Genomic DNA, 103819 nt, shown 5'->3' with positions numbered 1-103819 from the left:
CCCGTTCGCCGCTCGAGTACCCCGAAGGGCCTTTCCGCTCGACTTGCATGTGTTAAGCACGCCGCCAGCGTTCGTCCTGAGCCAGGATCAAACTCTCCAACAAAAACCAAACGGAAAATCCAAACCCCGGCAACAAAAAACACTTGCTGCCAAACAAAACTTGGCACTGGCTTATCAAGCACCCTGTTGAGTTCTCAAAGAACAACCACACACCAAAACACGAACCCCAACTCGGGGAACGGCCTCGGGGCAACCACTCACACCCGCCGTTACCGCCGGGCACTCGCAGTACGTTAGCTGACCGTTTTCACGTCGTCAAACCGAGTGAAATTCGGTCCGACAACCGCTTCAGACGATCTCGCTATTCCTCGACCGGGGCACTGTCCACCAGACTGACGGTCCAGCAGACTGCACGTGATCAAGGATTCCGGCAGTCCGGCCGCTCGCGGAGTCACCCACGCGCTCGCCCGGCGCACTGCCGATCGTTCACTCTACCCGGTCGGGTCCGCAGCTCCAAATCGCCCCTCCGGGCCATCCGAACCGCCCCGCCCGACAGGCCGGCACGGTGGCCAGCCCACCCTCCGACCTGCTGATCTGCCCGCAGGTCCGGCCTCTCAGCGCGTTTCGCGCCGTTCGTCCGTTCCCCCGTGGGCAGGGAGAAAATTACGCGTCTGGAGGATGGAACGTCAAATCCGTGCGGTGCATTCCCGGTCACATCACCGGCCCGGCACCAGTTCCACCCCGGCGAAGGTCCGCTTCCCTCGGCGCAACACCAGGAACCGGCCGTGCAGCAGCGCCTCTGCCGGCACCGTCGCCTCCACGTCGGTCACCCGCTCGTTGTTGACGTACGCACCGCCCTCGCCGATCGCCCGGCGGGCCTCGTTGAGGCTGCCCACCAGACCCGTGTCGCGGAGCAACCCGGCCACCGACGGCAGGCTCCGCACCTGCACCAGGCCGGCCTCGGACAGCGCCGCCCGCAGGGTCTCGGCCGAGAGTTCGTCCAGCGCACCCCGACCGAACAGCGCCTGGCTGGCGGCAACCGCCTGCCGGGCCTCCTCGGGCCCGTGCACCAGCGCGGTCAGCTCCTCGGCCAGCGCCCGCTGGGCGACCCGGGCCGCCGGCCGCTCCGCCGTCATCTTCTCCAGTTCCTCGATCTCCGAGTGCGAACGGAAGCTGAAGTAGCGCAGGTACTGTGCCACGTCCCGGTCGTCGCTGTTCACCCAGAACTGGTAGAAGGCGTACGGGCTGGTCATGGTCGGGTCGAGCCAGATCGCGCCGCCCTCGGTCTTGCCGAACTTCGTACCGTCGGCCTTGGTGACCAGCGGGGTGACGAAGGCGTGCACCGGCCCGGCGCCGCGGCGCCGTACGTAGTCGACGCCGGCGGTGATGTTCCCCCACTGGTCCGAGCCGCCGAACTGGAGCGTGCAGCCGTACCGGCGGTGCAGCTCGAAGAAGTCGTTGGCCTGGAGGAGTTGGTAGCTGAACTCGGTGTAGCTGATCCCGCTCTCCAGCCGGGCCTTCACCACCTCACGGGCCAGCATCCGGTTGATCGGGAAGTGCTTGCCGACGTCCCGGAGGAACTCCGCGATCGACATCTCGCCGGTCCAGTCCAGGTTGTTGACCGGACGGGCCGCGTTGTCACCCTCGTACGACACGAAGGGCGCCAGCTGCTCGCGGATCCGCTCCACCCAGTTCGCCACCACCTCCGGGCTGTTCAGCGTCCGCTCGCCCCGCTCGTTGGGGTCGCCGATCAGACCGGTCGCCCCGCCGACCAGCAGCAGCGGGCGGTGCCCGGCGAGTTGCAGCCGGCGGGCGGTCAGCACCTGCAACAGGTTGCCGATGTGCAGGCTCGGCGCGGTGGGGTCGAACCCGACGTAGAACGTCACCGGACCCGAGCTGAGGCGCTGTTCCAGCTCGGCGGGGTCGGTGGAGTCGAAGAGGAGACCCCGCCACCGCAGGTCCTCGAGCGGAGACTCCCAGCCGGCGGACGCGGCGGAAGGAAGGCTGCTATCGGTCACGGTGCAGATTGTCCACCATGCCGGCGCCCCGCCCGTACCCGGTTTGGCCGACCTGGCCGACCTGTCCGACCGACGCCCCCCGGCCGGACCGACCCGACAGCCGGCCGTTGACGGGACAGGACGGCCGGGGCACGCTACCCGGGCCAGGGCGTGGCACATCCCCCCGACCCGTGGAGGCGTACCCGTGACCGTGTCGAGCCGGACCAGCCAACCGACCCCGGGCTCCGCCGACGACCCTGAGGACGACGTCAGCGGTGGCGGTGGCGGCGGTGGCCTGGTGCACCTGCGCCGGGCCGGAGTCAGCCTGCTGTTGGACGGTACCGATCCCGGGTTGCCGGCGGTACTGCACTGGGGCGCCGACCTCGGACCGCTCACCGGAGCGGAACTCGCCGACCTGGCGACCGCGCTCCGCCACCCCGCCCGGCCCGGGACTCCGGAGGGCCGGCCGGTCGGCGTCCTGCCCGAGCACGCGTACGCCTGGTTCGGCCCGCCCGGGCTGGCCGGACACCGCGCCGGCCGCGACTGGTCGCCGCGGTTCCACCGGACCGGCCTGCGGGTACGGGACGACGACCTCGACTCACCGGCGACGATCACGGTTACCGCCACCGACGAGGCCGCCCGGCTCGACCTGGTCATCGAGGTCGAACTGGACCAGGCCGGGCTGCTCCGGCTCCGCGCCGAGCTGGCCAATCCGCCGGACGCCGACCCCTACCAGTTGGAGGGATTGCTGCTCGGACTGCCGGTGCCACCGCAGGCGGGCGAGCTGCTCGACCTGACCGGTCGGTGGTGCCGGGAACGCGCACCGCAGCGGAGTCCGTTCACCGTCGGCAGCCGGTCCCGGGAGAGCCGTCGGGGCAAGCCCGGCCTGGACGCCTCGCTGCTGATGGTGGCCGGTACGGCCGGCTTCGGGTTCCGGTCCGGGGAGGTCTGGGCGGTGCACCTCGGCTGGAGCGGCAACCACCGGCTGCACGCCGAGCGGACCCCGGACGGCGAGGCGCTGCTCGCCGCCGGTGAGCTGCTGCTCCCCGGCGAGATCCGGCTGGCACCGGGCAAGCGCTACCGGTCGCCCTGGCTCTACGCGTCGTACGGACGGGGACTGGACGAGATGTCGGCCCGGTACCACGCCCACCTGCGCCGGTCGGCGCGGACCCGGCGGGCCCGCCCGGTCGTGGTGAACACCTGGGAGGCGGTCTACTTCGACCACGACCTCGACCGGCTCACCGCACTGGCCGACGCCGCCGCCGAGGTCGGCGCGGAGCGGTTCGTCCTGGACGACGGCTGGTTCAAGGGCCGCCGCGACGACCGGGCCGGACTCGGCGACTGGTACGTCGACCCGGCCGTCTGGCCCGACGGGCTGCATCCGCTGGTCGCGCACGTCCGCCGGCTGGGGCTGGAGTTCGGGCTCTGGGTCGAGCCGGAGATGGTCAACCCCGACTCGGACCTGGCCCGGGCGCATCCGGAGTGGATCCTCGCCACCGGGGGCCGAATGCCCCGGTCGGCCCGCTGGCAGCAGGTGCTCGACCTGACCCACCCGGAGGCGTACGGCTACGTGCTCGGACGGCTCGACGCACTGGTCCGGGAGTACCGGATCGGGTACCTGAAGTGGGACCACAACCGGGACCTGATCGACGCCGGCCACCAGCCGTCGGGGCGGCCCGGCGTGCACGGGCAGACCCTGGCGACCTACCGGCTCCTCGACGCGCTGCGGGAACGCCATCCGGAGCTGGAGATCGAATCCTGCTCCTCCGGCGGTGGCCGGGTCGACCTGGGCATCCTGGAACGGACCGACCGGGTCTGGGGCAGTGACTGCATCGACGCCCTGGAACGGCAGTCGATCCAGCGCTGGACCCAGCTCCTGCTGCCGCCCGAACTGATCGGCGCGCATGTCGGCTCGGCGCGGGCGCACACCACGGGTCGTACCCACGACCTCGACTTCCGGGCCGGCACGGCGTTCTTCGGCAGCTTCGGCATCGAGTGGGACCTGACCGCGGCCACCCCGGAGGAGCGCCGCGAACTGGCCTGGTGGGTGGCGCTGTACAAGCGGCACCGCGCGCTGGTGCAGGGCGGGACGGTGGTCCGGGCCGACCATCCGGATCCGGCGCTCTGGGTGCACGGAGTGGTCGCACCGGACCGGTCCGAGGCGATGATGGCGATCGTCGCGACCGCGACCGGGGCGACCACCAACCCCGGACCGGTACGCCTGCCCGGCCTCGACCCCGACCGCGCGTACCTGGTCCGGGTGGTGGCGCCACGCAACGCCGCACAGGACCTGCCGGCACCGCCGGCCTGGACCACCGGGTCCGGGGTACGCCTCTCCGGACGCGCCCTCGGGCAGGCCGGCCTACAGGCCCCGCCGCTACCCCCGGAGCAGCTCCTGCTGGTCCACCTGGCCGCCGGCTGATCCGACGCCGCGCAGGACCGGGTGCGGGGTACGCCAACGGTCAGCGCCCCGGCACCGTCACCAGCCCGGTCCGGTAGGCGACGATGACGAGCTGCGCGCGGTCCCGGGCGTGCAGCTTGGCGAGCAGCCGGCCGACGTGCGTCTTCACGGTGGCCGGGCTGAGCCGCAGGTGGCCGGCGATCTCGGGATTGGACAGGCCCCGACCGATCAGGGTCAGCACCTCCCGCTCCCGGTCGGTCACCCCGGTCAGCTCCCGGGCCACCGGGCGGTCGGGTTCGGGCAGCCGGGCGAACTCGGCGATCAGTCGCCGGGTCACGCTCGGCGCGAGCAGCCCCTCCCCGGCGGCGACCACCCGGATAGCCGCCAGCAGGTCCTCCGGTGGGGCGTCCTTGAGCAGGAAGCCGCTGGCGCCGGCCCGGATCGCGGCGTAGACGTACTCGTCGAGGTCGAAGGTGGTGAGGATGAGCACCCGGACCTGACCGGCGGCGGGTGACGCGGTGATCCGTCGGGTCGCCTCGATGCCGTCCAGCTCCGGCATCCGGACGTCCATCAGCACCACGTCCGGGCGCTCCCGTTCGGCAAGTTCGACGGCTGTCGCGCCGGTGCCGGCCTCGCCGACCACGGTCAGCCCCGGCGTCGTCTCGATCAGCACCCGGAAGCTGCCCCGGAGCAGCGCCTGGTCGTCGGCGATGAGCACCCGGACGGGCCCGTCCGTCACCGGTCCCCTCCGCCCCCCGGAACCGGGTCGACGGAGAGAACCGGGTCGACCGACGAAACCGGGTCAGCCGCTGGAACCGGGTCGACGGGCAGAGCCGGGTCGACCGGTGGGCGCCCGGCGGGCCGGTACGGCAGTCGGGCCGAGAGGCGGAACCCGCCGTCGGCGGCCGGACCGGCCTCGACGGTGCCGCCGTACAGGTGGGCCCGCTCGCGCATGCCGATCAGGCCCTGTCCCTTCGGGTCGACCGGCGGGACGGGTCGGCCGGGCTCGTTGGTCACCTCGACCCGCAGCTCACCATCGACACCGGTCACCGCGACCCGGCACCGGACCGGCCCGGCGTGCTTGACCACGTTGGTCAGCGCCTCCTGGACGATCCGGTACACCGAGCGGCCGACGTCCTCCGGCGGCTCCGCTCCGGCGGGCAGCTCCAGCGCCAGCTCCGCGACAGTCCCGGCCGCCGTGGCCCGCTTCAGCAGGTCCGGCAGTTCCGCCAGGCCCGGCGCGGGGCCGAACTCGACCGGGGTTCCCGGCGTGCCGGCCCGCAGCACGCCGAGGGTACGGCGCAGCTCCGCCAGCGCGCTGCGGCTGGTCGCCTCGATGTCCCGCAGCGCGTCCCGGACCTCCTGCGGCCGAGACTCCGCCACGTGGTTGGCGACCGCCGCCTTCACCGTGATCACGCTCATGCTGTGCGCCACGATGTCGTGCAGTTCGCGGCTGATCCGCAGCCGCTCGTCCACCGTCGCCTGCCGGGCCAGCTCGGCCGCGGAGCGGGACGCGTACGCGCGCCGCTCGCGTACCGCCCGGCCGAGTATCCAGGTCGCGGTCAGGAGCAGCAGCAGGAAGGCGACCCCGGTGACCGCCTCGTCCCAGTCCGAGGTCTTCGGGAACACCGCGACCACGGCACCGGCGAGCACCAGGAGCAGGGCCGGTACCGACCGGCGCAGCTCGGCGGTCAGCGCCACCTGGTAGAGCGCGAAGGCGACCGCGATGAACACGGACACCGAGGCGTAGACCGGTACCACCTCCACCAGTACGGCGCAGAACGCACCGACCGTGACCACCGCCAGCACCGGTAGGGGCCAGCGTCGGCGTACCGCGATCGGGGCGGAGACGACGGCCATGAAGAGCAGGGAGATCCAGATCGGTTCCCGGACCAGCGGATCGGGGTAGCCGGTCGCGGCGGGTGGATCGGCGGCGGCGTACCCGCAGATCACCGCCAGGCCGAGCGCCGCCAGCACGTCGAGGACGATCAGGTCGACGCGGCGCAACCGGCGGGTGAGCAGCGGACGCGGGTGCACGGCGGTCATCCGTCGACGGTAACCGGCGGCCCGCCCGGGCCGCGTCCACCCGGAGCGGGTCATCCCCCGGTCTGACCCACCGGGCGTCGGGACGGTCGGGGTAGCCCGCAGGGCCGGGCCGGAAGTGACGGCCCGGCTCCGATGTGCCCGGGCCGCCGATGCCGGATCTTCGACGGCATGACCCGACAGGACGGCATGACGCGACCAGAGAGAACAGCGGACCTCACCGGCGGAACGCCGGAGCTGACCACGGCCGTGCGGCTGCGCGACGTCGTCCGGGCGTACGGCACCGGGGTGCGCCGGGTGGCCGCGCTGGACGGGGTGACGGTCGACTTCGACCGGGGTACCTTCACCGCCGTGATGGGGCCGTCCGGCTCCGGCAAGTCGACCCTGCTGCACTGCGCCGCCGGGCTCGACCGGCCGACCGGCGGCACGGTCACCATCGACGGCACCGACCTCGGCACCCTCGGCGAGACGGCGCTGACCCTGCTGCGTCGGGCCCGGGTCGGGTTCGTCTTCCAGTCGTACAACCTGGTGCCGGCGCTGACCGCGGCGCAGAACGTGGCGCTGCCGTTGCGGCTGGGCGGCCGGCGGCCCGACCCGGCCGAACTGGACGCGGCGCTGGCCGAGGTGGGTCTGGCCGGGCGCGGCCGGCACCGCCCGGACGAACTCTCCGGCGGCGAGCAGCAGCGGGTGGCGATCGCCCGGGCCCTGATCAGCCGGCCGGCGGTGCTCTTCGCCGACGAGCCGACCGGCGCCCTGGACACCCGGACCTCCCGGGACGTCCTGCGGTTGCTGCGCGACCTGGTGGACCGGCACCGGCAGACGGTGGTGATGGTGACGCACGACCCGGTCGCCGCCGCCCACGCCGACCGGGTCGTGCTGCTGGCCGACGGCCGGGTGGTGGACGACCTCGGCGGCGACCTGACGGCGGCGACGATCGCGGCCCGGATGACCGGGTTGGAGCCGGCATGCTGAACCTCGCCGCGCTGCGCGCCCGGTGGACCGGCCTGTTCGGCCCGTTCGTCGCGCTCTGCCTCGGCGTGGCGCTGATGTCGGCGACCGCGCTGATCCTGGTCTCCGCGCAGCCCCGGGTGCCGGACCGGTACGCCGGGGCGGCGGTACTGGTCGCCGGGCGTCCGGTGGACGGGATACCGGGCACCTTCCCGGAGCGCCGGCCGTGGTCGCCGCAACGGACCGCCGAACTGGCCGGGCAACTCGCCGCGATCGACGGGGTGACGGCGGCGGTACCGGACCGCTCGTTCTACGCCCAGGCGATCGTCGACGGCCGACCGGTCGGCGAGCCCGCGCTCGGTGACCCGCAGGGCCACGGCTGGTCGAGCGCGGCACTGGCGCCGTACCGGCTGGTGACGGGGAAGCCGCCGAAGCGGCCGGACGAGGTGGTGCTGGACCGGGCGCTCGGGCTCGCCCCGGGCAGCCGGGTCACCCTGCTGACCGCGACCGGGCCGGCCGGGTACACCGTTGCCGGCACCGTGGACGGGCCCGGCTTCTACCTCGCCGATCCGGTCGCGGCGCCGCTGGCCCGGGGCGTCCGGCTGATCGGTCTGGTGGTGGCGGACGACGCCGACCCGGCGGCGGTCCGGGCGGCGGCCGAGGCGGTCGTCGGCCCGGACGGCACGGTGTTGACCGGCGCCGACCGGGCGGAGGTCGAGCCGCCCCGGGACGTACGGACCCGGTGGATCGGGATGCAGGTGTTGACCGCGACGACGGCGCTGGCCGGGTTCGTGTCGATCTTCGTCGTCGCCTCCACCTTCGCGTTCGGGGTCGCCCAGCGGCGCCGGGAGTTCGGGCTGCTGCGCACCGTAGGCGCCACCCCGGGTCAGCTGCGCCGGCTGCTGTACACCGAGGCGCTCGCGGTCGGTGCCGTCGGCGGGGCCGTGGGGGCGGTGGTGGGTACCGCCTGCGCGCCGGCCTTCGGGGCCCTGCTGGTCGACGCCGGTTTCCAGCCGGTCGGGTTCCGGGTCCGGATCGAGCCCTGGCCACCGGCCGCCGCGTACCTGGTGGGTCTGGTCGTCGCCCTGCTCGGCGTCTGGGCGGCGTCCCGCCGGGCGGGTCGGGTACGCCCGCTGGAGGCGCTGCGGGAGGCGGTGGCGGACCGGCGGCCGATGACCCGGTCCCGGTGGATCGGCGGGATCCTCAGCACCGCCGTCGGCGTGCTGTTGACCGTGCTGTTGGCCGGGGCGGGACCGGACGACATCGTGAACTACGCCCTGTACGCGTCGATGGCGCTGACCGGTGGGCTGACCCTGCTCGCCCCGGTGCTGGTGCCGCCGCTGACCTACGCGCTCACCTGGCCGCTGGAGCGGCTGCCGGGTGCGACCGGGATGCTGGTCCGGCGCAACGCGCTGACGGCGGTGCGACGTACCGCGTCGACGTCGGCGCCGATGCTGCTCACGGTCGGATTCGCGGTCCTGGTCGCCGGGTCGGTGGCGACCTCGACCGGCGCGTACGCGAGCCGGGACGCGGAAAGGATCCGGGCCGGTTCGGTGCTCGTCCCGGCCGGTACGCCGGGGCTGTCGGACGCGGCGGTGGCGACCGTTGCGGGCACCGCGCTGCTGCCCAGCACCGTGTACGTCGATCCGCCCGCCGGCACGGCGCCCGATGCCGACCAGACCGCGGAGGGAGCCGCCGCCCCCGGCACCGGCGGAGAACCGATCGCCGCCGCCGGGGTGGACCCGGTTGGATTCGCCCGGGTGAACGAGCGACTCCGCGTGCTCTCCGGGGACTTCTCGGCCTTGCGGGGGCCGGATACCGCGGTGGTGACCGCCGGGCTCGCCGAGCGGCTGGGCTGGTCGGTGGGGGGCGACGCGACGCTCGGCTATCCGGACGGCACCGACGGGCGGATCCGGGTGGTGGCGGTGGTCGCCGACGACTCCGTCCCGGCGCAGTTGCTGTTGACCCGGGAGGTGGTCCGGGCGCACGATCCGTCGGCGCTCACCGAGGCGGTGTTCAGCCCGGCGCCGACGACCGGGCAGGACGGCGGGGCCGACCGGCGGGCCGTACTCGGGGCTCGGCTGGTCGGTGTCGCGGAGTACGCGGCGGAGCGGGACGCGGCCGAGGACCGGCTGGTCTGGCTCGCCACGCTGATCCTGATCGGAGTCTCGGCCGGCTACACCTCGATCGCGCTGGCGAACACGCTCCTGATGGCGACCGCGCACCGGGCCGGGGAACTGCTGGTGCTGCTCCGCTCCGGCGCCACCCGCCGGCAGGTGCTGGGTACGGTCGCCGCCGAGACGGGGCTGGTGCTGACGATCGGTACCGCACTCGGTCTGCTGGTGCCGCTGGTCGCGCTGCTGGCGATCCGCTCGGCGCTGAGCGAACAGTTCGGGGTACCGGTCGAGCTGGTCATCCCCGGTTCGACCATCGGGCCGGTGCTGGCCGGCTGCGTGGTGCTGGCCCTGGCCGCCAGCGTGCTGCCGGCCCGGCTGCTTCTGCGGGCCGGTCCGGGCGGCGCCGGGCCGCGGGTGGAGTGACCTGGGCGAGGTGATCCAGGTGAAGTGATCCGAGGGGAGATCTGGGTGGAGAGATCTCGGTGAAGTGATCGGGGCGAATTGATCTGGTCGCGGGGTTGACTGCCCGGGGATCCAGGTCGACAATCCCTATTGGTTAGGTGGGAAATCGGCGCAGCGGCGCGCCATCCCCGATCACTTCCGGGAAGGAACGCCCGTGCGAAAACTCCTGCTCCTCGCCCTGGTCGGGCTCGGCGCGCAGCTCGTCGACGGCAGTCTCGGGATGGCTTACGGAGTGACCTCCACCACCCTGCTGCTGGCGATCGGCACGAACCCGGCGGCGGCCTCCGCCACCGTGCACCTGGCCGAGATCGGCACCACCCTCGCCTCCGGTGCCGCGCACTGGCGGTTCGGCAACGTCGACTGGAGGGTCGTCGCCAAGATCGGCATACCGGGTGCGATCGGTGCGTTCGCCGGCGCCACCTTCCTGTCCAGCCTCTCCACCGAGGTCGCCGCGCCGATCATGGCGCTCCTGCTGCTCACCCTGGGGGTCTACATCCTGGTCCGGTTCACCGTCGCCGGCATTCCCCGGGACCGCCTCGGCCAGCCACTGCGCAAGCGGTTCCTGGCCCCGCTCGGGCTGCTCGCCGGCTTCGTCGACTCGACCGGAGGCGGCGGCTGGGGGCCGGTCGGCACACCGGCGATCCTGGCCAGCGGCCGGATGGCCCCCCGCAAGGTGATCGGGTCGATCGACACCAGCGAGTTCCTGGTCGCGGTGGCCGCGAGCCTCGGTTTCCTGGTCGGGCTCGGCAGCGAGAACGTCGACTTCGGCTGGGTCCTCGCACTGCTGCTCGGCGGCGTGGTCGCCGCACCTATCGCCGCCTGGCTGGTCCGGCACATCCCGCCCCGGATCCTCGGCTCGGCGGTGGGCGGCATGATCATCGTGACCAACACCCGAACCCTGCTGCGCAGCGACTGGATCGACGCACCGGGCGGCGTGCGGTACTCCGTCTACGCGGTGCTCTACCTGGTCTGGGCGCTCGCGCTGGCGTACTCGATCCGGCAGTACCGGGCGCACCGGGACGAGGAGACCGTCGAGGCGATCGAGGCCGTGGCACCGACCGCCGAGGCCGAGCCCCGGGAGCAGAGCTCCGCGCCCACCTCGGTCTGAGAGCCGGATCGGGCGAGGCCGACCGGCGTACCCGACGGGCACACGGCGGCCGCGACCTTCCTGGTCGCGGCCGCCGTCGTTCCGACTCGTAGCCGACTCGGGCTACTGCGCCGACACGATGTCCACGACGAACCGGAGCGGGCCGGCCGGCTGGCCCCCGGTCGGGTTGTCGCCGTAGGCGAGATCCGCCGGGATGTCGAGCTGCACCCGGCTACCGACCTTGACGCCCACCAGACCCTGGTCCCAGCCGGGGATCACGGCACCGACGCCGATCTGGGTCTGGAACGGCTCACCCCGGTTCCACGAGGCGTCGAACTCCTCACCCGTGCGGTAGGAGGCACCGACGTAGTTGACCGTGATCGTCTGGCCGGCCCGCACCGCCGGCCCGGTGCCCTCGACCAGCGGCGCGACGGTGAGCTTGGTCAGCTCACCGTCACCGGCCCGCACGGCCGGCCGCTGGGCCAGCCGGGGATCCAGGTCGGCCGGCGGCCGGGACGGCGCAGCGGGACTCTCCGGGGCACCCGTCGGTGCCGGCGGGGCGGTCGGCTCGGCGGCCGGCGGTGTCGTCGCGCTCGCCGGCGGAGCGGCCGAGGAGGCCGACGTCTCCTCCATCACCCGCGGCAGCACGACGACGGCGGCGACGCCCAGCCCGGCCAGGACGATTCCGACCGTAGCGCCGGCCAACCGCTGCCCACGGGCCCGCTTCGCGGCGGCCCTGGCCGCGGCCGCTTCCGCGGCGGCCCGGCGCTCCTGCTTGGTCGGACGCCGCTGGCTCGTCGGCCCCGGCTGCTCGGGGCTCTGGACCGGATCACTCATCTGATCTTGCACTCCTCGGGGGAAAATGGAGTCGGGCGGGACGCCGTCGGCCCGTCGAACGGCTTCGCACACCGTACCCGCGTCGATGCTGCCGAGGTCGACTCGGTCGGCGGTCAGCGCACCGGGGAGGAGTTCTCTGCCACCTGCCGTCCACCGCGCCGCTGGTGGTCCCGGATGATCTCGGCGTAGCGCAGCCCGCTCGCCTTCACCGTCCGCCGCTGGGTGGCGTAGTCCACGTGCACCAGGCCGAACCGCTTGTCGTAGCCGTACGCCCACTCGAAGTTGTCCAGCAGTGACCAGTGGAAGTAGCCCTCGACCGGTACCCCACGGGCGGCGGCCGCCGCGCAGGCCAGCACGTGCTCCTCCAGGTACGCCGTCCGCTCCTTGTCCTCGATCCCCCCGTCGGCGGTGACCGCGTCCGGCCAGGCCGAACCGCTCTCGGTGACCAGGATCCGGGCCGGGGCGTACCGCTCGGTCACCGAGACCAGCAGCTCCTCCAGCCCGGCCGGGTACGCCTCCCAGCCCATCGCGGTCTGCACCGAGCCGGGCACCGGGATCTGCCGGGCGTGCGGCACCGGTCCGTCCGGGTCGTCCACCACGACCTGCCGGAAGTAGTAGTTCAGCCCGAGGAACTCGGTCGGGGTGGCGACGCACTCCAGATCGCCGGGGCGGACCGGCGGCTCGACGCCGTATACCTCGATCATGTCGGCCGGATAGCCCCGCCCGTACAGCGGGTCCAGCCACCACCGGTTGACGTGCCCGTCAACCCGGACCGCCGCCGCCACGTCCTCGGGCCGGTCGCTGCCCGGCTCGCAGGGGCTCGGGTTGAGCACGATGCCGACCGACGCCGGCCGGCTCGCCGCCGCCCGGACCGCCGCCGCGCCGAGGCCGTGCCCGAGCAGCGTGTGGTGGGCGGCGGCGACCGCCCGGGTCAGATCCCGCTCGCCGGGAGCCATCCGGCCCTCCAGGTGGCCGATCCAGGAGACGCAGAGCGGCTCGTTCACGGTCACCCACTCGGTGACCCGGTCGCCGAGCGCTCCGGCGACCACCGCGGCGTAGTCGGCGAACGCCTCGGCGGTGGCCCGCGCGGGCCAGCCGCCCCGGTCCTGCAGCGCCTGCGGCAGGTCCCAGTGGTAGAGCGTGACCAGCGGCCGGATCCCGGCCGCCAACAGCGCGTCGACCAGCCGGTCGTAGAAGGCCAGCCCGGCCGGGTTGACCCGGCCGGTGCCGTCCGGCACGATCCGGGGCCAGGCCACCGAGAAGCGGTACGCGTCGACGCCGAGCCGGCGCATCAGGGCCACGTCCTCCGGCCACCGGTGGTAGTGGTCGCACGCCTCGTCGCCGGTGTCGCCGTTGTCGACGTTGCCGGGCACCCGGCTCCAGGTGTCCCAGATGGACGGAGTGCGGCCGTCCACACCGGCAGCCCCCTCGATCTGGTACGCCGCCGTGGCGACGCCCCAGGTGAAGTTCGGTGGCAGCTTGGACAGATCCGTCATCGGTCGACTCCTGTTGGAAAAGGGTTCACTTGACCGCTCCGGCGGTCTCACTTGACCGCTCCGGCGGTCAGTCCGGCGACGAAGTAGCGCTGCAGGGCGAGGAAGCCGACCACCACCGGGACGCTCACCACCACCGAGGCGGCCATCGCCTGGTTCCAGTAGACGTTGTACTGGGTCGCGTACCCCTGGAGCCCGACGGCGAGGGTACGGCTGTGCTCGTCGGTCATCACCGAGGCGAAGAGCACCTCCCCCCAGGCGGTCATGAAGGCGTAGACGGTGACCGCGACGATGCCCGGCACCGCAGTCGGCAGGATCACCTGGAACAGGGTGCGCAGCGGCCCGGCGCCGTCGACCTGGGCCGCCTCGTCGAGCCCGCGCGGGATCGAGTCGAAGTAGCCGACCAGCATCCAGATGGAGAACGGCAGCGAGAAGGTGAGGTAGGTGATGGTCAGGCCGAGCCGGCTGGCGTACAGCTCGATCCCGGTGGCGTTGCCCAGGTTGACGTAGATGAGGAAGAGCGGCAGCAGGAAGAGGATGCCGGGGAACATCTGCGTCGAGAGCACGGTGACCGAGAAGAGCTGCCGGCCCCGGAACCGGTAGCGGCTGATCGCGAAGGCGGCGAAGATGGCGATCGCCACCGAGACCAGCGCGGCCGAGCTGGCCACCAGCAGGCTGTTCACCAGGTACCGGCCGAGCGGCACCGTCTGCCACATCTCCACGAACGGCTCGAACGTGACCCGGCTGGGCAGCCAGGTGAAGGCGCCCTGCACGTCCCGCAGCGGTTTGAGCCCGGAGCTGACCATCACGTACAGCGGGGCGAGGACGAAGAGGGTGAGCAGGCCGAGCACGACGCGGCGGGCCCAGCGTTCGCCGGTTGACTCACGCATGTTCTCTCCTGCGGTTGGTGACGAGCAGGTACCCGGCGGTGACCACGAGCAGGAAGAGCAGCAGCGCCACCGACATCGCCGAGCCGAGACCGAAGTTCCAGGTGACGAAGGAACTCTGGTAGATGTGGATCGAGATCAGGTCGGCCTGCCTCGGCGCCGATCCGCCGAAGAGCACGTACGGGGTGTTGAAGTCGTTGAAGGTCCAGAGGAAGAGGACCAGCAGCAGCACCTGGTTGACCGGCCGGAGCATCGGCAGGGTGACGTCGCGCAGCCGCCGCCAGAAGTTCGCTCCGTCGATCGCCGACGCCTCGTAGAGTTCCGCCGGTACGTTCTGCAGCCCGGCCATCAGGCAGAGGAAGGCGAAGGGCCAGGACCGCCAGACCGAGACGACCAGCAGGGCGACGAAGCTGTTCTCGCCGATCAGCCAGAACGGCGGGTTGGCCCCGTCGACCAGGCCGAGTTGGTCGAGGGCGTGGTTCACCAGGCCGGTGTCCCGCTGGAACATGAAGGTCCAGGTGATCACGGCGGTGTAGACCGGCAGCGCGTACGGGGTGAGGAAGAGGGTGCGCAGCAGGGCCCGCCCCTTGAACGGTCGTTGCAGGAAGACCGCGGCGGCCAGGCCGAGCATCCAGGAGAGCCCGACCGAGAGTGTCGTGTAGGCGGTGGTGACCCAGAACGAGTGCAGCAGGTCCCGGCCGGTGGCGGAGTCGAGGTCGAAGGTGACCCGGTAGTTGTCGAGGCCGGCGAAGGGCGCGGTGGACCAGTCCCGGATGTGGAACTGGGTGAGTTCGAGCAGGCTCATCCAGACCCCGACCAGCATCGGGACCACGTGGATGCCGAGTTCGAGCAGGGCGGCCGGGACGAGCAGCAGGTACGGCAGGTACGACCGCCGTACGCCGCGGCGCCTCCGCCGGCTCGGCGGGCCGTCCTCGGCTGGTCGCCCGGCGGGCCGTACCGGGCCGGGCGCGGTGGTGGTGGCCATCGGATCCTCTCAGGGTGGACCGTGGAGGGGGCGGCGGTCCCCCTCCACGGTCGACCGTCGGCGTGCCGGCTCAGCTGCCCATCTTCTGTTGCGCCACGCCGAGCTTCTCCTTGACCAGCGCCTCGGTGACGACCTTGCCGCTCGCCGCGTCGGCGAAGAGTTCCTTCATGGCGGTGCCGACCAGGGTCTCGAACTGGCTCTCCTCGGGCACCTGCGGCAGCGGGGCCGCCGTGGCGGCCAGCACCTCGCCCAGCACCTTCTGCTCCGGCGCCTGGAACGCCGGGTCGGCGCTGACCGTTTTGACCGACGGCAGCGAGCCGTAGGTCTTGTTGAGGATCACCTGTTCCGCATCGCTGGTCATAAACTTGACGAACTGGAGCGCACCGTCGCGGTTCTCGGTGTGCGCGAAGATGGCGATGTTGATCCCGGCGACCATGCTGTTGACCTTCTTGCCGCCGGGCGGCGGGGTGGCCGGGAAGGGCACCGGGGCGACCCCCCACTCCTCCGGGCTCATTCCCTGGGCCTTGAAGTTCGATCCGGCGGCCTGCCAGAGCAGCATCGCCGCCTTGCGGTTGGCGAAGTCGGCGACGGACTGGTTCTGGGCGTACTCGGCGTTGCTCGGGTTGACGATCTTGTCCACCGCCATCAGGTCGATGTAGCGCTTGACCGCGGCGACGTTCTGCGGGGTGTCGAAGGTCGGCTTGCCGGCGGAGTCGAACCACTCCCCGCCCCACTGCTGCCCGAAGGTGAAGGCGTGGTGGGAGTTCTCCGCCGGGTTCGCACCCTCCACCGCCAGGCCCCACTGGCCGGCCCTGGTCAGCTTCCTCCCGGTCTCGACCAGCTCCTCCCAGGTGGCGGGCGGGGCGGCGATGCCGGCGTCGGCGAACATCTTCTTGTTGTAGTAGAGCGCGTACGCCAGGCTGTACAGCGGCACCGCGGCCGGCGGCTTGCCGGGGGCGCCTGCGGCGGCCAGCGCGGCCGGCACGAACCGGTCCTTGCCGCCGATCCGGGCCAGGGTCGCGTCGTCGAACGGGATCAGCGCGTTGGTCGCCTGCAACGAGGCGGACCAGGTGTTGCCGATGTTCACCACGTCCGGGCCCTTGCCCGAGGTGGCCGCGGCGAGCAGCCGGTTGAGCAGGTCCGACCAGGGCACCACCTCGAGGTTGACCTTGATACCGGTCTGCTGCTCGAACTTGTCCAGCTCCGGCTGGAGGGTCTGCTTGTCGAACTCGATGCTGGCGCCCTGGTTGCTGGCCCAGTAGCTGAGCGTCTTCGCCGCGCCCTCCGAGGAGCTGCCGGAGTCGCCGCACGCGGCGAGGGAGGCGGTCGTCAACAGGGCCGCGACAGCCATAGCGAGGTGTCGTCTGGACACGACTTGCCCTTCTGCGTCGGTCGGCGGCCTCACCGGCCCGTCGGCGGTGGCGCCGGAGCGGGCCGCGGGCGGCCGGGTGGTGGGGCGGTACGGGGCACGATCACCGTCGGCGGGATGGATCGGGGGCCACCGAGGAGGGGGTTCCATCACGGCTTAATTTACGCCGTCATTAAAGTGTGTGGTGGCTGCTCCGTCAAGGACGAGCCGTACAGTGACTCCCGGCGAACCCGGGTTTATCGAGGTGGTGGGTGGACCTGGAACGGACGACGAACCGGATCGTGCGGCAGCGCAACCGGTCCGCCCTGCTGTCGAAGTTGTTTCTCGAGGGTCCGTTGACCCGGCAGGACCTGGCCCGCTCCACCGGGCTGAGCCAGCCCGCCGTCAGCAACGTGGTGGGTGACCTGATCGGGGCCGGGCTGGTGGTCGAGGCCGGCGCCGTGGAGTCCGACGGCGGGCGCCCCAGCATGATGCTCCGGGTCGCTCCCCGGTACGCCCTGGTCGCCGGGGTCGACGTCGGGGAGACCCGGATCCGGGTCGAGCTCTTCGACCTGGCGATGACGATGCTGGCCAGCGCGGAGTACCCGCTCGACGCGGCCGGCCCGGAGCCGGCCGCCGTGGTCCGGCACATCCTGGCCGGGCTGGACGCGGTCACCGCGCGGGCCGGGGCGGCCCGGTCGGAGATCCTCGGCGTCGGCATCGGGGTCTCCGGCGTGGTGGTGCAGGGCGGCGAGGCGATCGTGCACGCCCAGACCCTCGGCTGGCACGGGGTACCGCTGGAGCGGCTGATCCGGGCCGAGGTGGACCTGCCGGTGCACGTCGACAACGGCGCGAAGACGCTGGGCCAGGCCGAGATGTGGTTCGGGGCCGGCCGGGGTAGCCGGCACGCGGTCTTCGCGCTGGTCGGCTCCGGTGTCGGCGCGGCCGTGGTGACCAACGGGGTGATGTACCGGGGCAGCTCCAGCAGCGCCGGCGAGTGGGGGCACACCACCCTGGTCTACGACGGCCGCGCCTGCCGGTGCGGCGCCCGGGGCTGCCTGGAGGCGTACGTCGGCGCCGAGGGGATCATCGACCGTTACCGGGAGGCCCGGCGCGGGCACGCCGTGCCGGGTGTGGACGAGGAGTCGCAGCTGGGCGCGCTGATCGAGGCGGCGGAGCGCTCCGCGACCGCCCGCCGGGTGCTGGCCGAGACGGCCGGCTACCTCGGCGCCGGAGTGGCGAACCTGATCAACCTGTTCAACCCGGAGCGGGTGGTGCTGGGCGGCTGGGCGGGGGTGGCGCTCGGCGCCCACCTGCTGCCGGCGATCCGCGAGGCGGCGGCCGGGCAGGCGCTGCACCAGCCGTACCAGCAGGCCACGATCGAGCTGGGGCAACTCGGGATCGACGCGGTGGCGCTCGGCGCCGCCACCCTGCCGGTGGCCCGGCTACTCGCGGTCGGCGGCCTCGTCGGCTGATCCCGGGGTGACCGGCACCGTCGGCGCGACGAGTTAGCACCTTCTGACAATCAGGATAAATTACGTCGTAATAAATTGATGTCTTGACGGCGGTGGAACCCGGAAGCAACACTCGTGATCCTCCGAGAGCGCTCTCTACCGTCCGTCCGCTCCCGACCCCCGGGGAACAGTTGGCGCCGGTCACCTCCGCACGGAGAGGCACCGTCATGATTTTTCATGGTTTTCCATCCCGAAGGCATCCCGGCGACCCCCGACCCCGCCGGCTCGGCGGCGTACTCGCCGCGACACTCCTGCTCGCGCTGACCCCGTTCGCCGGGCCGGCACCCCCGGCGAGCGCCGCACCGGCGCTGATCTCGCAGGGCAGGCCGGCCACGGCCTCCTCCACCGAGGGCGCCGCCTTCGCCGCGTCCGCCGCGGTGGACGGGAACACCGGCACCCGCTGGTCCAGCGCGTTCAGCGATCCACAGTGGATCCAGGTCGACCTCGGCGCGACCGCCACGATCAGCCAGGTCGTGCTGCGCTGGGAAGCGGCCTACGGCCGGGCGTTCCAGATCCAGGTCTCCGACAACGGCAGCGGCTGGAGCGACGTCTACACCACCGGTACCGGCACCGGCGGCAGCCAGACGCTGAACGTCTCCGGCACCGGCCGGTACGTCCGGATGTACGGCACCGCCCGGGGCACCGGATACGGGTACTCGCTCTGGGAGTTCCAGGTCATCGGCGAGTTCGGCGGCGGTGACCCCGGCGAGCCCCCGGTCGAGCCCACCGACCCGCGCAACCCGAACCTCGGGCCGAACACCTTCGTCTTCGACCCGTCGACACCGACCTCCACCATCCAGAGCCGGCTGAACTCGCTCTTCACCGAGCAGGAGACCGCGCAGTTCGCGCCCCGGCGGTACGCGGTGCTCTTCAAGCCCGGCAGCTACACCGCCGACGTGAACCTCGGCTTCTTCACCCAGGTCGCCGGCCTCGGCATGTCCCCGGACGACGTCAACCTGAACGGGCACGTCCGGGTGGAGGCGTTCTGGATGGGCGGCAACGCCACCCAGAACTTCTGGCGGTCGGCGGAGAACCTCTCGGTCACCCTGCCGGCCGGCACCATCGTCGAGCGCTGGGCGGTCTCCCAGGCGGCGCCGTACCGGCGGATGCACCTGCGCGGCGCCGGCAACCAGATCCAGTTGTGGAACGGCGGCGACGGCTGGTCCAGCGGCGGCCTGATGGCCGACACCAGGATCGACGGCACGGTCGTCTCCGGCTCGCAGCAGCAGTGGTACTCCCGCAACAGCGAGTTCGGCAGCTGGAACGGCTCGGTCTGGAACATGGTCTTCACCGGGGTGGCCGGGGCGCCCGCACCGCACTTCCCGAACCCGTCGCACACGGTGGTCGCGCAGACCCCGGTGGTCCGGGAGAAGCCGTTCCTCTACGTCGACGGCACCGGCGAGTACCGGGTCTTCGTGCCGGCGCTGCGCAGCAACAGCCAGGGCACCAGCTGGTACAACAAGACCCCGGCCGGCTCGTCGATCTCGCTGAGCCAGTTCTTCGTGGTCCGGCCCGGCACCGGCGCGGCGACCATCAACGCGGCACTCGCCCAGGGCAGGAACCTGCTCTTCACCCCGGGCCTCTACCGGACCACCGAGACGATCCGGGTCACCCGGCCGGACACCGTGGTGCTGGGTCTCGGCCTGGCCACCATCGAGCCGCAGAACGGCGTCACCGCGATGACCGTGGCCGACGTGGACGGCGTCAAGGTCGCCGGCATCATGTTCGAGGCCGGCGCGACGAACTCGTCGGTACTGATGGAGGTCGGCCCGACCGGCTCCTCGGCCAGCCACGCCGGCAACCCGACCTCGCTGCACGACGTCTTCTTCCGGATCGGCGGGGCGGTACCCGGCAGGGCCACCACCAGCCTGCGGATCAACAGCCACCACGTGATCGGCGACCACATGTGGCTGTGGCGGGCCGACCACGGTGATCCCGGCACCTACGGCTGGAACGTCAACACCGCCGACACCGGGCTGGTGGTGAACGGCAACAACGTCACGATGTACGGCCTCTTCGTCGAGCACTACCAGAGGTACGAGGTGATCTGGAACGGCAACGGCGGACGGACGTACTTCTTCCAGAACGAGAAGCCGTACGACCCGCCGAACCAGGCGGCCTTCATGAACGGGTCGACCCGGGGCTACGCCGCGTACAAGGTGGCCGACTCGGTGACCAGTCACGAGGCGTGGGGTCTGGGCAGCTACTGCTACTTCAACGTGAACCCGTCGGTGGTCAACGAACGCTCCTTCGAGGTGCCGGTCACCTCGGGCGTCCGGTTCCACAACATGGTGACGGTCTCGCTCGGCGGGGTCGGCACGATCAACCGGATCATCAACAACTCCGGCGGCACCGCCAACACCGCCAACCAGGTGCAGTACCTGAACAACTTCCCGTAGGCCGGCACCGCCCGGCACGGCGGCTGGCTCCGGCGGACGACGCATCCGGCGGAGCCAGCCGCCGGCCGGTACCGCGGCGGCTCCGGGTGACCGGACGGCTAGGGTCGACGGCCGGCCGCGCGGTCCGGGCCAGGCCGGCGTGGCACGTGCCGGCGGTAGTCGCTGACCGTCGGGTCCCCGGCGATCCAGAACCGCCACGGGACGTCGTGCGCCCCGGTGACGCCGACCCGTGGACCGGTCGCGATCGCCTCCGGCGGGACCGGGGTGGCCGGCGGACGGAGGCGTACCGGGCCGTCGCCGAGCAGGTAGCGGCCGTAGACGGCCCGGTCCAGGCCGAGCGCCGCGCAGAGCCGGGCGGGCCCGCGGGCCAGGTCGACATCCCGGCGTACGGCGGTGCGCCGGCTCCGCGCGATCTCCAGCCCGTCGACCACCTCGCCGGCCCGGAGCAGTACCGCCGACGCCTCCCCGTCCGGCCCGGTGACCACGTTCACGCACCAGTGCATGCCGTAGGTGAAGTACGCGTAGGCGTGCCCGGCCGGCCCGAACATCACCGCGTTGCGCGGGGTGCGCCCCCGGTGCGCGTGCGACGCCGGGTCCCCGCCACTGCCGGCGTACGCCTCCACCTCGGTGAGCCGGACGGTGACGCCGCCCGCCGAGAGGGTGGCCCCGAGCAGCCCGCGCGCCGCCGGCACCACCGGACCGGCCAGCAGGGCGGCGAAGTCGTCGACAGGTGTCATACCGCAAGGACATCACGGCCGGAGCGCCGACACCGGGCGGGGCCGTCGGGTGCTCCGACAGGCCGGTGACCAGGTGCCGGCGGAAGCATCTGACGAGCCCTCCGCGGAGAGCGGGCGCCCGCACCAATGATTCATGGTGCTCAATTGCTCACTCGCTCGGGATCTCGGCCACCGGCCTTGCAGGTTGCGATAGGCGACGCAAAGGTAACTTTCAGTCGCCGAAATGGAGGACCCATCATGTATGTCACCGCGGCAGGGCTCGCCGGGATGGCGTTGGGTTTCATCGCCGGCTTTTGCACCTATCGCACCTCCCGCCGCTGGTGCGCGGCTTGCGGCGGCGGGCTGAGCTGCCCGGCCTGCGCCAGCCTGGGCGTACGCCGCAACACCCCCGCCCGGCGGTTCCGATGAGCGCCACCCCGGCCGGGCCACCGCAGGTGGCGCCCGGCACCGTGCTCGAACTGGCCAAGGAGGACTGGCGGTACGGCGGCCACCCGCTCCGCCTCATGGTCGAGTTCGTCCGCCTCGACCTGTCGACGTACTACGACAACCAGTGGGTCTGGATCAGCGGCCAACGGCTCGCCCGGGACGGCAGCCCGCTCGGCCACCTCGACGCCCTGGTCCGGGTCTCCGCCCTGCCCTGCCCCGAGCGTGACGGCGGCGATCCGACCGGGGCCGGACCGGCAGCGTCGGGGCCGAGCGGCCGGACCGCCAGCCGCAACGGTTCGGCTGCCCGGATCGCGCCCCGGCAACGGACCAGACAACACCGCGGCCGGCGACCGGACGGCGTCGAGCACGATCCGGGGAGTGGGTCAGCGCGGGACGACGTCGAGGGCAAGCGCCACCCCGACGGAGGCGGCCGGTGATCACGGCTCACCCCGGTGCGCCGGTCTACCCGCGCCGCCGCTGCCAGAAGTCGACCAGCTCCTGGACCTCCTCCAGGAATCTGCCCGTACCACCGGCGAAGGCCCGCTCGTCGAGGAAGAACAGCGTCCGGCGCCGCCGCTGGTGCTGGTGGTCGTAGACCGTCAGGACGTAGCGGGAGGTGACGTCGAAGGGGCCGACCCGGGTGACTCCCCGGTTGTCGTGCAGGTGGAAGTCGCGGATCTCCGACCAGGCGTACATCCGGTCGCCGAGGAAGCCGCGTCGGAGGATCCCGTCGACGCTGACCACCGTACCCATCCGGCACACCCGCAGGCTCACCCCGAGCAGCAGCCCGACGGTCCCCAGCAGGATCACCACCGACAGCCAGCCGGGCAGACCGGTGCCGAGCGCGACGTAGCCGACCGGCAGCAGGACGGCGATGGCCAGCACGACGAGGTAGCCGACCATGTCTCTCGGCATGCGGTAGGTCGCCGGCAGCGGCCTCAACGCAGCTCACCACCCATCCGTTGCCGTGCCCTCGGAAAGTGCCGAACGAAGATTATCGACGTCCCGCGTACTGCGCCATGGCCCGGAGGGACGGCGGCCCGGGACCGTGGTCCCGGGCCGGTCCGGACGCGGTGCGCGGCAGGCGACGGTCTTCGTCAGGTGCGCGGAAGCACCTGCTCGGTGGACCACTCCCGCCAGCCGTCGAGCTGGTCGGTGACGGCGGCGAGCTGGTCGGCGACCGGTACCGGACCGGTCGAGCCGGGAGTGGTCCGGGCCGCCAGCGCGGAGCGGACCGAGAGCACGTCCCGCACGCCCGGGTCGAGATGCTCGCTAACCAGCCCCAGGTCGGAGTCGGAGACCTCGTCCAGCTCGCACTCGCGGGCCACGCAGAGCGCCACCAGCCGCCCGGTCACCTCGTGCGCCTCCCGGAACGGCACGCCCTTACGGACCAGCCAGTCGGCGACCTCGGTGGCCAGCGAGAAACCGACCGGGGCGGCGGCGGCGAGCCGGTCCACCCGGACGGTCATCGTGGAGACCATGCCGGCCAGGGCCGGCAGCACCAGGTCGAGCGTGTCGATCGCGTCGAACGCCGGCTCCTTGTCCTCCTGCATGTCCCGGTCGTACGCCATCGGCAGGCCCTTGAGCATGGTCAGTACGGCGACCAGCCCGCCGATCAGCCGGCCGGACTTGCCCCGGGCCAGCTCGGCGACGTCGGCGTTCTTCTTCTGCGGCATGATCGACGAGCCGGTGGCGAACGAGTCGTCCAGCTCCACCCAGCCGAACTCCTGGGAGGTCCACATCACCACCTCCTCGCCGAGCCGGGACAGGTGCACCCCGATCAGCGCGGTGACGAAGAGGAACTCGGCCACGAAGTCCCGGTCGGCGACCGCGTCCATCGAGTTGGCGAACGAGGTCCGGAAGCCCAGCTCCTTGGAGACCGCCACCGGATCGAGCGGCAGCCCGGAGCCGGCCAGCGCGCCCGCGCCCAGCGGGCTGACCGCCGCCCGGTGGTCCCAGTCGCGCAGCCGCTCCAGGTCCCGAAGCAGCGGCTGGACGTGCGCCAGCAGCCAGTGCCCGAAGGTGACCGGCTGGGCGTGCTGCACATGGGTCATCCCCGGCGCCGGGGTCTCCAGGTTACGGGCGGCCTGTTCGACCAGCGCGTCGGCCAGCCCGACGACCCGGGCGGCCAGCCCGCGTGCGTGATCGCGCAGATAGAGCCGCAGGTCGGTGGCGACCTGGTCGTTGCGGGACCGGCCGGCCCGCAGCTTGCCGCCGAGCGTGCCGAGGCGTTCCAACAGGCCGCGTTCGAGGGCGGTGTGCACGTCCTCGTCCTCGACCGTGGGCCGGAAGGTGCCGGTGCGCACCGCCGCCTCCAGGTCGTCCAGCGCGGCCAGCATCCGGCCCAGCTCGTCCGGGTCGAGCAGCCCGGCGGCGGCCAGCACCCGGGCGTGTGCCCGGGAGCCGGCCAGGTCGTACGGGGCGAGCCGCCAGTCGAACTGGACGCTGACCGACAGCCGGGCCAACGCCTCGGCGGGACCACCGGCGAACCGGCCACCCCAGAGACTCGTACGGTTGGTTCCGGCGCTGTTCTCGGTCAGGCTCTTGTCGTCCACGCCGACCATTCTGACCGTCACCTCTCGACACCGCCCAGCCGGGCGTCCCGGGCCGACGCCCGTTTGCTCGGCAGGCCACAGAGCGGCACGAAACCCTTGGCCTCGTCGCCGGTCTGCTCGGCCAGGTACGGGATGGCGACCGAGGTGTCCAGGCCCCCGGAGTACGCCGGTACGACGCGCTCGCTCATGGCGTGGCGCTCCCTTCCGCATGCTCTTCCCGGCCGGCCCAGGCGGAGAGCTTCTCCCCCAGTGCCGCGCCGCCGGTGGCCTCGCGGGTCACCACGAGAATGGTGTCGTCGCCGGCGATGGTGCCGACGACCTCCGGCAGCCCCGCCCGGTCCAGCGCGCTGGCCAGGTACTGGGCGGCACCGGGTGGGGTGCGCAGCACGGCGATGTTGCCGCTCGAGTCGACCCCGTTGAGCAGTTCACGGAGCAGCCGGATCAGCCGGGCCGGCGCCTGCTCGGCGTCGCGCAGCGGCCGCTTGCCGTCCTCCGGGATGAGATAGACGGCCGGCCCGTCGCCGCCGCGCACCTTGACCGCGCCCAGCTCGTCCAGGTCGCGGGAGAGGGTGGCCTGGGTGACCTGCACACCGCTGGCGGCGAGCAGGTCGGCCAGCTCGGTCTGGGAACGGATCGCCCGCTCGCGGATCAGGTCGACGATCCGGGCGTGCCGGGCGGCCCGGGTCAGTGGTCCGGTCATGCCGACTCGCCGACCACCGAGGCGATGACCGAGGCGGCCGACGGCTCGCCGGCCGGCTGCGACGCGGCTTCCCCGGCCGGCACCCGCTCCTCGGCGTGCCGCTCCAGCAGCCAGGCCAGCAGTGCCTTCTGGGCGTGCAGCCGGTTCTCCGCCTGGTCGAAGACCGCGCTCCGGGGGCCGTCGAGCACCTCGTCGGTGATCTCCTCGCCCCGGTGCGCCGGCAGGCAGTGCAGCACCACGACGTCCGGGCCGGCACCGGCCAGCAGGGCCCGGTTGACCTGGTACGGCTGGAACGCGGTGAACCGGTCCCGGCCGTCGTCCTCCTGCCCCATCGAGGTCCAGGTGTCGGTGGCGACCACGTCGGCGCCGGCCACCGCCTCGACCGGGTCGCGCAGGACGCGTACCGAGCCGCCGGTGCCGGCGGCGATCCCGGCGGCCCGGTCCAGTACGGCCGGGTCGGGTTCGTGCCCGGCCGGGCCGGCGACCCGGACGTGCATCCCGGCGGTCGCCCCGCCGAGCAGGTACGAGTGCGCCATGTTGTTCGCCGCGTCGCCGAGGTACGCCAGGGTCCGCCCGGCGGTGCCGCCACAGCGCTCACGGACGGTGAGCAGGTCGGCCAGGAGCTGGCAGGGGTGGAAGCCGTCGGTCAGCCCGTTCACCACCGGCACCGTCGCACCATCCGCCAGCTCGGCGATCCGGTCGTCGCCGAAGGTACGCAGCACGATGGCGGCGACGTACCGGGACAGCACCCGGGCCGCGTCGGCCAGCGACTCTCCCCGGCCGAAGTGCGTGACCTGGGTGTCCACCACGATCGGGTGGCCGCCCAACTCGGCGACGCCGACGTCGAAGGAGAGCCGGGTGCGCAGACTCGGCTTGTCGAAGAGCACCGCCACCGCCCGAGGGCCGGCGAGCGGACGCAGGGCGTACCGGTCGGTCTTCATCCGGGCGGCGAGGTCCAGCACGGCCGCCTGCTCGGCCGGGCTGAGGTCGTCGTCGCGCAGCAGGTGCCGGGGCATCAGTGGCCACCCCCGGTCCCGTCGGCGAGGGTCCCGCCCGCCGTCTCCGCCGCAGCCGAGGCTGCCGTCTCCAGCGAAGCCGGAGCCGCCGCGTCCGCGCCCCGTGGAGCCGGAGCCGCCGCGTCCGCGTCCCGTGGAGCCGGAGCCGCCGCGTCCAGTGCCGCTGGCAGGGCGGCGAGGAAGGCGTCGGCCTGGTCCAGGCCGAGGATCAGCGGCGGGGCCAGCCGGAGCGTCGCCGGCTGCACCGGGTTGGTCAGGAAGCCGGCGTCCCGCAACACCCCGGCGGTCGCGGCGGCGGCCGGTGCGCGCAGCACGATGCCGAGCAGCAGCCCGGTGCCGCGCACCTGCGCCACCAGCGGGTGGTTCAGCGCCTCCACCCCGCGCCGGAGCCGCTCGCCGACCCGCTTCACGTGGTCGAGCAGTCCCTCGTTGGCGATGGTGGAGACGACGGCGAGGGCGGCGGCGCAGCTCACCGGGTTGCCGCCGAACGTGGTGCCGTGCAGTCCCGGCCGGAGCAGCGCGGCGGCGTCACCGAAGGCCAGGCAGGCGCCGATCGGCAGCCCGCCGCCGAGCCCCTTGGCCAGGGTGACCACGTCCGGCTCGATCCCGTCGGCCTGGTGCGCGAACCAGTGCCCGGTACGTCCGATCCCGGTCTGCACCTCGTCGAGCACCAGCAACGCGCCGCGCTCGGCGGTGATCCGCCGGGCCTGCACGAGATAGCCGGGCGGCGGTACGACGACGCCGTTCTCACCCTGCACGGGTTCCAGGATCACCATCGCGGTCTGCTCGGTGACCGCCTCGGCCAGCGCCGCGACATCGCCGTACGGGACGTGGGTCACCTCGCCGGGCAGCGGGCGGAACGGGTCGGCCTTGGCAGGCTGGCCGGTGAGCGCCAGCGCGCCCATCGTCCGGCCGTGGAAGCCACCCTCGGTGGCGACCACGTGGGTGCGCCCGGTCAGCCGGGACAGTTTGAATGCGGCCTCGTTCGCCTCCGCGCCCGAGTTGGCGAAGAAGACCCGGCCAGCCCGGCCGGCCAGCGCCAGCAGCAGTTCGGCCAGCGCCACCGGCGGCTCGGCGACGAAGAGGTTGGAGACGTGCCCGAGGGTGGCGACCTGCCGGGAAACCGCCTCGACCACCGCCGGGTGGGCGTGCCCGAGCGCGTTGACCGCGATGCCGCCGACCAGATCGACGTACTCCCGGCCGGCCTCGTCGACCACGACCGCGCCGCTGCCGCGGACCAGCGCGAGCTGCGGTGTTCCGTAGTTGTCCATCATGGACTGCGTCCAGCGGTCGACCAGGCTCGTCATGGCGAGACCGCCCCGGGCTCGGGAACCACCATCGTGCCGAATCCTTCCGATGTGAAAACTTCCAGCAGGGTCGAGTGCGCCACCCGGCCGTCCACCACGTGTGCCGCCGGCACCCCGCCGCTGACCGCCCGCAGGCAGGCCTCCATCTTGGGCACCATCCCCGACTCCAGTGTGGGCAGCAGGTCGGCGAGCTGACCGGTGGTGATCTCGGAGACCAGGCTGCCGGTGTCCGGCCAGTCGGCGTAGAGCCCGGGTACGTCGGTGAGCACCACCAGCTTTCGGGCTCGCAGCGCGACGGCCAACGCGGCGGCGGCGGTGTCGGCGTTGAGGTTGTGCAGCACGCCGTCGGCGTCCGGCGCGACGGTGGAGATCACCGGGATCCGGCCGGCCGCGATCAGGTCGGCGACCGCCGAGACGTTCACCTGGTCGACGTCACCGACCTGGCCGATGTCGACCGGTTCGCCGTCCACGTACGCCGGCTTGCGTACCGCCGTGAAGAGTCGGGCGTCCTCGCCGGAGAGGCCGACCGCGTACGGGCCGTACTCGTTGATCAGGCCGACGAGTTTCCGGCCGACCTGGCCGACCAGCACCATCCGGACCACGTCCATCGCCTCCGGCGTGGTCACCCGCAGCCCGCCCCTGAACTCGCTGTCGATGCCGAGCCGGCGCAGCATGGCGGAGATCTGCGGGCCGCCGCCGTGCACCACCACCGGCTTCAACCCGGCGTAGCGCAGGAATACCATGTCGGCGGCGAACGCCCGCTGCAACTCCGGGTCGATCATTGCGTTGCCGCCGTACTTCACCACCACGGTCGAGCCGGAGAAACGGGCCAGCCAGGGCAGCGCCTCGATGAGGGTGGCCGCCTTCCGCTGCGCCTCGGTCAGGTCGCGGGTCAGCATCACGGTTGTACCCGCCTCCCGCTCACGACTGCGGGACTCCGCTCCGCTGCGTTCCTCGCGCTCACCGGGCTCGCCTCCCGCTCACGACTGCGGGACTCCGCTCCGCTGCGTTCCTCGCGCTCACCGTGCCCACCTCCCGCTCACGACTGCGGGACTCCGCTCCGCTGCGTTCCTCGCGCTCACCGTGCCCACCTCCCGCTCACGACTGCGGGACTCCGCTCCGCTGCGTTCCTCGCGCTCACGTTGAGTACGCCGAGTTCTCGTGCACGTATGCGTGCGACAGGTCGTTGGTCCAGACGGTCGCCTCGGACGGGCCCGCGTGCAGGTCGATCCGGATGGTCACCTGCCGACCGGAGAGGTCGACCTTGGCCCGGTCCTCGGCGGCGGCCCCGGAGCGGCAGACCCAGATCCCGTTGACCGCCACGTCGATGGCGTCCGGTTCGAAGGCGGCGCCGGTGGTGCCGACGGCGGCGATGATCCGGCCCCAGTTCGGGTCGTTGCCGAAGAGTGCCGTCTTGACCAGGTTGTTCCGGGCCACCGCACGGCCGACCTCGACCGCGTCGTCCTCGTCGGCCGCCCCGACCACCTCGATCGCGACCTCCTTGCTGGCGCCCTCGGCATCGGCCACCAGTTGCCGGGCCAGGTCCCGGCAGGCCTCGGTGACCGCGGCGGTCAACTCGGCCTGGGTCGGTGCGATCCCGGAGGCGCCGCTGGCCAGCAGTAGCACCGTGTCGTTGGTGGAGAGGCAGCCGTCCGAGTCGACCCGCTCGAAGCTGACCCGGCAGGCTTCCCGGAGCGCCTCGTCCAGCACCGCCGGCCCGGCGATGGCGTCGGTGGTGACCACACAGAGCATGGTGGCCAGCGCGGGGGCGAGCATGCCGGCGCCCTTGGCCATCCCGCCGACGGTCCAGCCGCTGCCGGTGACCACGGTCGTCTTGGACCGGGTGTCGGTGGTCATGATCGCCTCGGCCGCCGCCGGTCCGCCGTCGGTGCTCAGTCCGGCCACCGCCGCGTCCACGCCCGGCAGCAGCCGCTGCATCGGCAGTCGCTCGCCGATCAGCCCGGTGGAGCAGATGGCCACCTCGCCGGCGCCGACCGCCGGTCCGCCGTCGCCGGCGCTGGAGAGCGCGGCGGCGGCGTGTTCGGCGGTGGCGTGGGTGTCCTGGAAGCCGGGCGCCCCGGTGCAGGCGTTGGCACCGCCGGAGTTGAGCACCACGGCCCGGAGCAGGCCGCCCCGGAGCACCTGCTGGCTCCAGAGCACCGGTGCCGCCTTGACCCGGTTGGCGGTGAAGACCCCGGCCGCCGCGGTATCCGGTCCGTCGTTGACCACCAGCGCGACGTCCGGGGCACCACCGGACTTGAGCCCGGCGGCGACGCCGGCCGCCCGGAACCCCCGGGGCGCGGTGACGCTCATATCAAACCTCCCTCGTCGCGTGCCGGCAGCCCGGTCGCCGCCGCTCCGGACGACTGCCAGGTCGATGCCTCCCAGGTGCCATCCGGGTCACGGTGCTACTCCGTGCGCGGTCAGTCCGATGGTCTCCGGCAGCCCGAGCATCAGGTTGGCGCACTGCACCGCCTGGCCGGCGGCGCCCTTGCCGAGGTTGTCGACGGCGCTGACCACGATCAGTCGACCGGAGTCGACGTCGACGGTCCCCTGCAGATGACAGGAGTTGCCGCCCAGTGTGGCGGCGGTGTGCGGCCACCGGCCCTCGGGCAGGAGGTGCACGAACGGCGCGTCCGCGTACGCCTGCGCCAGCACCGCGCGGGGGTCGGCCGGGGTCTCGCCCACGGGCAGCGCGGTCACGGTGGCCAGAATGCCGCGCGGCATCGGGGCCAGTACCGGGGTGAAGGAGAGTCCGCTCGCCCCAGTGGCCTGTTTGATCTCGGGAACGTGCTGGTGCGCGCCGACCTTGTAGGGCGAGAGGTCGCCCATCACCTCGCTGCCGAGCAGGTGCGGCTTGGCCGACCGGCCGGCTCCGGAGGTGCCGGAGGCGGCGACCACCACCACGTCGTGCGGGGCGGCCACCCCGGCGGCGAGCAGTGGAGCCAGCGCGAGAGTGGTTGCCACCGCGTAGCAGCCGGTGGCGGCGACCCGGGTCGCAGCGGCGATCGCCGCCCGCTGGCCGGGCAGCTCGGGCAGTCCGTAGGTCCAGGCACCGGCATGGGTGCCGCCGTAGTAGCGGGTCCAGGCCGCCGCGTCGGTGAGCCGGTGGTCCGCGCCCAGGTCCACCAGGCGCACCCCGTCCGGCAGGGCCGCGGCCAGCGCCGCCGACTCGCCGTGCGGCAGGGCCAGGAAGACCAGGTCCGCGTCGGCGAGCACCGCCGGATCGGTCCGGCCGAACACCAGGTCCAGGCCGGTGAGCTGCGGATGTACGGAGGCAACCGGCTGACCGGCCTGGCTGTGTGCGGTGGCGGCGACGAGGTCGAGTTCGGGGTGTCCGGAGATCAACCGGAGCAGTTCGCCGCCCGCGTAACCACTCGCGCCAGCGACCGCGACTCGAATTCCCATGCCCACCTCCGCATTTCTATGCAGTGAGCACGCTAGCAAACACCGCCGGCCACTGCAAGTCTATGCAGCGGACCGAATTATCTTTCGTTGCGAGGTCCCGCGACCACCGCGGGCCCGGCCCGCGCCCACAGCGGAGCGGGGCCGGGCCCGGCGGGGGTCGGCGGTGTTGTCGTCAGCTGAGCGTGCCGAGGTAGTCCGGGTTCGCCTTCAGCCACTCGTCGACGGCCTTCGCCTCGTCGTTCTTGTGGACGTTGAACATCAGGTCCTCCAGCGAGCCAAGCTGCTGGTTGTCCATCTTGAACTTCTGCAGCATCGCGGTGACCTCCGGGAAGTCCTCACCGAAGCCCGCCCGGGCCAGCGTGGTGACCTCCTCGGCCTGCCCCAGCGTGCCCTTCGGGTCCGCCAGGTCCTTCAGCTCGTACTTCGCGTACGCCCAGTGCGGGTGCCAGAGCGTCACCACGATCGGCTTCTTGCCGGCGATGGCACGGTCGAGGGCGGCCAGCATCGCCGGGGTGGACGAGGTCTTGAGCTTCATCACGTCGGTCAGCCCGTACCCGGGAATGACCTTGTCCTGGGTGGCGGCGGTCAATCCGGCGCCCGGCTCGATGCCGATCATCTCACCGCCGAAGGTGTCCGCCTTGGCCGCGAGGTCCTCCAGCGAGTCGACCCCGTCGACGTACTTCGGCACGGCGATGCTCAGGCTGGCGTTGTCGTACCAGACCCCGATCTTCTCCAGCTTGTCGCCGTACTGCTCCCAGTACGAGGCGTGGGTCTGCGGCAGCCAGCCGTCCAGGAAAAGGTCGATGTCGCCGGTGGCCAGGCCACCGTAGACGAGACCGGCCTCGAGATTCTTGAGCTCGACCTCGAACCCCTTGTCCTCCAGGACCTTCTGCCACAGGTACGAGGCGGCGATTGCCTCGTCCCAGGCCATGTAGCCGATGGTGATCTTCTTGGAGTCTCCGGTCGAGCCGGAGTCGTCGGCATCACTGCCACAGGCGGCGGCACCCAGCGCCAGGGCGGCGGTGGCCGCCAGCGCGATGCCGCGCCGCAAGGTCTTGCTCCACATGGTGTTTCCTTCCTTTGTTACCAAGACACCGACGAAGCTCGCGGTCAGCGAGGCAGGGCGCCGGCACCAGACCTCCCTGCGGGTCGGGATGGTGTTGGCCCGAGGTCTGCTCTGATCAGGCCCGTTGTGCGGCGCGTTGCGCCTTCGCGGTGGCGGTACGCGCGCCGATCGAGTCGGTGAGCCGGTCGAGCACCACGGCCAGGATCACGACGGCGATGCCCCCTTCGAATCCCTGGCCCACCTGCACCCTGGAGAGCGACAGCATGATCACGTCGCCCAGTCCCCCGGCACCGACCATGCCGGCGATGACCACCATCGACAGGGCCAGCATGATGACCTGGTTGACCCCGGTCATGATGGTCGGCAACGCCAGGGGCAGCTTGGTACGCAGCAGGACCATCCAGGGCGACGCCCCGAACGCCTCTCCGGCCTCGATCACTTCCCGGTCCACCTGGCGTAGGCCCAGCTCGGTGAGGCGGACCCCCGGCGGCATGCTGAACACCACGGTGGCCAGTACGCCGGGCACGGTGCCGATGCCGAAGAAGAAGATCGCCGGAATCAGGTAGACGAACGCCGGCATGGTCTGCATCAGGTCCAGCACCGGCCGGGCCACCGCCGATGCGCGCCGGTTCTCCGAGATGAAGATGCCGATCGGCACCGCGAACAGCAGCGCCAGGACACTGGACACCAGGACCTGGGCCAGGGTGTGCATGGTCTCGTCCCAGTACGGCATCCCGGCCACCAGACCGAGCCCGATCGCCGTACCGAGGCCGAACTTCCAGCCGCGCAGCCACCAGCCGAGGGCCGCGAAGAGCACCACCACGACGATCGCCGGCGGGGCGTTGAGCAGGTCGACCAGCGGGCTGACCAGCGAGTCGACGAAGGTGGCGATGCCCTCGAAGATCGTCCCCAAGTGCTCGGTGGCCCAGTCGACGCCGCGCTCGGTCCAGTCACCGATCGGGACGTACGGCACTACGTCGTTCAGGGGGTTGTCGGCGCTCGTCATACCGGTTCCCCCTTCGGCTGTGCCGGCTCGGCCAAGGTTGCGACCCGTGTCGCGTCGTCCCGGATGTCGCCGGCGTCCGGTCCGTCGACCACCGCGGCCGCGTCCGGGTTGCTCTCTGCGCTGGGCGCGGAGTCGTCGGGATCGGCGTCGGCGGGGTTGGCGCCGATGCTGCCCAGCGCGCTGAGCAGGGTGATCCGGGGGATCACACCGGCCAGCCGGCCGTCGGCGTCCACCACGGCCACCGGATGCGAGCTCTCCGCGCAGGTGGTGAAGAGATCCGCTATCGGGGTGTCGTCCGCCACGGACCGGACGTTCGCCGTCGAGACGATCCCGCCGAGGTCCTGCCGGTCCTCCCGGACCGCCCGGTCCACCTGGTCCTCGGTGACCGTGCCGAGGAACCGCCGGCCCCGTCCGGTGACGTAGACGACCGAGGTCTGGGTCTCCCGCAGCGTCCGCGCCGCCACCCGGGGGCCGGCGTGCACGTCCACCACGCTCAGCGGCTTCTCCATCACCGACGACGCGGTGAGGATGCGGGTCCGGTCCACGTCGGCTACGAACTGTGCGACGTAGTCGTTGGACGGATCGGTGAGGATCTGCTCGGCGGTACCGATCTGGACGATCCGGCCGTCACGCATGACGGCGATCCGGTCGCCGAGCCGCATCGCCTCGTTGAGGTCGTGGGTGATGAAGATGATGGTCTTGCCGAGCTCGGCCTGTAGTTCCAGGAGCTGGTCCTGGACCTCACGACGGATGAGCGGGTCGAGCGCGGAGAACGCCTCGTCCATCAGCATGACCTCGGTACCCGCGGCGAGAGCGCGAGCGAGGCCGACCCGCTGACGCATGCCACCGGACAGTTCCTGTGGGAGCTTGTCCTGCCAGCCCTCCAACCCGACCATCCGGAGCGCGTCGAGTGCGCGCTCATGACGCTCGGTACGCGACCGGCCGGCCGCCTCCAGCGCGTAACCGGCATTTTCCAGCACCGTTCGATGCGGAAGAAGCGCGAAGTGCTGGAATACCATGCTGATCTTTTCGCGGCGCAACTTGCGTAGTGCGGCGGGCTTCATGTTGGTCAGCTCGACGCCCTCGACCTGCACGCTGCCATGGGTCGGCTTCACCAGACCATTGAGCATTCGAATGAGGGTGGATTTCCCCGAACCGGAGAGGCCCATCACCACGAATATCTCGCCGCGTTGCACCTCGAAGGTCGCGTCGATCACCGCGGCGGTGACGGGTAGATCCGCCATTACCTGGTCGCGCTCAGCACCGTCAGCGAGGCGTCGTACCGCCGTTTCGGCCCCGCTACCGAAAATCTTGTACAGGGATTTCACTGCTAACGCGGACACGATCTCCATTCCGGCGAGTGCGAGTGTCGGCGGTCTCCCGTCGACGTACCCGCCTCGACTTGCGTCAGTGGCATCCGCCGGGAACTGCCGATGATCGGCGGCGCGCGGCCTGTATCGGGCTGTCGGCGACCATACCCGAGAGCCACTTTGCACGGCCAGTCCAAGATCACATCTGGATATCAACACGTGACCTTCACCGGCGAAGTCAGGTGATTTCGGGCGCGGAAGGTGACCAAACCGACCATGGCAGAGAGCCCGAAAGTTGTGACAGAGAGTTATCTCACGCTGGTGGCCGCCGCGCCACGCGCGGCGGCCACCAGCAGCGGCTCACGCACCCCGGAGCACCGCACCGAACCGCCGGGCCGCCTCGGCCACCGCCGCGTCCCGGGCGGCCACCGCCTCCTCGCCGGTCAACGTCCGGTCCGGCGCCCGGAACACCAGCTTGTACGCCAGCGACCGGCGCCCCGGCCCCAACTGCTCGGAGGCGTACACGTCGAAGAGCCGGATAGACTCCAGCAGCTCACCGGCGCCCTCGGCCAGCGCCCGGCCCACCTCCTCGGCCGGGACGGCGGCGTCCAGCACCAGCGCCACGTCGATCAGCGCGGGCGGATAGCCGGAGATCCGGGGTGCCGGCACCACCGGGGCGGACGGCAGGGCATCCAGGTCGATCTCCAGGGCACTGGTCCGGGGCGGCAGATCCAGCTCGGCCAGTACCGCCGGATGCAGTTCCCCGGCGTGCCCCACCGGCACGTCGTCGACCCGGAACTCGGCGCACCGCCCCGGGTGCCAGGGCGCGTACTCCGCCTGCCGGACCACCACCCGCTCGCCGGGAATCCCGGCGGCGGCCAGTACCGTCCGGCCCGCCTCCACGGCGTCGGCCCAGCCGGCCGGGCGTCCCGGACCCCACCAGCCGGCCGGCTCCACCTCGCCGGTCAGCACCGCGGCGACCCGCCACGGCTGGTCCGGCAGGGCGGCGTCGGCGGCCCGGAACTCCTCGTCGCCCGGCCGGTGGTCGACACCCATCGCGGGCGGCGTGCCGGCCCCGGGACGGGGCAGGAAGACCATGCCGATCTCGTAGAGCGCCACGTCGCGGTGGCCGCGGCCGAGGTTGCGGCGCACCGCGCCGAGCAGGGTGCCGAGCAGCATGGTCCGCATCAGCGGCTCGGTGTCCGCCAGCGGGTTGGCCAGCCGTGCGGCGGTGCGGCGCGGGTCGTCGGCGGGCAGGCCGAGCAGGTCGAACAGCTCCGCGGCGACGAACGGCGGGGTGAGCACCTCGACGAAGCCGCTCTCGGCGAGCGTACGGCTCACCGAGCGGCGGCGCCGCTGCTCCGGGGTCAACCCCCGGCCGGGCGGGGCGACCGGCAGTACCGACGGCACCTTGTCGAAGCCGTCCAGCCGGATCACCTCCTCGACCAGGTCCGCCGGGTCGGTGAGGTCCGGCCGCCAGGTCGGCGGGGTCACCACCAGGGTGTCCGGCCCGCTCGCGTGCCGGCCGCCGTGCCCGTTGCCGGCGACGGCGGCCCGCCCGTTGCCGGCCACGCTCCGCGCGTCGCCGACCGCCACCACGCAGCCGACCCGCTCCAGCAGCGCCACGGTCCGGGCCGCCCCGTACGGCACCCCGGCCCGCCGGGCCGGCAGGTCCGCGTCGATCACGATCCGGCGCGGCGGGCTGACGTGGTCGACGTCGAGCACCTCGGCGCCCGCGGTGCCGCCACCGTACGTGGTGAGCAGCTCCACCGCCCGCTCCAGCGCGACCAGCGGCAGCGCCGGGTCGACGCCGCGCTCCCAGCGCTTGGCGGCCTCGCTGAACAGCCGGTGCCGGCGGGCGGTCCGGCCGACCACCACCGGGTCCCAGTGCGCCGCCTCGAAGAGCACGTTGACGGTGCTGTCGGCGACCTCGCTGGTCTCGCCACCCATCACGGCGGCGAGCGAGATCGGCACCCCGCCGTCACCGGCCATCGATCCGGGCAGGCCGGCGTCGCAGATCACCAGGTCCTCCGGGTCGAGGGCCCGGTCGACCCCGTCCAGCGTGGTCAGCCGCTCCCCCGGCACCGCCCGGCGGATCACCAACTCGCCCCGGAGCGCGTCCAGGTCGAAGGCGTGCATCGGCTGGCCCAGCTCCAGCATGAGGTAGTTGGTGATGTCGACCGGCAGGGAGATGGTCCGGATGCCGGCGTGGGTGAGCCGCTGCCGCATCCACTTCGGTGACTCGGCGGCCGGGTCGATGCCCCGGACCACCCGCGCGGCGAACCGGTCGCAGCCGACGGTGTCGACCACCCGGACGGGGTACGCCGGTTCCGGTGTCGCACCGGGGGCGGGCGAGCGCCCCGGGTCCCGGAACGGCACCTCGAAGGCGTGCGACAGCTCCCGGGCCAGGCCGCGTACGGACATCGCGTACCCCCGGTCCGGGGTGATCTCGACCTCGACCACCACGTCGTCGAGCCCGACCACCGGCCGCGCGTCGTCGCCGGGCTTGGCCGGCACGTCCTCGGGCAGCACCAGGATGCCCGCGTGGTCGTCGCCGATCCCCAGTTCGCGAGCCGAGCAGATCATCCCGTTGGAGTTGCGCCCGTACGTCTTGCGGGCGCCGATCGCGAACCCGCCGGGCAGTACGCCGCCGGGGAGGATCACCACCACCCGGTCGCCGACGGCGAAGTTGGTCGCCCCGCAGACGATCTCCTGCGGCTCGCCGGTGCCGTTCGCGGCGCCGACGTCGACCCGGACGAACCGGATCGGCTTCTTGAACCCGGTCAGCTCCTCGATCTCCAGCACCTCGCCGACCACCAGCGATCCGGTGACGGTGCCTCGCAGGTCCACGATGGACTCGACCTCGATGCCGAGATTGACCAGCGCCTGGTCCAGTTCCTCGGCGCTCAGCTCGGCGGGCAGCTCGACATGCTCGCGCAGCCAGGAAACAGGAATTCGCATGACTCAGACCACCGCATCCGTTCCGACGTGCATCGCTTCCGTAGCCTCGTTCGTCATCCCGTTCACACCTCGACCCCGAACGCGCGGGTGAACCGCACGTCCCCCTCGGCCATGTCCCGCATGTCGCCGATGCCGTGCCGGAACATCAGGGTCCGCTCGATGCCCATCCCGAAGGCGAATCCGGAGTAGACGTCCGGGTCGATGCCGCAGGCCCGCAGCACCCGGGGGTTGACCATGCCGCAGCCGCCCCACTCCACCCAGCGCGGGCCGTCCCGGTGCTGAGCGAACCAGACGTCGAACTCGCCGCTCGGCTCGGTGAACGGGAAGTAGTGCGGGCGCCACCGGGTCCGCGCCTCGGCCCCGAACATCGCCCTGGCCAGGTGGTCCAGGGTGCCCCGCAGGTGCGCCATGGTGATCCCCTCGTCCACCACCAGCCCCTCGACCTGGTGGAAGACCGGACTGTGCGTGGCGTCCAGCTCGTCGGTCCGGTAGACCCGGCCGGGGCAGACCACGTAGATCGGCGGCTTGCGGGCCAACATCGTCCGAGCCTGCACCGGTGAGGTGTGCGTCCGGAGCACCAGACCCGGTACGTCCAGGTAGAAGGTGTCCATGGTGCCCCGGGCCGGGTGGTCCGGCGGGATGTTCAGGGCGTCGAAGTTGGTCCACTCCAACTCGACCTCGGGCCCCTCGGCGATCTCGTAGCCCATCCCGACGAAGAGGTCGCCGATCCGCTCCGCGAGGGTGCTTATCGGGTGCCGGGCGCCGCGCGGCCGCCGGTCGTAGCGGAGGGTGACGTCCACCCGCTCCTCGGCGAGGATCCGCTCGGCCCGCGCCGCCTGGACGACCGCCAGCCGCTGCGCGTACGCGGACTCGATCGACCGGCGGGCCTCGTTGACCCGCTTGCCTGCGTCGGACTTGGCGGCCGGCGGCAGCGCGCCGATCTCCCGGCGGGCCAGCGAGACCGGTGCCCGGTCGCCGAGGTGCACCCGGCGCAGTTCGGCCAGCCCGTCGGGGTCGGTGGCGGCCTCGAACGCCACCGCCGCGTCGGCCACCGCCGCCGCCAGCGCCTCCGGGTCGAGCAGGGCGACCTGTTTCGGGTCGTACGGGTCGTTGCGATACGTCATGGCGTGCGGCTACTCCCTCTGCGTCGCGGGCGGTGACCCCGCTGCCTCCGCGTCGAATGTCCCCGGCGCCGCGCGTGCTGCCGGCGGCACCTCGCCGGTGGCCCGGCCGGCCCGCTCCGCAGCGGTACGGGTACCGGGCGACCCGGTCGTGGTGCGCCGGAGCACCGGCGACGCCGTGGACAGGTCGGTGAACCTCGGTCGGCCTCCCCTCGCGCGCCGTTCGGGGCCCGAGCGAGTCGGGGCGACCGGCGCGCGCTGTTCAGGTGGGAAGGTTCGGTGGGCGCCCCTTGCGGGCGGCTCACAGAGTCTACGGACGGGCGGCTGGGCCGCAGCCCGCCGGTGGGAGGGGGACGCAGGGAGGAGAGGAGAGGTCAGCCCTGCCGCCCGCCGACACCGGCGGGCTGGCTAAACGAGCGGCGTCGCGCCTCGCGGACGCGCCCCTTCGCGGACTCGGTCATCAGGTCGACAACTCCCTGGTCAGTTCTGCTGGCCCGGCGCCCATCCTGCGCCCTCCGGCGCCCGACCATTATGCGCTCTCCGGCGGCGTGCGGGCGACACCGGACCGCAGGGCTCTGGCCGAAGCGTACAGGCAGACGGCGGCAGCGGCAGCCAGGTTGAGGCTCTCGGCGCGGCCGTGCAGCGGCACGCGTACCCGGGCGTCGGCGGTCCCGGCCAGCTCCGCCGGCAGGCCGTGCGCTTCGGAGCCGAAGAGCCAGGCGGTGGGCCGGGCCAAGCCACCGGAGTCGGCCAGCTCGTCCAGGTCGGTCTCGCCGTAGCCGGAGGCGGCCAGCACGGTGAGCCCGGCCGTCCGCAGCGCGACCACCACGTCGGCCGGGTCGGCGGCCCGGACCAGGTCGAGGTGGAAGAGGCTGCCGGCCGACGACCGCACGCACTTGCCGTTGTACGGGTCGACCGCGTCCCCGGCGAAGACCACCGCGCCGGCCCCGGCGGCGTCGGCGGTCCGCAGCACGGTGCCGGCGTTGCCCGGATCGCGGATCTCGGCCAGCACGGCGACCAGCCGGGGGCCCCGATCCAGCGCGGTGCCGATCGACACGTCGAGCCGGGAGCAGACCGCGACGATTCCCTGCGGGGCGACCGTCTCGGTCAGCGCCGCCAGCGCGTCGTCGGTCACCGCGGAGACCGGTACTCCGGCCCGGGCGGCGGTGTCGGCGAGGTCGGCGTACCGGTCGAGCCCGGCCGGGGTGCCGAAGAGCTCGACCGGCACACCGGGGACGGCCAGCGCCTCCCGGACCGCCTGCGGGCCCTCGGCCAGGAACCGGCCGGTGGTGTCGCGCTCCCGGCGCCGGTGCAGCCGCCGGGCCGCGACGATCCTCGGGGTACGCGAGGTGAAGAGTGGTCGATCCGAGTACCGGACATGGTCAAGGCGCCCCACGTGCGGATCTACCGACATGTGGGACGCCTCGATCGGGGTGTCGCGGTGGTCAGGCGGCCTGGGCCGACGCGCCGCCGGTGCCCTCGGCCGCCACGGCGGCGCGAGCGACCTCGACGATGGCCGCGAAGGCCGTCGGGTCGTTGACCGCGAGGTCGGCCAGGATCTTGCGGTCCACCTCGACGCCGGCCAGCTTCAGCCCCTGGATGAGCCGGTTGTAGGTCATCCCGTTGGCGCGGGCTGCCGCGTTGATCCGGGTGATCCAGAGCTGCCGGAAGTCGCCCTTGCGGTCCCGCCGGTCCCGGTAGGCGTACTGCATCGAGTGCAGCACCTGCTCCTTGGCCTTGCGGTAGAGCCGGGACCGCTGGCCGCGGTAGCCGCTGGCGCTCTCCAGCAGCGTACGGCGCTTCTTCTGGGCGTTCACTGACCGCTTGACGCGTGCCATCTCAACTACTCCTTCAGGTCAAGAGGCGCGCGTCAGCGGGCCAGCAACTTCTTGATTCGCTTGACGTCGGCCTTGGCCACCTCGACGGTGCCGGTGAGCCGGCGGGTCCGGGTGGAGGGCTTCTTCTCCAGGTTGTGCCGGAGGCCGGCCTGCTGGGCAACGATCTTGCCCCTGCCGGTCACCTTGACCCGCTTGCCCATCCCGGTGTGGCTCTTCATCTTCGGCATCTTGGTGCGTCTCTCCCCTGTTACTCGCCGGTGGTTCCGGCGGGTCCGGCCGGGCCGGGTGTGGCCCCGGCAGCCGGCGATGCCTCGGCGGCACCGGCCTCCCGCTCTCGCGGCGAGCCAGCCCGGGCAGCCGTGGCGGCCGCCTTGGTGGCCCGGTGCGGAGCCAGGACCATGATCATGTTACGGCCGTCCTGCTTCGGAGCGGCCTCGACGTACCCCAGTTCCGAGATCTCGGATTCGAGTCGGCGCAGGAGCCGGTAGCCCAGCTCCGGTCGACTCTGCTCGCGACCGCGGAACATGATCGTCACCTTGACCTTGTCGCCCGCCTTGAGGAACCGCACCACGTGACCCTTCTTGGTCTCGTAGTCGTGCGGATCGATCTTCGGCCGGAGCTTCATCTCCTTGATGACGGTCTGTTGCTGGTTACGCCTGGCTTCGCGCGCCTTGAGTGCGGACTCGTACTTGTACTTGCCGAAGTCCATGAGCTTGCACACCGGCGGGCGCGCCATGGGCGCAACCTCGACCAGGTCCAGGTCGACGTCCGCGGCCAGCTGCAGGGCGCGCTCCAGTGGGACGATGCCCACCTGCTCGCCCTCAGGGCCGACCAGTCGGACCTCACGTGCCCGGATCTGCTCGTTCACGCGTGGCTCGACGCTGATGGGGCCTCCTCGTGGTGATCCTCACCGGCCGCGCGTCAGCGGTGGCCGGTCCTGATGTCTTCGACCCAAAGCAGAAGGCCCCGGCACATGCCGGGGCCTGCTCGACCGGTCGATGGCGATCGACGATCGCACCCGGAGTCGGCGAGCCGATTCCGGTGACCGGACCCGGACACCAGGTGAGGCGACACGGGTGGGAGCAGGCGCTCCGCTTCTTGACTGCCTGTGGGTAAACCCAGACAGTGGTCGACTGGTAAAGACTAGCAGGTCAGCCCGCAGGATGCCAAAACGGGCACGCCGGAAACCGTGCGTCGCCGGCCGGCGATCAGTCCGCCGTCCGAGCGGCCTCGGTCCGCGGGGCCCCGGGTTCCGGCCGCGACTGCTGGTGTGCGGTGTGCAGGGCGCGCAGGGCGCGTACGCCGTCGACCGCCAGCTCCCGGTCCACCGCCTGGATGGCCAGCACCGGCATCCGCTCGTCGTCGTGCAGCTCCAGCGCCGCCCAGGCCGAGCCCCGGTCGAAGCGCACCGCCCGGATCACGTCCCAGGGCAGGGCGTAGCCGCCGAAGACGTTGCGCACCCGGACCCCGTCGGCGTCCGCCTCCACCCGGGGCCGGGTGAAGAGCAGCACCACGAACCCGCCCAGCACCCCCAGCCCGACCATGGCGAGTTGGTCGCCACGCTGGAAGGTGCCCGCCCCGGAACCGGTCGCACCGTGCAGCCCGACGCTCAGCAGGGCGAAGACCGCCACCAGCGCGGGAGCCAGGATCCAGCAGACCACCCGGATGCGTCGCGGGCGCACGCGCACGGTGCCGGGATCACGGGCGGCGGCGGACTCGGTCACGCCGTCCAGTCTGCCATCCCAGCCCAGGTCAGCCACCACCAGCCCGCCGACGCCGGCCGGCCGCCGCCACGTCGCCGGCCGCCGCCGGCGCGGGAGCGGGTCGAGGCACCGCCGGGGCACCCCGGGCCGCCCGGCCGGAGACGACCACCGCGAGCAGGACCAGCACGGCGCCGACCAGCACCGCCAGGCTCGCGCCGGGGCCGCCCGGCCGCAGGTCGAGCAGGAGCGCCCCGCCCAACTGCCCGGCGACCAGGGACAAACCGGTGCGGAGCAGTCCCACCGACCGGATGCCGACCAGCAGCGCGACGGTGATCGTCACGCCGAGCGGACCGCCGACGTACAGGTACCACTCGCGGGGCCAGCCGGTGGTGCCGAGCTGGGCCAGGGCGCCGGTCACCGCCGCCACCGGCAGCATCACCGTGCTGCTCAACGTGAAGTTGACCGCAGTGGCGGCGGCCGGGTTGGCGACCGTGGAGATCCGGCCGTTCAGCGCGCCCTGGACGGCCACCAGCACCCCGCAGACGACACCGAGCAGCACCAGGCCCACCGCCACGTCGCCGACCGGCCGGCCGACCTGGGCCAGCGCCACCGCCGCGATCCCGAGCAGCGCACCCGCCACCCGGGACCGGGTCAGTCCCATCGGGCCGGCCGGGGCCAGCCGGGTCCGGTCGACGACCAGCCCGCCGCCGCTGTTGCCGGCCACCTGGGCGATTGTGTAAACCGCCACCCCGAGCACCGGCACGATGTAGGTGGCCGCGACGATGAAGAACGTCCCGCACAGCCCGCCCAGGTACGTCCACCAGGGCAGCCTGGTCCGGCGCAGCACCCCGAGCCCGGACCGCATCGACGGCAGTGCGAGCAGACCGAGCAGGACCAGCGCCATTCCCCCGGTGTTGTTGACCAACGCACCGATGATCGGATGACCGGTCCGCTCGCCCATTTCGGCGTTGGCCAGGCTCTGCGCCGCCGCCCCCACCCCGGCGAGCACGGTCAGCCCGATCGCCGCCCAGCCCGGCAGTACCTTCAGCAACGAGACACCCCGTCCACCCGACCCCGCCCGGCGCGACCCTCGACGGCCGGACGGCCCTCGACCGGTCGGGCGGCACGGAACGGCCGGCCCACAGGGTCGCGGCCAAGCTTCACAGCGGAGGACCGCCGGTGTCTGTGACCGAGATCGCTCGACCGGCGTGACCTGGGCGGCAGCCCCCGCCACCGACCGGCCCGCCCGCCCGGCGGGTGCGCCGCCGAGGAGGTGCCGGGTCGGGTGGAGGTGCCGATGTCAGGTTGGTCTGGACCCCACGGTCGGGCCGACTAGACGCCGGGTAGCCCGCCGGGCCGAGCCGGGGACGGGAGTGGGCAGTGCGGGCTTCGCGTGCACTCGACCAGGTCGGCGCAGCCGGCGGCCAGCGCCTCGCGCAGGGTCTCGGCGACTGTCGTCAGGTCGGCGATCCGCTGCTCCACCTCGGCGAGCTTCGCCCGGGTCCGCTCCGGAAGCGTCGGGGCCGGCCGCCGGCCCACCGGCGGACGGCCGGCGCCGAGCAGGTCGCCGACCTCGGCCAGGCTGAACCCGAGCCGCTGCGCCGTCTTGATCGCCCGGAGCAGGGTCACCGTCTCCGCCGGATAGGTCCGGTGCCCGCCGACGGTACGCGCGGGCTCGGCGAGCAGGCCACGCCGCTCGTAGTACCGCAGGGTCTGCTGGTTGACCCCGGCCGCCGCGGCGAGCTGGCCGGGGCGGAGCCGGTCAGGCACCTCGACCACCGTCCGGCGGCACCCGGGCAGCCAGCGCGTCGAGCACCTCGACCTGCCCGGGCGGTACCCCGACGTCCCAGCTCAACCGGCCGCCGGTCAGACCGAGGCGGAAGGTGAAGAAGGAGCAGCAGTCGGATTCCCGCATCATCAGGTCGGCCACCCGGGCCGCCGTCCGCGGGGTCGGGGTCAACTCCAGCCGCAGCCGCGTCGGCTCGACCCGGCGCGCCGAGCGGACCGCCGTGCCGAGGATCCGGGCGAACTCGGCGAGTCGGACCGGCTGCTCCGCCGTCGGCAGCGTGCACGCCGAGGGCACCTCTCCGGGCGGGAAACCTCGCATCTCCGTAGTACCTCGCATGTCTGCCACACCTCAACGGTAAGCCGGTACCCCGGTACCGGATGCAACCCCTTACGCCGACAATTCGCTGGCCGGTCTCGAACCGCCGGCCTACGGTCAGCCGGATGTGGGGTCCGTTCGTGCCGGGGCTGCAACTGTGCCGGCTCTTCTACACCGACGCGGTGCGGCCGCTGCTCGCCGAGGCGTTCCCGGGGCTGCGGTACGCGGCGGCCCGGGTCGGCCCCGGGTCGGAGGTACTCGGCTTCGACACCGAGCGCTCGGTCGACCACGACTGGGGTCCCCGGCTCACCCTCTTCCTCTCCCCCTCCGACCTCGCCCGGTACGGCGAGCGGGTCACGGCGCTGCTGTCGGAGCGGCTGCCGAAGCAGATCCACGGCTGGCCGACGCATTTCCCCCCGGTGCCCGGCCGGGCCCGGGTACCGGCCGGGACCGACGGGCCGGTGGCGCACCTCGTGCAGGTCACCGAGGTGGGCGCCTGGTGTGAGACGCAGCTGGGCTTCGATCCCCGGCCCGGGGTGACGACCTTCGACTGGCTGGCCACTCCCACCCAACTGCTCGCCGAGGTGACCGGTGGGGCGGTCTTCTCCGACGTTCTCGGCGAGCTGACCGCAGTGCGGGACCGCCTGCACTGGTATCCGGACGACGTCTGGCGCTACCTGCTGGCCTGCCAGTGGGCCCGGATCGGCCAGGAGGAGCCCTTCGTCGGGCGGACGGTTGAGGTCGGCGCCGAGGCGGGCAGCCGGGTGCTGGCGGCCCGGCTGACCCGGGACGTGATGCGGCTCTGCCTGCTGATGGCCCGCCGGTACCCGCCGTACGGCAAGTGGCTGGGCAGCGCCTTCGCCGCCCTGCCCGAGGCGTCGGCGGTCGCCGCCGCGCTGGACGGGGCGCTGACCGGGGACGCCACGGCGCGGCAGGCGGCTCTCTGCACCGCCTACGAGGCGGCCGGGGCCTGGCAGAACCGGCTCGGCCTGGCGGGGACGGTGGACCCGACCCGGCGGTGGTTCCACGATCGGCCGTACCCGGTCATCGGGGCCGACCGGTTCGCGGCCGCCCTGCTCGGCCGGATCACCGACCCGGAGATCGCCGGGCTGCCACCGGTGGGCGGGATCGACCAGTACGTGGACAGCACGCCCGTGTTGTGCCAACCGAAGCTGACCAGGGCATTGACGGCCGCCGCGTGGCGGTTTCGGTAGCGGTGACGCGGCGACATCGGGCAACCAGGGCTCGGCGGTCCGTCCCGTCTGGACCGGTGGTCCCCACGCCTGGCGAACGGTTCGGTAGCGTGCCTTCGCATGAGTGCCGTCGTGATCCACGCACCGGGCAAGGCTTCCCGCCGTACCGTCGCCGCACGTCGCCGTCTCGGGCTCGCCGGCCTCCTCGGGCTGGTGGTGTCGGTCGCGGGTTGTGCCGGCGAGGAACCGGCCGGCACGGCGGGCGCGTCACCGGCCGGCACGGCGACGACCGCCGCGGCGACGCCGAGCCCGACCCCGGCCTCGACGGACGGCTGCCCGGTCGACGCGGCGACCCTGTTCGCCGCGCTCAAGGCCAACCGGGAGATCTACTCCGCCCTCGACCCGAAGATCAGCGGCCTCCGCGACCTGGCCTGCTACCGGGGGTACGCGACCGCGACGACGATCGTGCCGCCGGAGCTGGTCGATCCGGCCTTCGTCGCCTTCGAGTACGAGCGGGACAGTGCGACGTGGACGGCGCTCACCGCCGGCACCGATGCGATCTGTACCGATCTGGTCCCGACCAACGTCATTCCCCGGCTGCCGGGCTGCGTCAACTCCTGATCGTTCGGGGTTGCCCGGCCGGGCGAGGCAGTTCCGTGATCTCGGGACGATAAATTCGCGCGTATCGACGTGCCCGAACATGATCCGGTAGGCTCTCGACGGTTATCTGAAAAGTTCCGGAAGTCGACTCGAAACAACCACCGGAAAGCCACCTTTCCACCGGACTCGGCCCTGGCCATCGCGACCCGCGGCGACGGCTGGTGCAGGAGGTGATGGCCGTGGTCGATGGCCCCACCATCGGCGTACTCACCATGTCGGTCGGTTGCGACTATTTCGGCAGCATTCTCGGCGGAATTGCGCGTACGACCGCGGCCGCCGGCGGCCGGATGATCGCCATTCAGACGCTCGGTGCCGGCACGTTCGACTTCGACCCGCCCGAACCTCCGGACTTTCCGCACCCGGTGGCCTGGGACCACGTCTCCGCGTTCGTGGTGATCCTGAACTCGGCGTCGCGGGGATACCTGACCACGATCCAACGGACCGGCAAGCCGGTGATCATGATCAGCGACGAGATGGCCGGTTTCTCCTGCCCGGTGGTACTCCCGGACAACCGCGGCGGGGTACGCGAGGCGGTACTGCACCTGGTCGAGCACGGCCACCGGGAGATCGCCTTCGCCGGATACCTGGAGCTGCGGGATCTGCGCGAGCGTTACGAGGCGTACCGCGACGCGCTGCTGGAGTGCGGGCTGACACCCCGCGCCGAGCTGCATTTCGACACCGGTGACAACCGGGAGAGCGGCGGCGAGCGGGCCGGCCGGGCAATGCTGGCCGCCGGGCTGCCGTGCACGGCGGTGGTGGCCGGAAACGACCTCAACGCGATCGGACTGCTCCGCACGTTCCTGGCCGCCGGTGTGGATGTGCCGCGCCAGCAGGCGGTGGTCGGCTTCGACGACATGGAGGGGGTCGTCTACTTCACCCCGAGCCTCTCCACGGTCCGGCAGAGCTTCGAGGACCTGGGTCGGATCGCCGCCGAACTCGCGCTGAGCGCCGCGAACGGGGCGGAGATCGAGGCTCGCACCTACTCGGTGCCCACGTCGTTCCAGGCACGCGAGTCGTGCGGCTGCGCCGACCCGCTGGCACCCGGTGCGCTCACGGCCGGACCGGACGCCGACACGTCGACCGCCGACGACCTGGTCGCCCGGCTCGTCGCGGCGCTGCCCGGTCAGGTGGATCCGCGCCGCCGGGCCAGCATCGCCCGGGCCGGCGTCCTGGTCGCCGACGCCCTCGCCGCGGCCGCCGACGGTGCCCCGGGACCGGATCTCCTCGACCTGCGCCAGGCCCTGATCGGCCTGCACACGCTGAGCCAGCGGCATCCGGAGGGCATGGTCCGGATGTTGGACTGCGTCCGGGGGTACGGGCTGGGCCTGGCCCGGCGTACCGGGCAGCACGACCGGGCCGCCGCCGAACGGATCCGGACCGGCACCGAGGAGATCGTGGTCGCGCTGGCGCAGAGCCGGTCGCGGGCCCACAAGATCGAGGAGAACGAGTTCCAGACCACCCTCAAGATGCTCTACACGGTCAGCAAGAACCTGCTGCGCAGCCACGAGAAGGATCCCCGTGGACTCGCCTGGATCCAGGACACCAACGCCCGCGGCGGCTGCCTCGGCCTCTGGTCGTCCGGCGGCCCGACCGGCGCCGAACCGACGCTGGACCTGGTCACCATGTTCGAACGGGACCGCGGGCCGGTGCCGATGCCGGTCGGGCCGGTGTCGCCCCGGTCGTTCCCGCCGGCCGAACTCGTCGACCTCGCGGACCTGGACGCCGATCAGATGGTCTACGTGGCGCCGCTGTGCATCGGTGCCAGCGACTGGGGGATGCTCGCCGTCGTCGGTCCGATCGAGGCCGAGGTGGCCAGCGGCCGGGAGATGATGAACCAGTGGGCGGCCCTGCTCACCATCGCCCTCGACCACGACGCGGTGCTGAAGTCCCTGCGTGAGCAGGAGGACCTGTTACGGCACGCGGCACTCTACGATCCGCTCACCGGGCTGGCCAACCGGACCCTCTTCCTGGACCGGCTGGAGGCGGCCGTCACCGCCCAGGCGCGGCACCCGGAGCGGCACTACTCGGTGCTGCTGCTCGACCTCGACGGCTTCAAGCTGGTCAACGACAGCCTGGGGCACCTGGCCGGCGACCGGCTGCTGGTCCAGGTCGCCGAGCGGATCCGGGCCAGCGCCCGGGAGGCCGACGTGGCCGCCCGGTTCGGCGGGGACGAGTTCGCCGTACTGCTGGGGCACCGTTCCGGTGGCGAGGATCCGGTCGCGGTGGCGGAGCGGATCCGGGGCGCGCTGGGCGTGCCGTTCCGGCTCGGCGAAGAGGAGTTCGTCGTCTCGGCCAGCATCGGCATCTCCCGCAGCAGCACCGGTTACCAGCACGCCGAGGACGTGATCCGGGACGCCGACACCGCGATGTACTCGGCGAAGTGGCAACGCAAGGGCTCGCACGCGGTCTTCGACATCGCCATGCACGAGCGGGTCGTCGGGCGGCTGCGCACCGAGGCGGAGCTGCGCCGGGCGCTGGAGACCGGCGGTTTCGAACTCCGCTACCAGCCGATCGTGCGGCTGCACGACGGCCGTACCCGCGCCTTCGAGGCACTGGTGCGCTGGCGGCACCCGGTACGCGGGCTGGTGCTGCCGGGCGAGTTCCTGCCGATCGCCGAGGAGAGCGGGTTGATGCCGCCGATCGGTCGCTGGGCGCTGACCGAGGCGTGCCGGCAGCTCGCCACCTGGCGGGCGAGCGGGTCCGCCCCGGACGGCCTGCGGATGAGCGTCAACGTCTCCAACCGGCAGTTCTGGCACACCCGGCTGCTGGAGGACATCGAGGAGAGTCTGCGGGCGGCGGGGCTGGATCCGGCGGCCCTGATCATCGAGATCACCGAGGGCGTGATCGTGCACGACGTCCCGGCGGCGCGGACGAAGCTGGCGGCCCTGCACGAGCTGGGCGTTCAGCTGCACATCGACGACTTCGGCACCGGCTACTCGTCGTTGCAGGCGCTGCACCACCTGACGATCGACGCCTTCAAGATCGATCGGTCCTTCGTGGCACCACTGGCGACCGACGGCAAGAGTCGTGAGCTGGTCCGGTCGATCGTGTCGATGGGCCTCAACCTCGGTCTGGAACTGGTGGCGGAGGGGATCGAGACCACCGCACAGCGCGACCAGTTGCGCCGGTACGGCTGCCAGCACGGTCAGGGCTACCTCTTCGCCGGCCCGGTCACCGGGGTGGAGGCCGAGGCGATCCTCCGCGACGGCGCGCCGGTCGCGCTGCCCCGGCTGGCGGCCCGGGCCGTCCGCTGACCTGTCTTCCCGGCCGTCAGCCAGAGCCGTCCGCTGACCTGCCTTCCCAGCGGTAACCCCGGGACCATCCGCTGACGTGGCTTCGCGGCCGTCAGCCCGTGCCCGCGGTGCGATGCCGCTAGACATCGACCATTGACGTTGAATATATTTCAATCGACACACCGAAATGTTTCAACGTCCACCGTCATCGGCACCACCACCGGCAGGCACCGTCACTCACCGAGGAGCCCTCATGCCCCGTCCGCCCTCGCGGCGCAGCGGTCTGTTCGCCGCACTCGCCGCCACCGCCCTGGCCGTCACGGCCGGAGCCGTCGCCGTCACCGTCGCGGCCCCACCGGTCGCCGCCGCGGCCTGCAACGGTTACGTGGCCCTGACCTACGACGACGGCCCGAACACCGGCACCACCAACGCGCTGCTCAACGCGTTGCGGTCGGCCGGCGCGCGGGCCACCTTCTTCAACGTCGGCCAGCGGGTCCAGCAGAACCCGGCGCTGGTCCGCGCCCAGCAGCAGGCCGGGATGTGGATCGGCAACCACAGCTGGACCCACCCGCACATGACGCAGCTCAGCACCGCGCAGATGACCTCGGAGATCAGCCAGACCCAGCAGGCGATCCAGCAGGCCACCGGGACCGCGCCGAGGCTGTTCCGGCCGCCGTACGGCGAGACCAACTCCACGCTGCGTGCGGTGCAGGCCCAGTTCGGCCTGACCGAGGTGCTGTGGAGCGTGGACTCCCAGGACTGGAACGGCGCCAGCACGGCCCAGATCGTCCAGGCCGCCAACAACCTCACCGACGGTGGCGTCATCCTGATGCACGACGGCTACCAGACCACCATCAACGCAGTACCGCAGATCGTCGCGAACCTGGCCACCCGCAACCTCTGCCCCGGGATGATCTCTCCGGCCACCGGCCGGGCCGTCGCGCCCGACGGCACCAACCCGACCAACCCACCGACCACCCCGCCGACGAACCCGCCCACGAACCCCCCGACCACCCCGCCCACGAACCCGCCCACGCAGGGACCGGGCGGCTGCACCGCCACCGTGTCGCTGAACTCCTGGAACGGCGGCTTCGTGGCCACCGTACGGGTCACCGCCGGCTCGTCGGGCACCAACGGCTGGTCGGTAGGGGTGACCCTGCCGTCCGGCGCCACGGTCACGAACTCGTGGAACAGCCAGCGCAGCGGCAGCAGCGGGGCGATCACCTTCAGCAACGTGAGCTACAACGGCCGGATCGCCGCCGGCCAGTCGACCGAGTTCGGCTTCCAGGGCACCGGCAGCGGGACCGGCATGTCGCCGACCTGTAGCGCCAGCTGAGCCCGTACCCGACCTCCGTTGCGCGCACCCTACGCCGGATGCCGGCCCTAGCTAGGGCGCGGCCGGGATGGATCTGGCGTCGGGCTCACGGAGCCACCGCCCCCGGGCGGGTGGTCCCGCAGGTGCCGTCAGAACGGCGGGTGCCGGTGTAGGGACACCGCTCCCGCCTCCCCCCGTTGGACGACGACACCGCCCCGTGCCCGCGCGTGCCGGCATGGTCCTTCCGGCATGCGCCCCCGCACGTTCGCAGCGATGATACGCACACCACCGGCGACCCCGTCAACACGCGTGCACATCAGTATGGCATGCTGTAAACCAATGGAACCAGCCGCGGAGGAGGCCAGATGGTTGAGGAGGCGGGCGAGTTCCGCAGCCCGGGATCACTGGCCGACCGGCTGGATCGGCTCTTCGACCGGATCCGCAAGCCGGACGGCAGCGCGTACAGCCTGCGCGAGGTGGCGGAGGCGATCACCGCACAGGGCGAGTCGATCTCGCACGCCTACATCGGACAGCTGCGCACCGGGAAGAAGCGCGACCCCAATCTGAGCCACCTCCGGGCGCTGGCGAAGTTCTTCGGCGTACCGGTGGAGTACTTCACCAGCGACCGGCTGGCGGCCGACATCGACCGGGAGCTCGACCTCGCCGCCGCGTTGCAGCAGGTACGCGCCCGTACCGTCGCGCTGCGCAACTCCGTCATCCCGGAGGCGCAGTCCGCCATCGAGGCCCTCACCGAGTTGCTGGGAGTAATCCGAGTCCTTGAACAGGGCAAGCCGGACGCAAATGATGGCGCGTGAATGCGAGTCGCGGTCTGGCGACAGCACGCCGCGCAGAGGGACGGTTGGCCCATGACGCTACGGCAGGTACGTCTGCGCTGTGAGCAACTCGCGCGCGGCATCCGGGTACCGGACCCGTTCGACCTCGACACGTTCATCAGCGACTTCGGCGCCGACCGGGGGCGTCCGGTCCACCTGATCGCGTTCGACCTGCCCCCGGGGGCGCCGTGCGGGCTCTGCGTCTCGACCGACGTCGCCGACTACCTGGTGGTGACCTCCGCCGCGACCGGGGTGCAGCGGATCCACATCGCCCTGCACGAGCTGGCGCACCTACTGCTGGAGCACCGGCTGCACCTGGTCGACGAGGCACAGGGCAGCCGGCAACTGTTCCGGCACCTCGACCCGACGGTGGTCCGGGCGATGTTCGCCCGGACCAACTACAGCAGCCAGGAGGAGCAGGAGGCCGAGACCCTCGCCTCGCTGCTGGGACAGCGGGCCGGGCTGTGGCGGCCACCCGCGCCGCGTACTCCGAGGGACCCGGTGGTCGAGCGGCTCGGCCAGTCGCTGGAGCACTAGGCTGTCGCCGGATGGACGGTAAGAGCGGCATCTTCCTGTTCTGCGCGGGAGTCGCGTGGATCGCGGTGAGCTACAAGCTGGTGGCCCTCGCCCGCAACCCGCGCAACCTCAACCTCTGGGTACTCACCCTCTGCATCGCCCTGCCGGCGGCCGGTTTCACCATGGCCGTCCCGGCCGTCTACACGTCGGTGAACCGCCTCTTCGGGGTACCGAACCTCGCCTCGCTGCTGGTCTACGGCTGCATCGTCGGATACAGCATCACCGCCCTGGTCATGCTCATGCTCTGGCACATGCCGGCGGCCGAGGCGCTGCCCCGGGCCCGGGTGCTGGCGGTCTTCTACGGGCTGGTGCTGGTCACCATGGCAGTGCTCTTCGCGTTCAGCGGCGCCACCGTCGAGGCGCCGAGCGACTTCGACGACGTCTACGGCCCCCGCCCGGTCGGTGGCACCTTCCTGCTGGTCTACGTCTCGGCGTTCGCCTTCGGGCTCGGCGTCGCCGCGTGGCGCAGCCTCCAGTTCGCCAACCGGGTCGCCCGGACCGACGGCCGCCCATGGCTGCGCCGGGGCCTTCGGCTGGTCGCGGTCGGATCGATCATCGCGCTCGGCTACTGCCTGGGCAAGGGCGGGTACGTCGTCGCCGCCTGGCTCGGCACGACGCTGCCGACCCTGAGCGACCTCGGCACGCTCTGCGCCTGTCTCGGAGCGCTGGTGATCACGACCGGCTTCACCATCCCGTCCTGGGGACCGAGCCTCTCCGCCGCAGCGGAGAAGGTGCGCCGGGCCCGCACCTACCTCCGGCTCTATCCGCTGTGGCACGCCATGTACCAGGCGATGCCGGAGATCGCCCTCGACCCGCCGGCATCCCGCCGAGCCGACCTGCGGATGCTGCGCGACCTCGACTTCGCGCTCTACCGGCGGGTCATCGAGATCCGTGACGGCCGGCTGGCGCTCGCACCGTACCTGGCACCGGCCGACGAGCCGTCCGCACAGGCCGACGAGCCGTCCGCACAAACCGACTCCGGCGGCCGGGCCTCCGCCGCCGCCCGCGAGGCGTTCCGGATCCGCGACGCGCTCGCCCGGCTCCGCGCGGCACACCCGGACCGGCAGGCGGCCGGGCAAGCCTCGACGGCGTCCCGGACCATCCGCCCGGGAGCGCCGGCCGGACCGGACGAGGACGCCGATCTCGCCGGTGACCTCGAATTTCTCGGCCGGGTCTCGTCGGCGCTGCGCCGGCTGCCCCCGGCCGCGAGCGTCGGCAGCTCCCCCGATGCCCCGGTGCGGAACTGAGGCGCACCGATGCTGCACCGGCCCGGCCGGTTCGACCGGCTACGGAAGATCCGCGCACTCGACCCCGTCCGGGACTACCACCGGATCTACCGGACGACCGCGCTCTGGGAGTTTCCGTTCGACGTACGGATGGGGCTGCTGCTGGCGTTCTGGCGTACCTTCGCGGTGCCGTCGATCGCCGAACTGCTCGCCGCGACCGGGGAGACCACGCACCGGACCGAGCGGCGGGCCGACGACACCGGCATCCTCATGTACACGCTCATCGAGCACGGGCTCGACGACCCGCTGGGCCGGGCCGCCACCCGGCGGCTCAACCAACTGCACCGCCGGTACGCCATCGACAACGACGACTACCGCTATGTGCTCGGCACCTTCGTCTTCGTCGGCACCCGCTGGATCGACCGACACGGCTGGCGCCCGCTCTGCTGCCACGAGCGCACCGCGATCTACCACTTCTACGCCCAACTCGGCCGGCGGCTGCGCATCGCCGACATCCCGCCGGACCTGGCCAGTTTCGCCCGCTGGTACGACGCCTTCGAGGCGGAGCGGTTCGCCGCCACCCCGGCCGCCCGGCAATTGATCACCGCCACCAAAGAACTCCTCGCCGACCTGCCGAAGCCGCTGGTACCGGTCGGTGCGCGAATCGCCGACGCACTCCTCGACCCGCCGGTGCGCGAGGCGGTCGGCGTCCCCGCGCCCCCGTGGTGGGCCCGCGCCCTGCTGGCCGGCGCGCTCACCGGACGCGCCCGCTACCTGCGGCACGCGGCGGCACCGCGCCAGCGGCAGTACCTGGAGGGCGGGCTGCGGGCGAAGACGTACCCCGACGGTTACGACATCGGCACGGTCGGCCCGGCATAGCCACCCCAGGTCTGCGGGGGGCGGGCCACCGGTCGGCCCGGCGCCCGGCCCGACAGCCCGGAAACCGCTATCGGCGAAGCATCTCCCGTACCTCGGCGGCGGTCTCCGCCACGGCGGTGAACTGGCGGTCCTCGTCCGCACCCAGACCGTTCACCGCTGACCGGACGACCAGGAGAAGGTTGTCGTCGCGAACCGTGATCGTGACGTCCGTCCCGGCGGCGGAGCCCGTCAGGGCGCGGTGTGCCTGCGGCCACGCCGGGACGAGGTCGTCGGCGGGCACGCCCCGGGCCATGACGTCGTACAGCCGCCGCGCCTGGTCCGCGGTGCCGGCGACCGCGGCGTGGACGTGCAGCAGTGCGACGAAGGTGCCCGACTTCGCCTCGTACTTGCAGGTCTGCTGCCACAGGCCCGAGGCACCTGTCGTGCCCGCACCTCCCGGCGCCCGGTTGACCAGGGCCGAGGGGTGCGCGAAGAAGTCCACCGGGGACGGGGCGATCCGCCCGCACATCCCCGACACGGATCGGTAACCGGGCGCCGCCGTCGGGGCTCCGCCACCACCGCCACCCGGCCACCACGACACGGCCGCGACAGCACCGAGCAGCAGGACGACCGCGCCGGCAGCCCCGGCGACAAGTCGGCCGTTCCACCGCCGACCGCCTGGTTCCGGCGACCGCTGCGACGCCGGCGCCGGCCGGTACCGCCGGGCGAGCGCCGCCCGGAGGTCACGGCGGGCGGGCCGGGCGGCACCCTCCGCCGCACCTGCCGGGGACGCCACGCGGAGGCGGGCGGCCCGGCGCGCTGCCGGCAAGGCGAGCAGCAACGCCACGCCGGCCGTCAGGGCCAACGCCAGCCAACCGGCGGTGACGGCGAGCCGGCGGTACCACGGCACGGCGTGGTACCCGAAGACCGCGAGGAACGGGATGCCGGCCGCGCACACCAGCACGGTCGCGGCCCAGGTGAGTACTCGCGACGCGGCCGGTCGGAGGTGGTTCAGCACCGCCAGGCCGGCAAACAGCGCCGCGACGAGCAGCGAGCCGAGGCCGAGCAGCACCGCACCGGCGACCGGCAGCACCGCCGCGGTGTCATCGCCGGCACGCTCGGCATAGGCCCAACCGATCTCCGGAACGGCGAAGAACGTCCCGATCGCCGTGACCAGGTGGGCGGCGGCGGCACCGCCGAGCAGCCAGCAGACCAGAGCGGCGGTGCCGGGCCTCGGCGCGCTCACGGGCCGGCCTCGTGCCGGTGCGCCGCGGCGGCGCGACGCCGTACGTACCGGCCGAAGAGCCACACACCGCTGAACAGCCAGCCGGCGGCCACGGCGCCGGCGAGCGTCCAGAACACCGGGTTGGCCGACGCGGGCGCCGGTGCCACGGTACGGATCTCCGTCAGCGGTCTCGTGGTCGTCATGCCGCCCAGCCAGAACGCAGCACCGTCCCGCTCCCCGACGACATCGTGCCTCGACGCCTGGACGGACCGCGCGAGCGTCGGCCAGCCGCCGGCGAACACGGCACCGGCGACGGGCGCGTGCGCGGTCCGGGTGAAGTCCACCCCGCCCACCAGGTAGGTTGCCACGACGACGGTGTCACCCCGCATCGACCGGTGGGTGAAGGAGTACTCCCCCTCGGTGTAGGACTTCAGGAACCGGTCGTACACCTCGCGCGGGCTCCACGGCTCGGCGGAGAGCCAGCGGCCGACGTCCCCGGTGTCGACCAGCGCCGAGTACGCGGTGGGCTTGTGCGCGCTGCGGTCCCGGTACCACTGCGCCGCGACCCGGCTGTAGTAGACGCGCCGCAGGTCGGCGTACTCGGGCGAGGAGTTGATCGCCTCCTCGACCAGGGGCAGTACCCGCTCCCGGTAGAGCCGCTCGTTGTGCGTACCGGCCTCGGGGTCCTCCCGGCAGTTCGCCGCCGCCCCGTCGCCTGTCCGGTGGCGCTCGGTCTCCATTCTGACCTCCAGTGGGGCGTCCAGGATGAACAGCTCCCGATCGGTCTCGCGGACGGTCGCCGGTGCCGGGACGATCCACTGCCGCATGGACAGGCACTTGCCGTCACCGCGCAGCGAATCCCAGAAGACCCGGCCCAGCGGTGTCCTCGGGTTGATCAGGTTGACGGTCGTCCGCTTCATCCGCAGGTCCGCTTCGAGCAGGATGCGCCCGGCATCGGTCCGGCCGAACCGCTCGTCGATGATCCGGTCCGGCGCGTCGGGATCCAGGTTGACGGTGAAGGCGTCCACCGGAAGGGCGAGCCAGACGAAGAACGCGTCGGAGGCGATCCTCGCGGCGCGCTCCGCTCCGTACGACGGCTGGCCCTCCAGGGTGGCGTCGGCGCGGAACGCGAACTGCGCGCCCGCGCCCCGATAGACGTCGGAGACGTAGCGCAGTTCGAGCGTCGAGAAGTCGACTCCGCCGAGCTGCCCGGCGGCGACGTCGTCCTCGTCGCCGAACTCGGCGGCGAACTCCGCCGCGCCCTCCGCCGCCAGGGCCGCCTCGGCGGCGGTGGCCGGTGTCAGGGCGAGCGCCTGGCTCAACCCCCCGCCGGCCGGGTACTGGCCGCTGGCCATCATCCCGTCGACCGGAACGGCCGGCGGTGCGGCGGCGTTCCCACCGGCCGGCCCGCCGGGGCCCACCGGTGCCGTCGGGGCCGGCCGGGCGAGGGCAGGTGCCGGCGGGGCACGGGGATCGTCCGGCACCGGCTGCGGCGTCCCCGTCGCCCGGAACACCCGCGCCTGCACGATCGACCCACGTCGGCTCCTGGGCAACCCGAGCCTCGCCAGTTCGTCCTCGACCGTCTCGCGGATCTGCGTCAGCACCCGCTCGTGCGGTTGCTGGGCGAAGTAGTATCCGACGGCCTTCTGGTTCAGCACGGCGATGCGCACGTAGGCCCGGAGCTGGCGCAGTTCCTTGGCCCTCAGCCGATCCCGGTAGCCGAACTTGAACTCGTAGACGCAGGGCTCGTCGGGGTGGAACGCGTCCGGCCGCTGCCCCGGGTACGCGCCCGGGACGTCGTCCAGCCGCTCGTCGAGCCGCCAGCCCCGCGCGGGATCCAGCAGCAGCCGACCAGCCATGAACGACTCGAACGACTCGCCGCCGGACCACCGGGCGTGACCGCGTACGTACCTCGTCCGGTAATCCTGGAAGTCGAGCCGGGGGTTTCGTCGTACCCGGTCACGCCAGCGTGCCCAGAAGCGCGCCGTGCTGCCGACCGCGTACTGGTCCTCCGGCCCCAGTCGTGCCAGATAGTCGTCGAACTGGGATCGTTGAGGGCTGGATCGCGGTGGCGGTGCGGGCAGCAGGAGCACCCGCTGCGCCGTCGGATACGTGAACTCCATCGGCACGTGCAGGGCGACGCCCTGCTCCGGGTCGTACCCGACACTCCAGCAGTTCGGCCCGGTGGCCGGCTGGTAGGCGACCGCCGGCACGGCGGCGGGACCGAGCAGCGCGGCGACGGCCACCACGACAGCGGCGGCCGGTACGCCGAAAGCCCTACGAAGCCACCGGGTGGTTACCGGCATTTCCGACCTCCCGCGCCCGATCCCGACCCGGCGATGCACCTGAGATCCGCGAGATTATTGACGCGTCCGAATTGCCGTCAACGCATTCCCTGGGTGCGGCGGAACGTTGCGGAAAACAGACTGCGGATTTGCGCAGCCGCCATTCGGACCGCCGCGCCTCCGTTGCCGGTCGCCGGCTGTCTACAGCAGACTCGCGCCATATGAGCGCTGAGGAGAGGGCAATGGTCGATCCGCCCGCCGAGCAGGAAAGGGCACTGGCTGATCCGCCCGCCGAGCCGGCAGGTGGCGGTTCGCCGCGCGACGATCTGTGGTGGCCGGCGCTCGCGAGCGCCGCGCTACCCGGGCTCGGACACGCGTTACTGTCCCGCCGGTACGCGGCGCTCTGCGCGTCCACCGTGACCGCGACACTGATCCTGGTCATCGCCTCGGTGCCGCAGCCCGCCTGGGGGTGGCGCGTCGCCGGGGGCCTGTGGTGGGCCGCGACGGCGGCGCATGCCCACCTGCTCGCCCGCCGGGCCGGCGTACCCGTGCCGGCGACCGCCGGCCGCGTGCGGCGGATGCTCCGGCCGCGTACGGTAGCCCTCGCCGCGGCGTCCGGCATGCTCGTACTCGTCGGCGGGCTCGTGATCGACGCCCGTCGGGTGACCACGGTGGCTGCCGACGCGCACCGCTCCGGTGACTGCGACAGCGCGCTCTCCGCACTGGACGGTGTCGCCGCCCGGCACCGGCTGGTGGACCCGTTCGTCACCGCCCGAGCGGAACGGGAACGCGCCGCCTGCACCAGGCTGCTCGACGCCCTCGCCGCTGCCGACAGGTATCCGGACGCGGCAGCCGGCAAGCTGGCCGGGTACGCCGCCGGGGACCCGGCACGGTGGCCCGGCGCCGCAGAGCTGCGGTCCCGGCTGCTGCTGACAGCCGCCGGGGACGGCCTCGACCAACCGGCAGTGGGAAACCCCTCCGCTCTGGAGAGGGCTTTCGGGTCGCTGGCGGCGGTGCTGGCCGAGACCCCCGGGCAGGGTCCGCAGGTACGGCAGATCGCCGCCAAATACGCGACCGCCGTCTCGGAGGCGCCTCCGTGCGCCGCCCGCACTGCGCTGGACCGGCTGCACGACCGCCGGTTCGGGCGCCCGGAGCTGGACGAGCCACTGGCAACGCTCGACGCCAAGGCCCCGCCGATCCTGCTGGCCTGCGGGCGGCAGTTGGTCGGCCGCGAACCGGAGCGCGCCCGGGAGGTGTTCGAGGCGCTGCTCTACCGCTATCCGCATCACGAGCTGGCCGGCGCCGCCGCCCGAGGGGCCGAGGCTGCCGGGGTACGACTGCTGCTCGACGGCTGGCCCGAGCGGAAGGACCGGCGGAAGTCCGACCCGCCGGAATACTGCGCCAAGCCGGCCGCGTACCGCGGCGCCCCGTCGCACACCGGTCGCGGGCCGCGCCGGGTGGCGGTCTTCGGGGAGCCCGCCGTCCTGGACGCACTGCCGACGTCGTGGCGGGCCACCGGGCTGGACGACGCGGCGCTCGTGCTCTGCGTCGACGGTCCCGACCACGGCCGGCCGCTCGGCACGTGCCGCTACCCCGCCAGCCGGCAACTGCGGGCGTCCTGGGCCGGACCGGCGCCGGGCGAGGTCGCCGCCACCGTGCGACTGCACGCCGCGACGTACCGGATCCGCGCCTATGCCCTGCGCACCGGCCTGCTGACCCAGCAGGTCCGGTTGACGCTCACCGGAAGCTGCCCGCTCTACCTCGTCCACTACCTGTACGGGGCCGATCCGCTCAGCGGCCTGACCGACCGGGTCTGGGCCGAGGACCGCGACGCGCTGGCCCAGGCCGCCCGCCGGGTGGTGCGGCCACTCGCGGGCCGCTGACCGCCCACCGGAGCCGCATCGCCGCACGAGGGTGCCGGCCGCACCGCGCTGCCGACGAGCATCCGTGGTTGCCTGGCCGCTACTCAGTCGTCGCCGACATACCCCACGCAGTTCCCGCAATAGCCGCAGAGGCTCGGCGTGGCGACACGGACGTCGTGCACGGATATCGGATAGACCGTGGGGTTGCCGGTGCCCTCGACCGCGACGCAGGACAGCCGGCCATTGTAGTCGTCGTACGCGAGGCAGGCGGCGAGCGCCGGCCCCTGGTACTGCCGCATCGCGTGGTCGACGAATGCGGTGAACGGTGTCGACGTGGGTTCCGTCCCGGCCCCGACCGAGTACATCCGGGACATCCAGCCGCCCTGAGCGGTGAAGACGACCAGGTAGAACGCTGGTGACGGCGGCTCGCACGGTACGGTCCAGCCGGCGAGCCGGACATAGTCGCCGTCGACCCGGTGCTCGATGCCGTACTCGACGATTTCGCCCGTGCCGCACGCCGTGGCGGACCAGTCGCCGTCGCCGTGCCCGGCGCTGAGCGTGGTCGCCGCCAGGATGGCCGCCGCGACCGCCCGGCCGCAGCGGTACGCACGCCCGCGCAGGTACTCTCCGTTCATCACGTTCCCCCCGGGATGTCGTCCTTCTTCGACGGCCCCGGCAGCACGCGCAGAGCGCCCAGGGCGAGGCCGAGTTGGAACCGGTTGTCGACCTCGAGGCGGTCCATCAGGCGGCGGAGGACCGTCGACACCGATCGCGGGCTGAGGCCGAGTTCGACCGCCACGGTCGCGTCCGTGTGGCCCTGCGCCAACAACACGACCACTGCGCGTTCGCGCTGATCCAGGGTGATCTCCGGCATGGCGTCCCTCCGCACGTCCGTCGCGCTGGCCCATTGGCGTTCGAATGTCGCGGCCAGGGCGGAAACCACGGCCGGCTGCGTGATCTCGAGGTAGCCGCGTTCGAGATCTACCGGGTCGACGGGGAAGAGCGCGACCCTGCGGTCGACGACGATCAACTTCATCGGTACGGCCAGCGCGTGCCGGTACTCGGGACGGGCCTCGGTGGGCTCCCGCCCGTACGGCCGCAGCGAGTCGGATGCGGGCGACTGCACCCCGAGCACCCGCATCCGGACGCCCCGCTCGATAAGCATCCGGTCCATCGGCAGGGCCGCGCGGGCCGAGGCGGGATCGAACGACTCCTCGGGGTGCATCGACAGGTGTTCGGTCCGGGCCGCGGCGTTGAGTTCGGCCAGCCGTTCGCGGGTGAGTGCGCGGCTGGGCAGGTGCCGAACCCCGTCGCCCAGGGTGAGCGGGTCACACACCGCGCCGGCGGCGGAGATCGCGCCCCCGGCGCCCGCCCGGTCCGGCCGGCGGCGATGCCCCGCTCCCGAACGCACTCTCGAACTAAGCGCCGGCAGGACCTCGGCGGCAGGTCGCGCCCGCCACACCGGGGCGGACCTGCCGGCGACGCGCCCGGCCACGACAGCGTTGACCATGAGAAGCTCGGCGAGCACGTCGAGGATCCGGCCGGACGACATGCCCAGATCCCGGCTCAGTTCCCGACCGGTACGTGGGCCGCAGGTGAGCAGCGCGCGGTAGACCAGGTCCGCACCGGGCGACCGCCCCCAGCGCGCCAGCGAAGGCACTGCCGGTCCGATGGCCAGTGTGTCCGGGGCTCGACGCGTCGACACCACCACACACCTCCTAGGGTCGTGGTCCATCCAAGCACCCGGTTTTTCGCCGGCACCATCAGCGTTATCGATTCGTGTCGGCAGCCTGCGTGATTGCGCAACTCCTCGCCGGGTCCGGGCTCTCGATCGGGCCCGGCGGTCCGGGCGGCGCGGCACCCCTGGCCGCCGCCTTCGGAGCCGGCCCGGCTCGGATGGTGCGGACGGCACCGAGGAGCCGCGTCCCGACCGGCTGTCCGAGCAGGATGCCCAGGAACACCAGCACGAGGCCACCGATCTGGTGCGGGGCCAGCGTCTCACCGGCGACGACGGTGCCGAGCAGCAGACCGGTCACCGGGTTGAGCAGGCCGACCAGGCCGACGGTGCCGGCGCTCAGGTGGCGCAGCCCGGTGAACCAGGCTGCGAAGGCGAGCGCGGTCGCCACCACCGTGACGTACCCGAAGCCGAGCAGCGCCGGCCCGTCCAGCGCGGGCGGCCGCCCCTCCACCGCGACGGCGACCGGCAGCAGGACCGCACCGCCGGCGACGAGTTGCCAGGCGGTCAGCGAGAAGACGTCGACCTGCCGGTCGGTGGCCGGCCGCACCCGGACGCCCGCACTCCACTTCTTGGCGAGCACGTAGCCGAGCGAGGACATCACCATGGCGGCGGCGGAGGCGAGTACCCCGGAGAGGTCGACGGCGCCGGCGCCGTCGAGCAGGAGCAGGGAGACGCCGGCGATCCCGATGCCGGCGCCGGCCAGGTGCGCCACCCCGGGGCGTTCGGCGAGTGCGGCCCAGGCGATCAGCATCATCACCACCGGCGCGGTCGCCATGATCGTCGAGGCGACGCTCGTCGGCAGGACCTGCGCCGCCAGGTAGACCAGGGCGAAGAACGCGCCCATGTTGAGGGTGCCGAGCACCAGCGACCGCCACCACCACGATCCGCTGGGCAGCGTCCGGCGTACCAGCAGGAGGAGCAGGCCGGCCGGGAGTGCCCGGATGACCGCTCCGTAGAGCGGATGGTCGGCCGGCAGGAACCGGTGGGTGACGAAGTAGGTCGCGCCCCAGGCCACCGGGGCGATCGCCGTGACGGGTACCCACCGAAAACTAGCTTCCACGGAAGACACTATAGCTTCCGTGGAAGCTATAGTGTCGAGTGTGACGGAACACCTGGACCACGTGGCCCGGATCCAGCAGGCCTGGGCACGGGAGCGGCCCGACCTCGACGTACGCCCGCAGGGGGTGATCGGCCGGCTGCACCGGCTCGCCGGACACCTCGGCGAGCAGCTCCGGGTCGTCTACCGGCGGTACGGACTCGGCGAGGGCGAGTTCGACGTCCTCGCCACCCTGCGGCGCGCCGGCGAACCGTTCGAACGTGCCCCCGGCGAACTGGCGGCGTTCACCATGGTCACCACCGGGGCGATGACCAAGCGCATCGACCGGTTGGAGCGCGAGGGACTGGTCACCCGCCGGCCGAGCGCGACCGACGGGCGAGGCCGGGTGGTCGCGCTCACCCTGGCCGGCCGGGAGTTGATCGACCAGGCGTTCGCCGAGCACATGCGCAACGAACGCCGCCTGCTCGACCTGCTGCCGCCGGACGACGCCGACCAACTGGAACGGCTGCTCGCCACCTGGCTCGCGGCCTTCGAAACGCCACACCCGGCGGAGAACACCGGTTCGGAGACGTGACCCGGGGCGGCTCGGGCCGGGCCGGTGATGCGATTGATCGCGGCGCACCATTTCGTACACCATCGTCATCTGACAGATGTCTCGGAGCCTCCGCACCACCGACACTTCTGGCACGACCGCTCGGTACAACGCTGGGCGCGCTCGACCACGCCGGAGGCCCACCATGCAGACACCCTCCCGAGCCCGCCCGCCGCGGCGGGTCCGGCGGCGGAGACTGTCCGTCCCGTTCCTCGTCCTGACCCTCGTCGCGACCGCGGCGGTCGTGCTGACACCTGCCGCTCCGGCCCACGCCAGCGACTACTACAACGACATCGAGTCCGCCTCGGAGGCCAACCGGAACTGGATGTCCCGGGTACCCGACGATGCCACCCTGGCCGATCTGTCCGTCCCCGGCACCCACGACACCCTCGCCCTGTGCGGCCACTCGGCGAGTGGAAACGGCGACGACTGCGAGTTCATCTCGACCGAGATCACCCAGACGCAGGAGCGCCACGGGTACAGCGCGGAAACCCTGACCGTGCAACTGGAGGCCGGTATCCGGGCGATCGACATCCGGGTCCGGGTGGACAAGGGTGACGCCGGTCTGAGCTTCACCATCCATCACGGCGTCTACTACCAGCACGCCAACTTCGCGGACGTACTGACGAAGATAGAGGCATTTCTCGACGCGAACCCGGACGAGACCGTTCTGCTGAACCTTAAGGCGGAGTGCGAGGGTTCCGGTGCCGCCACCTGCTACGACGCGGACGGGTACGACAGCACCGAATGGCGGCGGAAGGTCTTCGACTCGTACCTCACCGGGCGCTACTACACCGGCGAAGGGGAGGAGACGAGCCAGGGCAGGGCCTGGGCGGACCTGTTCTGGGCGGACTCCGTCGACGGGATCACCCAGGCGACGACCCCGACCCTCGGCGCCGTACGCGGGAAGATCGTCCTGCTCGGCTTCGTCGGCCCGCGCGGCGGGATCTACAGCGGATACGGGATCGGCCAGCTCTACCCGGCGGGCGGGTCCCCGGACAACTACACCCAGAACGACTACGACGTGCCGGACATCAGCGCCATCAACGAGAAGTGGGAGAAGGTCCGGGCCCACCTGCGCAAGACCAACGGGGTGTGGGACGCCAACCGGGGCGAGCAGGCCCACCACGACCACGAGCCCGACTCCATCTACATGAACTTCACCAGCGGCACGGGCGGCGCGGCCCGGCCCTACACCGTGGCCGGCGGCACCCCGACGGCGACCGGGGTCAACGAGTTCCTCATCCAGTGCCTGCGCGACACCGACGACCGCTGCCCGGAGTTCTATCCCGACCGTGGCGACAACTTCGGCGGCCGGTCCAGCATGGACCGCACCGGGATCGTGATGATGGACTTCCCCGGCGGCGGCCTGATCGACGAGATCGTCGACAGGAACCCGGCCGGCCAGTCCATGTACGCCAACGGCGGTGCCGGCGATCCGATGGAGGTGCACCCGGGCGGGGATGACGGTGGCAACCGGCCGGCGGTCCCCGCCGACCACGCGCAGTGTCGCCCGGACGGACTGGTGCCGACCGCCGGCAGCAACACCCCGTACTGCGACGTGTATCAGGGTGACGGTCGGGAGTGGCTCGGCGCGGACCGGCACCGGCGGGTGATCGGCTACTTCAACGGAAGCCGTACCGGCGCCGACGGGAAGCCGTACTACCTGGTCAAGAACATCCCGTGGTCGAAGGTGACGCACCTCAACTACGCCTTCGCCTGGATCGAGGAGAACAGGATCACGGTCGGCCCGAACGGTCCGGACAACCCGGCCACCGGAATGACCTGGACCGGCCCTGGCACCGAGGTCGACGAGAGTGTGTCGTACCGGGGGCACTTCAACCTGTTGACCAAGTACAAGAAGCTGCATCCCCGGGTGAAGACGCTGATCTCGGTCGGCGGCTGGGCGGAGAGCCGCGGGTTCTACCCGATGACCACCAACGCCGACGGCAGCACCAACCAGGCCGGGATCGACACCTTCGCCGATTCGGTGGTCGAGTTCCTCCGCGACTACGACTTCGACGGCGTCGACATCGACTTCGAGTACCCGACCGTGCTGGACGACACCGGCAACCCCGACGACTGGGACACCGCCCGCCCCCGGCGCAAGGGACTCCCGACCGCGTACGCCGCGCTGATGAGGACGCTGCGGGAGAAGCTCGACCGGGCAGCGGTGGCCGACAACCACTACTACCTGCTCACCTCCGCCTCGTCGGCCTCCGGCTACCTGGTACGCGGGATGGAGAACCACAAGGCGCTGCGTTACCAGGACTACACCAATCTGATGGCGTACGACTACCACGGGTCCTGGAACGACGTGGTCGGCCCGAACGCCGCCCTCTACGACGACGGCCAGGACCCGGAACTGTCCGAGCTGTACGACACCCCGGAATACCAGGACATCGGCTACTTCAACACCGACTGGGCGTTCCACTACCTGCGCGGCGCGCTGCAGGCCGGACGGATCAACATCGGCATCCCGTACTACACCCGGGGCTGGCGCAACGTCACCGGCGGCGACAACGGCATGTGGGGGTCCGCCGAGGGCGAGGACTGCCAGCCGGGCACCGGCCTGGTCCGGCCCTGCGGCGACGGCGCGGTCGGCATCGACAACATCTGGCACGACCTCGACGCCGACGGGGACGAGGTCGGCGCCGGGGTGAACCCGATGTGGCACGCCAAGAACCTCGAACGCGACGTCACACCCCGCTACGCCAGGGCGGTCGGCCTGACCCCGGGCACCGACCCGACCGACGAGCGCACCGGCAGCTACGACCGGCACTGGGACGAGACCACCCGCACCGCCTGGCTGTGGAACGCCGAGAAGCAGACCTACCTGTCGATCCAGGACATGCAGAGCCTCGACCAGATCATCGACTACGTCGAGCGCAGCGGCGCCGGCGGGGTGATGATGTGGGAACTCTCCGGCGACTACGACTGCCCGGACGAAGCCGACACCAGCAGCAGGAACCCGTGCGTGATGGGCTACACCCTCACCCGCCGGCTGCACGAGCGGCTCCAGGGGCTCGACCCGTACGACAACGCCCGCAGCACCGGCAGCATCGCACAGCGGCCGGCGGCGTCGGTCGACGTCACCGTCGACCTCGTGCGGTATCCCACCGAGACAGCGAACCTCTGGCCGCTGACCCCTACCGTCCGGATCACCAACAACACCGGGGTCACGATCGGTGGCGGCGGTGACAACGTCATCTCGTTCGACCTGCCGACCTCCACCCCGGCCCTGATCAAGGACGGGAACTGGCAGACCGGCGAACAGGGCGGCCGGTGGCAGGTCCAGGCCGGCCACACCGGACCGAACGCCGGAACCGGCCTGTCCGGAACGTTCCACCGGGTCAGCCTGGCTCTCGACTACTGCCAGATCATCCCCGCCGGCGGCAGCCTCGACATACCGATCGTCTACTACATCCCGGCCACCGGGCCGGTGAACACGACGGTCAAACTCGGCGCCACGACGTACGCCTCGGTGCCGGAGCACAACCGAGGTGCCGCCAGGGTCAACCCACCGGCCGGCGGCTGCTCCGCACCGGACTGGGACGCCGGCACCGTCTACGACCCGTCGACGCAGTCGGTGGAGAACGTGACCGTCCGGTACGACGGCAAGATCTGGCAGGCCAAATGGTGGACCCAGGGCAACGTCCCCGGCACCGGAGCCGACCCCGACCACGAACCCTGGAAGCTCATCGGTCCCGCCAGCTAGACCAGCTTCGTTGACCGGATCGCCCGCCCAGGCCCGAGCCTGGGCGGGCGCTCCTGCCCGACGTTCCCGGTCGGCTGACGACGCGGGTCAGCGGTCGGCGGGGACGTTCTCCGGATCGCGGCTGAAGGCGGCGTGCGCGATCTCCACCCGGCTGCGCATGCCGAGCTTGGCCAGGATGCGCGAGATGTGCGTCTGAGTCGTCCGACGGGTCAGGAACATGCTCTGCGCGATGTCCGGCGTCGACCGGCCGGCCGCCACCAGCAGCGCGACCGTGCGTTCGGTCGGGGTCAGGGCGTCCCAGCCGTGCCCGACCCGCTTGCGCCGGGCACCCCGTACGCCGCGCCGGATCCCGTACCCACGCAACCGCGCCCCGGCCCGGCGGATGTCCCAGGCCGCACCGAAGCCGCCGTACAACTCGACCGCCTCGTCGAGGACGGCGCGTGCCCCGGCCGTCTCGCCGTGCTGGGCGAGGACGACCGCGAGATCCTCCAGCGCTCCGGCAAGGTCCACCGGTACCCCGGCGGTGCGGTAGTGGTCCACCGCCGACCGCAGCGGCGCCGGATCGCCGTCGTGCAGTCCCTGGCACCAGGCGGCCGCCGCGGCGGCTCGCGCCGGTACCTGCTCCGCCGCCGCCTCGGCCCGGCAGGCGCGCAGCGCGTCCCGTGCCGCGGACCGGTCGTCGACGGCCAGGGCGAGCCGGAGGAGCCCGGGCAACCACTGGTGGGTCAGGGTCATCTCGCCGGGCCGGCGTTCGAGGAAACCGCCGAGCAGGTCGAGCGCGAGCCTCGGGTCGCCGGCCTGCTCGGCGGCGAGCGACTGGGTCACCTGGAGGAAGTCGGTGTTCTCCCGGTCTGCGACGGTGACCACCGGGCGGTCGAGTCCCGACCGCAGGTGCGCGGTGGCCCGGGCACGCTCGTCCCGGCGCGCGGCGATGAGGGCGGCCACGCCGTGCCACAGCCAGCCGGGGCCGCCCTCCCGCAGGCCCCGGTACGTCGACGTGGGGGTGCTCTGCTCGACCGCGTTGAGTTCGGCCAGCGCGTCGTCCCAGCGGCCCAGCCAGAACATCAGCACCGCGGCGGTGACCCCGGAGGTGGTGTCGTCGGCCCGGCCGGCCCCGCGCAGGAACTCGCGTACCTCCCGCAGCGCCGTCTCGGCCTCCGACCACCGGCCCAGGTTCTGCAGCGAGAAGATCCGCCCGTGCAGCGCGTACGCCCGCAGGTCGACGTGCTCGGCGACGGTGCCGAGCGTCTCGACGGCGCGGTCGGCGCAGTCCAGGGCGCGCTGGTGCTGCCGCCGTACGGAGTGGTTGAGCCACAGGTCGGTGAGCGCGTACGCCCCGGCGAACGCGTCCCCGGCCGACTCGCTGATCTCCAGCGCACGCCGTGCGGTCGTGTCCGCCGTCGTCAGGTCGCCGGTGCCGGCCCGTTCGAACATCGCCAGCGAGGCGAGCAGCCGCGCCCGCCAGGTGTCGGGCAGGTCGGCCCCGCCGAGCGCCCGGCGCAGGGTGGTCACGGCCGCGTCGTTGTGGCCACCGCTGAACTGTGCCCGGGCCAGCACCCAGGACAGGTGCCCCCGGTCGGCCGGATCCACGCAGACCGCCAGCGCCTGCCGGGCCCGTACGGTGGCCTGCTCGTGGTCTCCGGTGGCGAGCAGGATCCGGGCGAGTGTCATGCCCAGCGCCGCGCGTTCCCGGTCGTCGGTCACGTCGTGATCCAGTTCCCGGCACAGCAGCTCCGCGGCAAGCTGCGGGGCCCGGACCATCAGCGCCGGGGCGCCGTCGAGGAGCCAGCGCCGCGCCCACCGGTCGCCGACGACGCCGGAGGCCAGCAGGTGCTGTGCGACCCGCTGCGGCTCGACGCTGACGGCCTCCATCGCTCGGGCGACGTCGAGGTGCAGGGCCGCCCGGAGCGCCGCCGGCATGTCGTCGTACAGGGCCTGCCGGATCAACGGGTGGCGGAACCTCATCCGCTGGCCGGCGTCGACGAGGATTCCGGCGGCCACCGCTTCCTGTAACTCAGCGGAGAAGTCGATCGCCGACCGGCCCAGCAGCACGGCGAGTTCGGTGACCGCGAACTCGCCGCCGAGCAGCGCCGCCGCGCGCAGGATGTCGACGGTGGCGGCCGGGACGAAACTCAGCCGGCTGTCCAGCGCCGCGGTCAACGACCGGGGTACGACGCCGCGCGCCGGGTCGCGTACCTCCGCCTCCGCGCCGATCTCCACCATCTCCTCGCGGATCAGGGACTCGACCAGTTCCCGCAGGTACAGCGGATTTCCCATCGCCTGTTCGGCCAGTTTGACCAGCCCGGGACCGGGCCGCGCGCCGACCAGGTCGGCCAGCAGTCCGAGTACCGCCTCCTGGTCGAGCGGACCGAGGGTGATCCGGGTCGCGCCCCGGCGGCCGGTGGCGGCGCGCAGCCGCCGCACCGCCGGCCGGCGGGAGCCCGGCCGGTACGAGATGACCAGCAGCAGCGGCAGGTGGACCGCGGCCGACGCCAGGCGCCAACACACGTCGAGACTCACGTCGTCGGCCCACTGGACGTCGTCGACGACCAGCATCAGGGGTGCCGCCGCGCACAGCTCGTCGACCAGGGAGATGACCATCTCGGCGGCGGCGGCGTAGGTGGCGTCGGTGAGGTCGAGGGCGGGACGCCGGGCGCCCAGACAGTTCGCGATCGCCGCGCGGCGGGCGTCGGCCGAGCCCGGCTGGATCTCCAGGCAGTCGCAGAGCACCCCCAGGGGCAGCGGATGGGCGAGCTGGTCGGCGGTGCCCCGGGCCACCTGGGCGCCGAGTTCCCGACCGACCCTGGCCCCGGCGGCCACCAGCGACGACTTGCCGATGCCCGGCTCGCCCTCGACCCAGACCACCGCGCCGGTGCCGGCGCGGAGGCTCGTGACAGCCGCCCGCAACGTCGCGATCTCGGCCTCGCGCCCAACCCAGAGCCCCGTAGGTTCAGCGGACATAGGCATGGTCCTTCAGGTATAGCAGTTGGATGTGTCGATGCCATCGTCGTGGGTCGACGGCTCCCGCCCGCCGGGAGCCGCCTCGGTGACCCGGCCGTCCGTCGACCCGACCGGCGGTCCAGGTCGCGCCCGACTACCCGACCGCGTCGGCATCCTCGCCCGCGCCGGGCGTGCCGGCGCCGTCCGCGAGTAGGGCCCGGACCTCGTCGGCGGCGTTGGCGCGCAGCGGCAGGGTCGGCCATGCCGCGAGGTCGCTGCGCAGTTGACGGTCATGGGTGGCGACGACGACGGCTACCGGGGTCTCCAGCAGGGCGGCGGTCAGTTCGTCGACCAGGGGCGCCGACAGGTGGTTGGTGGGTTCGTCGAGGATCAACAGGTCGGGTCGCCCGGCGAGCCGCAACGCGAGGTTGAGCCGGCGCTGCTGGCCCTGGGACATCCGGCCGACGGGAGTACGCAGAGCTGCCCTGTCGAGCAGGTTGGTCGCGGTAAGCGGCAGGTGATCCCTGTCGGGCAGGCGTCCCCGGGACTGGAGTTGGCCGACGTGCTGGTCGTACAACTCGTGGGCGAGCGCGCTCGGCGGCCAGGCCGGTACCTCCTGCCCCAGGTACGCCACCCGGGCCCGCCCGAGATGGCGTACCTCGCCGGTCGACGGTTCGAGAACGTTGGCCAGTACCGCGAGCAGTGTCGACTTGCCCGCCCCGTTCGGCCCGGTGACCAGCAGCCGGTCCCCACCGTCGAGGGTGAGCGTGACACTCTGGTGCAGGCGTCCTGCCACGGTCACGTCGTGGCAGCGCAGCACGGGTGAGCCGGGGCGGGTGGCGAGGTCGGGCCAACGCAGGCGCAGCGGCGGTTCGGGCACGGTGAGCTGGTGGGCGTCCAGGTCGTCCTGCCGGCGCCGGAGCGCCTGGACGACGCCCGGGGCGCGGGACTGGCGCTGATGTTTGCCGTGCCCCTTCTCCGGACGCCAGCCGGTGCTGAGTCGCTGCTGCGCCTCGCTCACCGCGTCGGCCAGTCGCTGGTGTTCGGCTTGTTGAGCCTCGTAGTCCCGCTCCCAACGCTCGCGCTCGCGTCTACGCCCCTCCTGCCAGCCGGAGTAGCCACCGGCGAACAGCCGCGGTCGGCCGTCGTGACTGGGGTCGAGGTCCAGGAACTCCACGGCCACGTCCTTGAGCAGGGCACGGTCGTGCGTCACCACCACCACTCCGCCCGGATGCTGGCGCAGCCGTGCGGTGAGAAACGCCAGGCTGTCGGCGTCGAGATGGTTGGTCGGCTCGTCCAGCAGCAGCAGGTCGTAGCGTGCCCCCAGCAGGCACGCCAGGCGTACCCGGTAGCGCTGCCCGACCGACAGCGTCGAGAGCGGGCGCTCCCGGTCGGTGCAGGCGTCGAGCCCGGCCAACGCCACGTCGACGCGGCGCTCCGCGTCCCAGGCGTCCAGCCGGGTGGCCGCGTCGAGTGCGGAGGCGTACGCCGAGTCGGCGCCTTCCCTCCCCTCGGCCAGCGCGGTCGCCGTCTCGTCGAGCGCCCGCAGGGCGCGGTGGGAGTCCCGCATCGCCCCCAGGACGAGGCTGCCGACCGTCTCGCCGCCGCGCGCCTCCAGCGACTGCCGGGCGACACCGATCGTGCCGATCCGTTCCACCGTGCCCTGGTCAGGCGAGATCATGCCGGTCAGGACGTGCAGCAGCGTCGTCTTGCCCCGACCGTTCTCGCCGACGATGGCGAGGCGGGAGCGGGCGGAGACGGTCACGCTCACGTCGGAGAGCACGACCCGCCCGCCCAGCACGACCCGTACGCCGTCAGCTCGGATGTGCGCCCGGTCACCGGCGGGCAGCCAACCACCCCAGGCGAAATCGGACAAGGTGGTGGAATCTGGTGATGAATTCAGGTCAAGGTTCCGCATTGTCTGCTCTTCGGCTCGTCGTGGAGCCGGGCAGCACGAAGACGCCGCCCGGCAGGAACGCCAGGACGGCGGACAGAGCTAGCTGAGGATCGTTCGCGTCAACCCTGCCGCCGTCAGCGGCGGAACCAGGGCCTCATCGCGGCGATGCCTGAATGCATGCCTGCAACTATAGCCGGCGTCCGTCGGCGTCAACGGGCGACGAGTCGGCTCACGGTGGCTGGGTTCGGCGGTTCAGCGAACGCAACGTCGACCACCGCCCGCTCGGCCGGTCGATGCAGGAACCGCTCTCGCACGAACGAGATCAGCGACTGCACCGCGAATCGGCTCCCCTCGGCGACTTCCGTCGTCGCCCGGGAGACCAGCGCCGCGACCGCAGTGGCCAGGACGGGATCCGTCATTCACGACACCTCCGAGAGGTTGCCTTCCTGAATTTCGCCGCGTGCAGACAAGAGGCAGTCCGACTCATCGATGTTACGCTAAGTAAGTTTTCAATGACACGCCTCGGAGGTCGTCATGGGCAGCAAGCGGTGGCAGGCGGACCCTTCAGCGGATCTGTCGCGGCGTTGGGGGAAGTCATCGCACGAACTGGGAAACACGTCCGGCGACGGTAGTTGCCCGGACATCTGGGAGCTGGCCAACGGTGACGTAGCGGTGATCGGCCAAGACCTGACCGAGGCGTATCGGACCAGGCTTCCTGCCGGGGTTTCGGTTGACCCGGGCGAGCGACTCGTTATCATCCCGCGATCGACAATCGTCGCGGCCAAGGTGGACATACCTGATGCATGACCTCTTCGCTGGCGATCCCGGGGAGGACTTGAGTCTCCGGAATTACTGGCCCGACTTCGAGCAACGGTTCTGGGCGACCACCGCGCCAGGTTTCTGGAAGCTGGAGCGGCAGCAGACGTTCAAGGAGCCGGACGATGCCTGCTGGCAGACATTCGCCGCCGGGCGGTGGGCGGATTCGCTCCGGATCCTCGATCAGCGACGCGGCGAGTTCGCGGACTACTACCGCAGGATCGCCGAGCGCGGCTTCCACACCCGTCGGGTTCGGGTGGTCGAGAAGCCGATCACGCCCTACCTACAGTGGGAACTACACGTCCTCCGGCTGCGCCACGAGTACGGCGGCCTGACCAGGGTGATCGGGTCTGACCGAGTTCAGCGGTACGAGGCGAGTGCGCCGTTGCCGGAGATCTACACCCTCGGCACCGACGTGATGTATGAGGCGGTCTACGGCGAAGACGGGGTGTTGGCAGCGGCTCGGCGATGGCTGGATCGGGATCTCGTCATTCGGTGTCAGCGGTTCATCGCCGACCTCTACCGCGACGGAGAGCCGTTGGACGAGTTCTTCGTCCGGGAGGTCGCGTCGCTGGAGCCGCCCGGCGGGCAGTGACGGATGGGCCTCGGGACACCAAGCGGTGAGGAGCGGGACGCCGCCGGTCAGGTGAACCGCTCCGAACTGGCCGGGCCGGCCGACCTGGTGCAGGCCCGAGACGTCCACGGTGGTGTCCACTTCCACGGGACCGAACGGGAGACATCCGAGCCGCCGCCGCGACAGCTTCCCGGCGACGTACGCGGCTTCGTCAACCGGCTCGACGAGTTGGCGGTCCTCGACCGGGTACTGATCCACGATCAGGGAACACCTCCGGACGTCACCCTCTACGTGATTACCGGCACCGCCGGGGTGGGCAAGACGTCACTCGCCCTGCGCTGGGCCCACAGTGTCCGTCACCGCTTCCCTGATGGGCAGCTCTATGTCAACCTGCAGGGATACGACCCGGGAGCACCGGTCACGCCGACCCAGGTGCTCAACCGCTTCCTTCGGGCGCTGGGCGTCCCCGCCGCCGCGATTCCGCCGGAACTGGAGGAGCGTGCCGCGCTCTTCCGCTCCCGGCTCGCCGACCGGCGGGTGCTGGTGGTCCTGGACAATGCCGCCACCGTCGGGCAGGTCCGCCCACTGCTCCCAGGCACCGACAGTTGCCTGGTGATCGTCACCAGCCGTAGCCGGCTCTCCGGGCTCGTGGCGCGCGACGGTGGGCTCCGGCTGACCCTGCGAGTGTTACCGGAGGGTGATGCCGTCGCCCTTCTGAACAATGTCACGGCAAACTACCGCCGCGACGACGATCCGCACGACCTGGGTGAGCTGGCCCGGCTCTGCGCCCGACTCCCGCTCGCGCTCCGAATCGCCGCTGAGCGGGCGGCAAGCCGGCCCTTCATGCCGCTTCGCGAGCTGATCCAGGATCTGCGGGACGAGTCGGTGCTCTGGGACGCGTTGACTGCCGAGGACGACGAGGAGGCGGACGCGGTTCGGACGGTCTTCGCCTGGTCGTACCGCTCGCTGACGGACGGGGCGGCCCGGCTGTTCCGGCTGCTCGGGCTGCACCCTGGGCCAGACTTCAGCACGGAAGCGGCGGGCGCGCTCTGTGCTGCGCCAACCCAGCAGGTTCGACACCTGCTCGACGTACTCGTCGGGGCGCATCTGCTGGAGCAGCACGCACCCGGGCGGTATCAACTGCATGACCTGCTCCGCGCCTACGCTCTGGACCAGGTGCGACAGCTCGAAAGCGAGGATGCGTCGCGGGCCGCGCTGCGGCGGTTGCTGGACTGGTATCTGCACACGGCAGCCGGCGCGCTCGCGCGGATCCTGCCGTTCAGCCGGGCGCTGCCGATGGTCGCCGCTGCCCCGGACGTCACCGCGTTGACCTTCGCCGGCAGTGCCGAGGCCCGAGCGTGGTTCGAGTGGGAACACGACAACCTGGTCGGGGCGACCCGGGCCGCAGCGACGGCGGGCCTGCAGCACGTCGCCTGGCAGCTCGCTGTCGTGCTACGAGACGTCTTCATGCACCAGAACCTGTTCGACAGTTGGCTGACCACCAGCCGCCTCGGCCTTACCGCCGCCCAAGCCCTCGGCGACCGGCATGCCGAGGCGGAGAGCCGGGAGAGCCTCGGCAAGGCCCACTTCCAGGCCCGTCAACTGGCCGAGTCCGCCGAGCACCATCATGCCGCGCTGGAGATCCGGCGCGAGCTCGGAGACCGGTTCGGGATCGCAGTCTCGGTCAACGCTCTCGGGCTGCTCGGGCTGCGGCACCGCCGACTCACCGAAGCGCTCGCCTACTTCCAGGACAGCCTGGAGATCTTCGAGGAGCTCGGCGAGCGACGCTGGGCGGCCCTGCTGCACAGCAACCTGGCAGAAACTCACTACGAACTCGGGGACCTGGTCAAGGCCGCCGATCTGCTGGCGCGGGCGATCGCCGTACAGCGGGAGATCGGTGACCGTGGTCAGGAGGGGAACTCGCTGTTCTTCCTCAGCATGACCCTGCGGGAACTGGGGCGAGTCGACGAGGCTCTGACCACCATCGAGGCGGCACTCCTGATCGCCCGGGATGCCGGAAACGCGGTGTGGCTCGCCCACTGGCTGGTGGAACATGCCAGGGTGTCGCGCGCCCTGGGCCGGCCCACCGACGCGCTGGCATCCGCACATGAGGCGGCGACCCGGCAACGAGTGATCGGGGACCGCAGCCGCGAGGCGATGGCTCTCGACGGCGCGGGCGAGGCGTATCGGGAGCTCGGCCAGCCGGACGAGGCGATCAAGTTCCATCTGCGGGCGGCGGCGGTCCATCGGGAGCTGGACGACGGGTGGCAACTGGCCAACACGCTCGATCATCTCGCCACCGCTCTGGTCGATGCCGGACGGCTGCGGGAGGCGGTCGAGCGGCGGCGGGAAGCCCGCACGCGGCTGGCCCGATTCGATGACGCCCGTGCGCTCGCGGTACGCGCCCGCCTGGACAGGCTGCTGGCTGAGCCCAATGGTTGAGCTGAGCCGGCCTCACCACCGGCCCCGGTTGGGCGTGCGGGGCGGGGTGCGCTGATGCGGGTCGACGAACCAGCAGCGGGCGTGCCGGGAGCGCCACTCCCCCAGCGTCTGGCGGAGCCGTTCCGCCTCAAGCTGGGCGGTCGACTCGGCCTGGCCGGCGCGGTCCAGTTCGTCGGCGAGGGCGCGCAGGTAGGCGTACACCTCGGCGGGGTCGAGGCCGCGCCACCGCGAGCCGAACCGTTTGGCGCGGACCTTGTCCGGCCGGAAGATCCGTCGCGCGCTGCGATAGATCACTCGGCACCTCCGGTCGGTGCCGGTGCGCTGGTTGCTGCCATCTGGGTCCCTTCGCAGGTAGCGGCGCCGAGGCGGGCGGGGTCGTCCGTCGACCGCCCGGGTAGCCGACGGCCGGAGCCCGGCACCCGCCCCGGGCCAGCTCGGCTCCCGGCCACCGGGGGGATGGCGACCGGGAGAGTCCGGTCAGGCGGTCGCGCCGGTGACCTGATCGGCGTACGACGCCAGCGCACCGACCGCCTCGGTCAAACTCCCGGTGAGCAGGCCGAGGTGTTCGGCCGCCCGCGACCAGTCCCGGGTCACGTCCGCGATGCACAGGTGCGGGTCGGCGGCCTCCCGGAGCTGCCGTTCGGCGTAGTGGAGCCGCCCGGGGAGCCCGGCGAGGCGTTCGGCGGCTACGGCAAACCGGGTACGTGACACGTTCAGCGAGCCGACGACCCGGCCGATGCTCGCCACGTCACCGCCGCCGATCTGGCCCCGGAGCTGCGTCAGCCCGCTGTCGAGCAGCCGCTCGACGTGGCTGGCCAGGCTGAGAGCCTCCTCGCCGCAGCGGCGTGCCTGGCGCAGCTCCGGATGCGTCGAGCCGTCGCCGGCCCGGTCGAGCAGCACGGCCGCCGCCGCGACCAGCAGGTACGCTTCGCGCAGCTCGCCGCAGACCTTCTCCGCGGCCCACGCCGCAGCTTCCGGACCCGCCGGCATGTCTGCCGTCGCCGCTTCCGGCACTGTCACGCCGGTCTCCTTCCGTAGGGGGTTCGCTGGTGGTGTCGGGGCGACCGGTGCCGCCGACGCGGGTTCGGGTCGCCCGCGCGACGGCCACCGGCCGCCCCGACACCACCCGGGCCGTGCAGCCCGGGAGCCGAGTCGCCGCCCGCTTGCCGGCGGGAGCGACTCGAAAACCGTGAGCCGGGCAGCGTCGCGTCCGGTGTGCTGCCCGGCGATCACGACCGCCGCCGGTTGCGCCGGATGGGCGGGGTAGCCGGGTAGCGGTCCGCCCGCTGGTTGCCGGCGAGCGCCGCCCGCCGCTCCCCCGGCCGCACGTAGACGAACGCCCCGTCACACCGCAAGGTCTCGACGACCTCGGGTACGTCGTCCGCCCCCGCCCACTGCTGCCGGTGACCGGGTACGTGTTCGTCTGCGCGCGTCGGTCGAGGCAGTTCAACCCGCATCCCGCCGCCGCGTAGGAACCACCTCCACCGCTCAGCCATGACTCTCCCAACCGGTGATGTTCGAGGTTGGCGACAGCCTAACAGACCTTACAAGCAAGGCAAGCAAGGCTAGGGATGCTTTAACTGTTCGATCAACTGGATGCTTTCCTGATCACATGCCGTACGCCCAGCCGCTCTGGCGCCAGATCAGGGATGACCTGCGTGCCAAGATTCGGGCTGGCATCTACCCACCCGGCAGCAAGCTTCCCTCTACTCGCGAGCTGGCCGACGAGTATGAGACAAGCCACGTGACGGTCCGACGGGCCGTTGATTCGATGATCGAGCGGGACGAGCTGGTCGGACGTACGGGCATCGGTGTGTTCGTAGTCGGAGATGATCAGCCGCCTTCGTAAGAAGTCCCGGGTGAGCTTCCGGCCTGGAGCCGGTCAGCCGGGGTCACTCGACTCCCATTCGGTACGAGGTGCGGACACCGTCGGCGCCCGACAGTCGGGGGTAGGACCAGGGTCATTGCGTTCTGGGATTGCCGCTGGTGACGGCGGTGATGAGGTCGTGGGGACGGTGGTTGGCGCGTCGGGTGGCGCGGGCGATGTTGGTTTCCCCGCTGGTGCGGTGGAAGCCGATTGAGGTGTTACGCAGGGTGGCCATGACGGCGGGTCCGTTGCCGGTCCGAGCTTGATGTGAATCTTCACGGAACGTTACATCTCGGATGTGGTGCACGCGGTTTTCGATGAGCCACTCGCGGCGGATCCAGTCCTGTAGGTCGCTCGGGTGGGCGTCGGCGGCAGGCAGCGAGATGGTGAGGTACGCGGTTTCGCGGGTGGTCTTGCCGCTGCTGGTGATCGTGCGGGTCCGGGTGATCCGGATGGCCTGTTCGGCATATGGGAACCCGATGCCGCCAGGGGTATGCACGGAGACGGCCTTGACGGTCCGGGTCTCCCGTCGGCCGTGGCCGCGGTCGCGGGTCTGGTGGCCGACCGGGATCTGCGCCCAGGGCAGCGTTTTGAGCTGGTGGAACAGGGTCGGCTGGTTAGCCTTGACCGGGATCAGCAGATGGCCGCCGCGTGCGGCGATCTCGGCCGCGTGGTTGACCTGCGTGTGCAGTGCGTCGGCGACGAAGATCAGGTCTCGTAGGCTGCCCAGGACCTGTTCGACCGCGTCCAGCAGCGGTGCGAACGCTGGGATTTCGTTGGACTTCGCACTGACGGTGACCTGGGCGAGGATGATGCCGGTGTTGGTGTCGAGCGCGGACAGCAGATGGACTTGGCTGCCGTCGGCGCGGCGGGCACCCCGCAGGGTCTTGCCGTCGATCGCGATCACCTGCCGATACCGAGGCCGCCGGGGTGTGGCCGGCCGGGTCCGGGTGCGCAGCCAGCCCGCGAGAACCGTGGCCAGAAGGTCGGCATCCAGGCGGATCAGCAGCCGCCACATCGTGCTGGTGGCCGGCACATCCCGACCGAAGCCGAGCCGGGCGCGGGTGATGTCGTCGAGGTCGTACAGCCAATCACTGATCGCGGTGACCGACGACGCGCCGGCCAGGACCGCGCACACCGCGACCGTCAGGAGTCCGGCGAGCGGGTAGCGCAGGCCGCGCGGACTACGGGGATCTGGCACCTTGGATAGCGTGTGTAGCAGCCCGGCCTGTTCACCCTCGGTCACCGGGCGGGCGGGGATGTCGGTGGGGGTGGTGACTGCGGACAGTACCTGGATCGGGCATGCTGACATCGCGGGTGAGGTCCTCAAAGGTGTTCTGGGAGCGTAGAGAACTCCATGATCACCTAGGTGATCTCACCCGTCCCGACCGCCTCCACAAAGGCCGATCACTCCGCATAATCCCAGCTCAAGCGGCAATCCGCCGAACACGCAATGGCCCTGGGGGTAGGACGAGCACGAAGGTGAACGACCGCAAGCCGGTTCATCGTGACCGACGCCCTCGGCCTCATCATCGCTTGATCACGTCTGTGCAGCTCAGCGCCGCCTTCTACCTAGGGACACACACACGCAACCGCCGACCCTTCCAGTAGAGCCGCACCGCACGCTGACGCAACTCGTCCGAGTATTGCCAGGGGCGGGCACAGAGAACCTCCTGGTCGGGACCTATCAAATCATGATCGAAGTTCTCCGACCTACCGGGGAACCTCATGCCCCCGTGCATGCACATTTGGATCAACGGGAAGCCGGATGGCGAGGTTGAGCCAGTAGACGTAGCGGCGGAGCGGCTGCCGGGTCCGCAGAGCAGGCCGCGTAAGGCTCTACCTGCGAGAGCGTGAACGATTGAGAGAAATGCGCTACGCTCTCAGCACTCTTCATGGAGATCGCGGATGACCTCACAGCCATTTGCCAACTGGTGCAGCGCACATGTGACGTATTCAGCTCGACATTCACTGGGGAGAGCATGAACGAGGTTTCAGGGCTGCCCGACTTCTGGGAGGAGTTTTGTTCTCTAGGAAAGGAGGTTGACTACTTTGTGACCGCCCGGCTATTCGACGGAACACCCGCGGCATGGCCTCTCGAACTCAACTACATCAAATGGCGACATCTGGTTGCAACCGAACTCGGCGTTGATCCGATGGCGGTCCAGCTAGTCGGAAGCGCCCGTCTGGGCTATTCCCTCAACCCGAAGAAGAACTTCAGAAAGTTCCATGAGAGCTCAGACTTGGACATCGCGGTAATCTCACCAGAACTGTTCGACCGGGCATGGGGCGAACTCCGAGAAATAATCGAGGACGAGATTTTCGCCAACAAGAAGAATTATCTCCGGAAGCTCGTTTTCGAAGAATGCATCGCCCTTGACGTAGTACTGCCTCGACTGTCCTTCGGTGAGCGGTGGTCGCGGTCGCGAGATAGTTTCATTCAGGATCTCGGGGAAGCCTTTATAAACTGCGAAGTAAATTATCGACTGTACCGCAACCATAAGTCACTCAGAATTTATCAGGCGAAGAGTGTGGGCATCGCGCGAGATCGCGCGATCGAGGAGGGCGTGCACCATGGCCGATCACGGGCTCAAGTTTGAGATCGAGTCGAAGACTGTAGCGGAGTTTCGGTCGTTGGACAAGTCCGGCGAACTGATCCTCCAGCCTGAGTATCAGCGTCAGGCGGTTTGGCCCGAACGTGCCAAGGTGTCCTTGATGGAGACCATCCTCCTCGGATATCCGATCCCGGAGATCTACCTTGCTTACGAAACCTCGCCAGAAGGCGAGCAAAAAGCTTCCGTCGTTGACGGTCAGCAGCGCCTCACCTCTCTGCTTGGGTTTTTAAACAACCAATTCCCGCTTGACGGACTAGAAGACGAAAAACTGAAGGAGAAGTTCGAGGGATTGCTTTTCAAGGAACTTCCCGACGACGTGCGTCAAGAGTTCTTCCAATACCGTTTCCCTATTCGGCGCCTATCAAACCTTGCCGACGAGTTCGTCCGCGCAGTTTTCGCCCGAGTCAACAGGGTAAATATGGTACTGACAGAGCAAGAGCTCCGAAACGCTCTGTTGCCCGGCCCGTTCAACGAATTCCTCAAGGATTGTGTAGCCCACCCAATAAGCACGGTGTCCGGAGTTTTCAGTGGTGAACGACGCAGGCGAGGTGGTGACCTAGAGTTCTACGCCGAGATCTTCGGCACCTGCATCTTCGGGCTGTCCAATAAAAAGACCGAACTCAACGAACGCTATGACAAGATCTCTGCGGATTTCGAAGACTACCAGGATCGTTCAGCAGAGTTCCTCGCGCTACTAACGTTCCTTAGAAGTACTATCAAGTGGGGCGGCCGAACCAGGTGGTCGAATATCATCGATATGTTCACGCTGCTGCATGTTTCTTGGGAACTACGCGAGGAACTCAGCAATGCCGACCCGGTCCAGAGAGAGCAGCTTCGGGATATTCTGGATCTGTTTCAGCGCGCAGTCTCGGCCAGAAAGCGCAACAGCGAGGACGGAGATGACGTTGGCCTCTCCGCATCTCTTTCAGCAATGCTGCAAATGACCGCCGAGGAAGTCGATAAGGCGACCGAAGGTTACATGTCAGGTATCCGGAACTCGTCCGACCTGGGATCACGCCGAGTTCGCTCCCAGCACCTGAGATCCATACTTTCGAAAATGCTTAAGAGTTGACTGCGCTATTTCGCTTCGGACGGTGTTCCCGATAGGTGTCGGGCCGGCTGTCTGTTGAAGATGGGGTGCTTACTCGACAGCAGGGCATGGGCAGGCAGCGGACGTATCCCTCGGACATGACGGATGAGCGGTGGGAGATCATCAAGCCGATACTCCCGCTGAGATCAAGGAGGCGGGCAGGCCGCCGACGGGTCTCGTCGGACATCGTGGATGCGATCCTGTACGGGGATTAAGCACGTGCTGTGGTCGTCCGATGACAGTGGGGTGACCTGGCGGGCCGAGGCGTCGTGCGTGCGGGTTGCTGGCGGCGGCCAGTGGGCTTCCCGCCGTGGCAGACCATGTGCGGGCAGTTCCGGCGGCGGAAGAAGCAGCGGGTTGCCGAGCGAATCGTTGACCCGCTGCGGGACATCAACCAGATGCTAAGCCGTCTCACTCGCGGCGGTCCTGCCCACCGGCAGCAACGCCACATCTTCGACTGGCCCGACTGATGCCTTTCGGAAACACCTTCTCAAGCGCTCTTGTCCTGTGGGGTATGCGTTATGGCTGAGCTACGTCAATTCGGCTAGGGCTCATCGATGCCTCCGACGGCCAACGCTGCGCTGTCCTGTGGGCCGGGTATGCGCGCCAGCAGCATAGCGCCCACCCGGGGGGTTGACATTGTCGCACCCTATGACTCAGTCTGATGGGACAAAGCTTGCGACGTACGGAGGTAAGGCATGCAACCGCCAGCTCAGACGGACCCGAAGCGGTGGCTGGCCGGGGTGTGGTTGGAGCGGCACGGCCTGGCCGACGTCGAGCCGACCCCGCTGATCGCGACGCGGTTGGCGGTGCGGCGGCGGGCCAGGGTCACCGACAGCCTGCTGCTGGCTGGATTCATCGTCGGCGCGGCACTCACCCACGTGTCGGTGCGGACCAGCGACGTCACCTCCTCCTGGCTGCCGATGCTGGTGCTGGTGGCGCTGGTGGTCGGGTTGCTGGTGGCGCAGTGGCTGCTCGGCTGGTGGGTGCGGCACGCCGACCGGCGGGCCGGCGCGCGACTGTCCCGGCGGGTCGCCCACCCGGTCCAGCTCGGCTGGTCGGCGGTGCTGGGTCGGCCGTACGCCGTCTTCACGGTCGCCAGCTTCACCGCCGCCCTGGTGCTCGCGGTGAGTGCGCTCGCGGTTCCCGATCCCGGCCTGCGGCGCGGGGCGACCGTCGTCCTGATCGGACTCACCGGCGCCGCCGTCGGCATCGTGCTGCAACTGCGCAACGTGCTGGCGAGCCCGGCCGTGGCCGACGACGAGGCGTCGCTCACCGCCGATGTGATCATGCGGGTCGAGGACGCCCGCGCCCTCGTCACCCCCAGCCTGGTCTGGACGCTGCCGGCAATTTTCCTGTACGGAGAATCGTTCGGCTGGTGGAACGTCGCCTCGATCGGGCTCGTGGTGGTGGGCGGCATCGCGTACTGCCTGATCCACTACCGGAGCACGGGTGTGGGGACGGCCGCTCGGCGTGCCATGGTCACCGGATGATCGTCATCGACACGGGCTCGCCGACTCCGCCGTACGAGCAGCTCCGGGCCCAGCTCGCGAGGCAGATCCAGGATCGCACGCTCGCCGTCGGGACGAGACTGCCGACGATCCGGCGGCTCGCGGCCGACCTCGGCCTCGCCGTGAACACCGTCGGGCGGGCGTACCGGGAGCTGGAGGAGGCCGGGCTGATCGAGACCCGTGGCCGGGCCGGTTCGTTCGTCTCGGCCGCCGGCGAAAAGGCTCTCGAACAGGCCCGCCGCGCCGCCCACGACTACGCGGCGGTCGTCACCAGCATCGGCATCGATCCCGCCGAGGCGATCCGGATCGTCGAGGCGGCACTCGGCCGGCCCGCGACACCCTGAGTCCGGCGACACCCGGAGTCACGCGGCACCCTCCTGAGTCACGCGACGACCGGAGAGTCAGTCGAGCTGTCCCCGGTACCAGGCGATTTTGTCCTGGAGGTGGGCGTACTGGTGGCGCAGCAGCTCCATCCGCTCCTCGACCTCCCGGGAGTGCTCCTCCAGCAGGGCGAGACGTTCCGTCAGGGTGATCTCGCCCTGCCGGGCGAGTTCGGCGTACCGGCGCAGCTGGGCGATCGGCATCCCGGTGTCCCGCAGGCACCGCAGGACGTCCAGCCAGCCCAGGTCGTCGTCGGTGAAGACCCGGCGACCGCCGGACGTACGCCCGATCTCACTGAGCAGGCCGATCCGTTCGTAGTAGCGCAGGGTGTCGAGGCTGAACCCGGTGCGTTGCGCCGCCGCCGAGGGGGTGTAGGTATCCACGCGCGGCAGCATAGGCGCCTTGACCTGGAGCGCGCTCCAGCTTGCAGAGTGATGTCATGAAACGACTTCTTGGCCGGAGTGGCATCGAGATCAGTGCACTGGGTGCGGGCTGCTGGGCGATCGGTGGCCCGTACGGCGACAGCGCCAACCAGTACGGGTGGGGCGGCTCGCGCGACGACGACGAGTCGATCCGGGCCCTGCACCGGGCCCGGGAGCTCGGCATCACGTTTTTCGACACCGCCAGCAGTTACGGTGCCGGGCACAGCGAGAAACTCATCGGCTCGGCCTTCCACGGCGTACGCGACCAGGTGGTGATCGCCACCAAGTGGGGCTTCACCTTCGACGAGGAGCGCCGCCTCGCCCTGGGCACCGACGACAGCCTGGAGTTCGTCCGCGCCTGCCTGGAAGGTTCGCTGCGCCGGCTGCGGACCGACTACGTCGACCTCTACCAGCTTCACCTGGGCGACCTGCCCGTTGCGCGGGCGTTGGAGATGATCTCCGTCCTCGACGACCTCGTCACCGAGGGCAGGATCCGGTCCTACGGCTGGAGCACGGACGACCCCGCCCGAGCCGCCGCCTTCGCCGAGGCCGGAGCCGGCTGTACCGCGATCCAGCACGACCTGTCGGTGCTCAGCGGCTCCGCAGAGCTGCTCGCGGTCTGCGAGAAGTTCAACCAGGCCAGCATCAACCGTGGCCCGCTGGCGATGGGGCTACTCTCGGGCAAGTACCACGACGGGCGGCAGGTGCCCGGCGACGACGTACGCAGCCAGGCCCTGCCCTGGATGCGCTACTTCCGCGACGGTGTGGGCGCGCCCGAGTGGCTCGCGGCGATCGACGCGATCCGCGAGGTGCTCACCTCCGGCGGCCGAACCCTGGCCCAGGGGGCGCTGGCCTGGCTGTGGGCGCGCAGCCCGGCCACGGTGCCGATCCCTGGATTCCGCACCGTGGAGCAGGTGGAGGAGAACGCCGCCGCGATGTCCTTCGGGCCGCTGACCACGGCAGACATGGCCCAGATCGATAAGATCATGACCACCGTCACGACGGCCGACTAGCGACGCCGGAGAGGCGGCGCGACAGCGCTTGAGAGGCGGTCCGGCGATCGCCTCTCAAGCCCGGGCCACCGGAGACACGATCTCCCCGAAAGGCTTCCGGGTACGTCCGCCGGTGCGGAGGGCCGTCCTTCCCTCCACACCGGTTCCGCCAGCGTCAGCCGGCGGCCTCGGCACCTCCCACGGTGGCACCGAGGACGAGGGAGCGGCGGCGCTGGTGGACGGTGAGGTAGCGCAGCCCGTCCGGGCCGGCGACGAACCGGCGCCGGGAGCGGCGGGGCAACCAGACCAGCGCCCCGGGTCGAAGGTCGAGCGTGTCGAGCTCGGTGCCGAGCTGGCCCGACCCGGCGAGGACGACGAGGAGTACGTCCAGATCCGGGCCGGCGTGCCCGTCGATGTCGCCGCCGGGCGGCAGCGCGACGATGTTGGAGTCGAGGTCCCGCTCGCTCATCGGCAGTTTCCAGATCGCTCCGGCGGCGTCCGGGTCGCCGCTGGCGGCGACCGTCGCGGTGTCGCAGAGGATGCGCGGCAGCGGGGTCGACGCGAGTTTGCTGATCCGGATCCGCCAGACCTGCGGCCCCTTGTCGAGGTAGTCCCAGCCGTAGCCCCCGGGGTGGTCGATGTCGAACTCGTCACGCAGGTGGCGGGGATTGTGGTTGTTGATCAGCACGAAGGACTCACCGACGGCGAGGGCGTCGTAGGTCCGGAAGATGGTCGGGTGCTTGTCCGGCTTGGGCAGGCCACGCACGTCGAGTTCCTGGTCGGGCATCGCGGTTCCTCTCGTCGGACCCTATTTATACAAGTACCGGTTGTGTAAACTCAAGTCGTGACCTATGTGATCGCGCTCCCCTGCGTGGACGTGCTCGACCGGGCGTGCGTGCAGGAATGCCCGGTGGACTGCATCTACGAGGGCGCCCGCAGCCTCTACATCCAGCCGGACGAGTGCGTCGACTGCGGCGCCTGCGAGCCGGTCTGCCCGGTCGAGGCGATCTACTACGACGCCGACCTGCCCGACGCGTGGCAGATCCACGAGCCGGACAACGAGCGGTTCTTCACCGAAACCCTGCCCGGCCGGGCCGCGCCGCTGGGCTCGCCCGGCGGTGCGGCCCGGCTCGGCCCGCTCGGCGTCGACACGGCGTTGGTGGCCGCCCTGCCACCGCAGACCTCGTGAACCGGCCGCCCCCGGGCCGCCGCGCCGACGTGCTGGCCGTGCTCCGCACCTCACCGCTGCCGTTGAGCATCACCGACATCGCCGAGCGGCTCGGCGTACACCCGAACACGGTGCGATTCCATCTCGACACCCTGGCCGGGACCGGGCAGGTGGAGCGGGTCCAAGCGGCGCCCGCCGGCCCCGGCCGGCCGGCGCTGCTGTTCCGGATCCGGCCCGGGATGGATCCGACCGGACCACGCAACTACCGCCTACTGGCGGGGATTCTGGCCGGCAGCGTCGCCACCGATCCCGCCGCGCTGGGCAGGGCGACCGAGGCCGGACGTGCCTGGGGCCGGCAGCTCGCGGAATCGGCGGCCAGGTCGGCGGGGTCACCGGCCGGACCGGCGGAGCCGTCGGCTGGGTCGTCCGCCGACGTCGAGGACCAGGCGGTCGACCGGCTGGTGGAGCTGCTCGGCGAGCTCGGTTTCGCACCGGAGCGACGGTCCACGGGCGACGTCCGGCAGATCGGGTTGCGGCACTGCCCGTTCCTCGACCTCGTGCATACCCAGGCCCAGGTCATCTGTCAGGTGCATCTGGCGCTGATGCAGGGTGCGTTGACCGGCACCGGCGCCTCGGCCACGGTCGAGCGGCTCGAACCCTTCGCCGAACCGGATCTGTGCCTGGCACACCTCGGCACGGCGGGCGGCACGTCGTGACCGGTAACCTGCCGCAGCCGCGCACCGGCGCGGAAAGGAAATGTCACCTGCCGCAGCCGTGCGTCGGCGCGGAAAGGATCTGTCACCTGCCGCAGCCGTGCGTCGGCGTGGGAAGGGAGTAATCATGAGCCTGGCTGCGGCGATCGCCACCGCCGTGACGTTCGTCTGGCTCGGCATGGTGCTGGCGATCTCCTTCCTGGAGGCGCCGCTGAAGTTCCGGGCCCCCGGGGTCACCCTGCCGATCGGGCTCGGCATCGGCCGACTGGTCTTCCGGGCGCTCAACGCCGCCGAGATCGTCCTCGGGGTGCTGCTGGTGGCCGCGATCGTGGCCGCCGACACGACAACCGGCGGTGCCGTCGCGGTCGCGGTGGTCGTCGCGGCGCTGGTGGTGCAGCTCGCCGTGGTACGACCCCGGCTGACCCGCCGGTCGGACCGGATCCTCGCCGGTGCGGAAGCGCCCCGCTCGCGCGGGCACTACGCCTATGTTGTGCTGGAGGTGGTCAAGGTCGCCGCCCTGATCACCACCGGCACGCTGTTGCTGTCGGCCTGAGCACCATGTCGGAAGGTAGTGTGATGCAGTCGATCTCCCTGACCACCCTGGTGGACGAGCAGTTGGCCACAGCGCGGGAGAGCAGCAGCGGCCGGAGCGCCCGTACGGTGCACGGCGGGCACGAGCACAGTCTGCGGCAGACCCTGCTGGCGCTCGCCGCCGGGCACAGTCTCGGCGACCACGACAGCCCCGGCGAGGCGACGCTGCAGGTGCTGCGCGGCCGGGTACGTCTCACCACCGCCGCCGACACCTGGGAGGGATCCGCCGGTGACCACCTGGTCATTCCGGCCGAGCGGCACGGCCTGACCGCGCTCGACGACTCGGCCGTCCTGCTCACGGTGGCGACGACGCTCGGCTCCTAACCGGTCGACCCCTGAACCCGCGAGTTCAGCCACGAGCCGAGGATGGGGACCGGCTATCCGCCAGCCCCCATCCTCGGCCTTGTCGATTCTCCGGCTCCCCGAACCGGAGCCGCATCCCTGGCTGAGCGCCTTACGAAGCGCCCCTTACTCAGCGTCCCTGGCTAGGCGACGCAGCTGATCGGCGACGGCACCGTCGGGGTACCGGTGGTGGTGGCCTGGAAGCCGACCGTGACGCTGCCACTGGCCGGGATCGTGGCACCGAAGCCGGTGCCGGTGGCCGTCGCCTGGGCGCCCGTCTGCGAGATGGTCACGCCCCAACTGTTGTAGACGCTCTCACCTCCGGTGAAGGTCCACCCCGCGGTCCAGCCGTTGATCGTGGCACCGGTGTTGTTCCGCACGACCAGGTCGACCTGGACGTTGCCGGGCCAGGCGTTGGTGATGACGTAGTCGACCTCGCACGACGAGCTGGTACCCGACGAACGGTAGGCGGCGATGGTGCTCGCCCACGCGCCCAGCACCCGGCTGTTGTCGCGGGCCCCGGTGATGCCGGTGGTCCAGCCGCTGACCGTCACGTTCGGGTTCGAGAAGTACGGGATCCGCGTACAACTGGTGCACCCGTTGGTGGCGTTGGCGTACGACATCACCGTCCGGAGGTTGTCCGCGACGCTGAGGTGCGCGAACGCGTCGGAGTCACACGGGTTCGATCCGACGTTGTCCGGGTCGTGGTTGGCGCACAGGTTGTGCCCGAGCTCGTGCGGGAAGGAGAGGTTGCCGACCGCGCAACCACCATCGACCAGCGAGTACGCGTCCAGCTCGGACGGGTTGCTGCTGGTCGGGAAGCGGCCGAGACCGCAGACCGAGGTCGCGTCGGTGATCACCGCGACCAGGTCGGCGCCGTTGGAGTCGCGTGCCGTGTGGAGGTTGTCCACGATCCCGTCGGTCTTGCTGCGGATCGCCGTGAAGTAGGGCGAGTCGTCAACGGTGCCGTCGGTGGCGTTCCGCGTGTAGTTGAGATCGAGGCTGTTGGTCAGGGTCAGTTGCAGGTCGATCTGGGAGTTGGCGTACGTCATGTTGCTGACGTTGATCATCTCGATGATCTCGTCCTCGACGGCGGCGACGCTGCCGAACGTCGCTTGCGCGTGCTCGTCGAAGGCGACCATGACGTCGATCACCGTCGTCGCCATGGTGCCGGTGCCCGACGGAGCCGCCGGTGACGGTGCGCCGGTGGCTTTCCGGGTCTCACCCGGGTGACCGTCTTCGGCCGGATACGTCCGTCCGTCCTCGAACACGAGGTGCCGGCCGCCACCGAGCGGCTCGATGCCGTACCTGGTGGAGCCCTTCCAGAACGCCCCGTGCAGGTTCCCGTCGATGACGGTGAGCAGTGCCGCGCCGTCCTGGCCGCCGGCCGAGTACGTGCTGGAGGACCTGCCGTTGGTCCCGACGCCCCGACTCAGCGCCACGTTCGTCTCCAGGGCGATGTCGGTGTCGTCGAAGAGCTCGAGGGCCACCGACTCGGCGGCCAGCGACGGGTTGAGCGTCTCGGTGTCGATGTCGACGGTCCGCACCCGCTTGGCGGAACGCACGATCTCCGCGAGGTACGGAGACAGCGCGGCAGCCCTCGCCGAGCTTGCCGAATCGGTGAACTCGATGCTCGCCGATGTCCCGGCGTCGGGCTCCCTCCAACGGGTGGCGGTTGACGTCGACGGCAGCGTCGGGACCGCTGCCGCGCCCGAACCGCCGGCTGGGTCGGTCGGTGCGGCGGCAGCCGGTGTGCCCAGACCGACCAGACCGCCCCCGATCAGGACCGTTCCGGCCAGCGCTACGAGCATTCTCTTTGGCCTGTACACCTGTACTGTTCCCCCTGCTTCCGCTCGGGGTGGCAAGAGGGCGTCACATCGGATCACGCCTGGACCGCCCCACCACCTGAGACGTTGACGGCCACCAATGTGCCGGGCCAGGCTTGCAGGAATCTTGTAGGTCTCTAAATCCGCTGCCCGGAGTGGGCGGGCCGCAACGGCGACCCGGTGCGGAGGGGGCGTCCTTCCCTCCGCACCGGGTTTCCGCCGGTGTCAACTGGCGGCGCTGGTGGGCCGCCGCCGTTGACTGGCAGCACGGGCGGCACCTTCCCCGGACCGAATCCGGCGCCGTGGAAGCCGGATCCGGTCCGACGACCCGACAACGAACCAGTCCGTGGCAGCCGATGCTCAACCGCCCGCAGGCGGTCGTCGGTCCGGCGGCGGTCCGCGACCGACCGAGACAGTTGCCGAAAAGTTCCGGTAATCTCCCCGTCGGCATGCCGTACCACTATTAATACCCATCGAAGCCGCTCGACACAAGACCTGTAGATGCCAGGTGTGAGACCACCACAGCTCCCGGAAGATGACCGGAAGTTCCGGTGGGCCGAGACCTACGGTGGCCATGGCCAGGGGGCGACGGCCGGGCCGCGAGCTACAGCCGGCAGGCGTGGATGTTGGTGACCAGGATCGCCCGGGCGCCCACGTCGTACAGCTCGTCCATGATCCGGTGTACGTCCCGGCGCTGCACCATCGCCTGCACCGCCACCCAGCCCTCCCGGTGCAGCGGCGAGATGGTCGGCGACTCGATGCCCGGGGTGAGCGCGCTCGCCTTCTCCAGCAGGTCGGCCCGGACGTCGTAGGCGAGCATCACGTAGCGGCGGGCGACCAGTACCCCCTGCAGGCGCCGGACGAGCTGGTCCACCTGTCCGTTGGCCGGGGCTTCGGTCCGGCGGATCAGCACGGCCGACGAGTGCAGGATCGGCTCGCCGATGATCACCAGGCCGGCCTGCCGCAGCGTGGCGCCGGTCTCCACGACGTCCGCGACGACGTCGGCCACGCCGAGGCGTACGGCGTTCTCGACCGCACCGTCGAGCCGGATCACCGTCGCGCGCAGCTGGTGGTCGGTGAGGTAACCCTCGACCACTCCGGGGTAGGCGGTGGCGATGCGCCGGCCGTCGATCTGATCGACCGTCGAGACGGTCTCCGGCCGGGCGGCGAACCGGAACGTCGCCGCACCGAAACCGAGGTCGAGCATCTCCTCGGCCGGGCTGGCGGAGTCGACCAGGAGGTCCCGGCCGGTGATGCCGAGGTCGAGGTCGCCGGAGCCGACGTAGGTGGCGATGTCCTTGGGACGGAGGTAGAAGAACTCGACGCCGTTGGCGTCGTCCCGGCAGGTCAGGTCGCGGTCGTCGGGGCGCTGGCGGTAGCCCGCCTCGGACAGCATCTGGGCGGCGGGTCCGGACAGGGTGCCTTTGTTGGGAAGGGCGATGCGCAGCATCGGAGGTGCTCCTCGCGGTCAGGGATCGGAATCGGGCTGACGGACGCGTCCGTTGGGTGGATCCGGTGCGGTGGACCGGAGGGGACGCGGCGGGGCACTACAGATGTCGGTAGACGTCCTTGAGCTCCAGGCCTGTGGCGAGCATCAGCACCTGCGCCTGGTAGAGCAACTGGGAGATCTCCTCGGCGGCCCGTTCCGGGCCCTCGTGCTCGGCAGCCATCCACGCCTCGGCCGCCTCCTCGACGACCTTCTTGCCGATCGCGTGCACGCCGCGCTCCAGCGCGGCCACCGTCGCCGAGCCGGGTGTGCCGGCTGCGGCCTTGGCCTGCAACTCGGCGAACAGCTCCTCGAACGTCTTCACGGAATCCGATTCTCGCAGCCGGTTGGCACCGGCCGGGCCGCCGGGTCGGCCGGCTGCCCACCAGGTGGACCGCCGGCCGGTTCAGCGCACTGTCACGGTGTGGTCGTCGAGGAACTGCTCGGTCCCGTCGGCCAGGGAGATCGCGTACGCGGTCAGGGTGTACCGGCCCGGCGGCAGCGCGACGGCGACCCTCGCCTCCCCCTGGGCCGGCCCGGCGACGGAGAGCGTGACCACCTGCTCGCGCACGGTACGCGTACCCTCCTGGATCCGGAGCTGGGCGGTCGCCTCGGCCAGGATCCCCGCGACGTGCACCTCGAAGCTGCCGCCGACCTCGTCGCCGTGCTGCGGCGAGATCAGCCAGACCGGGGCGAGCACCTCCATCGCCGGGGCCCGGCGCAGCACCCCCGAGGTGTCGACCCGGCCCCAGAGCCGGTCCACCGGTGCGCCGTCGAGCCGCAGCCGCAGCCCGGAAACCCCGGGCACCGCGGTGACGGTCCAGACCAACTGTTGCACGGCCAGCCGCGCCACCGGCGCGGACACCTCGTTGCGGGCCGCCCCGGCCAGGTCGACGGTGGCGATGCCGTCGCGGACGGTCACGGTGCGCAGGTCGGTCCCTTCCGGCCACGGGTTGCGGTAGTCCGGATCCATCCCGACCGGCCCGTCCAGCAGGTTCCGCAGCGCGGCGGTGACCCGGTCCCGGGACGAGCCGTCGTGCAGCCACAGCCGGTGGTACTCGCGGTAGAGCCGGGGTCGGCCCGGGTCGCCGCCGAGGTAGTAGACCGGCAGGCCGGCGCTGCCCGCGGTGGTGCCGGGTGCCGGCGTACCCGTGCCGGTGCCGACCGACGGGGTGACGGCGTCGCCGGGCGGGGTCGGACCGGGCTGGATCCCGTCCGGTGCCGGTGACCCGTTCGCGGACCGCTCGACGCCGACCGCGCCCGGCGGTGGCTCGGCCCGGTCCGACGGTGTCGGGACGACCGTGCCGACCAGCCCGACCAGCACGGCCGCGACGCTCAGCGTGGCGACCGTCACCGCACCGGCCGCGAGCGGCGACCAGCCGCCCCACCGACCCCGGGCGCCCCGGGGCGCCGACCAGCGCGGTCCCGGCCACCAGCGCCGGGCGCCGCCCCGGTCACCGGCCAGGATCCGCCGCTGGATGCCGGGCAGCGCGTCCGGTCCCGGCTCGATCCGGTCGGCCTCGGCCTCGAGTACCCGGCGCAGCAGGTCCTCGTCCCGGTTCCCCCGCTCCTCCGCTCCCGCCGCCGATCCGGACGCCGATGCCGACATCCGCGCCGCTGCCGACATCCGCGCCGACGCGGACGTCGACGCCGACGGTGGGTCCGCAGGTGTGTCCGGTCGCCATTGCTCGTTCATCGCTCCGCCCCCATGGTCTGCTTCAGCGCGGACAGTCCCCGCGAGGTGTGGCTCTTCACCGCACCCCGGCTGACGCCCATCAGGTCGGCGGTCTCCGCCTCGGAGAGGTCGAGGTAGTAGCGCAGCACCAGTGCCTCCCGTTGCCGGGTGGGCAGGGTACGCAGCGCCGCCATCACCGCGTCGTGCCGGAGCAGGTCGAGTGCGCCGGCCTCCGCGCTCGGCGCGTCCTCCGCCGGTCCTACCCCGGCCAGGTACGCCGTCACCACCCGGCGGTGCCGCAGCGCCGACCGGCACCGGTTCAGCACGCTGGTCCGCAGGTAGCCGAGGGCCCGGTCGGCGTCCCGCAGCCGGGACCAGTGCCCGTGCAGCGCGACGTAACCGTCCTGCACGATCTCCTCGGCCGCGCCCTGGTCGTGCAGGAGCAGCGTGGCGAGTCGCACCAGCGGGCGGTAGTGCGCGGCGAAGAGGCTGGTGATCGCCTCGTCCGCCGACCACTGTGGTGGTCCCGGTCGTGTCATCGTCCTCCCGCCGGGCGGGTCGGAGACCAGTTGGGTCGTCACGCCAGGATGACGCGCGACTGTCCGTTGCGGTTTACCGCCCGTTCCGGTTTACCCGCCACGCCGGTCCGACACCACTCGACAGGCCGCTGACAGGCCGATATGTCGATCTGGCCGATGGGACCATCTATGGATCTTCGTCGAAGTGTGCCTATGCTGTCGGCCATGGCTCGCCGATCTCTGCCGGTCGCGCTCACGACCGCCACCCTTGTTCTCGCGGCCCTCGTCGGCTGCGCGCCCCAGAACCTACCCACCCCGGGCCCGGCACAGCCCGCCTGTACCAAGGCGGACCTGAAGACCCGTACGCCGGGCAAGCTGACCATCGCCACCGACGACCCGGCGTACGCGCCCTGGTTCGCCGACAACCTGCCCGCCAACGGCAAGGGCTTCGAGTCGGCGGTCGCGTACGAGGTCGCCGAACAGCTCGGCTTCGCCCGGATCGACGTGCAGTGGGTTCGGGTCAAGTTCGAGACCGCGATCGCGCCCGGGCCGAAGGAGTTCGACTTCGACATCAACCAGTTCTCCATCACCGACGAGCGCAAGCAGGCGGTCGACTTCACCTCGCCGTACTACCTGGCCCGGCAGGCGGTCGTCGCCGGGAAGGGCTCCAAGATCGCTGGGAAGACCCGGCTGGCCGACCTGCGGGGTGCCAAGCTCGGCGCGCAGGTGGGCACCACCAGCTACCAGGCGATCACCGACGTGATCAAGCCGACGGTCAAGCCACAGGTCTACAACACCAACGACGACGCGAAGAAGGCGCTGCAGAACGGCCAGATCGACGGCATCGTGGTGGATCTGCCCACCGCCTTCCACATCACCTCGGCCGAGGTCAAGGACGCCACCATCGTCGGGCAGTTGCCGCAGGTCGGGCTCCCGGAGGCCTTCGGCCTGCTGCTCGACAAGGGCTCGCCGCTGACCGGCTGCGTGAGCGGCGCGGTCGACGCGTTGCGCGGCAACGGCACGCTGGCGGACCTGGAGAAGACCTGGCTCTCCGAGGTGGCCGGTGTAGCCGACATCACGTGAGTCTGACCGACCACCACCCCTCACCGATCGCCCGCCAGCGGGCCGCCTACCGGAAACGGCAGACGGTCCGCTCGGTGCTGGTCGCCGCCGCCTCGACCGGAGTACTCGGCACCCTGCTGGTGCTCGCGGTGACCGGCTCGCCCGGCTGGGTGCGGGTACGCGAGTCCTTCCTCGACCCACGCATCGCCCGGGCAGCCCTGCCGGAGATCCTCACCGGACTCTGGCTCAACGTCCGGCTGCTGTTCTTCTGCGCCCTCGGTGCGCTCGCCCTCGGCCTGGTGGTGGCGCTGCTGCGTACGCTGCGCGGGCCGGTCTTCTTCCCGGTCCGGGCGCTGGCCGCCGGCTACACCTACACGTTCCGCGGGCTGCCGCTGATCATCGTGATCTATGTGCTCACCCTCGGCGTTCCCGGGCTGCGGTTGCGGGGCATGCCGTCGGTGCTGGTGCTCGGCGGGACCGCGCTGGTGCTCACCTACGCCGGCTACCTGGCCGAGGTGTTCCGGGCCGGCATCGAGTCGATCCATCCGAGCCAGCTCGCGGCCGCCCGGTCGCTCGGGCTCACCTACCGGCAGACGATGCGGCACGTGGTGCTGCCGCAGGCGGTCCGCCGGGTCGCCCCGCCGCTGCTCAACGACGTGGTGGCGCTCCAGAAGGACGTCGGGCTGGTCTCGCTGGCCGGGCCGATCGACGCGGTACGCGCCGCCCAGATCGCCACCGCCGAGACTTTCAACTTCACGCCGTACATTGTCGCGGGGGTGCTCTTCGTGCTGCTCGCCGTTCCGCTGATCGCGGTCACCGACTGGGTGACCCTGCGCGCCGCCCGCCGGCAGGCCGCCCGATGACACCCCCGGTGCTGCGCTGCCGGGGGCTGCGCAAGGTCTTCGGCGGACACGTCGTCCTCGACGATCTCGATCTGGACGTGACCGAGCACGAGGTGGTGGCGCTGATCGGCGCCTCCGGCTCCGGCAAGTCCACCCTGCTGCGCTGCGTGAACCTGCTGGAGGAGATCGACGACGGCACCATCGAACTGGACGGCGAACACATCACCGACCCGCGCACCGACCCCGACCTGGTACGCCGACGGATCGGCATCGTCTTCCAGGCGTACAACCTCTTTCCGCACCTGCGGGTGCTGGACAACGTCACGCTGGCGCCGGTCCGGGTGCACCGGCGGGACCGGGCGGAGGCCGAGGCGCAGGCCCGGGAGCTGCTCGCCCGGGTCGGGCTGGCCGAGAAGGCGGCGGACTATCCCGACCGGCTCTCCGGTGGGCAGCAGCAGCGGGTGGCGATCGTCCGGGCCCTGGTCAACTCGCCCCGGCTCCTCCTGCTCGACGAGGTGACCTCGGCGCTGGACCCGGAACTCGTCGGCGAGGTGCTGGCGATGATCCGGGACCTGAAGGCGGACGGCATGACCATGGTGCTGGCCACCCATGAGATGGGCTTCGCCCGCGAGGTCGCCGACCGGGTCTGCTTCCTGGACGGCGGGCGGGTGATCGAGGAGGGGCCGCCGGAGCAGGTGCTCGGCGAGCCGACCCAGCCCCGTACCCGGCAGTTCCTCCGCCGGATCATCGAGGCGGGCCGGCTCCAGGTCGGCTGAGGGAACCGGCGGTTGTCGGTGGCAATAACGCGACAGATCCGCTCTGGAAATTCCATCGTCACCCCCGGACATGAGCTGCGCGTCGACTTCCTTCGACAAAATGGGAGTGACCGCCTATCCACGTCGCCCCAAGACCGCTTTGGACATCCAGCCGGAATGGAAAGCCTGCCGGTTTTGCCTACATCGGACGTTCGGCCAACGCCGGTCGGATGATTATTTCGACGATCGCCGGATCGGTTGTTGTACCGCCGACCGAAGTAGGGGTAGCAAGATCCCACCTGCGCAAACAACCTCTGGTCGGCTCGCCGCGGTACCGCCGGGCGCCCGCCTGACAGAAACCCGCCAAACCTCACCTCGACCGGCGGCAAACATTTGACGCGCGCCCCGGAATACCGTTTCATCGTCGCGGGGAGGCCGTAGTCCGGAATTGCCGTTCACGGCTCGGCGGAGAAGAGGTCTCATGGCGGCAGTCGCTATCGTAGCAATATCAACAATTCTCTTCGTATTTGCCTCGGTCACCCTCTGGTGGACGATGCACGCCTGGCGGACGCCCGAGACCCTGGCCGGTACCCGCTTCGCGGCGCCGGACGGCACGCACTCGCTGTCCTTCTCGCTGCTCCTGCCGGCCCGACACGAGCAGTTGGTGCTGGAGCACACGGTGCTGCGGTTGATGCAGTCGACACACACCAGGTTCGAAATCATCATCATCGTCGGGCACGACGATCCGGAGACGGCCGCCGTGGCGAACCGGCTCGCCGAGACCCATCGGCACCGGGTCCGGGTGGTCGTCGACACCAACACCGTGAAGAACAAGCCCCGGGCGTTGAACACGGCACTGCCGTACTGCCGGGGCCTGGTCATCGGGGTCTTCGACGCCGAGGACCAGGTGCACCCGCACCTGCTGGAGCACGTCGACCACGCCTTCCGGGCCACCAACGCCGACGTCGTGCAGGGCGGCGTCCAGTTGATCAATTTTCATTCGAGCTGGTACAGCCTGCACAACTGCCTGGAGTACTTCTTCTGGTTCCGCAGCCGGCTGCACCTGCACGCGGACAAGGGATTCATCCCGCTCGGCGGCAACACCGTCTTCGTACGGGCCGCCGCGCTGCGGGCGGTCGGCAACTGGGACGGCGACTGCCTGGCCGAGGACTGCGACCTCGGCGTACGGCTCTCCAGCCGGGGCGCGAAGGTCGTGGTTGCCTACGACTCCACACTGGTGACCCGGGAGGAGACACCGGACTCGCTGGCCGGACTGATCAGGCAGCGGACCCGGTGGAACCAGGGTTTCCTCCAGGTCCTGGTGAAGGGCGAGTGGCGACGGCTGCCCTCCTTCTGGCAGCGGATGCTCGCCCGCTACACGCTCACCGGCCCCTTCGCCCAGGCGTTCTCCGGCCTGGTCGTGCCGCTGGGAATCCTCATCGCGATCTTCTTCGACGTCGGGATCGGCGCCGCGCTGGTGAGTTTCCTTCCGCTCGCCCCGATGGCCGCCACCGTGATGTTCCAGGTCGTCGGCCTGCGTGACTTCGGCCGCCTGTACCAGCTCCGGATCGGGCCGATCGACTACCTCCGGCTGGTGGCCGGCGCCTTCCCGTACATGCTCGTGCTCGCGGTGGCCGCTGTCCGGGCCGTCTGGCGGGTCCTGCGCGGACGCAACAACTGGGAACTGACCGCGCACGTCGGCGCCCACCTCTCCGGCGTGGGACCGGCGCCGGCCATCCGTGAGGGCGGTGCCGCATGAGGACGACCGCCGGGCCGCCGCTGGACCCGCCGAGGCCCGAGGAGGCCACCGTGCTGCGCACCTCGACCGAGAAGGCCGTACGCCTTCCGGCCGCGGCGCTCGGCCCCCGGACCGATCCGGCCGCCACCGAGGTGTTGCCGCGGATCATCGGCCCCGGTCCGGCCGGTCGGCACCCGGCCGGCCGGCACCGCCTGCGGGGCTGGCGACCGGGTGTCGACTTCCTGCTCGTCAGCGCACTGCTCGTTGTTGTGTTGTCGGTGCAGGCATGGAACATCAGCGGTTTTCCGAACGTCACCGACGACGAGGGGACCTACCTCGCCCAGGCCTGGGCGGTCCGGGAGGGGTTGGGGCTGGCCCACTACACCTACTGGTACGACCATCCCCCGCTGGGCTGGATCCAGCTCGCCGCGCTCTCCTGGCTGCCCGCGCTGCTGATGCCGGACCAGCTCGCCGTGGTCACCGGCCGGGTGGCGATGCTGCCGGTCACCGGTGCCAGCCTGGTACTGGTCTACCTGTTCTGCCGGCGGCTCGGCCTGGCCAGATGGACCGGCGCGGTCGCGGTCCTCGGCTACGGGCTCTCCCCGCTCGCGGTGACCATGCAACGGCAGATCTATCTGGACAGCTTCGCGGTGCCCTGGATGCTCGGCGCCTTCGTGCTGGTCCTCTCCCCGCGCCGGCACCTGTGGCACCACGTCGCGGCGGGCGCCGCCGCCGGGGTCGCCGTGCTCTCCAAGGAGACGATCGTGATCGTGCTCCCGGCCCTGGTGGTGGCCCTCTGGCGGGGCACCGCACCGGGCGGGGTCCGGCCCTTCTCCTTCGCCGGCTTCTTCACCGGCCTGCTGCTGGTCAGCATCGGCTATCCGCTGTACGCACTGCTGAAGAACGAGCTTGTCCCCGGCCCGGGACACGTCTCGCTGCTCGGCGCGCTGCGGTTCCAGTTGCAGGACCGGGCCGGCTCCGGAAGCGTCTTCACCGCCGGCAGCGATGCCCGGGAGGTGCTGGACTCCTGGCTCTTCTACGATCCGGTGCTGATCTACGCCGGAATCCTCGCCGGCCTGCTCGCCCTCGCCGTACGCCGGCTCCGACCGGTGGCGGTCGCGGTGACGCTGCTGCTGGTGGTGGCGCTGCGCCCCAATGGCTACCTGCCCGCGATGTACGTCATCCAGGCGCTGCCGTTCCTGGCCATCGTGATCGCCGGAGTCGCCGAGGCCGGCGCCGGCCGGCTGCTCGACCGGCGGGGCAGCACCGGGCGGGCCGGGCGGAGCCTGCGGGTCGGCGCCGTCGTCGCGGCCGGCATCGTCGCCCTGGCGGTGGTGGTGCCCCACTGGTCCGAGGGAAACCTGCGGGCGATGACGGCCGGGGACAACGGCAGGTACGCCGCCGCGCTGTCCTGGCTGCGTGCCCAGGCCCCGGACCGGTCGGACCAGACGATCGTCACCGACGACGTGCTCTGGCTCGACCTGGTCGACGCCGGCTACCAGCGGGACCGGGTGATCTGGTTCTACAAGCTGGACCTGGACCGGGAGGTGGCGCGGCGGCTGCCCGACGGGTGGCGGGACGTCGACCTGATCATCTCCACCCCGTCGATGCGGGCGGACGACAACCCGCTGCCCACGGTGGACCTGCTGCTGGTCAACTCGGAACCGCTGGTCACCTTCGGCAGCGGCCCGGACCGCATCGAGATTCGCCAGGTGGGCCATGACTGACCGGGCAGCGAACACCGCTGGCGACGACCGCTCCGACCACCCGCCGTACGTGGTCGTCCGGACCCGGCCGGACCGGATCGCCGAGGTGCCCTACACCTTCGCGGACCGGTTCGCCGGCCGGTCGAAGTCCTCCGTCCGCGAGGGACTGCGGTTCCTGCGGCACCTCACCGTGCTGCGGCTCGGCCGCACCCGGGCCCGGATGCTCGGGTACGGCGTCATCGGACTCTCCGGGGTGCTGCCCAACCTGGTCACCCTCTGGCTGCTCTCCGCCGTGCTGGGCGTGCACTACCTGCCGGCGGCGATCGTGGCGACCGAGGTCGCGATCGGCTGGAACTTCGCCCTGACCGATCTGCTGCTCTTCCGTCGCGCGCCGCGCCGGCACACGCTGCGGGCCCGGCTCGGTCGCTTCGTCGCGCTCAACAACGCCGACCTGCTGGTCCGGATCCCGCTGCTCGCCGCGCTGATCGACCTGCTGCACGTGAACGTGCTGGTCGCAAACCTGATGACCCTGGTGGCCGCCTTCCTGGTCCGGTTCGTCGTGATCGACCGGGTCATCTACGTCCCCGCCCCCGAACCGCCCACCACCGTCCCGGAGGCACCATGAGCATCGACCGCTGGCGCCCTGCCCGACGCATCCTCGGGCAGCTCCTCGCCGTCATCCTCTTCCTGGCGATCGGCCTGGTCGGCACCCCCGCCGCCAGGGCCGCCGGCAACCTGCTGCACAACCCGAGCCTGGAGCAGCTCACCTCCGGGTTCCCGACCTGTTGGGAGGCGTCCGGCTGGGGCGACCAGCAGTTCAGCTTCACCGTCTCCGGGGACGCCCACCACGGCGACAACGCCATGCGGATCGACATCACCTCGACCGCCGGCCCCGGTGACCGCAAGCTGATGATGCTGGAGACCTCGACCTGCGCCCCCTCGGTCACGCCGGAGCACCAGTACGACCTGTCGGTGTGGTACAGGTCGTCCACCCCGGCCACCGCGGTCACCGTGTTCCGGCACGACACCAGCCTCGGCTGGCAGTACTGGCTGGATCTGGCGACCCTGCCGGTGGTCGGCGAGTGGACCGGGACGAGCGTGCGGACCCCGCCGGTGCCGGCCGACACCGACCGGCTCACCTGGGGGGTGAGCATCTACGGCGTGGGGTGGCTGCTCACCGACGACTACTCGATGGTCGACGCCACCCTCGACGAGCCCGGCGAGACCTGCACCGACACCGAAGCCTGCGAGCGGGGTGAATGGCAGGTCATGCCGTACGAGTCGCCGGTGCGGGCCATCCACTCGGTGGTGCTGCACGACGGCAGGGTGCTGCTCATCGCCGGCTCGGGCAACGATCCCGACCACTTCGCCGCCGGCAGCTTCAACACCGCCCTGTACGACCCGGCGACCGGCGCGTTCACCAGCGTTGCCACCCCGGCCGACCTGTTCTGTGCCGGGCACGTCCAACTGGCCGACGGCCGGGTGCTGGTGATGGGCGGCAACAAGGACTATCCGAGCGCCGACGGCACCGTCGGCTACAAGGGGCTGCCCGACTCGTACGTGTTCGACCCGGCGACCGGGTCGTACACCCGCAGCAACGACCTGGCGGCCGGACACTGGTACCCGTCGGCGACGATGCTCGGCAACGGCGACGTACTCTCCCTCGGCGGCCTCGGCGAGGACGCGAACGGCACCGTGGCCGCCGAGTACTACGACGCCGCGCAGGAACGCTGGCTGCGGATCTGGGAGGCGAACCAGACCTGGTCGTTCTGGGGCCTCTATCCGGCCATGGTGCTGATGCAGGACGGCCGGCTCTTCTACACCGGCAGCCATGTCTTCGGCAACGGACTGCCCGGCACCGGTGCCTCGATCTTCGACTACCACGCCGGCACCATCACCGACGTGCCCGGGCTGCGCCGCAAGGACGAGCGGGACCAGTCCGCCAGTGTGCTGCTGCCGCCGGCCCAGGACCAGCGGGTGGCGACCTTCGGCGGCGGCAACATCGACACCAACCTGGACGCGCACCGGCTCACCGACATCATCGACCTGAAGCAGACATATCCGGAGTACCTGCCGGGGCCCGACATCCCGACCGGCACGCTGACCGGCGGCGTCCCGCAGACCGTCACCCAGGGCAAGATGTACGTCTCGGCGGTGCTGCTGCCCGACGGCACGGTCTTCGAGACCGGTGGTGCGCTGCACAACCGGGCCGACCCGGTGCACGAGGCGTCGATCTTCGATCCGCAGACCGACACGTTCACTCCGATGGCCGCCGACCCGGTGCCGCGCGGTTACCACTCCTCGGCGTTCCTGCTGCCGGACGGCCGGGTGATGGCGGTCGGCGAGAACCCGGGCAACGGCACGTTCGACATGCGGATCTCGATCTACTCGCCGACGTACCTCTTCAAGGGGGCCCGGCCCGTGATCACCTCGGTGGCGAACACCGAGTGGGGTTACGGCAGTACCCAGCAGGTCACCGTCGACTCGGCGGTGACCCGGGCGTCGCTGATCCGGCCGGCGGCGGTCACCCACTCGTCCGATCCGAACCAACGCTTCGTGGAGTTGCCGATGTCGGTTGAGGGAAACACCGTCGGGCTGAACGTGACGAGCAATCCGAACATCGCGCCGCCCGGCTGGTACATGCTCTTCGTGCACAACGCCGCCGGAGTGCCGTCGCTGGCGACGTGGGTGAGGCTGGGATGAGCCGCCGGACACGATGGACGACGGCCGCGCTGGTCGCGCTGGTCGCCGCGGTGGTGATGGCCGGCTGGCGAGCCGACAGCCTCGCCGCCCGGCCGGACGGCAGCCGACCGTCCGAGGCGCCGACCGGCGGGGTCGGGGCGCCAACGGGTCCGGTCGGGACGCCCACCAGCCCGGTCGAGGTGTCACCGGCCGCACCGCCGCCCCGGATCCACCCTTTCGCGCGGCAACCGCGCCGCGCACCGCACCCGCCGCTGCCGTCCCCGACCGCGCCGCTGGTCATCCCCGAGGGGTACGACGGCTGTGACCACGGGTACGGCGAGGATCGGGCCGTCTGCGTGCCCTGGCGGTTCCCGCCCGGGGTCCGCGACCGCTGCGCCTGGCTGTCGGCCCACCGGTACCCGCCGCTGAAGGTGGTCAACGACCGGGACCGGCACGGCCTGGACCGCAACCGCGACGGCACCGCCTGCGGCCGGGGAGACTGACCCGGCGTGCCCGGTCAGGGCCGGGCGGCGATGTCCCGGATCGCCACGGCGGCCTCCAGGGCCGCCGCGGTGGCCGCCCAGCCCTTGTCCTCGACCGAGTCGGGCAGCCCGGCCCGGGCCCGGGCCTGCTCCAGGTCGTTCACCGTCAGCACGCCGTGCGCCACCGGCTTCCCGCTGTCCAGCGCGACCCGGGTCAGCCCCTCGGTCACCGACTGGCACACGTAGTCGAAGTGCGCGGTGGCGCCCCGGATCACCACGCCGAGCGCGACCACCGCGTCGCAACGCCGGGCCAGCGCCTGGGCCACCACCGGCAGCTCCACCGAACCGGCCACCCGGACGACCAGCACGTCGTCCACCCCGCAGGCCTTCGCCGCGGTCACCGCACGGTCGACCATGTGGTCGGTGAGTTCGCCGTGCCACCGTGCGGCCACCACCCCCACGCTCAGCCCGGAGGCCTCCACCGTCGACAGTCCCGGCTCCCCGAACCCCGCCATCGTCACGCCAACCTTTCCGTCAACTCCGCGAGTTCCGTCAGCTCCCCGGCGTCGGCCGGAGTGTCCAGTTCGTCCAGCAGGTGTCCCATCCGGTCCCGCTTGGTACGCAGGTACCGCACGTTCTCCGGGGTGGCCCGGACCGGCATCGCCTCCCGGCCCAGCACGGTCAGCCCGTACCCCTCCAGCCCGGCCCGCTTGGCCGGGTTGTTGGTCAGCAGCCGCATCGAGCGGACCCCGATGTCGTAGAGGATCTGCGCACCGGTGCCGTAGTCCCGGGCGTCGGCGGGCAGCCCGAGGTCCAGGTTGGCGTCGACGGTGTCCCGGCCGAGGTCCTGCAACTGGTACGCCTGGAGCTTGTGCAGCAGGCCGATGCCGCGCCCCTCGTGGCCGCGCATGTAGAGCACCACGCCCCGCCCCTCGGCGGCGACCCGGGCCAGCGCGGCGTGCAGCTGTGGGCCGCAGTCGCAGCGCAGCGAGCCGAAGACGTCCCCGGTCAGGCACTCCGAGTGCACCCGTACCAGAACGTCCTGGCCGTCGCCGAGGTCGCCGTAGACCAGCGCGATGTGCTCGGCGCCGTCCTGCCGGGCCCGGTAGCCGACCGCCCGGAACGGCCCGTACGGCAACGGCAGCCGGGTCTGCACGACCTGCTCGACGTCGGTCTCGGTACGCCGCCGGTACGCGATCAGGTCGGCGATGGTGATCAGCGTGATGCCGTGCTCGGCGGCGAACTTCTCCAGGTCGGGCAGGCGCATCATGGTGCCGTCGTCGTTGACCAACTCGCAGAGCACCCCGGCGGGGCGGAGGCCGGCGAGCCGGGCGAGGTCGACGGCCGCCTCGGTGTGCCCGGGGCGGCGCAGCACCCCGCCGGCCTTGGCCCGCAGCGGCACCACGTGCCCGGGCCGGCTCAGGTCGGTGGCGTCGGTCGCCGGGTCGGCGAGCAACCGGATGGTGTGCGCCCGGTCGGCGGCGGAGATGCCGGTGCTCACCCCCTCCCGCGCGTCCACCGTCACCGTGTACGCCGTGCCGCGCTTGTCCTGGTTTGTGTGGTACATCGGTGGCAGTTCGAGGCGGTCGCAGTCCTCCTCGGTCAACGGCGCGCAGATGTAGCCGGAGGTGTAGCGGACCATGAACGCGACCAGTTCCGGGGTGGCCCGGGCGGCCGCGAAGATCAGGTCGCCCTCGTTCTCCCGGTCCTCGTCGTCGACCACGACGACCGGTCGGCCGGCCGCGATCTGGGCCAGCGCCGCCTCGATGGTGCCGAATTCCGTGCTCATGCCGGCACTCCGCTTCGCTCCGTGCCGTCACGAGGCACATCCGCACTGAGCCGACTGATTCGCTCGCTACGCTCACTCATGCCGGCACTCCGCTTCGCTCCGTGCCGTCACGAGGCACATCCGCACTGAGCCGACTGATTCGCTCGCTACGCTCACTCATGCCGGCACTCCGCTTCGCTCACTCACTTTCACGGCCTCCAGTCCGTCGACCGGCGCTCGCCCACCGGTCGTCAGCAGTCGTTCGACGTACTTGGCGAGGACGTCAACCTCGAGGTTGACCGGCTCGCCGACACCCTTGCGGCCCAGCGTGGTGGCGGCCAGCGTGGTCGGGATCAGCCCGACCGCGAAGGTCTGCCCGGTCAGCGCGGCGACGGTCAGCGACACCCCGTCGACGGTGATCGACCCCTTCTCCACGACATATCGGGCGAGGTCGGCGGGGAGCGAGAAGGTCACCGTCTCCCACTGCTCGGCCGGCTCCCGCCCGACGATCTCGGCCACCCCGTCGACGTGCCCCTGCACCAGGTGCCCGCCGAGCCGGCTGCCGAGGGTGGCGGCCCGCTCCAGGTTGACCGGGTCACCCGGGCGCAGCACACCCAGCGAGGTACGCCGGAACGTCTCGCCCATCACGTCGGCGGTGAACGTGTCGCCGTCGACCTCCACCACGGTCAGGCAGACCCCGTTGACCGAGATCGACTCGCCGTGCCGGGCGTCCGAGGTGACCACCGGGCCGCGGATCGCGACCAGGGCGGA

The 103819-nt window shown here is 71.5% G+C and carries 91 protein-coding genes, 1 rRNA gene and 1 pseudogene (1 of these 93 running past the window's edge); 39 read left to right on the top strand and 54 right to left on the bottom strand.

Translation table 11 applies throughout. The features are described from left to right. Positions 1-103 (bottom strand): 16S ribosomal RNA (locus ABNF97_RS11935); the annotation flags it as partial. Positions 104-716: 613 nt separating this feature from the next. After that, positions 717-2018, bottom strand: a complete 1302-nt coding sequence (tyrS, locus tag ABNF97_RS11930; protein WP_130460211.1) for a tyrosine--tRNA ligase — start codon at positions 2016-2018, stop codon at positions 717-719. A 184-nt stretch (positions 2019-2202) separates the two neighbouring features. Between tyrS and ABNF97_RS11925 the strand changes: the two genes are divergently transcribed. Beyond that, entirely contained in the window at positions 2203-4419 is a 2217-nt protein-coding gene (locus tag ABNF97_RS11925) for an alpha-galactosidase (RefSeq protein ID WP_349338565.1), read from the top strand. A 40-nt stretch (positions 4420-4459) separates the two neighbouring features. Here ABNF97_RS11925 and ABNF97_RS11920 read toward each other — a convergent pair whose 3' ends face one another. Together ABNF97_RS11920 and ABNF97_RS11915 are read right to left on the bottom strand one after the other, a co-directional pair. Beyond that, positions 4460-5137, bottom strand: a complete 678-nt coding sequence (locus tag ABNF97_RS11920) for a response regulator (RefSeq protein WP_349338564.1) — start codon at positions 5135-5137, stop codon at positions 4460-4462. Next, a complete protein-coding gene (locus ABNF97_RS11915) occupies positions 5134-6444 on the bottom strand; it encodes a sensor histidine kinase (protein WP_349338563.1) in 1311 nt (436 codons plus the stop codon). The genes ABNF97_RS11920 and ABNF97_RS11915 overlap by 4 nt, the downstream gene beginning before the upstream one ends. Positions 6445-6630: 186 nt before the next feature. On the opposite strand from ABNF97_RS11915, the gene ABNF97_RS11910 reads away from it, so the two are divergent. From ABNF97_RS11910 to ABNF97_RS11900, 3 genes are all read left to right on the top strand, one after another. Then, positions 6631-7413 (top strand): ATP-binding cassette domain-containing protein, encoded by a 783-nt coding sequence (locus ABNF97_RS11910; RefSeq protein WP_130460214.1) that lies wholly within the window; start codon positions 6631-6633, stop codon positions 7411-7413. Then, on the top strand, positions 7407-9929 hold the full coding sequence (locus ABNF97_RS11905) for an ABC transporter permease (protein ID WP_349338562.1): 2523 nt from the start codon (positions 7407-7409) through the stop codon (positions 9927-9929). The genes ABNF97_RS11910 and ABNF97_RS11905 overlap by 7 nt, the downstream gene beginning before the upstream one ends. Before the next feature lie 193 nt (positions 9930-10122). Continuing rightward, on the top strand, positions 10123-11076 hold the full coding sequence (locus tag ABNF97_RS11900) for a sulfite exporter TauE/SafE family protein (protein ID WP_349338561.1): 954 nt from the start codon (positions 10123-10125) through the stop codon (positions 11074-11076). Between the two features lie 102 nt (positions 11077-11178). On the opposite strand, the gene ABNF97_RS11895 is transcribed toward ABNF97_RS11900, so the two are convergent. The 5 genes from ABNF97_RS11895 to ABNF97_RS11875 form a co-directional block, all read right to left on the bottom strand. Further along, positions 11179-11892, bottom strand: coding sequence for an FKBP-type peptidyl-prolyl cis-trans isomerase (locus ABNF97_RS11895; protein WP_349338560.1), 714 nt, complete (start codon positions 11890-11892; stop codon positions 11179-11181). A 113-nt stretch (positions 11893-12005) separates the two neighbouring features. Then, a complete protein-coding gene (locus tag ABNF97_RS11890) occupies positions 12006-13388 on the bottom strand; it encodes a GH1 family beta-glucosidase (protein ID WP_349338559.1) in 1383 nt (460 codons plus the stop codon). Between the two features lie 47 nt (positions 13389-13435). Continuing rightward, a complete protein-coding gene (locus tag ABNF97_RS11885; protein ID WP_130460219.1) occupies positions 13436-14275 on the bottom strand; it encodes an ABC transporter permease subunit in 840 nt (279 codons plus the stop codon). After that, positions 14268-15257: an ABC transporter permease subunit gene (locus ABNF97_RS11880; RefSeq protein ID WP_130460220.1), complete on the bottom strand. Its 990-nt coding sequence runs from the start codon at positions 15255-15257 to the stop codon at positions 14268-14270. Before ABNF97_RS11880 ends, ABNF97_RS11885 begins: the two co-directional genes overlap by 8 nt. Positions 15258-15327: 70 nt before the next feature. After that, on the bottom strand, positions 15328-16608 hold the full coding sequence (locus tag ABNF97_RS11875; protein ID WP_349338558.1) for an ABC transporter substrate-binding protein: 1281 nt from the start codon (positions 16606-16608) through the stop codon (positions 15328-15330). 269 nt (positions 16609-16877) lie between these two features. On the opposite strand from ABNF97_RS11875, the gene ABNF97_RS11870 reads away from it, so the two are divergent. Next, positions 16878-18080, top strand: a complete 1203-nt coding sequence (locus ABNF97_RS11870) for an ROK family protein (RefSeq protein WP_130460222.1) — start codon at positions 16878-16880, stop codon at positions 18078-18080. 206 nt (positions 18081-18286) lie between these two features. After that, positions 18287-20518 (top strand): pectate lyase-like domain-containing protein, encoded by a 2232-nt coding sequence (locus tag ABNF97_RS11865; RefSeq protein WP_349338557.1) that lies wholly within the window; start codon positions 18287-18289, stop codon positions 20516-20518. A 98-nt stretch (positions 20519-20616) separates the two neighbouring features. Here ABNF97_RS11865 and ABNF97_RS11860 read toward each other — a convergent pair whose 3' ends face one another. Then, entirely contained in the window at positions 20617-21255 is a 639-nt protein-coding gene (locus tag ABNF97_RS11860) for a DNA-3-methyladenine glycosylase (RefSeq protein WP_130460224.1), read from the bottom strand. Between the two features lie 404 nt (positions 21256-21659). Between ABNF97_RS11860 and ABNF97_RS11855 the strand changes: the two genes are divergently transcribed. Then, the gene (locus tag ABNF97_RS11855; RefSeq protein ID WP_349338556.1) at positions 21660-22118 is read left to right on the top strand and encodes a hypothetical protein; all 459 of its coding nucleotides are present in this window, start codon (positions 21660-21662) and stop codon (positions 22116-22118) included. A 25-nt stretch (positions 22119-22143) separates the two neighbouring features. Here ABNF97_RS11855 and ABNF97_RS11850 read toward each other — a convergent pair whose 3' ends face one another. From ABNF97_RS11850 to ABNF97_RS11745, 22 genes and pseudogenes are all read right to left on the bottom strand, one after another. Then, positions 22144-22596, bottom strand: coding sequence for a hypothetical protein (locus ABNF97_RS11850; protein ID WP_130460226.1), 453 nt, complete (start codon positions 22594-22596; stop codon positions 22144-22146). A gap of 182 nt (positions 22597-22778) precedes the next feature. After that, the gene (gene argH, locus ABNF97_RS11845) at positions 22779-24245 is read right to left on the bottom strand and encodes an argininosuccinate lyase (RefSeq protein ID WP_130465537.1); all 1467 of its coding nucleotides are present in this window, start codon (positions 24243-24245) and stop codon (positions 22779-22781) included. 92 nt (positions 24246-24337) lie between these two features. Then, positions 24338-24424, bottom strand: a pseudogene (locus ABNF97_RS11840) (argininosuccinate synthase domain-containing protein); the annotation flags it as partial. After that, on the bottom strand, positions 24421-24936 hold the full coding sequence (locus ABNF97_RS11835; RefSeq protein WP_130460228.1) for an arginine repressor: 516 nt from the start codon (positions 24934-24936) through the stop codon (positions 24421-24423). The pseudogene ABNF97_RS11840 and the gene ABNF97_RS11835, both read right to left, overlap by 4 nt. Beyond that, positions 24933-25952 carry an ornithine carbamoyltransferase gene (gene argF, locus ABNF97_RS11830; protein WP_349338555.1) on the bottom strand — a complete coding sequence of 340 codons (1020 nt, stop codon included), beginning with the start codon at positions 25950-25952 and terminating at the stop codon, positions 24933-24935. Before argF ends, ABNF97_RS11835 begins: the two co-directional genes overlap by 4 nt. Beyond that, positions 25952-27259, bottom strand: a complete 1308-nt coding sequence (locus tag ABNF97_RS11825; protein WP_349338554.1) for an acetylornithine transaminase — start codon at positions 27257-27259, stop codon at positions 25952-25954. Before ABNF97_RS11825 ends, argF begins: the two co-directional genes overlap by 1 nt. Next, entirely contained in the window at positions 27256-28161 is a 906-nt protein-coding gene (argB, locus tag ABNF97_RS11820) for an acetylglutamate kinase (protein ID WP_130460231.1), read from the bottom strand. The genes ABNF97_RS11825 and argB overlap by 4 nt, the downstream gene beginning before the upstream one ends. 235 nt (positions 28162-28396) lie before the next feature. Continuing rightward, positions 28397-29572 (bottom strand): bifunctional glutamate N-acetyltransferase/amino-acid acetyltransferase ArgJ, encoded by a 1176-nt coding sequence (argJ, locus tag ABNF97_RS11815; protein ID WP_349338553.1) that lies wholly within the window; start codon positions 29570-29572, stop codon positions 28397-28399. A gap of 87 nt (positions 29573-29659) precedes the next feature. Further along, positions 29660-30667: an N-acetyl-gamma-glutamyl-phosphate reductase gene (gene argC, locus ABNF97_RS11810; protein ID WP_349338552.1), complete on the bottom strand. Its 1008-nt coding sequence runs from the start codon at positions 30665-30667 to the stop codon at positions 29660-29662. A 172-nt stretch (positions 30668-30839) separates the two neighbouring features. Continuing rightward, positions 30840-31733, bottom strand: a complete 894-nt coding sequence (locus ABNF97_RS11805; RefSeq protein WP_130460234.1) for a glycine betaine ABC transporter substrate-binding protein — start codon at positions 31731-31733, stop codon at positions 30840-30842. A 115-nt stretch (positions 31734-31848) separates the two neighbouring features. Beyond that, positions 31849-32739: an ABC transporter permease subunit gene (locus ABNF97_RS11800; RefSeq protein WP_130460235.1), complete on the bottom strand. Its 891-nt coding sequence runs from the start codon at positions 32737-32739 to the stop codon at positions 31849-31851. After that, on the bottom strand, positions 32736-34091 hold the full coding sequence (locus tag ABNF97_RS11795; RefSeq protein WP_502930475.1) for a quaternary amine ABC transporter ATP-binding protein: 1356 nt from the start codon (positions 34089-34091) through the stop codon (positions 32736-32738). Before ABNF97_RS11795 ends, ABNF97_RS11800 begins: the two co-directional genes overlap by 4 nt. A 318-nt stretch (positions 34092-34409) precedes the next feature. Next, positions 34410-37010: a phenylalanine--tRNA ligase subunit beta gene (locus ABNF97_RS11790; RefSeq protein ID WP_349338550.1), complete on the bottom strand. Its 2601-nt coding sequence runs from the start codon at positions 37008-37010 to the stop codon at positions 34410-34412. Between the two features lie 62 nt (positions 37011-37072). Beyond that, positions 37073-38134: a phenylalanine--tRNA ligase subunit alpha gene (pheS, locus tag ABNF97_RS11785; RefSeq protein ID WP_130460238.1), complete on the bottom strand. Its 1062-nt coding sequence runs from the start codon at positions 38132-38134 to the stop codon at positions 37073-37075. A 526-nt stretch (positions 38135-38660) separates the two neighbouring features. Continuing rightward, entirely contained in the window at positions 38661-39545 is an 885-nt protein-coding gene (locus tag ABNF97_RS11780) for a TrmH family RNA methyltransferase (protein ID WP_349338549.1), read from the bottom strand. Between the two features lie 31 nt (positions 39546-39576). Beyond that, a complete protein-coding gene (gene rplT / locus ABNF97_RS11775; RefSeq protein WP_130460240.1) occupies positions 39577-39969 on the bottom strand; it encodes a 50S ribosomal protein L20 in 393 nt (130 codons plus the stop codon). A 32-nt stretch (positions 39970-40001) separates the two neighbouring features. After that, on the bottom strand, positions 40002-40196 hold the full coding sequence (gene rpmI / locus ABNF97_RS11770; protein WP_130460241.1) for a 50S ribosomal protein L35: 195 nt from the start codon (positions 40194-40196) through the stop codon (positions 40002-40004). A gap of 20 nt (positions 40197-40216) precedes the next feature. After that, positions 40217-40837, bottom strand: a complete 621-nt coding sequence (gene infC / locus ABNF97_RS11765) for a translation initiation factor IF-3 (RefSeq protein WP_130460242.1) — start codon at positions 40835-40837, stop codon at positions 40217-40219. Between the two features lie 340 nt (positions 40838-41177). After that, the gene (locus tag ABNF97_RS11760) at positions 41178-41693 is read right to left on the bottom strand and encodes a PH domain-containing protein (protein WP_349338548.1); all 516 of its coding nucleotides are present in this window, start codon (positions 41691-41693) and stop codon (positions 41178-41180) included. Between the two features lie 28 nt (positions 41694-41721). Beyond that, entirely contained in the window at positions 41722-42723 is a 1002-nt protein-coding gene (locus ABNF97_RS11755) for a DMT family transporter (protein WP_349338547.1), read from the bottom strand. 281 nt (positions 42724-43004) lie between these two features. After that, on the bottom strand, positions 43005-43442 hold the full coding sequence (locus tag ABNF97_RS11750) for a MerR family transcriptional regulator (protein ID WP_349338546.1): 438 nt from the start codon (positions 43440-43442) through the stop codon (positions 43005-43007). After that, positions 43435-43797, bottom strand: coding sequence for a hypothetical protein (locus ABNF97_RS11745; protein ID WP_349338545.1), 363 nt, complete (start codon positions 43795-43797; stop codon positions 43435-43437). Before ABNF97_RS11745 ends, ABNF97_RS11750 begins: the two co-directional genes overlap by 8 nt. Positions 43798-43901: 104 nt before the next feature. Between ABNF97_RS11745 and ABNF97_RS11740 the strand changes: the two genes are divergently transcribed. The 8 genes from ABNF97_RS11740 (at position 43902) to ABNF97_RS11705 (ending at position 53691) form a co-directional block, all read left to right on the top strand. Continuing rightward, complete coding sequence (locus ABNF97_RS11740) at positions 43902-44990, top strand: DUF4037 domain-containing protein (RefSeq protein ID WP_349338544.1); 1089 nt, start codon at positions 43902-43904, stop codon at positions 44988-44990. A gap of 99 nt (positions 44991-45089) precedes the next feature. Beyond that, positions 45090-45590 (top strand): hypothetical protein, encoded by a 501-nt coding sequence (locus ABNF97_RS11735; protein ID WP_349338543.1) that lies wholly within the window; start codon positions 45090-45092, stop codon positions 45588-45590. Between the two features lie 218 nt (positions 45591-45808). Next, positions 45809-48883 (top strand): EAL domain-containing protein, encoded by a 3075-nt coding sequence (locus tag ABNF97_RS11730; RefSeq protein WP_349338542.1) that lies wholly within the window; start codon positions 45809-45811, stop codon positions 48881-48883. A gap of 232 nt (positions 48884-49115) precedes the next feature. After that, positions 49116-50198: a polysaccharide deacetylase family protein gene (locus tag ABNF97_RS11725; RefSeq protein WP_349338541.1), complete on the top strand. Its 1083-nt coding sequence runs from the start codon at positions 49116-49118 to the stop codon at positions 50196-50198. 344 nt (positions 50199-50542) lie between these two features. Next, positions 50543-50992: a helix-turn-helix domain-containing protein gene (locus ABNF97_RS11720; RefSeq protein WP_349338540.1), complete on the top strand. Its 450-nt coding sequence runs from the start codon at positions 50543-50545 to the stop codon at positions 50990-50992. 51 nt (positions 50993-51043) lie between these two features. Continuing rightward, entirely contained in the window at positions 51044-51547 is a 504-nt protein-coding gene (locus ABNF97_RS11715) for a hypothetical protein (RefSeq protein ID WP_349338539.1), read from the top strand. An 11-nt stretch (positions 51548-51558) separates the two neighbouring features. Continuing rightward, complete coding sequence (locus ABNF97_RS11710) at positions 51559-52833, top strand: MAB_1171c family putative transporter (RefSeq protein WP_349338538.1); 1275 nt, start codon at positions 51559-51561, stop codon at positions 52831-52833. Between the two features lie 9 nt (positions 52834-52842). Then, the gene (locus tag ABNF97_RS11705; RefSeq protein WP_349338537.1) at positions 52843-53691 is read left to right on the top strand and encodes an oxygenase MpaB family protein; all 849 of its coding nucleotides are present in this window, start codon (positions 52843-52845) and stop codon (positions 53689-53691) included. 67 nt (positions 53692-53758) lie between these two features. Here the strand turns inward: ABNF97_RS11705 and ABNF97_RS11700 are convergent, their stop codons facing one another. Then, a complete protein-coding gene (locus ABNF97_RS11700) occupies positions 53759-54916 on the bottom strand; it encodes a hypothetical protein (RefSeq protein WP_349338536.1) in 1158 nt (385 codons plus the stop codon). After that, the gene (locus tag ABNF97_RS11695) at positions 54913-57201 is read right to left on the bottom strand and encodes a hypothetical protein (protein WP_349338535.1); all 2289 of its coding nucleotides are present in this window, start codon (positions 57199-57201) and stop codon (positions 54913-54915) included. Before ABNF97_RS11695 ends, ABNF97_RS11700 begins: the two co-directional genes overlap by 4 nt. A 221-nt stretch (positions 57202-57422) precedes the next feature. On the opposite strand from ABNF97_RS11695, the gene ABNF97_RS11690 reads away from it, so the two are divergent. Then, positions 57423-59063 carry a hypothetical protein gene (locus ABNF97_RS11690; protein ID WP_349338534.1) on the top strand — a complete coding sequence of 547 codons (1641 nt, stop codon included), beginning with the start codon at positions 57423-57425 and terminating at the stop codon, positions 59061-59063. An 83-nt stretch (positions 59064-59146) separates the two neighbouring features. Here ABNF97_RS11690 and ABNF97_RS11685 read toward each other — a convergent pair whose 3' ends face one another. From ABNF97_RS11685 to ABNF97_RS11675, 3 genes are all read right to left on the bottom strand, one after another. Continuing rightward, on the bottom strand, positions 59147-59677 hold the full coding sequence (locus ABNF97_RS11685; protein WP_349338533.1) for a hypothetical protein: 531 nt from the start codon (positions 59675-59677) through the stop codon (positions 59147-59149). Beyond that, positions 59677-60702, bottom strand: coding sequence for a LuxR C-terminal-related transcriptional regulator (locus ABNF97_RS11680; RefSeq protein ID WP_349338532.1), 1026 nt, complete (start codon positions 60700-60702; stop codon positions 59677-59679). Before ABNF97_RS11680 ends, ABNF97_RS11685 begins: the two co-directional genes overlap by 1 nt. A 109-nt stretch (positions 60703-60811) precedes the next feature. Continuing rightward, positions 60812-61840, bottom strand: coding sequence for an EamA family transporter (locus tag ABNF97_RS11675; protein WP_349338531.1), 1029 nt, complete (start codon positions 61838-61840; stop codon positions 60812-60814). Between the two features lie 40 nt (positions 61841-61880). Here ABNF97_RS11675 and ABNF97_RS11670 point away from each other — a divergent pair, with 40 nt between their 5' ends. Further along, a complete protein-coding gene (locus ABNF97_RS11670) occupies positions 61881-62411 on the top strand; it encodes a MarR family winged helix-turn-helix transcriptional regulator (protein WP_349338530.1) in 531 nt (176 codons plus the stop codon). 163 nt (positions 62412-62574) lie between these two features. Next, on the top strand, positions 62575-66147 hold the full coding sequence (locus tag ABNF97_RS11665; protein ID WP_349338529.1) for a phosphatidylinositol-specific phospholipase C domain-containing protein: 3573 nt from the start codon (positions 62575-62577) through the stop codon (positions 66145-66147). Between the two features lie 87 nt (positions 66148-66234). Here ABNF97_RS11665 and ABNF97_RS11660 read toward each other — a convergent pair whose 3' ends face one another. The 3 genes from ABNF97_RS11660 to ABNF97_RS11650 form a co-directional block, all read right to left on the bottom strand. Next, a complete protein-coding gene (locus ABNF97_RS11660; protein WP_349338528.1) occupies positions 66235-69108 on the bottom strand; it encodes a helix-turn-helix transcriptional regulator in 2874 nt (957 codons plus the stop codon). A 133-nt stretch (positions 69109-69241) separates the two neighbouring features. Further along, on the bottom strand, positions 69242-70963 hold the full coding sequence (locus ABNF97_RS11655; RefSeq protein ID WP_349338527.1) for an ABC-F family ATP-binding cassette domain-containing protein: 1722 nt from the start codon (positions 70961-70963) through the stop codon (positions 69242-69244). Positions 70964-71193: 230 nt separating this feature from the next. Continuing rightward, on the bottom strand, positions 71194-71403 hold the full coding sequence (locus tag ABNF97_RS11650; protein ID WP_349338526.1) for a hypothetical protein: 210 nt from the start codon (positions 71401-71403) through the stop codon (positions 71194-71196). Positions 71404-71518: 115 nt separating this feature from the next. Between ABNF97_RS11650 and ABNF97_RS11645 the strand changes: the two genes are divergently transcribed. Genes ABNF97_RS11645 through ABNF97_RS11635 form a run of 3 tightly spaced genes read left to right on the top strand, consistent with a single transcriptional unit; the run spans position 71519 to position 74816 of the window. Then, positions 71519-71791, top strand: coding sequence for a hypothetical protein (locus ABNF97_RS11645; protein ID WP_349338525.1), 273 nt, complete (start codon positions 71519-71521; stop codon positions 71789-71791). A gap of 28 nt (positions 71792-71819) precedes the next feature. Beyond that, positions 71820-72395, top strand: coding sequence for a DUF6879 family protein (locus ABNF97_RS11640; protein WP_349338524.1), 576 nt, complete (start codon positions 71820-71822; stop codon positions 72393-72395). Positions 72396-72398: 3 nt separating this feature from the next. Then, positions 72399-74816, top strand: a complete 2418-nt coding sequence (locus ABNF97_RS11635; RefSeq protein WP_349338523.1) for an ATP-binding protein — start codon at positions 72399-72401, stop codon at positions 74814-74816. A 12-nt stretch (positions 74817-74828) separates the two neighbouring features. Here ABNF97_RS11635 and ABNF97_RS11630 read toward each other — a convergent pair whose 3' ends face one another. From ABNF97_RS11630 to ABNF97_RS11620, 3 genes are all read right to left on the bottom strand, one after another. Next, positions 74829-75110 carry a DivIVA domain-containing protein gene (locus ABNF97_RS11630; RefSeq protein WP_349338522.1) on the bottom strand — a complete coding sequence of 94 codons (282 nt, stop codon included), beginning with the start codon at positions 75108-75110 and terminating at the stop codon, positions 74829-74831. A gap of 183 nt (positions 75111-75293) precedes the next feature. Continuing rightward, on the bottom strand, positions 75294-75836 hold the full coding sequence (locus ABNF97_RS11625) for a hypothetical protein (RefSeq protein WP_349338521.1): 543 nt from the start codon (positions 75834-75836) through the stop codon (positions 75294-75296). A gap of 209 nt (positions 75837-76045) precedes the next feature. Then, positions 76046-76312: a hypothetical protein gene (locus ABNF97_RS11620; RefSeq protein WP_349338520.1), complete on the bottom strand. Its 267-nt coding sequence runs from the start codon at positions 76310-76312 to the stop codon at positions 76046-76048. Between the two features lie 17 nt (positions 76313-76329). Here ABNF97_RS11620 and ABNF97_RS11615 point away from each other — a divergent pair, with 17 nt between their 5' ends. After that, positions 76330-76665: a GntR family transcriptional regulator gene (locus ABNF97_RS11615; RefSeq protein ID WP_502930478.1), complete on the top strand. Its 336-nt coding sequence runs from the start codon at positions 76330-76332 to the stop codon at positions 76663-76665. Positions 76666-76777: 112 nt separating this feature from the next. Here the strand turns inward: ABNF97_RS11615 and ABNF97_RS11610 are convergent, their stop codons facing one another. After that, entirely contained in the window at positions 76778-77995 is a 1218-nt protein-coding gene (locus tag ABNF97_RS11610; protein ID WP_349338518.1) for an ISAs1 family transposase, read from the bottom strand. Between the two features lie 583 nt (positions 77996-78578). Between ABNF97_RS11610 and ABNF97_RS11605 the strand changes: the two genes are divergently transcribed. The 4 genes from ABNF97_RS11605 (at position 78579) to ABNF97_RS11590 (ending at position 82243) form a co-directional block, all read left to right on the top strand. After that, on the top strand, positions 78579-79283 hold the full coding sequence (locus ABNF97_RS11605) for a hypothetical protein (protein WP_349338517.1): 705 nt from the start codon (positions 78579-78581) through the stop codon (positions 79281-79283). Next, positions 79258-80370 carry a DUF262 domain-containing protein gene (locus ABNF97_RS11600; RefSeq protein ID WP_349338516.1) on the top strand — a complete coding sequence of 371 codons (1113 nt, stop codon included), beginning with the start codon at positions 79258-79260 and terminating at the stop codon, positions 80368-80370. Before ABNF97_RS11605 ends, ABNF97_RS11600 begins: the two co-directional genes overlap by 26 nt. A gap of 716 nt (positions 80371-81086) precedes the next feature. Beyond that, entirely contained in the window at positions 81087-81881 is a 795-nt protein-coding gene (locus tag ABNF97_RS11595; RefSeq protein ID WP_349338515.1) for a hypothetical protein, read from the top strand. Continuing rightward, positions 81878-82243 carry a GntR family transcriptional regulator gene (locus ABNF97_RS11590; protein ID WP_349338514.1) on the top strand — a complete coding sequence of 122 codons (366 nt, stop codon included), beginning with the start codon at positions 81878-81880 and terminating at the stop codon, positions 82241-82243. Before ABNF97_RS11595 ends, ABNF97_RS11590 begins: the two co-directional genes overlap by 4 nt. 57 nt (positions 82244-82300) lie before the next feature. Here ABNF97_RS11590 and ABNF97_RS11585 read toward each other — a convergent pair whose 3' ends face one another. Then, a complete protein-coding gene (locus ABNF97_RS11585; protein ID WP_349338513.1) occupies positions 82301-82663 on the bottom strand; it encodes a MerR family transcriptional regulator in 363 nt (120 codons plus the stop codon). A 56-nt stretch (positions 82664-82719) separates the two neighbouring features. Here ABNF97_RS11585 and ABNF97_RS11580 point away from each other — a divergent pair, with 56 nt between their 5' ends. Next, positions 82720-83715 (top strand): aldo/keto reductase, encoded by a 996-nt coding sequence (locus ABNF97_RS11580; protein ID WP_349338512.1) that lies wholly within the window; start codon positions 82720-82722, stop codon positions 83713-83715. A gap of 154 nt (positions 83716-83869) precedes the next feature. On the opposite strand, the gene ABNF97_RS11575 is transcribed toward ABNF97_RS11580, so the two are convergent. Beyond that, entirely contained in the window at positions 83870-84481 is a 612-nt protein-coding gene (locus ABNF97_RS11575; protein WP_130460261.1) for a DUF2249 domain-containing protein, read from the bottom strand. A gap of 57 nt (positions 84482-84538) precedes the next feature. Between ABNF97_RS11575 and fdxA the strand changes: the two genes are divergently transcribed. The 4 genes from fdxA to ABNF97_RS11555 all read left to right on the top strand — a co-directional run bounded on the left by fdxA (position 84539) and on the right by ABNF97_RS11555 (position 86490). Next, positions 84539-84883, top strand: coding sequence for a ferredoxin (fdxA, locus tag ABNF97_RS11570; protein ID WP_130460262.1), 345 nt, complete (start codon positions 84539-84541; stop codon positions 84881-84883). Beyond that, positions 84880-85578, top strand: a complete 699-nt coding sequence (locus ABNF97_RS11565) for a helix-turn-helix transcriptional regulator (protein WP_349338511.1) — start codon at positions 84880-84882, stop codon at positions 85576-85578. Before fdxA ends, ABNF97_RS11565 begins: the two co-directional genes overlap by 4 nt. 124 nt (positions 85579-85702) lie before the next feature. Next, a complete protein-coding gene (locus tag ABNF97_RS11560) occupies positions 85703-86128 on the top strand; it encodes a hypothetical protein (RefSeq protein ID WP_130460264.1) in 426 nt (141 codons plus the stop codon). Positions 86129-86151: 23 nt separating this feature from the next. Next, on the top strand, positions 86152-86490 hold the full coding sequence (locus ABNF97_RS11555; protein WP_130460265.1) for a cupin domain-containing protein: 339 nt from the start codon (positions 86152-86154) through the stop codon (positions 86488-86490). Between the two features lie 161 nt (positions 86491-86651). Here the strand turns inward: ABNF97_RS11555 and ABNF97_RS11550 are convergent, their stop codons facing one another. From ABNF97_RS11550 to ABNF97_RS11530, 5 genes are all read right to left on the bottom strand, one after another. Beyond that, positions 86652-88073 carry a cellulose binding domain-containing protein gene (locus ABNF97_RS11550; RefSeq protein ID WP_349338510.1) on the bottom strand — a complete coding sequence of 474 codons (1422 nt, stop codon included), beginning with the start codon at positions 88071-88073 and terminating at the stop codon, positions 86652-86654. Positions 88074-88938: 865 nt separating this feature from the next. After that, complete coding sequence (gene hisG, locus ABNF97_RS11545) at positions 88939-89784, bottom strand: ATP phosphoribosyltransferase (protein WP_130460267.1); 846 nt, start codon at positions 89782-89784, stop codon at positions 88939-88941. Between the two features lie 97 nt (positions 89785-89881). Beyond that, entirely contained in the window at positions 89882-90145 is a 264-nt protein-coding gene (locus ABNF97_RS11540; protein ID WP_101366712.1) for a phosphoribosyl-ATP diphosphatase, read from the bottom strand. Between the two features lie 81 nt (positions 90146-90226). After that, positions 90227-91429, bottom strand: coding sequence for a GerMN domain-containing protein (locus ABNF97_RS11535; protein WP_349338509.1), 1203 nt, complete (start codon positions 91427-91429; stop codon positions 90227-90229). Between the two features lie 83 nt (positions 91430-91512). Then, on the bottom strand, positions 91513-92034 hold the full coding sequence (locus ABNF97_RS11530; RefSeq protein WP_349338508.1) for a SigE family RNA polymerase sigma factor: 522 nt from the start codon (positions 92032-92034) through the stop codon (positions 91513-91515). A gap of 204 nt (positions 92035-92238) precedes the next feature. Here ABNF97_RS11530 and ABNF97_RS11525 point away from each other — a divergent pair, with 204 nt between their 5' ends. The 8 genes from ABNF97_RS11525 (at position 92239) to ABNF97_RS11490 (ending at position 101301) form a co-directional block, all read left to right on the top strand. Continuing rightward, complete coding sequence (locus ABNF97_RS11525) at positions 92239-93096, top strand: ABC transporter substrate-binding protein (protein ID WP_349338507.1); 858 nt, start codon at positions 92239-92241, stop codon at positions 93094-93096. A gap of 2 nt (positions 93097-93098) precedes the next feature. Continuing rightward, a complete protein-coding gene (locus ABNF97_RS11520; protein ID WP_130465543.1) occupies positions 93099-93938 on the top strand; it encodes an ABC transporter permease subunit in 840 nt (279 codons plus the stop codon). Next, entirely contained in the window at positions 93935-94693 is a 759-nt protein-coding gene (locus tag ABNF97_RS11515) for an ATP-binding cassette domain-containing protein (RefSeq protein ID WP_130460270.1), read from the top strand. Before ABNF97_RS11520 ends, ABNF97_RS11515 begins: the two co-directional genes overlap by 4 nt. 460 nt (positions 94694-95153) lie before the next feature. Then, positions 95154-96431 (top strand): glycosyltransferase, encoded by a 1278-nt coding sequence (locus ABNF97_RS11510; RefSeq protein WP_349338506.1) that lies wholly within the window; start codon positions 95154-95156, stop codon positions 96429-96431. Beyond that, the gene (locus tag ABNF97_RS11505; RefSeq protein WP_349338505.1) at positions 96428-98137 is read left to right on the top strand and encodes an ArnT family glycosyltransferase; all 1710 of its coding nucleotides are present in this window, start codon (positions 96428-96430) and stop codon (positions 98135-98137) included. The genes ABNF97_RS11510 and ABNF97_RS11505 overlap by 4 nt, the downstream gene beginning before the upstream one ends. After that, complete coding sequence (locus ABNF97_RS11500) at positions 98130-98741, top strand: GtrA family protein (RefSeq protein WP_130460273.1); 612 nt, start codon at positions 98130-98132, stop codon at positions 98739-98741. The genes ABNF97_RS11505 and ABNF97_RS11500 overlap by 8 nt, the downstream gene beginning before the upstream one ends. After that, on the top strand, positions 98738-100819 hold the full coding sequence (locus tag ABNF97_RS11495; RefSeq protein WP_349338504.1) for a galactose oxidase early set domain-containing protein: 2082 nt from the start codon (positions 98738-98740) through the stop codon (positions 100817-100819). Before ABNF97_RS11500 ends, ABNF97_RS11495 begins: the two co-directional genes overlap by 4 nt. Next, on the top strand, positions 100816-101301 hold the full coding sequence (locus ABNF97_RS11490) for a hypothetical protein (protein WP_349338503.1): 486 nt from the start codon (positions 100816-100818) through the stop codon (positions 101299-101301). Before ABNF97_RS11495 ends, ABNF97_RS11490 begins: the two co-directional genes overlap by 4 nt. 14 nt (positions 101302-101315) lie before the next feature. On the opposite strand, the gene ribH is transcribed toward ABNF97_RS11490, so the two are convergent. The 3 genes from ribH to ABNF97_RS11475 all read right to left on the bottom strand — a co-directional run. Beyond that, entirely contained in the window at positions 101316-101795 is a 480-nt protein-coding gene (gene ribH / locus ABNF97_RS11485) for a 6,7-dimethyl-8-ribityllumazine synthase (protein ID WP_130460276.1), read from the bottom strand. Positions 101796-101797: 2 nt separating this feature from the next. Further along, the gene (locus ABNF97_RS11480; protein WP_130460277.1) at positions 101798-103069 is read right to left on the bottom strand and encodes a bifunctional 3,4-dihydroxy-2-butanone-4-phosphate synthase/GTP cyclohydrolase II; all 1272 of its coding nucleotides are present in this window, start codon (positions 103067-103069) and stop codon (positions 101798-101800) included. 156 nt (positions 103070-103225) lie between these two features. Then, on the bottom strand, positions 103226-103819 hold the 3' portion of the coding sequence (locus ABNF97_RS11475; protein ID WP_349338502.1) for a riboflavin synthase. 63 nt of this gene lie beyond the right edge of the window; the window shows 594 of its 657 coding nt (coding positions 64-657); its start codon lies off the right edge, out of view; its stop codon occupies positions 103226-103228.

Source organism: Plantactinospora sp. B6F1 (genome assembly GCF_040120695.1).
GTDB lineage: Bacteria > Actinomycetota > Actinomycetes > Mycobacteriales > Micromonosporaceae > Plantactinospora.
Note: the sequence above shows the minus strand (reverse complement) of the source record. Positions and strands in the feature narration are given on the sequence as shown.

What these genes read in the sequence shown, in the direction of transcription:
- ABNF97_RS11645 (WP_349338525.1), top strand. Translation starts at nt 71,519, where the DNA reads ATGGGCAGCAAGCGGTGGCAGGCGGACCCTTCAGCGGATCTGTCGCGG.
- ABNF97_RS11915 (WP_349338563.1), bottom strand. Translation starts at nt 6,444, where the DNA reads ATGACCGCCGTGCACCCGCGTCCGCTGCTCACCCGCCGGTTGCGCCGC.
- ABNF97_RS11790 (WP_349338550.1), bottom strand. Translation starts at nt 37,010, where the DNA reads ATGCGAATTCCTGTTTCCTGGCTGCGCGAGCATGTCGAGCTGCCCGCC.
- ABNF97_RS11740 (WP_349338544.1), top strand. Translation starts at nt 43,902, where the DNA reads ATGTGGGGTCCGTTCGTGCCGGGGCTGCAACTGTGCCGGCTCTTCTAC.
- ABNF97_RS11535 (WP_349338509.1), bottom strand. Translation starts at nt 91,429, where the DNA reads ATGTCGGCATCGGCGTCCGGATCGGCGGCGGGAGCGGAGGAGCGGGGG.
- ABNF97_RS11720 (WP_349338540.1), top strand. Translation starts at nt 50,543, where the DNA reads ATGGTTGAGGAGGCGGGCGAGTTCCGCAGCCCGGGATCACTGGCCGAC.
- ABNF97_RS11860 (WP_130460224.1), bottom strand. Translation starts at nt 21,255, where the DNA reads ATGACACCTGTCGACGACTTCGCCGCCCTGCTGGCCGGTCCGGTGGTG.
- ABNF97_RS11800 (WP_130460235.1), bottom strand. Translation starts at nt 32,739, where the DNA reads ATGACGAGCGCCGACAACCCCCTGAACGACGTAGTGCCGTACGTCCCG.
- ABNF97_RS11495 (WP_349338504.1), top strand. Translation starts at nt 98,738, where the DNA reads ATGAGCATCGACCGCTGGCGCCCTGCCCGACGCATCCTCGGGCAGCTC.
- ABNF97_RS11705 (WP_349338537.1), top strand. Translation starts at nt 52,843, where the DNA reads ATGCTGCACCGGCCCGGCCGGTTCGACCGGCTACGGAAGATCCGCGCA.
- ABNF97_RS11510 (WP_349338506.1), top strand. Translation starts at nt 95,154, where the DNA reads ATGGCGGCAGTCGCTATCGTAGCAATATCAACAATTCTCTTCGTATTT.
- argF (WP_349338555.1), bottom strand. Translation starts at nt 25,952, where the DNA reads ATGCCCCGGCACCTGCTGCGCGACGACGACCTCAGCCCGGCCGAGCAG.
- ABNF97_RS11600 (WP_349338516.1), top strand. Translation starts at nt 79,258, where the DNA reads ATGGCCGATCACGGGCTCAAGTTTGAGATCGAGTCGAAGACTGTAGCG.
- ABNF97_RS11530 (WP_349338508.1), bottom strand. Translation starts at nt 92,034, where the DNA reads ATGACACGACCGGGACCACCACAGTGGTCGGCGGACGAGGCGATCACC.
- ABNF97_RS11735 (WP_349338543.1), top strand. Translation starts at nt 45,090, where the DNA reads ATGAGTGCCGTCGTGATCCACGCACCGGGCAAGGCTTCCCGCCGTACC.
- argJ (WP_349338553.1), bottom strand. Translation starts at nt 29,572, where the DNA reads ATGAGCGTCACCGCGCCCCGGGGGTTCCGGGCGGCCGGCGTCGCCGCC.
- ABNF97_RS11650 (WP_349338526.1), bottom strand. Translation starts at nt 71,403, where the DNA reads ATGACGGATCCCGTCCTGGCCACTGCGGTCGCGGCGCTGGTCTCCCGG.
- argC (WP_349338552.1), bottom strand. Translation starts at nt 30,667, where the DNA reads ATGGGAATTCGAGTCGCGGTCGCTGGCGCGAGTGGTTACGCGGGCGGC.
- ABNF97_RS11875 (WP_349338558.1), bottom strand. Translation starts at nt 16,608, where the DNA reads ATGGCTGTCGCGGCCCTGTTGACGACCGCCTCCCTCGCCGCGTGCGGC.
- ABNF97_RS11595 (WP_349338515.1), top strand. Translation starts at nt 81,087, where the DNA reads ATGCAACCGCCAGCTCAGACGGACCCGAAGCGGTGGCTGGCCGGGGTG.
- ABNF97_RS11635 (WP_349338523.1), top strand. Translation starts at nt 72,399, where the DNA reads ATGGGCCTCGGGACACCAAGCGGTGAGGAGCGGGACGCCGCCGGTCAG.
- ABNF97_RS11505 (WP_349338505.1), top strand. Translation starts at nt 96,428, where the DNA reads ATGAGGACGACCGCCGGGCCGCCGCTGGACCCGCCGAGGCCCGAGGAG.
- ABNF97_RS11685 (WP_349338533.1), bottom strand. Translation starts at nt 59,677, where the DNA reads ATGAACGGAGAGTACCTGCGCGGGCGTGCGTACCGCTGCGGCCGGGCG.
- ABNF97_RS11610 (WP_349338518.1), bottom strand. Translation starts at nt 77,995, where the DNA reads ATGTCAGCATGCCCGATCCAGGTACTGTCCGCAGTCACCACCCCCACC.
- ABNF97_RS11825 (WP_349338554.1), bottom strand. Translation starts at nt 27,259, where the DNA reads ATGACGAGCCTGGTCGACCGCTGGACGCAGTCCATGATGGACAACTAC.
- ABNF97_RS11710 (WP_349338538.1), top strand. Translation starts at nt 51,559, where the DNA reads ATGGACGGTAAGAGCGGCATCTTCCTGTTCTGCGCGGGAGTCGCGTGG.
- ABNF97_RS11615 (WP_502930478.1), top strand. Translation starts at nt 76,330, where the DNA reads ATGTTCGAGGTTGGCGACAGCCTAACAGACCTTACAAGCAAGGCAAGC.
- ABNF97_RS11865 (WP_349338557.1), top strand. Translation starts at nt 18,287, where the DNA reads ATGATTTTTCATGGTTTTCCATCCCGAAGGCATCCCGGCGACCCCCGA.
- ABNF97_RS11575 (WP_130460261.1), bottom strand. Translation starts at nt 84,481, where the DNA reads ATGCCCGACCAGGAACTCGACGTGCGTGGCCTGCCCAAGCCGGACAAG.
- ABNF97_RS11715 (WP_349338539.1), top strand. Translation starts at nt 51,044, where the DNA reads ATGACGCTACGGCAGGTACGTCTGCGCTGTGAGCAACTCGCGCGCGGC.
- rplT (WP_130460240.1), bottom strand. Translation starts at nt 39,969, where the DNA reads ATGGCACGCGTCAAGCGGTCAGTGAACGCCCAGAAGAAGCGCCGTACG.
- ABNF97_RS11590 (WP_349338514.1), top strand. Translation starts at nt 81,878, where the DNA reads ATGATCGTCATCGACACGGGCTCGCCGACTCCGCCGTACGAGCAGCTC.
- pheS (WP_130460238.1), bottom strand. Translation starts at nt 38,134, where the DNA reads ATGACGTATCGCAACGACCCGTACGACCCGAAACAGGTCGCCCTGCTC.
- ABNF97_RS11905 (WP_349338562.1), top strand. Translation starts at nt 7,407, where the DNA reads ATGCTGAACCTCGCCGCGCTGCGCGCCCGGTGGACCGGCCTGTTCGGC.
- ABNF97_RS11660 (WP_349338528.1), bottom strand. Translation starts at nt 69,108, where the DNA reads ATGTCCGCTGAACCTACGGGGCTCTGGGTTGGGCGCGAGGCCGAGATC.
- ABNF97_RS11515 (WP_130460270.1), top strand. Translation starts at nt 93,935, where the DNA reads ATGACACCCCCGGTGCTGCGCTGCCGGGGGCTGCGCAAGGTCTTCGGC.
- ABNF97_RS11805 (WP_130460234.1), bottom strand. Translation starts at nt 31,733, where the DNA reads ATGTGGAGCAAGACCTTGCGGCGCGGCATCGCGCTGGCGGCCACCGCC.
- ABNF97_RS11880 (WP_130460220.1), bottom strand. Translation starts at nt 15,257, where the DNA reads ATGGCCACCACCACCGCGCCCGGCCCGGTACGGCCCGCCGGGCGACCA.
- ABNF97_RS11725 (WP_349338541.1), top strand. Translation starts at nt 49,116, where the DNA reads ATGCCCCGTCCGCCCTCGCGGCGCAGCGGTCTGTTCGCCGCACTCGCC.
- ABNF97_RS11850 (WP_130460226.1), bottom strand. Translation starts at nt 22,596, where the DNA reads ATGCCGAGAGACATGGTCGGCTACCTCGTCGTGCTGGCCATCGCCGTC.
- ABNF97_RS11525 (WP_349338507.1), top strand. Translation starts at nt 92,239, where the DNA reads ATGGCTCGCCGATCTCTGCCGGTCGCGCTCACGACCGCCACCCTTGTT.
- ABNF97_RS11890 (WP_349338559.1), bottom strand. Translation starts at nt 13,388, where the DNA reads ATGACGGATCTGTCCAAGCTGCCACCGAACTTCACCTGGGGCGTCGCC.
- ABNF97_RS11580 (WP_349338512.1), top strand. Translation starts at nt 82,720, where the DNA reads ATGAAACGACTTCTTGGCCGGAGTGGCATCGAGATCAGTGCACTGGGT.
- ABNF97_RS11835 (WP_130460228.1), bottom strand. Translation starts at nt 24,936, where the DNA reads ATGACCGGACCACTGACCCGGGCCGCCCGGCACGCCCGGATCGTCGAC.
- hisG (WP_130460267.1), bottom strand. Translation starts at nt 89,784, where the DNA reads ATGCTGCGCATCGCCCTTCCCAACAAAGGCACCCTGTCCGGACCCGCC.
- ABNF97_RS11500 (WP_130460273.1), top strand. Translation starts at nt 98,130, where the DNA reads ATGACTGACCGGGCAGCGAACACCGCTGGCGACGACCGCTCCGACCAC.
- ABNF97_RS11745 (WP_349338545.1), bottom strand. Translation starts at nt 43,797, where the DNA reads ATGCGAGGTACTACGGAGATGCGAGGTTTCCCGCCCGGAGAGGTGCCC.
- ABNF97_RS11695 (WP_349338535.1), bottom strand. Translation starts at nt 57,201, where the DNA reads ATGCCGGTAACCACCCGGTGGCTTCGTAGGGCTTTCGGCGTACCGGCC.
- ABNF97_RS11605 (WP_349338517.1), top strand. Translation starts at nt 78,579, where the DNA reads ATGGAGATCGCGGATGACCTCACAGCCATTTGCCAACTGGTGCAGCGC.
- argH (WP_130465537.1), bottom strand. Translation starts at nt 24,245, where the DNA reads ATGGTCGGCGTGGACGACAAGAGCCTGACCGAGAACAGCGCCGGAACC.
- rpmI (WP_130460241.1), bottom strand. Translation starts at nt 40,196, where the DNA reads ATGCCGAAGATGAAGAGCCACACCGGGATGGGCAAGCGGGTCAAGGTG.
- ABNF97_RS11780 (WP_349338549.1), bottom strand. Translation starts at nt 39,545, where the DNA reads ATGTCGGTAGATCCGCACGTGGGGCGCCTTGACCATGTCCGGTACTCG.
- ABNF97_RS11490 (WP_349338503.1), top strand. Translation starts at nt 100,816, where the DNA reads ATGAGCCGCCGGACACGATGGACGACGGCCGCGCTGGTCGCGCTGGTC.
- ribH (WP_130460276.1), bottom strand. Translation starts at nt 101,795, where the DNA reads ATGGCGGGGTTCGGGGAGCCGGGACTGTCGACGGTGGAGGCCTCCGGG.
- ABNF97_RS11665 (WP_349338529.1), top strand. Translation starts at nt 62,575, where the DNA reads ATGCAGACACCCTCCCGAGCCCGCCCGCCGCGGCGGGTCCGGCGGCGG.
- ABNF97_RS11910 (WP_130460214.1), top strand. Translation starts at nt 6,631, where the DNA reads ATGACGCGACCAGAGAGAACAGCGGACCTCACCGGCGGAACGCCGGAG.
- ABNF97_RS11555 (WP_130460265.1), top strand. Translation starts at nt 86,152, where the DNA reads ATGCAGTCGATCTCCCTGACCACCCTGGTGGACGAGCAGTTGGCCACA.
- ABNF97_RS11620 (WP_349338520.1), bottom strand. Translation starts at nt 76,312, where the DNA reads ATGGCTGAGCGGTGGAGGTGGTTCCTACGCGGCGGCGGGATGCGGGTT.
- ABNF97_RS11480 (WP_130460277.1), bottom strand. Translation starts at nt 103,069, where the DNA reads ATGAGCACGGAATTCGGCACCATCGAGGCGGCGCTGGCCCAGATCGCG.
- ABNF97_RS11560 (WP_130460264.1), top strand. Translation starts at nt 85,703, where the DNA reads ATGAGCCTGGCTGCGGCGATCGCCACCGCCGTGACGTTCGTCTGGCTC.
- ABNF97_RS11690 (WP_349338534.1), top strand. Translation starts at nt 57,423, where the DNA reads ATGGTCGATCCGCCCGCCGAGCAGGAAAGGGCACTGGCTGATCCGCCC.
- ABNF97_RS11895 (WP_349338560.1), bottom strand. Translation starts at nt 11,892, where the DNA reads ATGAGTGATCCGGTCCAGAGCCCCGAGCAGCCGGGGCCGACGAGCCAG.
- ABNF97_RS11855 (WP_349338556.1), top strand. Translation starts at nt 21,660, where the DNA reads ATGAGCGCCACCCCGGCCGGGCCACCGCAGGTGGCGCCCGGCACCGTG.
- ABNF97_RS11885 (WP_130460219.1), bottom strand. Translation starts at nt 14,275, where the DNA reads ATGCGTGAGTCAACCGGCGAACGCTGGGCCCGCCGCGTCGTGCTCGGC.
- ABNF97_RS11795 (WP_502930475.1), bottom strand. Translation starts at nt 34,091, where the DNA reads ATGGAGATCGTGTCCGCGTTAGCAGTGAAATCCCTGTACAAGATTTTC.